This is a genomic window from Dehalococcoidales bacterium (assembly GCA_028716225.1).
Classification (GTDB): domain Bacteria; phylum Chloroflexota; class Dehalococcoidia; order Dehalococcoidales; family UBA5760; genus UBA5760.
In genome coordinates, this window is the sequence record JAQUQE010000002.1 from 115344 (window position 1) to 230686 (window position 115343).

The window sequence follows — 115343 nt, forward strand, 5'->3', positions numbered from 1 at the left end:
CGGCGTCAAGTGGGGCTTCGCCCGCAAAGCAGAAGGAGAACCAAAATACATCGTCTGCAATGCCGATGAAGGCGACCCGGGCGCATTCATGGACAGGAGTGTCCTGGAAAGCGACCCGCATACCGTCATCGAAGGCATGCTAATCGCCGGCTACGCTGTCGGCGCGTCAGAAGGCTATTTCTACATAAGAGCAGAGTACCCGCTGGCAATCAAACGCCTGGAAATAGCGCTGGCTAAAGCCATAGAGAAGGGGTTTATCGGAGAAAATATCAAGGGATCCGGTTTCAGCTTTAATATCAAGATTAGACAGGGAGCCGGCGCCTTCGTCTGTGGTGAAGAGACCGCACTATTAATGTCCATAGAGGGGAAACGGGGTATGCCCAGGGTCCGCCCACCCTTCCCGGCCAACTCGGGTCTATGGGAGAAGCCAACCACCATCAATAATGTCGAGACTCTGGCCAATGTTGCCTGGATTATCCTACACGGCGCCAGCGCCTTCAACAGCTACGGCACCGAAAAAAGCAAGGGGACCAAGGTCTTTGCCCTCGCCGGCAAGGTAGCCCACGGCGGTCTGATCGAGGTACCCATGGGAATAACACTCAAGGAAGTCGTCTTTGATGTCGGCGGTGGGACCTCAAGCGGCCTGGAATTCAAGGCAATCCAGATCGGGGGGCCATCCGGCGGTGTTATCCCGGCCAGCATGGCAGACACCCAGGTAGACTACGAATCGGTAACTAAAACCGGTGCCATTATGGGCTCCGGCGGCCTGATAGTAATGGATGAGTCCAGTTGTATGGTAGACATCACCAAGTTCTTCCTTAACTTTACCCAGGAGGAATCCTGCGGTAAATGCACATTCTGCCGCATCGGCACCCTTCGCATGCTGGAAACGCTGAAGCGGATTGCTAACGGCGAAGGAAAGGAAGAAGATATCGAGCTCCTTGAGGAGCTGGCTCATACTGTAAAACGGGCTTCACTATGCGGGCTGGGGCAGACAGCACCCAACCCGGTATTGACCACGATTAAATACTTCCGTGACGAGTACGAAGAGCATATCCGCGACCATAAATGCCGCGCCAAGAAATGCCAGGCATTGATTACCTACGAGGTTATCTCGGAAAAGTGCCCCGGCTGCGGGGTATGTGCCAAGTACTGTCCTACCAAGGCTATTTCCGGAGAGAGGAAAAAGCCCTTTGTTATTGACCAGGAAAAGTGTATTCGCTGTGGATTATGCATGAATGTGTGTCGTCTCGACGCCATATCGGTCCAGTAAGGAGAGGAAAATGCCCAAAGTCGCATTTACGTTGAATGGGAAAAGGATTGAAGCAGAGGTCGGAACCACTATTCTGGAAGCGGCCGAGCAGCAGGGAATTAGACTACCCACCCTGTGCCATGACTCACGCCTTAAGCCTACTGCCGCCTGTCGCCTCTGCCTGGTGGAGGTAGAAAAAGCGCGCGGGCCGATGCCGGCCTGTACCACACCGATAACCGAAGGTATGGCAATCAGAACCGCCAGCGATGACCTAAGCAACATGCGCCGCATGGCCCTGGAGCTGATCCTCTCCGACCACTATGGTGACTGTATTGCACCCTGCAAGCTAACCTGCCCGGCAGGCATAGACATTCAGGGCCATATCGCCCTTACTGCCCAGGGCAAATATCGGGAAGCACTGGCTCTAATCAAGGAATCCAACCCGCTGCCCCTGGTCTGCGGCCGGGTGTGCCCCCGTTTCTGCGAAACCGAGTGCCGCCGCAACCGGGTAGATGAACCAGTAGCAATAAACTCGTTAAAGCGATTCGTCGCCGACTACGATATGAATAGCAAGGACCAATACCTGCCGGAACCCAAACCGGCAACAGGCCGCCGTGTTGCTATCATCGGCGGAGGTCCGGCCGGTCTGACCGCCGCTTACTACCTCGGGCTGGAAGGACACACAGTAACCATTCTTGAAGCCAGTCCCGAGCTCGGGGGAATGCTGAGATACGGTATTCCCGAATACCGGTTACCCAAAGCAATTTTGGACAAAGAAATAGCTGCTATCACACGCCTGTGTCACAAAGTCCGCTGCAACGCCTCACTGGGCAAAGACTTTACTATCGAAAGCCTCAAGAAAACAGGTTACGAGGCAATCTTTATCGCCATCGGAGCACAAGCCAATCAGAAAATGAGAATCGAAGGGGAAAACCTGCCCGGTGTACTCTCCGGAATCGAATTCTTAAGAGATGTAACCCTGGGTAATAAGGTATCCCTGGGTAATAAGATAGCCGTAATCGGCGGTGGCAACACCGCAATGGATGTCGCCCGTACCGCCGTCAGACTGGGGGTAAAAGAAGTAAATGTCGTCTACCGCCGCTCCAGATTGGAGATGCCAGCTAATGCCGAGGAAATAGAACAGGCTGAGGAAGAAGGGGTCCACTTCCAGTTCCTGACCGCCCCGGTAAAGGCCAGCGCCAGAGCAGGCAAAGTCGCTGCTATGGAATGTATCAAGATGGCGCTTGGTGAGCCGGACAGTTCAGGCCGGCGCCGCCCCGAGCCGATAGCCGGCTCCGAATTCACGATGGAGGTGGATAATATTATCGCCGCCATCGGGCAGGCCATGGATAATCCCAACCTGGACCGGGACAGCCAGATCGAAATCAGCAAGAGAAACTACATCAGTATCAATGATGAGAATATGGCTACCTCCGTAGCCGGAGTATTCTCCGGTGGCGACTGTACCTCAGGACCAGCCACTGCAGTTGAGGCTATCGGCGCAGGGAGGAGAGCAGCCAGTTCAATAAACAAATACCTCAGCGGACAGCCGGTAGTACCGGATGTGAAAAGCTACAGCTGTAGCAAGGGTGAGCTGGAAGATATCGACTCCACCGATTTCGCCGATGTCGAGCGCATTGCCAGAACCAAACAAGCTACCCTCGATCCGGAAGAGCGTAAGAAGAGCTTTGCCGAGATGGAGTTCACCCTCAGCGAGAAAAAGGCGCTCAAGGAAGCGGAACGCTGCCTCGGCTGTGGCTGCCATGCCAGATTCGACTGCAAGCTGCGTGAGCTAGCGACCGAGTATCAGGTAAACGATGCCCACTACGCCGGCGCAAAACACCACCTGCCCATTAACAAGAGCGAGCATCCGTTTATCTTAAGAGACCAGAATAAGTGTATTCTGTGTGGCAGGTGCATCCGGATATGTAGCGAGATTAAAGGGCTCAGCGTCTTCGGCTTTGTGGAGCGAGGCTTTGAGACCAGAGTTGAACCGACGCTGGGTATGCCGTTATCCGAAACGAGCTGTGACTCCTGCGGTCTGTGTGTTTCCACCTGTCCTACCGGAGCGTTGGGAACAAAAGCACCACTGCCCGAGATATTAACCGACTAACAGACCGGTAAGCAACGCAGCATAAAACGGTATCGGCTGAATTACCGATGAAGTAATTAAGCTGTATCCGGCTTTATTCCGACCCCCTTAAACCAGGTGTAGAAAAAGGTACCGCCGGGAGATTCCGCAGTATGGCGCAGGTCATCGATACCTTTCCGCCAGGTTACTTCGGCAATAAGCCCCAGATTGAGTGCCTGTTCTCTCGCCGTTTCAAGCATCGGCACCATAATCTTGCCGACCCCATCGTTCATCAGTCGAGGGTTGCTGCCATCGGCATACAGCCAGCGGGGTAAGACGTATCCGATGTCGAAGCCGGACTGTTCCAGCAGCGGGTATAGCTGGCGACCGATCAGGGGATTATGGTCAAGGTGTTTCTGCACATCTATCAGACACTGCCATACCTTACGGGACTCAGCCGTCTCCGGATACCAGAAACATGATCCATGGTCGCCCTCAATTACCGTTATCGTACCCCCCTTCTTAAGCACCCTCTTCAACTCGATAAGTGCATCAACCGGTCGGTCAAGATGCTCCAAGACAAAGCAGACAAAGACATGATCAAAAATTCCTTCTCTAAACGGCAGGGTCAGAATATCAGACTGCTGTAGGGAAACGACCCCTATACCCTGATTATCGATAATGGCACCAGCCCTTCTGAGAGAGTCCAGAGAGATGTCTACCGATATGATTCTGGCACGGGGACTGCGTCTGGCCAGGATCACCGTCTGTGCACCGATGCCGCAGCCGGCTTCTAATATCAGATTACCAGCGGGGTAGCTGGTATCAGAATGCAGCAGATTCTCAATAATCAGGGACTGCTCACGCAGCCGTTGCGCCTCCCTTTCCGAATAACCGTGCACATACCGATGCATATATCACTCCTTCACAAACAGACGCTACCCACATAATTATACAGACCATCCGCCTAATTACCAAACCGAAGGACATTCGTGGCGACGATAGATACCGGAGTCATAGTTTCTTGATAAGCAAACCCGACGGTGATAAAATATACCTAGGAAATACGCACAGAAAAAACAACAAAATTACAGCAGAGGGGGCATAAAAGATGAAAACTGGCACTTGGAAGGTCAAGACCGGGCTGGCGCAAATGCTGAAGGGGGGAGTGATCATGGACGTGGTTACCCCCGAGCATGCCAGGATAGCCCAGGAAGCCGGTGCCTGTGCTGTAATGGCACTGGAGAGAGTACCCGCTGACATTCGTGCCGCTGGTGGAGTAGCCCGCATGGCCGACCCGACCGTTATCGAAAACATTAAGAAGGCCGTCTCAATACCGGTAATGGCAAAATGCCGCATCGGTCATTTCGTAGAGGCCCAGGCACTGGAGGCACTCGGTATCGATTACATCGACGAGTCGGAAGTGCTTACTCCTGCCGACGAAGCACACCATATCTGGAAACACGACTTCAAGGTACCCTTTGTCTGCGGCTGTCGCAACCTAGGCGAGGCGCTGCGCCGCCTTGGCGAAGGGGCTGCCATGATACGGACTAAAGGAGAGGCAGGCACCGGTAATGTTGTCGAAGCCGTCAGACACATGCGAGCGGTCACGGATGCTATTCGTAAACTGGTAAATATGCCCGAGGAAGAACTGATGGCAGAGGCCAAGGAAATAGGTGCCCCTTTCGAACTGGTCCAGGAGATACATAAAACGGGGAAACTGCCGGTAGTCAACTTTGCCGCCGGCGGTGTAGCTACCCCGGCTGATGCCGCCCTGATGATGCAGCTGGGCGCCGACGGGGTCTTTGTCGGCTCCGGTATCTTTAAGTCTGCCAAACCCGAGGTCATGGCCAAGGCCATCGTCAAGGCGACCACCCACTATCAGGACGCCGCAATCATCGCCGAGGTCTCCAAGAACCTGGGCGAAGCCATGCCCGGGCTGGATATCAAGCAAATCCCCACCGAAGAACTGCTGGCATCCCGAGGCTGGTAAGATGAGAATAGGTGTCCTTGCTATGCAGGGAGCCTTTGCCGAACACATAGCCATGCTGCGCCAGCTAAAGGTAGAAGCACTACCTGTCCGTCTACCCTCGGAGCTTGAGAATATGGACGGGTTGGTTATCCCGGGTGGAGAAAGTACCTCTATCGGTCGTCTGATAGCAGCCTATAAGCTGGCCGACGAGGTGAAAAAGTTTGCCGAGAGAGGGCTACCCATATTTGGCACCTGCGCCGGAATGATACTACTCGCCAGAGAAATCTCAGAATCCGACGTCGAACCCCTGGGGCTGATGGACATCACAGTCAGACGTAATGCCTTCGGACGACAGAAGGACAGCTTTGAGGCTGAGCTGGATATACCGGCGCTGGGAGAAAAACCCTTCCTTGGCATCTTCATCCGTGCTCCCTTAATCGAGAAGGTCAATGGCAAAACCGAGATACTGGCCAGGCTGGGCGACGGTACCATCGTCGCCGCCAGGCAGGGCAAACTACTGGCGGCTGCTTTCCACCCCGAGCTGACCGACGATCTGAGATTTCATCAGTATTTTTTAGATATTGCTGCCGAGAGCAATAAATCCTAAACAGGGGAACACCTTTGCAAAAGGTTATGCAAAAGGTTATCACCGATGACCTGGATGCTTTGCTCAACATCCTACCGCCACACATTCGTCAGCCGCTATGCGACCAAGGGAACAACAGTGATCTGCTGGAAGTAGTCCTTGATCTGGGCCGGCCTGCAGAAGCCCGTTTTCCGGCGCGGGAAATAATCCTTAACCCCAAAGAAATTGACGAAGCCGACCTTGATTACGTCGTCTCACGTATCGGTACTTTCGGCGATGACAACCGGGCCGGCATTGAGCGCACGCTGCATCGCATCTCCGCTATCCGCAACCGCAAACGGCGTATCGTCGGACTCACCTGCCGTGTGGGACGGGCTGTCTTCGGCACAATAAAGATTATCGAAGACCTCGTCGAGACCGGCAAGGGCGTTCTCCTCTTGGGTGGTCCCGGAGTAGGCAAAACCACCATGCTCCGTGAGGTTGCCCGGGTACTCGCTGACGAATTCGGGAAACGGGTTATCATTGTCGACACCTCAAATGAAATCGCCGGCGACGGCGATATTCCCCACCCGGCTATCGGACACGCCCGCCGGATGCAGGTAGCCACCCCTACCAAGCAACACGCCGTAATGATTGAGGCGGTGGAGAACCATATGCCCGAGGTAATCGTAATCGATGAAATCGGTACCGAACTCGAGGCACAGGCAGCCCGCACTATTGCCGAGCGCGGCGTGCAGCTAATCGCCACCGCCCACGGAAACACACTGGAGAATCTAATGATGAACCCTACCCTCTGCGACCTCATCGGCGGCATCCAGTCGGTAACCCTGGGCGACGAAGAAGCCAAGCGAAGGGGCACCCGGAAATCGATCCTGGAACGCACTTCGTCACCAACCTTTGATATCGTTGTTGAAATTCAGGGCTGGGACAGGGTAGCCATCCGCCCCGACGTTGGCGAGGCGGTCGACGCTATCCTGCGCGGCCAGGTGCTGGATATCGAAACCCGCTGGCTGGACGAAAAGGGTGAGATCAGGATAGCAAAGCAAGTCCCGGCAACCACCTCGACAAGAACATCCAGAGCCAGACAACCCCTCAAGAAAAATGAGCCGGCGAAGGTTTACCTCTACGGGATAAACCGGGGGCGGCTGGAACAAATTACCAAAGAGATGCAGCTAGAACTGGATATAGTGCAAAACTTGAGCGAGGCTAATCTTTTTATCACTTCGAAAAACTACTTTCGCCGTAAGCCGCAAAAGGTGAGGGATGCCGAAGCGGCTAACCTGCCTCTCTATGTCTTAAGAAGCAATACCCCGGCTCAGATGAGACAACTTTTGACTGACATCTACCCGGTAGAGAATCAGGACAAATCAAATTCCTTAAAGCGTGCCTTAGGTGAGGCGGAAGAAGCGGTTACCCAGGTAAAGGAAGGGGAGCAAGAAGGAATAGAACTCAGTCCGCAGAGCGCTTACATACGTCGCCTGCAGCATCTGATAGCGGGACGAAACGACTTGCTCTCCCAGAGCACCGGCAAAGACCCCAACCGCAGGGTGAGGATTTATCGGTAAGCGGAGAGGGAAACAGGATAATGGGCCACCGAATAATATAAATGAGGTAGTTATGTCCCTGTTCATCACCTTCGAGGGAGGAGAAGGAAGCGGCAAGAGCGTTCAGTCTAAACTACTATACCGGAGACTGTCGCACCTGTCCATTCCGACCATCCTGACCTACGAACCCGGCGGTACGCCGCTGGGCAAGAAGCTGGGCCGCTGGTTGAAATGGACTGATGATAAGGATATCACACCGCTGGTCGAGCTGCTACTGTTTAACGCCGCCCGCGCCCAATCGGTAACCGAGGTAATCATACCCGGCCTGAAAAATGGCAAAGTCGTTATCAGCGACCGCTATGCCGATTCTACCACAGTATATCAGGGATATGGACGGGGGCTGGATATGGCAACCGTCAAAGCTACCAATAACGCCGCTACTCAAGGGCTTAAACCGGAACTGACCGTCCTTCTCGACATACCCACCGAATTGGGACTTACCCGCAAGAAGGGCAGCCAGCGAGACCGCTTCGAACAGGAAGAGCTAGCCTTTCACCACAGGATAAGGGAGGGCTACCTCAAGCTGGCTGCTGACGAACCTGAACGCTGGCTGGTCGTAGACGCCACACAGAGCAGGGAGAAGGTGGCCGGGGCTATCTGGCAACGGGTAAGCGAGCTGCTGGGCCAAGAGAGTGACTGAAAAAAAGATGTCCGGTAAGCGAGTGGTTGTGGCGATGAGCGGCGGAGTGGACTCTCTAATGGCAGCCGCCCTGCTCAATGAGGCCGGCAATCAAACAAGCGGCGTTTATTTGAAGCTATGGAAAGGCCCCGATCAGGAAAAGAATATCGCTGCCCTCAGAGATAACTGCCGGGGGCTGGCAATCCCCCTCCGGATACTCAATCTGGAAGAAGAGTTCCAGGAGCTTATAATCGACTACTTCTGTCTGGAGTACAACCGCGGCCGGACACCAAACCCCTGTACTATCTGCAACCAAAGAATCAAGTTCGGGCTGCTGCTCGACAGGGTAATGGAAATGGGAGCCGACTATCTGGCTACCGGCCACTACGCCCGCATCGAGTCCTCCGGGGAAGGGCATCATCTCCTCGAAGGGGCAGACCCGACCAAAGACCAGTCCTATTTCCTCTACCGGCTCGGGCAACGGGAACTGAAGCACCTGCTCTTCCCTCTGGGTAGCCTCCACAAATCCGAGGTTAGGCAGATGGCCGCCCGGCGCGGCCTGGCTACTGACAGCCCGCGGGAGAGCCAGGACATCTGCTTCATACCGGGTAATGACTATCGCCAGTTTTTGGCCGGGCACATCACCACAAAACCCGGGGATATTACCGACGCGGAGGGTAACGTCCTGGGCAGACACAACGGCATGGCTCTCTACACCGTAGGGCAAAGGCAGGGACTGGGCTTAAGCTCGAAGGAAAGGCTTTATGTGCTCAAGCTTGATCCCAACACCAACAGAGTAATAGTCGGCACCAGCAACCAGCTGGTAGGCAACAGGCTTAACGCCAGCCGGCTCAGCTGGATCAGGGGAGTACCACCGCAAGAGACACGCAGAATAACGGCTAAAATCCGCTACGGCTCAGCCCGGGCAGCCGCCAGGTTATGCCTAGAGGGTAATACCGCCAAGGTCACCTTCAATAAGCCCCAGAGCGCAATTACCCCGGGGCAGGATGTCGTTTTCTACCAGGGCAGTGAGGTGCTGGGCGGGGGTATAATAGAAGTAGAGGAAAGCAAAGGGCGTGATATTCCGATCTAATAAACCATCCTTTATCGAGGAAGAACTTCTCAGGGCAAATGGCTACCAGCTTGTTGCCGGCGTTGATGAAGCCGGCCGGGGTGCACTGGCCGGTCCGGTAGCCGCCGCCGCCGTGATACTACCCGCCCGGATAGATACTCCCTGGCAGGATGAGGTAAGGGACTCCAAGCAGCTAAGTCCGGCCCGAAGGGAGTACCTCTTTCAGCACATCAGGGAAACTGCTATTGCGGCAGGCATCGGACTGGTGCCACCTGAGACGATCGACTCACAGGGAATAGTCAAGGCAACGAAACTCGCCATGAAAATAGCTATTGAGCAACTCGCACCAGCGCCCGACTATCTTATTATCGACTATCTAATCCTCCCCGAGATATCCCTGCCGCAAAAGGGGATCACCAACGGCGACCGGCTATGCTTCTCCATTGCCTGCGCCTCTATCATCGCCAAGGTGGCCCGCGACCGTTTTATGATTCGGCTGGATGATACCTACCCCGGCTACGGGCTGGCCAGACACAAGGGCTATGGAACAAGGGAACACCTTTTCCGCCTCAGCCAGATGGGAACCTGCCCGATTCACCGCCACTCCTTCAGGCCGGTCAGGCAGGTAAGCGAACTATGAAACGCAGAGAGACCGGTATCCTGGGGGAAAGAATAGCCCACGACTTCCTCAAAAAACGCGGCTATCACATTCTGGAGACCAACTACCGCTGTCCGCGAGGAGAGATTGATATCATCGCCAGGCATAAGGACTACCTTGTCTTTATCGAAGTAAGAACCAAAAGGAGCCTCGGCTTCGGCAGTCCGGAGGAATCAATTACTCCGGTCAAGAAGGAAAGGTTGAGAACAACCGCCCTTCACTACCGGCAGAGCCACCGTAATCTACCATCGCTATGGCGTATTGATATCGTAGCGATAGAGCTAGACGAAAAAAGCAAGCCGTCCCGCATCGAGCTTATTGATAATGCAGTGGGTGAGGACTAAGGCATATCTCTTTACCACCTGCTTCCAATTATGTTAGAATTAGCCGCCAGTGACGATGAATATGCCCCCGACAAAAGCGCTGCCACAACAGATACTACGTATTATCGACGTCAACCTGAACCGTGCCAGTGAGGGACTCCGGGTCATCGAAGACGTAGCCCGCCTGGTGCTTAACGACGCCGCTATAAGCGGGCAGATAAAAACGATGCGTCACAGGATAGTCGAAGGCGACCTGACACTTAACAAACATCTCGTCGGAGCCCGAGACGCCAGGGGCGATGTAGGTATCAACCTGAAAACACCGGGACAGGCAGGAGAGAAAGATATGCCGCTGGTGCTGGTGGCTAATTCAAGGAGAGTTCAGGAATCATTACGAACCATAGAGGAGCTTACCCGGACCGGCGGAATCGACCTCGGGTTAGACCCGGAGAGCTTCAAGCAGTCCCGGTTCGAGCTTTACACGATAGAACAAGAGATGCTCTCTCGCCTGCTGCGGCAGGACAAGGCAAAGCTTATCCGCGGGCTCTGCGCTATTATCGATACCCAGGCCCTCAAAGGGCGTCTACACCATGAAGTGGCCGAGCAGGTAATTCATGGTGGGGCCAGGGTTGTCCAACTAAGGGACAAGGTCCTGCCTAAAAAGGAGCTGCTACCTATCGCTATCAAACTTAAAGAGCTATGCGCAGGGCACAACGTGCTCTTTATCATTAACGACCACCTCGATATTGCTTTAGCCAGCGACGCCGACGGGGTACACCTGGGGCAGAACGATCTACCCGTCCGGGTAGCCCGCCGGTTACTGCCGATAGACAAAATCCTGGGCTGTTCGACAAACACACTGGAGCAGGCCCTTACCGCCGAAGCGGACGGGGCTGACTATATCGGGGTCGGCTCCATCTACCCGACCTCATCGAAAGAAACGGCGGTTATCGTTGAACCGGAAAGGCTGCGACAGATGAGGCGGGCGGTGAGCCTGCCGATAATAGCCATCGGCGGCATCAACGAAGATAATGCGGCTGAGGTAATTTCTGCCGGTGCCGACGCGATAGCCGTAATCAGCGCTATACTCAAGACGGAATCCCCTGAAAAAGCAGCCCGGCAAATAGTAGCCCGAATCGAGGCGGCCGATGACTAGAGCTAGACTGACCGATAACCTGGATGCAATCGCCGAGCAAATCCGGCTGAGCTTCACGGCTAAAGACGCCGCTAGGGAAAAATTACTGCCCCTCTGTCGCGAAGTAATTCGCTACTCCTCAACCGCCATCCGCACCCTACACCGTCAGGAGTTTGACACGGCTAAGGAGATACTTGGCTCAGCGGCCAGTCTGCTTAATGAAGCCAAGCTGGCGACCAATCAGAATAACGATCTCAGCAACACCGGCTTTTTCCGGGATGCCCAAAAGGAATTTGCCGAAGCCGCCATCACCCTTGCTCTGGTGACCGGAAAACAGGTTCCCACTCCCGATGAATTGGATACGGAATTCGCTGCCTATCTGAACGGAATGGGGGAAGCCGTCGGCGAGCTAAGACGCTTTATACTGGACGGTATAAGAAGGGAGGACTTATCACGTGGCGAGGAGTTACTGGAAGCCATGGATGATATCTACAATGTGCTGGTCACCATGGACTTTCCCGATGCGATCACCGCCGGACTGCGCCGCACTACCGATATGGTACGCGGCGTCCTGGAAAGGACACGCAGCGACCTGACCATGATAATGAGGCAGAACAAGCTTGAGGCAAAGTTAAGAATATTCGGGGAGAACCTCAAGGATCGTAAACACTAATTCCAAGAGAGGAGATTTGGTCAATGAACCCAATAATAATCGCCCTAATCTGCGGCGGTATCGGAATTGGTATTGCCGGCTTTATGGCACGCTATGTCCTGAAGCAAGACCAGGGCTCGGAGCGGATAAGACAGATATCAACCGCAATCAAGGAAGGGGCTCTTGCCTTTATCGGTAGAGAATACCGCATACTGGCGATATTCATCACCGTGGTCGCCATCGTCCTCGGTGTTGTTCCCATGCTCGGCTGGTGGGTATCGGTGGTATTTGTCTGCGGCGCCGTCACCTCGGCACTGGCCGGATTCATCGGCATGAGCATTGCCGTCAGAGCCAACAGCCGCACCGCTGCTGCCGCACAGAAGAGTTTGAACGACGGCCTACGGGTAGCCTTCCGTAGCGGGGCAGTAATGGGGCTATGTGTCGTTGGTATCGGTATCATCAGTATGAGCATACTCTACTTCACCTTCGGCAGTAATCCTGATATTCTGCTCAAGGTTATTCCTGCCTTTGGTTTCGGCGCCTCTGGAGTAGCCATCTTTGCCAGAGTCGGCGGCGGTATATTCACCAAGGCTGCCGACACCGGCGCCGACATCGTGGGTAAGGTTGAAGCGAACATACCCGAGGATGACCCGCGCAACGCCGCCGTCATTGCCGACTTCGTCGGAGACAACGTCGGTGATGTCGCCGGCATGGGTGCCGACCTTTACGAGTCCTACGTTGACTCGATTATTGCCACTATGGCACTGGGTACGATAGCCGTTTTCTCCACCCATCTGGTACCCGATCTAACCACCGCCTGGTTCCTGCCCATGTTGGTAGCTGGCGGCGGTATTATCGCCTCCATCATCGGTATATTCGCGGTAAGGGTCGGCAAAGCGAAAGCAGCGATGGGGGCTCTACTTAACGCCCTGCGACGCGGTACGGTGATATCTTCAATCCTCACCGGCGTCTTCGCTTTCCTGGCAGTATATTTCCTGGGCGCCAGTATCAACATCTTCTGGGCAATTCTGGCCGGTCTCGTCGCCGGTGTTGCCATCGGAGAGAGCACCAACTACTTCACCTCCTATTCCTACAAACCAACGCTTAACATCGCCGAATCCGCTCAGACTGGAGCGGGAACACTACTGACCAGAGGCTTCGCCAACGGCCTGATGAGCAACCTGCCGCCTATCATAATCATCGTAGCGGCGATGCTGATCGCATACAAATTCGCCGGCATGTACGGCATTGCTATTGGCGGCGTCGGCATGTTGGCTACTCTTGGTATACAGGATGCCACTGACGCCTACGGACCGGTCGCCGACAACGCCGGTGGTATTGTCGAGATGAGCGACCTGCCCCACGAAATCAGAGAGCGCACCGATGCGCTAGACTCCCTAGGTAACACTACTGCCGCTACCGGCAAGGGTTTTGCCATCGGCGCTGCCGGACTGACTGCCCTGGCCCTGCTGCTCGCCTATACCCAGGCGGTAGGCATCAAGTTTGCCGAAATCAGTATGCTTGATCCACGTGTAATCGCCGGCATCTTCCTGGGGGCAATGATACCGGCCATATTCTGCGCGATGACACTGACTTCAGTCGGCAAAGCCAGCTTCTCGATAGTCAACGAGGTCCGCCGGCAGTTTCGTGAAATACCCGGGTTGATGGAAGGGAAAGGGAAAGCGGAATACGGCAAGTGCGTGGACATCTGCACCAAATCTGCCATCCGGCAGATGATTGCCCCCGGCATCATGACCATCGTTACCCCCATCGTGGTTGGTTTACTACTGGGGAAAGTTGCTCTGGGCGGGTTCCTAATCGGGGCAGTGGTCTGCGGTTTTATACTGGCGGTTACCTTTGCCAACGCCGGCGGATCCTGGGACAACGCCAAGAAATGGATAGAAACCGGTGCCTTCGGTGGCAAGGGCTCCGATGCCCATAAGGCATCCGTAGTCGGTGATACGGTAGGCGATCCCATGAAGGATACCTCAGGGCCATCACTGAATATTATGATAAAGCTGATGTCAATCGTAGCCCTGGTGCTGGCTCCGGTACTGATCCACTTCAGCGGAGTAATCTAAAAAGCCCGTAAGTTGGACAGGAAGGGATTATCCCTGCGCTCGGCGGCAATGGTGGTGTTTTCACCGTGACCGGGATAAACAACGGTATGATCATCCAGAACGAGGAGTTTGCTGCGGATGCTCTCCAAAAGCTGGCTGTGATTGCCGCCGGGCAGGTCCGACCTGCCGATACTACAGTTAAACAGGGAATCACCGCTGAAGACCACCCCATCCCTGAGCAGACAAATGCCGCCGGCAGTATGGCCCGGGGTATGCAGGACCTCGAAGTGCATGCCAGCGATGTCGAGGGTATCCCCATCATGAAGTAAGCGGTCCGGGGTGGGGGGATGGGGATAGAAGAGACCAAAGATTAAACCTGAAGAACGGTAGCGATCAAAATTAGCGTCATCGATATGAATCGCCACCTCAGCATTGGTGGCTTCCTTGACTTCTTTCAACGCCCCGGCATGATCGATATGCCCGTGGGTTAGCAGAATTAGTTTTATGTCAAGCCCAAGCTCATTGACCCTTCTCAGTATCTTCTTTGCCTCATCACCGGGGTCAATAATAATGCCCTCCCTGGTAGATTCATCACCGACGATATAACAGTTAGTGGCAAACGGCCCAACGACTAACTTCTCGACAATCACGCCGCACCTCTGATTAGTAAGGTCATTCTATTCTAGCATTAACGAGACTGGACAACAAGAATTCGCACTCTCCATACGGTGACATAAGGAGCCATCCGTAATCAACTACCACCGGAGCGAACTTTGCAATGATTGCTCCTTTTTAGCTACAATAGTGATTAAGGTACGCCCGATGGCTCGATTAGACCCCAGGAGTGTTGGTATTGAACAAAGAAAATCAGCCCAATGTCGATATGGACAAACTGGTCTCACTCTGCCGCCGGCGTGGCTTCATCTTCCCCAGCAGTGAAATCTACGGAGGACTGTCCAGCTGCTGGGACTATGGCCCGCTGGGCGTAGCGATGAAGCGAAACATCAAAGATGCCTGGTGGCGGGGAATGGTTCAGGAGAGAGACGATATGGTCGGTATCGACTCGAGTATCCTGATGCACCCCCGGATCTGGCAGGCCAGCGGACACCTAGAAGGGTTCTCTGATCCCCTTGCCGAGTGTAAAAGCTGCCACCAGCGATGGCGCACCGACCAGTTCGAGGGAGAGCACTGCCCGGAATGCGGAGGGGAACTCACCGAAACGCAGATGTTCAACCTGATGTTCAAGACCTTTATGGGACCTGTTGAGGAAGCCGCCAATATCGTCTACCTGCGCCCGGAGACCGCCCAGGGCATCTTCGTCAACTTCCAGAACGTAGTTAACACTACCAGGAAGAAGCTGCCCTTCGGCATCGCCCAGATAGGTAAATCCTTCCGAAACGAGATCACCACCGGCAACTTTATCTTCCGCAGCCGCGAGTTCGAGCAGATGGAAATCGAGTTCTTCGTCAAGCCGGGAACAGACAAGGAATGGTTCGACTACTGGCTCAGGGAATGCCTTGACTGGTACCTCAAACTTGGCATCAGGAAAGAAAACCTTAAGCTGCGTCAGCATATGAAGCACGAACTGGCCCACTACGCCCTGGATTGCTATGATATTGAATACCTCTTCCCGATGGGGTGGGCGGAACTGGAGGGCATCGCCAATCGCGGCGACTTTGACCTTAACCAGCATGCCAAGCACAGCGGCAAGAGCCTCTCATACTATGATGAGGAGAGTAAAGAACAGATTACCCCCTACGTTATTGAGCCTTCGGCGGGAGTTGACCGCGCCTTCCTGGCCTTCCTCTGTGACGCCTATGCCGAAGAGCCGGACAAGGACGAAACAAGAGTGCTGCTGCGCCTTCACCCCGACCTGGCACCAATCAAGGTAGCCATACTGCCGTTGAGCAAGAAGGAAAATGTAGCCCGGGTGGCTAAAGAGATTTATGCCGAGCTACGCCGTCACTGGATGGTAGACTATGACGATGCGCAGAGCATCGGACGTCGCTACCGGCGCCAGGATGAGATCGGCACCCCCCTCTGTGTTACCGTCGACTTCCAATCACTGGAAGACGGACAGGTTACCGTTCGGGAACGCGACAGTATGAACCAGATACGAGTTCCTATCAAGGAGTTGAAGGCAACCCTGACCGCTAAGCTCGGCGGCGAAGACCTCTTCACCCTGCCGCCCGGCGGAAAGATCTGGAAAGAGGAAAAAGGCTGATAAACGACGCCTCTGGCCAGACCTATTGCCGACACGGCCGGTAAGAGTCCTTCCGGTATAAGTTACCCCCCACTACCTCCCCCTATCATTTAAAAGGGAGTGCAAAATCTAGTTCATCACACCGTGCCCTTAATCATAAACTCTGGATAGAGTTCTACATTGTTTGTATGCCCCATGCTGTGTATAATTAGCCATACGAATAGGTTATTTTCAAGCAGGAACAGTAGGATATGGCAACAACAGAACACACAATAAACGATGTCCTTGCGGAAATCCTAACAGAAACTAGGAGTTTATGGAGATTTAGGGGAGTTGTAAGATCTGAAAATGTTGATGTTCTTAAGAGCAGAGGCAAGAGACCCGATATTTTAATCACTGAACCGAATGTTTCCCCAGTAATTGTAGAAACGGAAATTCTACCGGCAATTTCAGTTGAGTCAGATTCCAGACAACGCCTTGGTGATCACCTGACTCCATCTGGTCGGCGGATATTATCGTCGTTAGCAGTTAGACTACCGATTAGATTAAGGGACTTTTCAGGACAATCGCTGAAGGGCGAAATCCTCAATACATCTGACTTTGAGATGGCTCTTTATACCGGGGAAAGCCCGGAATCATATATACGCTGGCCGCAAAAGGGATGGGTACACGGTAATGCTACTGATTTATCGATTCTCATTCAGTCTGCGTCCGTGCCACCAGCGGTGGTTGAAGAGGCGGCAAATAAGCTCGTTGAGGGAGTGAGTGAAGCAGCAGCCCTCTTGGCGGATATGGCGGTAGCTCACCCCGGAGCGATAAAAAAGATTTGCGAGGAACTCCGTCAGCAAGACGGAGAACAAACTCGGAGAATGTCGACGACCATCTTGGCCAATGCGCTGGTATTCCATGAAAGTCTGGCTCGCGGCGATGGTGATTTGTATAATGTCCGGACGCTTGATGAACTACGATGCAAGCGCAGTGGTGTCAGTAAAAACGAGATGCTTGAAGACTGGAAGAGAATTCTGAAGGTCAATTACTGGCCGATTTTCGATATTGCACGGCGTATCCTGGAGGTTATTCCCGCAGACACGGCCCGTCCGCTCCTCGAACGGCTGGTTACTACCGCCAACGAGTTAGTGGCCAATCACATGATGCGCTCGCATGACCTGACCGGCGCCGTATTTCAGCGCCTGATAGCCGACCGCAAGTTCCTGGCGGCTTATTATACACATCCGGCCTCGGCGGCGCTGCTGGTCGGACTGGCTATTGATACTGTCAAAACACCAAGCGGCGGCTCCTGGTCGAAAGAGAAAGATGTGACAGCCCTGCGTATCGCCGACTTTGCATGTGGCACTGGCACGCTCCTGTCCGCTGCTTATCGCCGTATTAGCCAGTTATACGAGGCTTCCGGTGGTGATGCTGAGATGATTCATCCTACGATGATGGCTACTGCGCTAGTCGGATGTGATGTGTTGCCGGCGGCTGCCCACTTGACCGCCTCTATGCTAGCTGGGGCTCACCCTACTATTAAATACAAAGGCAGTTCGATTTTGGCAGTCACGTACGGCAAGCAGGATGATGGCGGGGTTGCTCTTGGTTCTCTCGATTTACTTGATCCGATGAGGATGTTCGGAATTCTTTCGATAACGGCAAAGGCTATTGAAGGAATGGGTGAAAGTGAGAAAGAAGCATGGTCTACTTTACCTCACGCCTCGTTCGACATGGTTATTATGAACCCGCCGTTCACCCGGGACACCGGCCACGAAGGCAAAAAAATCGGCGTTCCGAATCCTATGTTCGCTGCATTCAGTTCTACAGTTGAACAACAGCGTGCTATGGCACGCGCTACTGAACGATTACTTAAGGATACGAGCGCACACGGCAATGCTGGCGAGGCGAGTGCCTTCCTGGTCCTGGCCGACCGTAAATTGAAGGATAAAGGGACCCTCGCGATGGTCATGCCGCTGAGTTTAATGTCCGGAGAAGCATGGGAAGCTTCACGACAGCTATTTCGAAATTCATATAGCGATCTTGTTTTAATATCCATCGCCGGTGCCCGTTCCGAGGAGTTATCTTTCTCGGCAGATACGGGAATGGGCGAATGCCTGGTTACCGGCCATAAGGCCAACAAGAACGATGCCCGTGCAACGTTTGTGGTATTAAACGAGAGGCCATTCTCCACGATGATAGGTTCGAGCATCGCAGTTCAGATTCATCAATTGAAAGAGGGAAACCTCCGTAAACTGGAAGACGGACCGGTGGGTGGAAGCCTGTTTCATTTCGGTGACGATTTGATAGGTTATGCTATGGATGCACCTCTCCCCGAAAAAGGTCCCTGGAACCTGGCCCGTATCAAGGATGGTGCTCTCGCACAGGTAGCCTACCAGATAACTGACTGTGGTCTTATCTGGCTGCCGGGGATGGCGAAGGGTGCTGCCATTCCCGTTCCTATCACAACGGTTTCCGTGATCGGAAAAGTTGGGCCGTACCATATTGACATTAATGGCAACACAGCGAATGGAAGAATTAGAGGCCCTTTCCAAATCGAGGGCCTTAAATTACAAGCTGCACCCACTTATCCGGTATTATGGTCGCATGATGCCAAAAGGGAAAGGTGCATGGAGTTTGAAGCAGACAACGAGGGCATTATCCGCCAGGGGAAGGACTCCGCCGAAGATACGTTCGCCCAAGAAAAAGCCAACAGAATTTGGACAATCTCGTCTCACTGTCATTTTAACAAAGACTTTCAATTCAACAGCCAGTCTACGGCGATGCAGTTCACTAGCAAGAAGACAATTGGGGGACACGCATGGCCTTCCATCAAGCTGGCAGACGCGGAGCAGGAAAAGGCGCTGGTTCTATGGGCGAACTCATCTTTGGGACTTTTACTTCACTGGTGGCATGCTAATAAGCAACAGTCTGGCCGAGGGAGAATTGTAGTATCTGCACTGGCTTCATTACCTGTCCTAGATGTCACTAAGCTTCCCAAGGATGCCCTCTCTAAGGCGGTAGCTATCTTCGATGATATGAAACACCGGGAATTGCGGCCAGTCAATGAAATCGCCCAAGACAAAGTCCGTGCGGAAATTGACGCAAGGTTGTCCACTGAAGTGCTGGGATTCCCGCCAGAACTAATAGCTCCGGATGGGCCGATGGAGCTATTAAGACAGAAGCTGGCCCTCGAACCTTCTATAACCGGCAGTAAATCATTATCTTAACGAAGCCAGTTCAAGTGGTAGTTGATCATCCATGACTATTGTCTCCAATCAAGGCTTAAACTGGACGATGCGCCACATTCCGTCATAATGTATAATCCCCAGATGGTTAGAAAAGCGTGAGCTTCTTGATAAGCTTCAGGTGAGGATGGTAATATTCTCTGACAGAGCGGAAATCAATGCAGTATTCCCCATAAAGCCTGCTGCTTACCAGAAGTATATTTCCTCTTGAATGAAAGGGGAACTTGAGGGGGAGAGGTTGAAGATAATCCACTTTGCCGATCTGCACCTCGGAGTGGAAAACTACGGGAATATCAACCCGGCCAGCGGCCTTTCGACAAGACTGGAAGACTTTCTGGCCGCCCTTGACTGTGTGGTAGACTACGCTCTAGAGAACGGGGTAGACCTTGTGCTCTTCTGCGGTGATACCTACAAGAGCCGCGAGCCGGGCCAGACCCAGCAACGGGAGTTCGCCAGAAGGATCAACCGCCTCACCACCGGCGGCATCCCCATCTTTCTCCTCGCCGGCAACCACGATATGTCCAACGCTATCGGCCGGGCTACCGCTATTGAGATATTCGATACCCTGGCCCTTGAAAAGGTCTATGTCTCCAATCGTCCCGATATCTACCGAATTCCGACCACAAGCGGCCCCATCCAGATAGTCTCCCTGCCCTGGTTGAGACGAAGCGCCTTACTCAGCAAGGAAGAAACGAAAGACCTTGACTTTACCCGGATTAATGAAAGACTACAGCAGGTGCTGACCAACATCGTTACCACCAACGTCACCAAGCTCGACCCGACAATTCCGGCGGTCCTGGCCGCCCACGTCTGGGTCTGCGGAGCAAAGGTGGGCTCGGAGGCAACAATGACCATCGGACAGGAGCATACCCTGCTGCTCAGTAATATCGCCCAGCCTGCCTTTGACTATATCGCCCTGGGTCATATTCACAAGCACCAGATACTCTCAGAAAATCCACCTGTCGTCTACGCCGGCAGCCTGGAGCGGCTTAACTTCAGCGAGGAGACAGACGATAAGGGCTTCTACGTGGTAGAAATCGAGCCAGACGGAGCGACCGGTAAGAGGAGGACCTCCTTTGCCTTTCAGCCGGTAAAGGCACGCCGCTTCCTCACCATCAACCTCAACATTGAAGCAGACAACGCTGACCCTACCGCAGCCGTGCTCAAGGGTATTATTGAGCAGCAAGAGGAGATCAGGGATGCTATCGTCCGGGTGAACATCAGCCTCCCCGCAGAGATTGAGGGGCAACTCAAAGACAACGAAATCAGAAACGCCCTCAAAGAGGCTCACTACTTCAGCATCGCCCGGGATACCAAGCGAGAGACACAACTGAGGTTGGGAACACAGACAGCCGAAGAGATAACCCCCATCGATGCTTTAAAAACCTATCTGGAATCAAAGAAGGTAACCCCGGAACGGACCCGGGTCCTGCTCGAATACGGTAACAGGCTTATCCAAGAACAGAAAGCGGAACAAGAATAGGGCTTGATAGCCTATCGGAGCAGGGTTATAATGCCACATAGACGGTAAACAAATATCGAGAAGGAGGTAGAAGGCTATGATAAAGGTTGTTATCGAGCGGCACCTGAAAGCAGGCAAGCGAGGGGAATTCATCCACATGCTGAAGGAACTAAGCACAGCGGCTATCCATCAGCGAGGCTATGTCAGCGGCGAAACCCTGTCCAGTATCGACGATGCCTCCATCATCTCGGTACTGAGCATGTGGCAAAGCCTGGAGGACTGGAAGGCATGGGAAGCATCAGAGCCACGACTCAAGCTGGAAGAACGAGTTGAACCACTCCTCCTGGAAAACCCAAAGGTTACCGTCTACCAGGTAATGGCCACCGAGTAGAAAAAGGGCTGATCCAGCCGCTGCCAGAGTGGCTAGTCGACCTCTTTGAGACCAGCCGGCCTGGGCTCAATACTAGAGGCGAAGCGGCGCATCCGGTACTCTTTCAGGCACTTAAGCCCTTCCTCATCGCTTAGTACGTGCCAGTAGCGGTAGTAGTCAGCGATATAGAACTTGGACATTCCGCCGGTAGCCACGGTTACCACACTATCGACGACCTCTTCTAATCGCTTTACCGCCGCCTCCGACGCCGCCGGTACTGCCACCACCACCCGGGCGGGCCGGCGTTTGCGTACCGACTCCACCGCCGCAATCATGGTATAGCCCGAAGCCAGCCCGTCATCAACAATAATCACTGTCTTCCCGCCCATGATAGAAAGCGGCTTGGTACCCCTGTAGAGCAGACTCCGCTGGCGGATATCCGTCCTCACCATACCGACCTGATAGTTTATCTGCTGCTCGGTGAGGTTAACCTCCTTTAACACCGCTTCGTTAAGAATTACCGCACCGTCGTCGGCAATAGCACCGAAGCCGCCCTCCGGCCGGAGAGGTATGGGGAGCTTACGCGAGATAACCACGTCAAGATCGGCACCAAGCGCCAGGGCTACCTGTAACCCGACCGGCAGGCCGCCGTTAGGTATAGCCAGCACCACTACCGGCTGTCCCTGATACTCGGTGAGCTTTGCGGCTAGTTGACTGCCGGCATCGAAGCGGTTCTCAAAAATAGGAGATGTCCGTGGCGAATGCATTCTAAGTCCCCCTCTCAATCAACCTGAATTGATTAACATCGACCATTCCCAGGTCGGTCAGCCTGAGTTCAGGAATAACCGGCAGCGCCAGAAAGGAGAGGGCGGCAAAAGGGGACGGCAGGCTGCTACCCAGATCAGCAGCCAACTCCTCCAGACGCTCCAGACCGTTCGCCACTACCTCCAACGGCTCATCGGAAAGCAAACCGGCCACCGGAAGAGCCAGACTAGCCAGCACCCCACCCCCGGCGGTCACCACCAGGCCGCCATTAAGCCGCTCAACCTCTTTTACAGCGGTAAATATGTCTTCATCGCTAGTGCCGACACAGACAATATTGTGAGAATCATGGGCGATCGAGGAAGCAAGCGCCCCTTTCTTCAGACCGAACCCGCTGACCAGCCCCAGTCCGATGTTGCCACTGGCCCGATGCCTCTCCACCACCGCCAGCTTCAGAATATCACGCTCAGTATCCGGCACAATAACACCGGCTCTAGTCATAACCCGCTCCATCCTTTTCCGGGTAATTATCTGGCCGGGAATAATATCAATGACCGGCTCGGCCTCCCCGGACGGGAAAAGCCGCAGGGAATTCAAATCATAGGGCTTGATGTTTACCGTGTGGTTTAGCCCCGTGCTGCTCTCTTTACGGATAGCAAACAACGGCTCTCCTTCCCTGGCCACCAGTGTGCCCCGGTAGAATACCATGTCCGCCCGTAAATCGGTCAGTTCCTGGCTAACAATCAGATTGGCCAGGTAGCCCGGGGCGACCGCACCGAGCCCATTCAGGCAGAAGTATACCGCGGCATTAATGGTCGCCATCTGAATCGCCCGCACCGGGTCGAGGCCACGCCCGATTGCCTTACGCACCACAGCATCAATATCACCATCGCTAAGCAGGTCAACACAGTTGCGGTCATCAACAACGAAGAGACAACGGGAATAGGTCCTGTCACTGACCAGGGGAAGCAGAGCATCCAGGTTTTTCTCCGAGGACCCCTCGCGTATCATAAGATACATGCCGCGACATAGCTTCTCTCTGGCCTCATCGAGAGATACCGACTCATGATCGGAACCAATACCGGCCGCAATATAGGCATTTAGGTCCCTGCCGCCTAAACCCGGAGCATGGCCGTCAACTGCCTTCCCTTCCGCCGAGTTTATTTTCTTGAGGACATTATCATCACCGGCCAGCACGCCGGGGAAGTTCATGACCTCTCCCAACCCGATACAGCCACGCCAGCGGAGTACCTTCCTAATATCATCAGGCCCAAGACTTGCCCCCGAGGTCTCCAGATGGGTCGCCGGAACGCAGGAAGGAGCCATCAGGAAAAGCTCCAGAGGCAGACAGCGTGCACGATCCAGTACATACCGGATACCAGTAAGACCGCAGACATTAGCTATTTCGTGCAGATCGGTCACCACCGCCAGCGTTCCCCGCGGTACCACGGCACGGGCATACTGTTCAACGCTGAGCATCGAGCTTTCCAGGTGGGTATGCCCGTTAATCAGACCGGGAATAACGTACCTATTCCCTAAATCAATGACCTCTTTTGCCTCGTGGTAGTCTCCTATCCCGGCGATCCTGCCATCGCAGAGAGCCACATTGGCCGACTCAATCTCACCATTGAAGACATTGACCACCCTGCCGTTAGCCAGGATAAGGTCAGCAGGAAGCTGCCCTCTGGCCACTGAGATCAAACGCTCTTTGCTCAAGCTCATCCCTTTCGATACAGCCGGGAAACCATAGCAGGTATACTCTTCAATGTCACTTCAGGTTTCATTTCTCATCATCCAGATAGCAGATATCGGGCAGGTAACGGAACTTCTCATCCCAGTCTATGCCGTAGCCGACGATAAATCTATCGGGAACGGTAAAGCCCAGATAGTCAATGGTAAGCGGCAACTGCCGTCGTGAGGGTTTATCCGTAAGAGCACAGAGCCGCAGCGAGGCCGGCTTTTTCTTCTTCAGGTAGTCCAGCAGAAAGGAAAGGGTAATACCGGTATCTACGATGTCCTCAACGACCAGCACGTCCCTGCCCTTAACAGGAGAGGTAAGACCCTTGACCACCCTGACCTTCCCCGAGCTCTCTCTACCCCGACCATAGCTGGAGAGCTTGATAAACTCCACCTCAAGCGGGAAAGCAAGAGACCGCACCAGGTCAGCCATGAAGACAAAGGAACCCTTAAGGATACCTACCAGCAGGGGGCACCTGCCCCGGTAATCTCTGTCAATCTCAGCCGACAGCCTCCTTACGGCAGCCGCTATTTCACCTCTGGTAAAAAGTATCCGGGGTTCAGTTTGAGAACTCATCGTCAGTTGAGATTATAATATTTATAGTAATACCTGTCCAGCCGGCATATCGCCGTTCTTTGCTGCCGCCAGCCGTGCTATGCTAAACTAGGCATAAAGAAAGCGCTGATAATGGAAATACTGGTGACCAATGACGACGGTATCTTTGCCCCCGGGCTGTGGAGGCTGGTCAAAGAGCTGCAAAAAATCGGCCGGGTAGCTGTAGTCGCTCCGGATAGAGAGCAGAGTGCCCTGGGTACCGCAGTCACCCTGCGACAGCCGCTACGGGTGCAGAAGATGAGGCCACTGGTAGCCGATGTAGAAGCCTATTCGGTAGAGGGTACGCCGGCGGATAGCGTTATCCTCGGCCTCGGCAAGCTGCTCAAGTATAAGGTGGATCTGGTTGTGTCCGGGATAAACTCAGGGCCTAACCTGGGCGACGACGTCCTCATCTCGGGAACGGTGGGAGCCGCCCTCCAGGGCTACCTGCGCGGTTCACCGGCACTGGCTATCTCAATTGACTCTCTGGATAATCTTTACCTGGACAATGCCGCAAGATTAGCAGCCCTGCTGGCGGAGAAGCTAGCCGGCAATGCTATGCCCGGCAACAGTTTTCTCAACATAAACCTACCCGGTCTGCCCCTGGAAAAGACCAGGGGGATAAAGATAACCCGGCTGGCCAGCCAGAGCCATATCGATACCGTTGAGGAAGGACACGACGGCAGAAAGGCCTACTACTGGCTGGTACGCCAGAAGATAAAAAGAGATGCTGAAGAAGATACCGACATCCACGCTATTGAGAGAGGCAATATCTCGATTACACCGCTGCATACGGAACTCCTGAACAAGCCATCGCCCCGGATACCGGACGGCCTGTGCGCAGAGCTCTTTAGTGAACTACAGAAAAGCTAGTCCCCGGATCCAACCCGGTATTATTCTGATGAAGACTGATTGATACTATTTGGAGGTGTACCATTGTACCAGAAGACTACCCTTGATAACGGCTTGCGGCTGGTTACCTCAACCATGCCACACACGTGCTCGGTATGCATCAGCCTCTTTATCGGCACCGGCTCCCGGTACGAGTCCGATGCCGAAGCCGGCACCTCTCACTTTATCGAGCACATTCTCTTTAAGGGCAGCGCGAAGTACCCCTCCCCCGGGGAAATCTCAGCGGCAATCGAAGGCATCGGCGGAATCTTAAACGGCGGTACGGACAAGGAGCTAACCGTCTATTGGTGCAAGGTGGCCCAGCAACACTTCCCACTGGCCCTGGACGTACTCACCGATATGCTGCTCCACCCCCGGTTCGAGCTGGAAGAGATAACAAAGGAACGGCAGGTTATTATCGAGGAAATCAACATGTGCAAGGACTCCCCTTCACAGGAAGCCAACATGCTCATCGACGGACTTCTCTGGCCTAACCACCCCCTGGGCCGTGACGTAGCCGGTAGCAGGGAATCAGTAGCCGGTATCACCCGAGAAGCAATGCTCGATTACCTCGACCGTCAGTACCAGCCGGACAATACCGTGGTCGCTATCGCCGGCAACATCCGGCACCAGAAAGCGGTTAATTCGGTTAGTCAGGTAATGGATGGCTGGGCAAGACATAAGCCTCATGCCAGCTATTCCGACTATCAACCGACACCGGCACAACGGGTCAAAATAGAGAAGCGGGATATCGAACAGTCCCACCTCTGCCTGGCGCTGCCGGGCTTACCGCTCCTTCATCCACAACGCTTTAAGCTCGACTTGCTCAATACTGTCCTCGGCCAGGGCATGAGCAGCCGGTTGTTTACCGAGATTCGCGACCGGCTGGGACTGGTCTACAGCATTCACAGCTATGTCGATCACTTTCTCGACTCCGGGTCGCTGACGATATACGCCGGAGTAGATACCAGAAATCTGACCACCGCTATAAAAGCCATCCTCGAGCAGCTTAACCGGATTAAGGAAACAGTACCCGAGGCCGAGTTGTCCCGGGCTAGAGAGCTTTCAAAGGGACAACTGTTGCTCAGAATGGAAGACAGCCATAACGTCGCCGGCTGGTTGGGAGGGCAGGAGACTCTCACCAAGCGTATTCTAACCCCAGAAGAGTTAACCGCTATTATCGATGCCATCACTGCCGAAGAGCTAAAGAAGCTGGCCCAGGAGTTGATAGACGGTAAGAGACTCCGCCTGGCCGTAGTCGGTCCCGTCGCCGAGGACACGCCACTGGAAGAACTCTTAAAGCTATAAGCCCACATACCTTCCTAGCTGGGGGGATAGCACACCTGCTAAGTAAAGATCCCTTCGATTCCTTAAGGAGCTCCTTGCCTATATCCAAGAGGCAGACCAGGGCAGAACCTGAGCCAGTATTAGACTGCCAAAACTAACACGCTTTGCGCTCCTGAAACCATTTTTTACTTACGCTGATCGGTAACTGCCTTCGCTGCTTAACAAATAAACACGGCCGCTTATGCCATAAAATAGCTTAATATGTTATGAATCAGCATTATTGAGCAATACCAATAGTCTCTAATGCTCCTGAATCGCTTTCATATCTGCTCAATTCCCTTGAATACCTTTGACATTATATCACAGCATTCATTATAATATGGCATACGGAAGTTGGTTGCCGTATACCATATTAAGTTGAACAAGGGTTATTTCAAATGGAAAGAGTGGCTCGTAAGATAATTAGCACCGGCCTCCATCCGCTCGACGAACTCCTGCAAAACCTGCGGCCGGGTGACAATGTAGTCTGGCAGGTTGACCGCCTCGAAGATTATCCGTACTTTGCCCAAGCCGTTGCAGATCAAGCAATGAAAGACGGCTTTGCCTGTGTTTACCTGCGTTTTGCTCCTCACACCGCTATTCTCCAGCCACGGACCGGACTGAGAATTATTAATATTGATCCCGGTCCCGGGTTCGACTATTTCACCGGTGAGGTGCACCGAATTATTGAGGAATGCGGCGAAAGGACTTTTTACATATTCGACAACCTTTCTGCTTTGGTGGACGAATGGGCTACCGACGAACTGCTGGCTAACTTCTTCCAGGTAACCTGTCCCTACCTTTTTGAACTCAACGCCATAGCTTACTTTGCCATCAGACGTGGCCAGCATGGGCAGAGTGCCATAACTCGTATACGCAGTACTACTCAGATACTAATTGATGTTTATCATGTCGAAGGCAATATGTATATTCAGCCTTTGAAAGTGTGGAACCGCTATTCTCCATACATGTTTTTGCCCCACCGGATTAATGCTGATGAATTAGAGCCTATCCTTCACAGCGGCGATGCGGCTACGATATTGACAAATGCCAGCAGACGACCAATCAATATCAGCGCTGATTCCGTAGCACCCTGGGAGACTGTTTATCGAACGCTGGTTCAGTATCAGAAAACTCACACGGATTCATCGGGTACGACTGCCAAGGCCATAGCTCTAAAGGAATCACTCTCACGAATGATGATGGGTAACCATAAGAAGCTGAACCAGCTATCCGATCGATACCTGACCCTAGATGACCTGCTTCAAATCAGAGGTCGTCTTATTGGTTCCGGGCGGATAGGCGGCAAAGCAGCCGGTATGCTAATGGCAAGAGGTGTTCTGGCCGCAGACAATGGCGAGACTGACTTCAATCAACTACTGGAAGAGCATGATTCTTTCTACATCGGTTCGGATGTGTTCTTCACTTTCCTGGTAAAAAATAACCTGTTCAAACTCAGATTACAGTTATCGAAAACGGGCAAGCTGTCAAAGGATGAATTCGCTAAAGTAGAGCAGCAGTTCCTCCGCGGTCGTTTCTCAGAAGAAATAATGGAACAGTTACGGAATATGCTTGATTACTACGGGCAGGCCTCCATTATTGTACGCTCCTCAAGCCTCCTTGAGGACGGTTTTACAGATGCCTTCGCCGGAAAGTACCGTAGCGAGTTCTGTACCAACCAGGGCAGTCCTGAAACTCGTCTGGAGGCCTTATTAAGAGCAATCAAACTAGTCTATGCCAGTACACTGAACCCGGATGCTCTATCATATCGCCACAGGCGCGGGCTTGGCGAAGGCGATGAACAAATGGCAATCCTGGTACAACGTGTCTCCGGAACACCATACAAGCAATACTTCTTCCCCAGCCTGGCCGGAGTTGCTTTCTCACGCAACCTTTACGCATGGACAAACCGTATTGATACCCGAAGAGGTATGATACGGCTGGTATTTGGTCTGGGGACTCGTGCCGTAAACCGGGTTAGCGGCGACTACCCCCGAATGATTGCAGTCAGTCACCCCCAACTAAGACCCGAGGTTGGCATGGAAATAGCCAAGTATTCGCAGCGAATGGTAGATGTTCTGAACATCGAAAAAAATACCTTTGAGGTCGAACCTTTCACCGAAATAATTGACATTAACAACTATCCTGCTGCGCAATTAATGATTTCTGAAATAGCCGATGGCTACCTGCGTGACTGGTTCTTAACTCCGACGTCTAATCAGGAAAGGAACTTCGTTCTGACCTTTAATAATTTGATCAAGCAAACCGAACTGGTCAACGTCATTGGAGAGATGTTAACCAAACTCGAAAAGGCTTGGGGCCAGCCGGTAGATATCGAATTTACCGCGCATATCGACAGTGCAAATAAAGTAAGGATCAACCTGTTACAATGCCGCTCATTACATGTACCCAAATCAGAGGGCGTTTCTATCAGTATTCCCCAGAATATTGCCCGGGAGAGATTACTATTCCGCTCCAATCAGGCAATAAGTGCCGGGATAATCGGTGATATACGATACATCGTTTATATTAACCCCCAAAAATATGCTGAGGTTGCCACTTTTGAGGAGAAGAGGACCCTGGGACGAGTAATAGGTAAGATAAACGACAAGCTAAGTAATAAAGAGGGTAAATTTATGATGATGGGCCCCGGCCGCTGGGGCAGCAGTAACATCGAGCTTGGCGTGAATGTGAGCTATTCAGATATTAATAATACAGCAGTGCTGGTAGAAGTTGCGCGCGAGAAAGCCGGTCATAAACCGGAAGTCTCCTACGGAACCCATTTCTTCCAGGATTTGGTAGAGGCAGAGATACTTTACCTACCAGTTTATCCCGATGACAAGACCTCAGATTTCAACATCGAGTTCTTTGCCGGCTCACCAAATATTCTGAGGGATATTCTACCCGAATTACTGAACTTTGAGGAGGTGGTTCAAGTAATTGACGTAAAAGCAGCGGCGAACGGCGCTACCGCGAAGGTAATTGCAGACCCGCAAACACATAGCGCCGTATGTCTCCTGGATAAAAATCAACCGATCAAATAGTAATTTATGAAAAGGAGGAAATACAATGAACCTACAAAGACCAAATGCTAATGATGCCACCAGAACCGCCAATCGATCCAAGAGTGTCGTACCAATGAGCGGATTATGTACCCGGTGTGTCGACGGTTGTACCGGAAACTGCGAGGTATTCAAGGCAAGTTTTCGCAGCCGGGAACTGCTCTATCCCGGACGCTACGGCGATATTACTGCCGGAGGTGATAAGAATTACCCCATCGATTACTCACACCTGAATATCCAGGGTTATGCTCTGGGTGTCGATGGTCTACCTGACGATGTTGTCGGCAACTCCGATACGGCGATCTTCCCCGAAGTAAACACGGAAACAGAGTATGGTTGGAATAAGAAAGTCAGGATGGCTATACCAGTTTTTACCGGAGCGCTGGGTTCTACGGAGATAGCGCGCCGGAACTGGGAACATGTCGCCGTCGGTGCTGCTTTGAGCGGGATCACCATCGTCTGCGGTGAGAACGTCTGTGGCATCGATCCTGAGCTCGAGCTGGATGGAAACGGAAAGATTGTTTTGTCTCCAGATCTAGACCGCCGCATCGAGATATACCGTCGTTACCACCGCGGTCTCGGTGAGATTCTGGTTCAGATGAACGTCGAGGACACCCGTCTTGGCGTCGCTGAATACGTGAGCCGGAAGCACGGCCTGGACACCATCGAGCTAAAATGGGGTCAGGGTGCCAAATGCATCGGCGGGGAAATAAAAGTAGACAGCCTGGAAAGGGCTTTGGAGCTACAAAGACGCGGTTATATCGTAACCCCAGACCCGTCACACCCCATAAACAGAGCATCATTTGAGGATGGCTCACTCAAGGAATTTGAACGCCATAGCCGTCTCGGCTTTATCGACGAAGAGCAATTCTATGTCGAGATCGAACGTCTACGTGATTTAGGTTTCGGACGCATTACCCTGAAAACAGGCGCCTACGGACTGCGTGAGCTGGCAATGGCAATCAAGTGGGGCTCGAGAGCCAATATCGATCTTTTAACTATCGATGGTGCTCCCGGAGGCACCGGGATGAGCCCGTGGCGAATGATGGAGGAATGGGGTATGCCCAGCCTTTATTTACATTCGGCGGCATATGATTTCGCCAATAGACTCGCCCATAGGGGAGAGCGGGTGCCCGACATTGCCTTCGCCGGTGGTTTTAGCAGCGAGGACGGCATCTTCAAGGCGCTGGCTTTAGGTGCCCCCTTTGTTAAGGCGGTATGTATGGGCAGGGCTCTGATGATTCCCGCCATGGTGGGCAAGAACATCGACCAGTGGATTAAGAACGGCGAACTACCCGGTACCGTAAGCCAGTTCGGATCCACGCCGGAAGAGATTTTTGTCTGCTACGAAGAAGTTAAGGATTTAGTTGGCGCAGACGAGATGAAAAAAATCCCCATGGGGGCCATTGGAATATACAGCTACTGCGAAAAGATGAAGGTGGGACTGCAACAGATAATGGCCGGCGCCAGGCGTTTCAGTATACCATCCATACGCCGTGACGAACTTATGTCGCTCACAGAGGAATGTGCCAGGGTGACCGGGATTCCCTATCTGATGAATGCCTACCGGGCAGAAGCGATAGATATCCTCGAGGGACGTAACATGAGACCGGAGAGACTTGTTGATACTAACGTATTCAGTTTATCAGCCGGCTACGGAATTGGTTCCCGTAGAATAAGAACCTATGAGTAATTACTTCAATAATCACTTATGTGAGGGTATGCCAATGTACTGGTTCGGCGATTAACTATCTAAGAATTTGATATCGAATTTTGCATCGGGCATTATATGAATAAATCGGGAGCACCGGGAAGAAATGATCACAATAATTGACTATGGTGCCGGTAATATGAGGAGTGTGTTCAATGCCATCACCACACTCGGCTACCAGCCCAGAGTAACAAGTTCTCCGGGTGATGTACTGGACGCCGAAGCGATCATTCTTCCCGGTGTCGGCGCTGCTGGCGATGCCATGAAAAACCTGGAAACCTCAGGATTGATAACACCACTCCGCTTGTTTATCGAAAACAACCGTCCGTTCCTGGGCATTTGCGTCGGTATGCAGCTTCTTTTTACTTATACCGAAGAGGGTAAAGGACAACAGTGTCTTGACATCATTCCCGGACAAGTACGCCGGCTTTCCCCGGGGGTAAAAATTCCACAAATCGGTTGGAACCAGGTCAATCAGAGATCTTATCACCCGATTTTCGATGGCATACCGAACAGGAGCAACTTCTACTTTGCCCATAGCTACCATGCCAGGCCGAATAATGAATCACTCGTCATCGGCGAGACAGAGTATGGCATTCCACTTTGCAGCGTAATTGCCAGAAGGAATCTAGTAGCAACCCAGTTCCACCCCGAAAAGAGTGGGGAGGTAGGTCTTAAGCTATACGATAATTTCATAAAGCTTGCTTTAGCGAATAGGGTATTTGATATCTAGAAAAGCCAGACACTTTGCGGGAGAAGAAATCTTCTAATGCTGACAAAAAGGATCATCCCCTGCCTTGATTTTAAGGGAGACCGGGTAGTGAAGGGTAGGAGTTTCACCGACTTACGTTATGCCGGTGATCCCGTAGAACTAGCCAACTTTTACTACCGGGAGAACGCTGACGAATTAGTTTTCCTGGACATAGCAGCTACTCCGGAAGCACGAGATACAATCGTTGCCGTCATCGAGAATATATCCCGGAACGTGTTTATACCGCTTACAGTCGGCGGCGGACTACGTAATATCAATGACATAAGACGTGTGTTACTGGCAGGAGCGGATAAGGTCTCGATAAATACCGCAGCGGTCCGTAACCCGCCGCTCATCAGAGAGAGCGCTAAAAAATTCGGCAGCCAGTGCATTGTAGTGGCAATAGATACCAAAAGAGTAGCAGGGAGTCAACCCGCCAAGTGGGAAGTCTATACTCATAGCGGTCAGAAATCGACTGGCATTGATGCTCTGGACTGGGCAAGACATGCGGTGATGCTCGGAGCCGGAGAATTACTGCTCACCAGCATAGATGCTGACGGTCACCGGGCAGGATATGATATTGAGCTTACCCGAGCTGTCTCAGAGGCGGTAAGCGTTCCGGTTATTGCCAGCGGCGGTGCTGGTACCCTGGAGGATGTATATCAAGCACTGGTGGCAGGTAAAGCGGAAGCAGTCCTGGCTGCCAGTATATTCCACTACGGGACGTACTCTATCAGAGAAACCAAGGAATACCTGCACGCGCGGGGAATCCCGATAAGGTTCTGAAGATGCACCCGGTACCATTCAGTTTTTAATACGGAGGTGTTATAATAGCGCAGAATTATCTTCAGGAGCAGAAAGATTCCAATGGAACAAGCCAATAGCTCGGATACCGAAAGAAAGATAGTAGCTATTCTGAAAATACTGAGCGAGTCATCAGAGCCTCTGGGATCGATTAATATTGCCCGTGAACTGGAGCGGGTGGGGATTTTCTTAAGTGAGAGAGCAATCAGGTATCATTTAAGGATTGCCGATGAACGTGGTTACACGCAGCCAATGGGACGCGACGGCAGGATGATTACGCCGGAAGGACAACAGGAAGTTAAAGAGGCACTGGCCCCGCAGAACCTTGGTTTCGTACGTGAGAACCTGGAGATGTTAGCCTACCAGACCACTTTCGACCCTGAAAAAGGCTCCGGTCAATTACCAATAAATACATCACTCATTAACCAGGATAAGTTCAAAAGGGCAATATCGGCCATGAAGGATGTGTTCGAATCCGGCATATGCGTCAGCGATCTGGTGGCAGTAGCATCGGAAGGCGAGAAACTCGGCTCGATAGTTGTACCAAGCGGGAAAATTGGCTTAGCCACTGTTTGCAGTGTTGCCGTAAACGGGGTGCTTCTAAAGGCTGGAATCCCTACCGAGTTCAGATTCGGAGGTGTTCTCGAAATTAGAAATTCTAAACCCAGACGTTTCGTGGCCATAATCGACTATTCCGGTACCTCTATCGATCCCTCCGAACAGTTCATCCGCGCTAAAATGACCAGTGTCGGCGAGGCTGCCAGGACAGGGAATGGCAAGATACTGGGTGTCTTGCGCACAATACCGGCACCAGCCAGAAAAGCTGCGGAGCAGAAGATTGCCAGGCTAAAAGAGGTAGGCATTAACGGAGTCTATGCTCTAGGCAATATCAGCGAACCGCTTTGCCAGATTCCGGTAGCCATAAATCGTGTTGGTATTGTTCAACTTGGCGGCCTTAATCCTCTGGCCGCAGCCGTTGAAGCTGGCATCGAAATAGAAAATCTGGCCGAAAGCGGACTGATCGACTTTCAAGATCTGAAAAGATTCCGGCAGGTTTAGGACAAATATCTGATCCCCCGATACCTCCCCAATAAAAACGGCCGCAGTGTTTTGACTGCGACCGTTTCTGTTACGATATGGGAACGGGGAATTAGTACATATCACCCATGCCGCCACCCATACCACCCGGCATCGGCGGATTCTTCTTCTCCTCGGGAATATCGGCAACCAAGGCATCGGTAATCAAAACCATGCTGGCAATACTGGCAGCATTTTCTAAAGCCGACCTGACTACCTTGGTCGGATCGATGATACCCTTCTCTACCATATTTACGAATTCACCGGCCTCGGCATCAAAACCGACTCCGATCGGGCTCTTTTTTACAGCGTCCACAACCACCGAGCCATCCCGACCGGCATTATTAGCCAGACAGCGGATTGGCTCCTCGACCGCCTTCTTAACGATATTAACACCGGTCGCCTCATCGCCGCTTAACTTGAGCTTGTCCAGAACAGGCAGAGCATTAATCAGGGCAACCCCACCGCCAGGCAGGATCCCCTCCTCAACCGCGGCACGGGTTGCCGAAAGGGCGTCCTCAACACGATGCTTTTTCTCTTTAAGCTCAACCTCGGTGGCAGCACCTACCTTAATCACCGCGACACCGCCGACCAGCTTAGCCTGCCTTTCCTGGAGTTTCTCACGGTCGAAGTCGGAGGTGGTCTCCTCTATTTGAGCCTTGATCTGCTTGATTCTACCTTTGACTGCTTCCTCCGAGCCCTTGCCCTCGATAATAGTAGTCTTATCCTTGTCCGCCACAACCCGCCGGGCCCTGCCAAGATCATCTACGGTAGTCGAGTCGAGCTTACGCCCTACTTCCTCGGATACCACCGTAGCCCCGGTGAGAACCGCGATATCCTCCAGCATCGCCTTACGCCGATCGCCAAAACCGGGGGCCTTGATGGCCAGTACATTGATTGTACCCCTGAGTTTGTTGACCACCAGTGTGGCCAGCGCCTCGCCCTCGACATCCTCGGCGATAATCAGCAGGTTTTTAGATACCTGAAGTATCTTCTCCAGAGCGGGGAGAATATCAGCCACGGCGGAAATCTTCTTATCGGTGATAAGAATGTAGGGGTCTTCCAGAACCGTCTCCATCTTCTCAGCGTTGGTAACGAAATAGGGGCTGATATAGCCGCGGTCAAACTGCATCCCCTCGACATACTCGGTCTCGTAAGCCAGACCCTTGGACTCTTCGACAGTGATAACCCCGTCTTTGCCCACCTTCTCCATTACCTCAGCAATCAAGTCGCCAATTTTCTTGTCAACGGCGGTTATCGTAGCCACCTGAGCAATCTGCTCCTTACCCTTTACCTCGGTAGATACCCTTTTGAGCTCATCAACAATGGCATCGGCTGCCTTCTCGATACCCCTTTTCAGCGCCATCGCCTCAGCACCGGCAGCCAGATTCTTGAAGCCCTCGGTAATTATGGCGTGGGCCAGGATAGTCGAGGTCGTGGTACCGTCACCACAGGCATCATTAGTCTTGGTAGCAGCTTCTTTGACCAGCTGCACACCCATATTCTCAAAGGGATCAGGAAGCTCGATATCCTTGGCGATGGTAACACCATCGTCAATTACGGAAGGAGCACCCCACTTCTTGTCCAGAGCCACGCAGTGCCCTTTGGGACCCAGGGTAACCCTGACCGCATCAGCCAGAGCATCTATGCCCTTCTTTAAGGAATGCCTTGCATCCTCAGTAAATACAATCTGTTTTGCCAATTTTATCCTCCTTAGTCTTAGTCTACTAAGCCTTCTTATTTATTATTTAGCCTTCTTGGCCAGAATATCGCTCTCACGCAAAATCATAAACTCTTCGTCTTCAATCTTAATCTCGGTACCACCGTACTTGGCGTAGATTACAATATCGCCAACCTTGACATCCATGGGTATCCTCTTACCGTCCTCGGACAGCCTGCCCTCCCCAACCGCAACAACCTCTCCCTCCTGAGGTTTCTCCTTAGCGGTATCGGGGAGAACAATGCCCCCCTTACTCACTCTCTCCCGCTCAATTGGTTTGACCACAACCCGGTCAGCCAACGGCTTCAGATGTCCTGCCATTCCAAATCCTCCTTCTTAATTATTTTTGGGATTAATCTTTTGGCCATTATTTTAGCACTCTCAGTGCGAGAGTGCTAATTTATATAATACCCTATATAGCAAAATGCTGCAACTCCATGGACAGGCATTTACAACCATTCCCGGTTATTCAGAGAGACTATAGTCCCGAAATCAATCCATTACTCCCCATAGAAATCGGTTATCTACGTCATAACACTATCTGGGGATCTACAAATAACACAGCGGATACCCGTGAATCAAGGCGATCAACCTGATGGGATAGACAAACAACGCTCTCTAAGACAGCCTCAAGGAGGGGAATACATCCAGTTCCAGACCATCCACCTTACCGGCCCGAAGGCGGTGGTATCCACAAGCAGCAATCATAGCCGCATTATCGGTACACAGGATAGGCTCCGGAATCAGTACCGTTACCGGAGAAGCCATCACCATCTGCTGGCGGAGAAATTTGTTCGACGCCACCCCACCAACCAGCAGAATATGCTTTACATGGTATTTTTTAGCAACAGCTACAGTTTTAGCCACCATAACCTCAACCACCGCTTTCTGAAAAGAAGCCGCCGCATCCGCCGCCGATGATACTTGTCCTCCCTCTGCCAACCGCAGCAAAGCGGTCTTTACCCCGCTGAAGCTGAAGTCGTTACTACCTCTCAGCCAGGCACGCGGCAGACTCAGGCAAGCAGAGCCGCCTGCCGCCGCCTGCTCAATAGCAGGACCACCAGGATAGCCCAAGCCCAGAATTCTGGCTGCTTTGTCGAATGCCTCGCCGGCGGCATCATCCCTGGTCATTCCTAACAGCACATAATCCCCATGCCCCTTCATCAGTACCAGGTCACTGTGACCGCCGGAGACAATAAGGCACAAAATAGGAAACCCAATACTCCGGTAACTGAGCCAGCCGGCATAGATATGCCCCTCAAGGTGATTGACACCGACAAGGGGTAGGCCATGAGCAAAGGCAATTGCTTTGGCTGTATTCGTTCCCACCAGAAGCGAACCAGCCAGTCCGGGGCCGATAGTAACAGCGACAGCCGCTAAGTCCCCCCAGCTGACTCCAGCCTCAACCATCGCCTGCTCAACTATCGGAATGATACTCAGGATGTGCTGCCGGGAGGCAACCTCAGGAACAATCCCGCCATACCGGGCATGGATCTCTACCTGCGAAGCAATCTTGTTGGATAATATGACGGTACCTTCCTCAACCACCGCAGCCGCCGTCTCATCGCAGGAGGTCTCAATGCCCAAGATTTTCATACTCCCGAAATTATAGCACAGATTACCCGCGTTGAGACAATGTCCCCCTTTTGACACCCCTCATAGCCAATGCTATGATGGACTAAAAAGGGAAAATTGGAAGCTTCAATCTGTTTCTAAGAATGGGGTGATGATATATGAATACCACAGAAACGGTATATCTGGTTATCCTCATCGTCTGCCTCTTGCTGTCCGCCTTCTTCTCCAGTTCGGAAACAGCCTTTACCGCCCTGCAGAGGATAAGGGTCGAGCACCTGGTCAGCACCAAAGTGCCCGGCGCGGCGCGGATAGCCAGAATGATGCAGCATCCGGAGAAGCTGCTCTCCGCTATCCTGACCGGCAACAACCTGGTCAATACAGCAGCGGCATCACTGGCTACAGTACTCGCCGTCTCTTTCTGGGGAGAGCGGGGCATCCTGATTGCCACGATAGGAATGACCATCATACTCCTGATTTTCTGTGAAACGACTCCTAAAATCATCGCAGCTCACAATGCCGAAAGAACGGCGATAAGAACAGCGCGGGCAGTAGAGATAGCCCAGGCAGTGTTTACCCCGGCTGTGCTGGCACTAAGCTCAATAGCAACCAGACTGAGCAAAATGGCCGGCGGGGAGCCGGTATCACGATCGCTGGTCAGTGAAGAGGAAATCCGTACCATGATATCGGTAGGGCATAAGGAGGGAACAGTTGAAGAAGCTGAGGCGGAGATGCTGCACAATGTTTTTGACTTCGGCAACCGGCCGGTTCTGGAGGTTATGATACCGCGTCCGGAGGTGATCGCCATAGAGCAGGGCTCGACAGTAGCCGATTTTCTCACTACCTATGCTGAATCGCCCCTTTCTCGCTTTCCGGTATACAAGGAGAACATGGACAACGTGGTCGGTATACTCTCCATCAAGGACGTGTTGATGGCACTTGCCAAGGGCAATATCGACCAAAAAAGCAGCATCGATGACCTCGTCCGCCCCGCCTACTTTACTCCGGAGACCAAACGGATCAACGAACTCTTTGCCGAGATGAGGGACAACAACTATCGTATGGCAGTAATCGTAGATGAGTATGGCGGTACCGCTGGCGTGGTCAGTCTGAGCCGGCTGGTCGAAGAAATCGTCGGTCAGGTCGGAGACGAGTTGGCCAATATAGAAAAGGAATACGAAGCGATTAACGAATACACATTCCAGGTTGACGGCAGTATGCGTATCGATGAAGCCAACGAAGAAATGCAGCTCGGACTACCCGATGGTGAAGACTACGAGACAGTAGCCGGCTTCATCCTCAATCTGCTGGGGCATATCCCGAGACGGGGAGAACAGTTAAAGTACAAGGGCTTAAAGATAGTGATAACCAAGATGCGCGGGCTGAAAATAGAAGAGGTCCTACTGACCAAGGAAAAGCAGAAGCAGAATGTACCGCCTCAGGGTTAGGTTTAAACGTGGCGAGGAGATAAAATTTATCTCCCACCTTGATTTGATACGCCTATGGCAGAGAGCGCTGCACCGGGCAAGGCTCCCGCTGGCCTACTCAAAAGGGTTCAGCCCCCACCCACAAATATCGATGGCTATGCCGCTAGCAATCGGGGTAACCAGCGAAGCCGAGCTTGCCGACATCTTCTTAGACACGCCGGTCTCCCCCCACTTCTTCAACGCAGCCTTAAGCCAGCAGCTACCACCGGGTATCGAGATATTACAGGTACATCCCATCTCTCCCCACCAACCCTCGCTACAATCACAGACCAGCTTCGCCGAATACGTGGTTACTATAGCAACGGACAAGGAGACGAAGGAGATAGAAGCAAATATCACCAGACTGCTTTCCGCCGAGCACCTACCCTGGCAGCACCAGAGAGACACCGGTACACGAAGCTACGACCTGAGGGCACTAATCTCCGACCTGTGGCTTATAGACCGGTTCCCTACCTGCTGCACAATTGGCATGAAACTGCGCTGCGACAGCAACGGATCGGGAAGGCCGGAGCAGGTTTCCCTCGCCCTTGGCTTCATTGAGCAGCCCCGGTCAATACACCGCACCAAGCTCATACTAAAGACAGCCTAGTAAAACGGGGACCCATATGAAGGAGAATAAGGATAATAGAAAACCTTTGGAACTGAGGGTACTGGACTTCATCCGGGAACACCACCTGGTACCGGTAGACTCCTGCTTGCTGGTAGCGGTATCCGGCGGCCCAGACTCAGTCTGCCTGCTGCACATACTGCTCAGACTGAAGGACGAACTTGGCATCAGACTGCACCTGGCTCACCTCAACCACCAGCTGCGCGGCACCGAGTCTGAGGCCGATGCCCGCTACGTTGACGAGATGGCCCGTCAGCTCGGTATCCCGGCTACGGTGGCAAGAGGTGATGTCGCAAGACATCAAGCGGAAAAACGCATCTCACTGGAGGAAGCCGCCCGTGAGGTGCGCTATACCTTCCTCGCCGAGACAGCCAGGTCAGTAGGAGCAGACCGGGTCGCGGTAGGACACACCAGTGATGACAATGTAGAGACGATACTGATGCACCTGGTGCGAGGTACTGGTACCACCGGGCTGCAAGGACTAAAGCCATATCTAAAGTGGCGGATGGCCGGTGGAGATTTTGCCGTAATCAGACCCCTCCTCACCGTAAGCCGCGGGGATACCGCCGGCTACTGTCAGGAGCAAGAACTCAAGCCCAGGACTGATACCTCCAACTTTTCACTATCTCCCCTGAGAAACAAGATACGCCATCAACTGTTACCTCTCCTCAAGGGCTATAACCCGGGGATAGAGCAGGCAATACTGAGGACGGCTCGCATTGCCGCCAGTGAAATCGCTTTCCTTGAGGAAGAAGGTGCACGATTATGGAAGGAAATTGTGCGGAGTCAGAATGACATTATTATCCTGGATAAGGAAAGCTTCCTCAAACTACCACCCGCACTCAAGCGACATCTCCTACGAATGGCTTTCCAAAGGCTGATGGGCAACCTCAAGGATATCGAGACACGCCATATCGAAGAAATAATGGAAATCCTGAACAAGCCGGCCGGGAAAAGGCTTAATCTACCCGGCGGCCTGACCTTCTCGGTAGAGTACCAGAACTACCTGCTCGGTGAAGACTCCCCGGTCCTATCCCCCTTCCCCAGACTGGATGGTACGTGGACGCTAAATCTACAGGGAAAAACGGTACTGCCCGGCTGGCACGTCAATGCGGAACTCATAAACCAGCCGCAACCAGCAATGGAAAAGAGGGACAACCCGCTTAGCGCCCACCTCAATCTGGACAGGGCCGGTAATAGCCTGACAGTGCGCAGCCGTCAGATCGGAGACCGTTTTCAACCGCTAGGAATGAGTCAACCCAAAAAACTGGGCAGGTTCATGATTGATGCCCGAATCCCCGCCGCATGGCGGGATCGAGTCCCCATAGTCTGCTCCCGCGAACAGATACTGTGGGTAGTCGGCTGGCGCATAGATGACAGGGTAAAGGTTACCGACAACACCGAGCGGATACTACGGCTGGAGTTTGAACGGGGCTAGCAGCGAAAACTAGGCAAGCAGGATTCGAGCATCAACCACCACATAGCCACCACCCCACTCCAGAACCTTTACCGGATTAAGGTCAAGCTCCAATATCTGCGGCAGGTCTTCCACCATTGCCGATATCCTTAACAGAAGCTCCTCAAGCGATCCGACATCAGAGGGGCTCGCCCCGCGCCAGCCAGCAAGAAGTTGATAGGCCTTAACCGAACGCACCATCTCCCGGGCATCCTCATCAGTAAGCGGATGAATACGAAAGGTAACATCTTTGAACAGCTCGGTATAAATTCCCCCCATACCAAGCATAATCAGTGGGCCAAAAGAGGGGTCCTGGGTCACGCCGACAATTACCTCGACCCCCCCCGGATATCATCTGTTGCACGGTGACACCGAGCATTTCGTCAGCAAACCCATCATGCTCCAGACGTTCCCGCATCCGAACGAAGGCGCGTTCTACCTCCTTCGGCGAGCGAAGGTCAAGGACCACGCCACCCACCTCCGTCTTATGCACAATCGAGGCAGCGTTAAGCTTGAGTGCAACCGGAAAACCAATCTCCTTAGCCGCTCTGGATGCTTCCCCGGCGGTCCCGGCCGACTCCGCCACCACGGTATTGATCCCGTAGGAATTTAGCAGGCGGATAACAGAACCGGTATCGAGCCAAAAAGGATGAATCTTGCTCCGTTCCACAGCCGAGGTAATTATTTCACAGGCCATCTGCCTATCAATACCATCGAGCTTCACTATGCTGCCTTTGGGCCGCTTCAACCATTCACTATACTCATAGGCCCTGCCCAGTGCCACCGCCGCAGATTCAGGGAAGATATAACACGGGACACCCCCCTTTTCTGCCGAGCCGGGGCCCAGACCAAGCCTGTCTACCGGTGAAGCCATAAACGAAGCAACAATAGTCTTACCGTGCTGACGAAACTGCGGCGCTACTTCCCGAACAGCATCGGCAACTCCGCCGGGATCGGTAAGCATCGGCGGAATGAAGATGACAATAACGATATCTACCACATCATCCTGCACCAGCAGCTCCAAAGCCCGACGGTACATTTCGGCGTTAGCCGCGGCGGTCATATCAATTGGATTAGCCAGGCTTACCTGATGTGGCATGAAGCGTTTAAGAGCGGTAATAGTGCTCTCGGAGAGGTCGGGGAACTCCAATCCCCGGGCAACACAGGCATCCGCGGTCATAATACCGGGGCCACCGGCATTAGTCAGGATAGCTACTCTATTCCCCGAAGGTATCGGCTGACGGGAGAGGAGATTAGCGATATCAAAAAGCTCCTCCAAAGTATCCACCCGGATTATACCGGCCTGCTTAAACAGGGCTTCAGAAGCCACCTCGGCAGTAGCCAGAGCGCCGGTGTGCGACGCCGCTGCCCGGGAACCTGCCGGAGTTCGCCCACTCTTAACCGCTACTATCGGTTTGACCGGCGTTATGCTACGGGCGACCCGGGCAAATTTCCTTGGCTTTCCGAAAGACTCCAGGTAAAGAAGAATAATGTCAGTAGCCGGGTCTCCCTGCCAGTACTCAAGCAAATCAGTACTGGACACATCAGCATTATTACCCACACTGACAAAGGTGGAGAGTCCCATGTTAAGACTGCGGGCATATTCCAGAATGGCAAGCCCGAAAGCACCGCTCTGGGTGCTGAAAGCGATGTTCCCGATAGGCGGAAAGACTGAGGAAAAAGTGGCATTCATATTAACCTGAGGGGCGGTATTGATGATTCCCATACAGTTTGGTCCCAAAAGACGCATTCCGTAGCGGCGTACCGCATCGAGCAGCCTCTCCTGCCTCACCTTGCCCTCAGCACCGCTTTCGGCAAAACCAGCCGATATCACCACAACACTCGGAATACCCTTTTGCCCGCACTCTTCAACCACATGCAGGACATCCTCAGCCGGTACGATAACCACCGCCAGATCCACCATCCCCGGTATATCAAGAACAGAGGGATACGTTTTTACCGAGGCTACCATTTCCGCATGCGGGTTTACCGGATAGACAACACCGTTAAACTCCTGATGTAAGATGTTATGAAAGAGCTGATTACCGATAGTACCCTTCTTCCTCGAAGCGCCAATAACGGCTATCGCCCGGGGTTCGAGAAAACTCTTCAGCGAGGCGATATCAGCAGCTTCATCACGTTCCACCATCCCCTCCCCAATTACCAGGGCTTTCGGCTTTTCAACACGTGTCATATCACCAACCCTCCCACCTATCACTACACCCGCTGCTGACTACGGTTAGATACACCTGCCTGCTGCTTCAGCAAATGGACCGAGTTCCGCCATCAGCCGGGCAAAGTCCGAGGGAGTAAGCGACTGGAGCCCGTCGACCAGGGCTCCTTTCGGGTTAGGATGAACCTCAATAAGCAGACCATCGGCACCAGCCGCCAGCGATGCTTTAGCCATCGCGGGTACCAGTGAATAATGACCGGCCGCGTGGCTAGGGTCGACTATTAAGGGTAAATGGCTGGACTGCTTAATCACCGGTATGGAACTGATATCCAGGGAAAAACGGGCGCTATCCTCGAATGTCCTGATTCCTCTCTCACACAGGATAACCTGATTATTCCCCTCAGCCAGCAGGTAATCAGCAGCAGTCAACCACTCGGTAACGGTACAGGCAAAGCCACGCTTGAGGAGAACAGGCCGCTTACTCCTGCCTACACTGCTAAGCAGAGCAAAGTTCTGCATATTCCGAGAGCCAATCTGGAGAATGTCGGCATATTCCGCAACCAGATCGACATCGTGAGGGTCGACCACTTCGGTGACCACCGGGATAGCGAATCGCTTCCTGACCCGTGCCAGAATTTCCAAACCGGCTTCTTCCAGACCCTGAAAGTTAAACGGAGAAGTACGGGGCTTAAAGGCACCGCCACGCAGGATACTGGCTCCGGACTCTTTTACCACCCGGGCCGAGGCTACCATCTGCTCCTCACTCTCCACAGCGCAGGGCCCTGCCATAACGACAACACGCCTGCCTCCGACCTCAACCCCATTAACAGCAACCACGCTGTCCTTAGGCTTGAAGCCGCGGGAGGCAAGCTTATAGGGCTTCATAATCCGGGTGACACTCTCCACCCCGGGAAGTACGGCGAAAGAATCGGTAGGCAATCCACCCGTATTGCTACCCAGTATGGCAACCACCGTTCGATCCGTACCGACATTCAACTGGACCTTCATCCCCATCGACTTGGCCCTCGCTACTACGTTATCTATCTCCTCACGGGTACTGCCCGTTCTCATTTCGACTATCATAATCTTACACCAACTCCTTTTCCGTCCCGGGGTTAACGGCAATACCCGGTTCGGTTACCATGATAGCTCCCAATATTAAGGCAAAGGACTAATGGCGGAAATGCCTCACCCCGGTAAATACCATAGCGATATCATGCTCATCCGCCGCCTTAATCGAGTCTCCATCCCTGATTGACCCGCCGGGCTGGATGATAGCGGTCACTCCGCACTCCGCCGCCGCCTCAACGACATCAGAAAACGGGAACATGGCATCCGAAGCGAGCACGCTGCCCCTGGCCTTCTCACCGGCCTTTTCTCTGGCTATCCGAGCACTGACGATACGACTGGGCTGCCCTGCTCCCATACCCAGCAACATCCTGTCCTTAACCAGCAGAATAGCATTGGACTTAACATGCTTGACGGCACGCCAGGCAAAGAGGAGATCGGCTGCCTCACCCTCGCTCGGTTTACGTTTGGTCACCATTCTTAGATTGACATCGCCTTCGGGCAGGGAGTCCGAGGACTGGACCAGAAGCCCTCCCTTCACCCTGCGTAAATCAAGGTAGGATGGTTCTTTTTCACCATATCCGGGAGGAAGTTCGGCAAGCAGAATACGCAGGCCCTGCTTCCCTTTCAGCAACTCCAGTGCCGCCGGTTCATACTCCGGAGCAACCACTATCTCGTAGAAGACCGCCTTCATCTCCTTAGCCATAGCCAGAGTAACCTTCCGGTTGGCAGCGACAATACCGCCATAGGCAGCTACTGGGTCACCGCTAAAGGCCCGCCGATAGGCCTCGGCAATATCATTATGACTGGCCAGGCCACAGGGGTTGGTATGCTTAACCACGGACACGGTCGTTGCGGCAAAGTCAGTCACCGCTCCCCAGGCGGCATCAGCATCCAGAATATTATTAAAGGAAAGCTCCTTACCCCCCAGTTGCTCTGCCCAGGTGATACCGGTCGGCTTTTGACCTACACTCAGCTCGGCATAAAAGGCAGCCGACTGGTGAGGGTTCTCTCCATAACGCAGCCCGTAGCGCTTCTTCAGGGCTACCGTCATCTCATCGGGGAAGCCATCGGTATCCTGCCTCAGGTATTGGGCAATAGCCGTATCATAGACGGCAACGTGTTGAAAGGCCTTCTGGGCCAGTCGCTTGCGCTCAGTGAGGTCAATGCTCCCCCTCTTTAGTTCCTCCAGAATCAGCGGGTAGTCGGCCGGGTCGACCACCACGATAACACCGGGGAAATTCTTGGCCGCTGCCCGCACCATAGTCGGTCCGCCGATATCAATATTCTCCAGTGCATCGGTAAGAGTCACCCCTTCCTTAGCTACTGTCTGGACAAAGGGATAAAGATTGACCGCCACCAGATCGATAGCCTCAATTTTATTCCTGGCCAGTTCCTCCATATGGCTAGCCAAATCACGCCTGGCCAGAATACCACCGTGTACCATGGGATGAAGGGTCTTCACCCGGCCATCAAGAATCTCGGGAAAGCCGGTAATATCGGAGACAACCTTGACCGGTACCCCGGCCTCAGCCAGTACTTTCTTGGTACCTCCGGTACTGAAGACCTCAAACCCCAACTGGCTCAGAACCCTGGCAAAGTCGGCCACTCCCGCCTTATCAGATACGCTGATGATAGCTCGCATCAATTCCCCCAATCTATTTTAGATTTCACCTTATTCCTCCAAACCACCCTGCACAATTGCTCCTACCGGATAACCACCCCTTTCTTTCCCTGCCGCCCCACCGCCTCACCGATGACCTTCGCCTCAGGCAAGGCCCGGATAATCTCACCGGTATGATCCTCCGCACAAAATAGCACCATGCCAATACCCATATTGAAGACACGGTACATCTCGTCCCGGGCCACTTTACCCCGCTCCTGAATGAGATGGAATACAGGTGGCACCGACCAGCAACGGCTGTCAAACCCCGCCGCGACACCGTCAGGAAGGATACGGGGCACATTCTCAGTCAGACCGCCGCCGGTGATATGCGCCATACCCTTAATCAGAGACATAAACGGCTTGAGCTGATTATAGTAACAGCGGTGAGGAGTCAGCAGCTCCTCGCCCAGGGTCTTACCAAGCTCAGGGTAATAGACCTCCAGAGACTGCCTGGTCTCACCGAAAACCTTACGCACCAGAGAGTAGCCGTTGGTATGCAGCCCGCTGGAGGGCAAGCCGATAATAATATCGCCGACGGCTATCGTTTCCCCCTGAATGATCCTATCCTTCTCAACAACACCGATAATAAAACCGGCCAGATCATAGTCCTCCCCGGCGTACAGCCCGGGCATCTCGGCAGTTTCCCCGCCGATCAGAGCACAGCCGACCTCACGACAGGCCCGGGCCAGTCCCCCGACAATGGCTCCCACCCTTTCCGGCACTAACTTCCCCATCGCAATATAGTCGAGAAAAAAGAGCGGCTCAGCGCCGCCGGTAAGGATATCATTAACACAGTGATTAACAATATCGATGCCAATGGTATCGTGCCTGTCTAGAGCAGAGGCAATCTTCAACTTGGTACCAACGCCGTCGACGCTGGAGACCAGCACCGGCTGCCGATAGCCCTTGAATTCAAAGAGCCCTCCGAAAAAACCGAATCCTCCCAGAACCTCGGGACGAAGAGTCGAGCGGACGTGACTGGCTATCAGCTTTTTAGCCCGTAAAGCATTATCGATACTAACCCCCGCCTTAGTATATGCTTCGTCCATTTATCCCACCTTTGCCGATAATTTCCCTATCAACGAATTATTAGAGAACACCGGATGCAACGCTACGGGAAAACAACTAAAACCGTAGGCAGCCGGAACCGTTAATTCCCAGTTGCCCGTTTTACATCAGGGATACCTGCCGGGCAGCATCCTTGGTCTCCAGCGCCAGCTTATCCATACCAAGCTGGACGGGTATCGGATAGTCACCGGTAAAGCAGGCCGCACAGAAAATGTCTTTAGGCAAGTCTACTGCTCGATACAATCCCTCAAGACTGAGGTACCCCAGCGAATCAGCCCCGATGAAGTCCCTGATTTCAGACACTGTTTTGTGAGCGGCAATCAATTCTCGCTGGGTTGCCATATCGACACCAAAGAAACAGGGATAGCGGAGGGGCGGCGCACAAATGCGCATATGTACCTCTCGAGCACCCGCTCTCCTCAACAGCCCGATCACCTTGGGAGTGGTAGTACCACGGACAATACTATCATCCACTAGTACCACCCGCTTACCGGACAGAACCTGAGGCAGAGGATTAAACTTTAGCTTAACACCGAGATCTCTGATACGCTGATGAGGCTCAATGAAGGTACGCCCGACATAACGATTCTTAATCAGTCCTTCACCCAGCGGTATCCCGGACCGGATAGCATAACCGACTCCAGCCGCAGTAGCTGAATCGGGAACACCCATCACCAGATCGGCATCCACCGGATGCTCCTCAGCCAGACCAGCCCCCATCGCTTGGCGCGCCTGATAAAGCAACCGGCCATTAATCACGCTATCGGGACGGGCAAAGTAGATATACTCGAAGATACAGAACCCTCGCCTACCCACCGCTATGGAATGACTACTGACACCACCGGCGTTAATAGAGACTATCTCGCCTGGCTCAATTTCCTTCTCGACACTGGCCCCGATGTGATCGAGAGCACAGCTCTCCGATGCGATCACCCATCCACCATTAAGCCTCCCCAGGCACAACGGGCGCACACCAAGGGGATCACGAACACCGAACAGGGTATCTCTGGTCATAATAGTAAGGGAGTATGCCCCCTTAAGGCGGTTCATAGCATACTTTATCCGCCCCATCCAATCTTTCTCGGTAGAGGAAAGAATAAGATTAGCAATGACCTCGGTATCAGTGGAAGAGCGGAAGCAATAGCCCCGATCACAGAGCTCCTTATGCAGATACTCGGCGTTGATAATATTGCCGTTATGGGCAACGGCAATAGTATCGGAGCCCTCACCGACAACGATCGGCTGGACATTTGTTATCCGGCTGGAGCCACGGGTAGAGTAGCGGTTGTGACCGATAGCGATACTCCCGGTGAGGCTACTGAGAGACTCCTCACTGAATACCTGGGATACCAATCCCATATCAGCAAAAACTTGAAGCCTATTACCATCGGTAGTGGCAATGCCGGCGCTCTCCTGGCCGCGGTGCTGAAGGGCGAATAGGGCAAAGAAGGTAAGCCGGGATACATCCTCATTCGGGGCATATATACCAAAAACGCCGCAAGATTCGTGCAACTCTGCCTTCCTCTCGATTCAACCCGAATAGCCACCCTCTACTTGAGATTATAACCAAAATTCCATCCAGAGGTCAATTAACCGGGTTAACTGAATCTTGACAAAAGAGTACACTTTTGGTGATAATCTCGATAGACCTGCCCCGTATCATTAGACCGATAGTGATTTAAAGAAGGAGGTAGGTTGTGAGCGAATCGAACGTCTATAGTTTTAAGGTTGATAAAAGGCAGCTTGAGCGCGCCAAGAAATTTTTCGCTCGACAGGGCATACCGCTTCATGACAACCTACGGGACCTGATTGACGTAGCGGCCGACTGTGAGCAATGTCTGGAACTACATGAGGATGATGCCCCTATCGGCGAACTGCAGAGTGCCTTTACCACCCTCCTCGCCACCAGCAAGAATACCTGGCACCTGAACAGTGTCCTACAAGAATCGGTACTAAAACTGGCCAAGATAACTAAGATGCCGGTAGATGTTATTGTCAATATACTGGGTGAAGCACGCCGAATCAAAACGGACACTGTCAAACTCTCCCAGTAACACAGAGGTCAGGAAGAGGAAGAAGGAGGTATCCTAAATTGAAAGATAGCCGCAGGGCAAGGATAGTGGTGGATGCAATGGGTGGCGACTACGCCCCCGGCGAAATAGTCAAGGGAGCTGTCCTAGCCGCCGGAGAAAATGGCCTTGATATCACCCTGGTCGGCTCATCGGACATCATTCAAGCCGAGCTTTCCAAATACGATGCCTCCCATCTACCTATCCGCTGCGTCCCGGCCGAAGACATTATTAAAGAAGGTAAGGATCAGGCTCTGGCGGTACGAAGCAAACCCGACGCCTCGATATCGGTAGCGGCAAAGCTACTCAAGGATGGAGAGGCAGATGCCCTGGTCAGCGCCGGCCCTACCGGAGCGGTGGTTGCCAGCGCCATCCGTCACGTGGGCATGATAGACGGCATAGAGCGGCCGGTAATCGGAGGAGCTATCTTCGATGCTCTTCCCGGAACGGTAGTCTTCGACTGCGGCGTGAATATGGATTGCAAGCCGTACCAACTGCTTACCTTTGCCCTCATCGGCGCTGTCTACTGCAGGAAGCTGCTCAATATCGATAACCCTACTATAGGACTACTCAACATCGGAGCTGAAGCGGAGAAAGGCAACCAGCTGACCAAGGAAACCTACCGCATCCTCAAGGAAAGCGGCCTGAACTTCATCGGAAATGTGGAAGGCAACCAGATAATGAACGGCAGCGCCAATGTCCTCGTTTGCGACGCCTTCGTTGGTAATGTGCTGTTCAAGTTTGTGGAATCGATAGGCATGTTTCACGACTCAGCAGGAGAAAAAAACGGTGCCGACCTGGGCGGTGGCATCATCTGGGGAGTTAACGGCCTCATCCGTAAGCTGCACGGGGCCAGCCGGGCCCCTCACGTGGCGCTGAAGATACGCCACGCTAAACTGGCGGTCGAAGCCGACCTGGTAGGCGCCCTCAAGTCAGAACTGACCAGCGTAATGAGAGAAATCAAGCGATAGGTATAGCTTCAACAAAAATTAGACGGCTATCGTTCCCGATGCAGTAGCAAACATCCCGAAAGACTCGCTCAAGAATGCGGCACTCAATATAAGCACCATCTTTGTATATATATCCGGCACAGACTTAAATGAAGCCGTTTGACCAGGCTTAAGGAGATCTTTCCGGCAGGTAGAATAGTGAGCGAATTTTTGCTATGAAATATGAAGCAGTCTATGACATAAGCGTCTTACTTGGTGTCGAAGATATCGACTATCCGGGCACTCCACCATACTCCAGGGAACTGATAAACAGCCTGAAGAACGGCGACACGAGCAACCTATCACGGCTGGTCATGAGTACCCACTCCGGTACACACTTGGATTCTCCATCCCATTTTATCCCGAACGGAAAGAATATCGACGATTACCCTGCTACGGCATTTATTCTACCCGCGCAGGTGGTAACTATCGAAGACAAAGAGGTAATCCGGCCCTCTGAACTGGAGAAGCTGGACACCAGAGCGGGTGATGCCCTCCTCTTTAAGACAGACAATTCGATAAGCGGCCATGCGATAAGCGGAGAATTCCGGGGGAGCTTCGTTCATCTTTCACCGGAGGCTGCCGATTTATGCGTTAAGAGAAAACTGGGCCTGGTCGGCATCGACTTCAATACCATTGAGCCATGCCACGCCGATACATTTCCCGTTCACAAAAAGCTTCTCGATAGCGGAATATTGATTCTGGAGAGCATCAACCTGAAGGACGTTCCTCCGGGAAGATACACCCTCTTCTGCCTGCCTCTGAAGATGAAAGGCGCCGAGGCATCGCCGGTACGCGCTATCCTGATACGCTAATGTAGCACCAGCACAGTAAAAAACTTTACCAACCGCTATCCGGCGGGGTAGAACCGCCACCGCAGTGAGCCTTCAACCAGTTTATAATAACCATCAAAGCCCGTTCATCCCGGCGTAGCCGGTGTCCCGCCCCGTCAATAATGACTAACTTCTTGTACTCACCCGCCCGGTCGTACAACCGGTAGGCATGGCTGACATCGACCACCTCATCCCGACTGCCGTGCAGCAGCAGCAACGGCCGTGGGGCAATACCGGAGATATACTCAATGGGGCTAACCAGACTGAAGTTATCCAGCCACTCCTGATCAGAATGAGGAAAGTCTCTATCCCTGATGATGCCGATGCCGCGATAGTAATCAATGATAGACTCCCCTTCGGCAAATCCGTCCTTAAGTGAGTCAAACTCCGCCGGGCAGGCACAGGCAGCCAGGGAAGAGATCCTGGCATCCTGCGCCGCGACATATACCGAAACAGCCGCCCCACCGCTGAAACCAACCAGCGCCAGATGGGAGCGGTCGACATCGGGAAGCACCCAGAGGTAATCGACAGCCGCTGCCAGGTCCCTGGTCCAGTCCATAATATCGAAATTACCGCCGCTGTCGCCCACCCCCCGAAAACGAAAAGTCAACACGGCAAACCCCTCCCGGCAAATCCTCTCCGCCAGAGCAGGGTAGCCCCCATCATCCGGGTCTGGATTCACACCAGGGGCACCGTACGGGATACCATGACAGATACAGACAGTAGGATATGAAGACGCACCGGCATCACCACCCGGCAGGTAAAGCTGGCCGGAAATCTTGACCTCATCCGCAGCAAAGGCAACAACTCGGACAACCATTCTATGCTCTCCTCAACATAACAACGAACTCTCTATTTCCGGAAGCACCCGCTATGGGTGACGCTACCAGTCCTCCCAGCCGGAAGCCGTGTTCAATCAGCCAGGCAATGAAGCGCCCTAAGACTCTGGCCTGTATCTCAGGTTGCTTAACCACGCCGCCCCTACCCACCTCTTCCTTTCTCGCCTCGAACTGGGGTTTCAACAGCACCAGCAGATAACCGTCATCCCTAAGCAAGCGGGCCACCGATGGTATTACCTTCTCCACCGAGATAAAAGACAAATCGAAGGTGGCCAGATCCGCCTTTTCCGGAAGAGAAAAAGGGTAGCGGGCGTTTATCCTCTCCATAACCACCACCCGGGGGTCCTGCCTCAGCCGGTAGTCAAGCTGACCATAGCCGACATCAACGGCATAGACCCGGCTTGCCCCCCGCTTGAGCAGGCAGTCGGTAAAGCCACCGGTTGAAGCACCGATATCAACCGCCACCTTATCCGAAACATCGAGCCCGAACTGGCTCAGGGCATGGTCAAGCTTGATACCACCGCGTCCGACGAAAGGAGGCGGCTCGGCGACAGTAACCTCGACATCCTCGGCCACCAGAGTCCCCGCCTTAGCAATCACCTTGCCACCCACCGCTACCTTCCCTGCCATAACAAGTGCCTGAGCCCTGGCCCGGGTCTCAACCAGCCCCCTCTCGATAAGCAGACTATCAATCCTTTTCTTGCACCCCATGCTATTCCACCCCGCAATACAGATAGCTAATCGCCAGAAGGAGAAAAGGTAAAACTGGGGACGTAGACCTCAGCATTACTCTGGAACCTTACCTTGACATTACTGGCATCCGGTAATTGAATTAGGCACGGACTGAACACGAGGATAGCCTTAGATATATCCCATGACCCTTCCGGGCCTGATGATACCTTCGCTGAAGGGGGAATTAGAGGACTTATGAACTGGAAGCTCCCCGGTTTATGCCTCCAGATAGGAGCGCCACTCCAGCATCTCATGCATAACCGCTTCGTAATCCTTATGCACGGCTTCGTAGAGTTTGGCATTCTCCAGGGCAATAGCACCAAGATTAGCCGCCGCAGTGACGAAGTAAATATCGTCTTTGCTGAACTGGCGCTGCTCCGCGGTATACACCCTGACCTCTCCGATAATCTCATCCCTTAGCATCATCGGTACGGACAGGATTGAGGCGATTCCTTCTTTCTTGACCTGCTCCGGATACTGTATCCGCTTGTCGCTGGTAGCATCAAGAATAGCAACCGCCTTCCCTTCCAGTGTTTCGGGAATACTCTTAACAGCCGATAGCGGCCCCATCTTAACGAACCAGTCACTCAGACCCCAGGCTACGGCATGAAACAAGAGCTTTCTTTCCGGAGCCAGGAGCGTCAGCGAGCAGGCCTTGGCTCCCATAGACTTAGCCACATTCTCAACTATGGACTTAAGAACGAGCTCGGAATCACGGGCCGAGTTTATCTCTGCCGCCACCTTATATAAGCTATGATAGTATTTGGTCTCGACTTTTTCCATAATAAATAACATCCCCCCTATTTCCCGAATAGCAATAAATATTACCCTATCAGACCTGCGGTGTCAATTGCGTAGGACAAATTTCCCAAAATAACTGAGATTACCACTAACCTATCGGCCTGTTTTTCGTTATAAACTATACAAAGGGATACCCTGAGGAGCCGGTAATGTCGAGAGATGGCGATATGAACCTTACCTGCCGCCAGTGCGGGAGGGAATTTGTCTTTTCCGAAACCGAGCAGGACTTCTATAACCTGAAAGGATTCCTTCCCCCCAGCCGTTGCCGTGAATGCCGCTCGTTAGCCTCGGTAGCAGAGAATCACAATCATAACCACAACCACTCCTGTGCGCAGTGCGGGACAAAGCTGGAGAAAGAGGCCCCCGTCTTTTGTACCGCCTGCCTGAAGAACACCCAGCTTGGCTTAGAGCGGAAGGTCAGACAGGGGGAGAAGGTGGCTAAAGCAGCACAGGCAAAACTAAAAACCACCGAGTTCCGGAAGGCCGAGTTGGAGGATGCGCTCTACCAGACGGAGCAGATGGTGGCGGATCTGGATCTCAAGGTGAGCAATCTGAGCCAGGACCTTGAGAAGGCTAAAGAGGCCTATGTTGCCTCAGGATGGATTAAGCCACTGCTGCAGAGTATCGAAGAAAGGCTGAAAGCACTGGAGAGCACCCAGTGCGAAAGCAACCAGAGGATATTTGAGATAATTCACACGATGCAGAAGCGTTATGAAAATACCGGCCTCTTCGATATAATCAAACGCAGCCTGATACCTTACCGGGGACAGGGCACCTGATTCACTACCTAAAGCGCTAACAGGAACAGGCAACTACCTTACTATCCGACTAATTTCCTTGAACACTTCTCCGTGCGCCACCTTGAGCAACTCAAACAACGCCATCTCCGTACTGGTAATGCCGGCACCGGCGCTTCTCATCTTATCCAGAGCAATCGTCTTATTCCTGGCCGTTCTTGAAGAGACCGCATCGCCGACAACCTGAACCTCATATCCAATCCCGAGCAGATCTACTACCGTCTGATAAACGCAGACGTGTGACTCTATGCCAGCAACCAGGATCTGCCTGCGGTTCAGCGTCTTAATCTCTCGCAAGAAACTCTCTTCACCACAGCAGCTGAAGCTAAGCTTGGCTATCGGCTGGACATCGGATAAAAAATGTGCCAGCTCCGGTACGGTCCTGCCCAACCCCTGCGGGTACTGCTCGGTTACTATTATCGGGACCCCGAGAGCCTGCGCACCCCTTATGAGCTTCTTAAGGTTTAAGAAGAGCTCTTCCTTATCGCTCATAACAGTAGCCAGCTTATCCTGAACATCAATAATGACCAAGACAGTATTCTCTAAATCGAGCATCTAAATACTATCTCCTCCGTCTTCATCCATAATATTCATCTACCCCATCCGAACAACCATTATGTCAAATTAGATTATCCGGGCAGAATTATGATTGAGCACCACGGATTATCTTCATAGCCAGCCGATCAATACGCTGTTTGACTTTTTTGTTTTTTGCTATTTCCCCCGGCTTTGTCGCCAGACCGGTAACGCTGCCCATCCACTGCATCTGGCAGAGAGCAGCGTAGGTTCTGATATTGCTAATTGCCTTGCCAATACCTTCCTCAGCCACAGCCATACCCGCAACCGGTTTACCCGACAGTTTCGGCCAGATAGGGCATGTCCGGTCCATAAAATTCTTGAGCAAGCCGGAAAGCATCTCAAAGTAAGCCGGGGTACCGATAACCCAGCCGTCAGCGGCTAACAGTTTAGGGTACAATTCCTGCATATCATCCCGGAGCCTACAAACACCCTTTCGGTTTACTCCGCCTTCTTCACAGGATAAACAGCCGCAGCAGGTCTTGATCTTCTTTTTCCGGAGAAGAATTAATTCCGTCTCAACCCCGCTTTCGGCCGCTCTGGCGAGCAACTCCTTCACCATCCACTCGGTGTTGCCCCTTCGCGGAGATCCGGATATCCCGATTATTTTCACAGCACCATTCCTCCTACCCACGGGGTAACGACACTAAACAACACACCGGGCAGGGAACATAAGCTCAATCGGCCTTGAGCAGGAACTGCCCGTTACCCAGAGGCTCAAGCTTACGGAATAGTTCCTCTGACTTCATGACCAGCCCGAAATTCTCACTGACCTCGGCAATAGTCGTCTGGCAAAAGGCATCATTTAAGGAAGCGGTAGCATCGGATATCAGAATTACGTCCCACCCCCTGTTAAAGGCATCACGTAATGAAGACTCCACACAGATTGAGGTATCAATCCCGGAAAATATTATGGTGTCTATCTTCATTGACCTTAGCCAGAGTTGAATCTCGGTATCCTGAAATACGGAGTCGCGCCTCTTGCGCACAATATAGTCATCTTCCTGAGGTTTCAGTTCATCGGTGAACTCGCTGTCCCAGGTACCACGGATACAGAGAGGTACTCTGTCGATTCTTTCACGCCGTTTGTGGGGGAGAATCTGATGCTGTCTCTCCAGCATATCGATACCTGAGCTCTCACGAAGCGCCTGGGAGAAAAACACCGGAATGTTTAGTGTCTTTACTTTCCGGTACAAATCCTGAATGACCGGCAACACTTGCCGGTATCTCGATATGTCATAGCCAATTTTGTGGAATGATCCCCCCGGAGCTACAAAGCCGTTTTGGACATCGATAATTATGAGAGCAGGGTTAATCTTGTAGACCATGTCGCTATTATGCCAAATTACTCCATTCCAAATCAACCGTAAACTTATGCGTTACGCCGTACTCTGCAGATCACATATTACTCTATTGCATTCCCGCCTTTTGCAGGAACTGACCTATGGCGGACCTTTCCGCCTCATTGAGCAGTCCCTTCTTGTAGGCAATCGAATCAAAAAAGAACTGGATATGATCGGGCACCTGCCACAAGTGTGTATCTGCGTACCGATACCCGTAGCGGCTGGAGCTGGCCAGCTTTTCTCCGGAGACCTTTTCATTACTGTATCCAACACGAGAGACCAGCTCCGGAGTAAAACCATTCTTACGTGAGATAGTACTGAGGGTATCGTGGACGCCTGTGCCATGCTGAGCGGCATTTTTTGTTCTGTAGGCAACCTCCTCAGGAACTCCCAATCTTACTGCCGCTTCCCGGTGGGTATGCTTACCGATTCTATCGTCGGCCGATTTTACTTTCAGACGCGGAGAGACATTCGCCGCCAACCCGACTATCTTGGCATCGCAATAGGGGAATAGTTGCTCCGACCTATGGGCTAAAGCAATCTTGTTCTCCCTATCGAACGTCTCAATGTCACCTCTCTGCCAATCATCCTGCATTCTTTTTCGCAAGCCTTCATGACCCTCCGCCGCAATGATATTGGGATACCACGTGTAGCCACCCCATAACTCATCCGGACCCTGACCGGAGAAAACCTGATATGTTTCATCCTGGCTGGCAACCTTCAGCGCAGCATAGATTCCGATGCCGGCTTCTATTTGAACCATATCCCTCTCTTCAACCGCCAGGGCTACCTGCGGGATGCAAGACTCAATAATATCCTGACTCATACTAAAAACTCTATGTCTGAGGCCGAGTTCCCGGGCAAACTGCCTGGCATATTCAATATCACTGGTACCATCAACACCCGCCGTATAGGCTGTTACCTCTATTTCCCTCTCAACCGCCATGTCCTTAACCAGCTTGGCCATCAAGCAGCTGTCTACCCCACCCGACATGAGTACCCCCACCTTCTTCAATCCTCGAATCCTCTTGCTCACAGCCTCTCTAACAAAATCGCAATAGTAGTCGACGGAGGTTGCCATATCTTCTATCTGGTTTTCACCACCCCATACTGGTGTGGAGCACACATCTTCAAGGATAACACCTTTCTTACTAAAGCAGGCTAGAGTCCCTGCCCGCAGCGGCTTCACGTTGCGAAGCCCGATATCCCAGAGAAGCTTCTTTAACGAGGCAAATGCTATCAACCGGCTGTTTTGAGCATAGAAGGCCGGCCGAAGACCGCTCATGTCACGCAGAACCACGGTCTGCCTGCCGTCACTTGCCGCCAGCAGGTAAGCCCCATCCAGAAACGGCGCTATCTGTTTCACAGTGGTCTTTAGGTCACCATGATAATTATCCGCCAGGAGACGTGCGACAATCTCAGAAGCATTTTTCAAATGAGATTTACGCCCCGTTTTCAGAGACCTCTTCAACTCCTGAATATTATAAAGATTCCCTTCACATAGCACCGCCAGCCCATGGCCTCGATCAAAAGCCGGGGCCTCGGGAAATCCTTCCGTGGCAAAAGATGCCTGACCCAGTGCCTGATCGCAAACGCGCTTGAGAGTAGCGTTACCGGTTGCCGGTGCTCCGTTACTGACAAGCCAGGAGCTATCGGAATTACTGTGGTCAATATTTCGCATCATGCGATTGGCCGTAGTACTAACCTCATCTCCATTTCGACTGACAACACCAAATATCAATCCCATAAAATAAACCCCCTGCTGCAAAATAACTGATCTCTAATGGGAAAAATGAAACACGGAAAACAACGCAGATTAAGAAAAAATGAACGACGGTAAGTAGTTGTGTTTATTTTTGATCCGAAAGGCTAAGGAGAACCCCTCAGGGCAAGCCCCGGCAGATAAGTCTTGCAGAAACCATAACAAGTTTATGTTAACACGTGGTCATCGGAGAGTCAAGGGGCGCCTGATTCTAAAACCAGACGCCCCTTTTACAGCCTTTCAATGCCTTTTAGCCCTAATTCATATGGTGTCTAATTCCATCCTAGTCTCTATAGCGATTAACCTCTGATACCTTTTGCGACTTTGCTGCCAAGCTCCCGGCATAGAGAAAGATCATCCTGCTTCGGCTGCCATTTGGCTTTGACCCCTTCCGCAGCTAATGGAATCTTACAGAGTTTCAGGTGATCCTCAATGATTGCCACACCTTCTCCACTCCACCCGTATGAACCGAAGGCAGCCCCGACCTTATTCTGGAATTTCATACCCCTCAGGTCCTCAAGTATCGGCCTTATTGTCGGCAGTACCCCCTGATTCAAAGTAGGTGATCCGACTATAACGGCCCCGGCTTTAAATATCTCCGTTAAAACATCATTCCGGTCCGATAAGCCGACATGAAACAGTTTGTACTGCAAACCTTCGGCAGCAATACCTTCACCGATCGCTTCGGCCATTTGTCTCGTTCCTTCCCACATGGTGTCATAAATAATAACAGCACTCTGTTCAGGCTTTTGTGCAGCCCATTCCTGGTACTTGGTTATGATTTGCAGCGGATCCTTACGCCAGATAATACCATGGCTGGGTGCTATCATATCGACCGGTAAGTTGAGCGCCAGCACTTCATCAATTTTCTTTGCCACCATGGCACTAAACGGAGTGAGTATATTGGCATAGTATTTTAACGCTTCCTCGTAAAGCTCAGTCTGATCTACCTGGTCGTTAAAAGGAAATGCCGCGGCGTAGTGTTGCCCAAAAGCGTCGTTCGGCATCAAGATATTGGCCCCGGCCAGGTAAGTAAACATGCTATCGGGCCAGTGAAGCATAGGAGCTTCAACAAAGACAAGCTCATTCTTGCCGATATTGACCCTGTCCCCTGTCTTCACTGTTTTAAAGTTCCACTGCTGATGATAATGCCCTTCAATGCTCTCCTTGCCTCGCGGTGACACAATTAGTGTAGCGTTCGGCGTATGCCTCATCACTCCAGGCAGGCTACCGGAGTGGTCGGACTCGGCATGGTTGGCTACGACGATATCAATCTTAGACGGATCGACCAGCTCTGCGATGTTCTTAATCAGCTGGTTCTGAAAAGGACCCCAGACCGTATCAACCAGAACCGTCTTTTCATCAACGATCAAATACGAGTTATATGAGGAGCCACGGTGAGTGGACAGTTCATGACCGTGGAAGTGCCTCAACGCCCAGTCGACCACACCAACCCAGTAGACACCTTCTTTCAATTTGACCACCATCTTGTAGACCTCCTAACATGAATACTGAATAATAATCAGTCGATCTTCTTAAACGAGCTTTTACCCACTTTACAGACAGGACACTTCCAATCATCCGGTATTTCCTCAAATGGCGTACCGGCAGCTATGCCGCCATCCGGATCGCCGATAGCCGGATCATAAACCCATCCGCAAAATAAGCACTTGTACTTAGCCATCTTTTTTGATTCCTCCTTTTTCTCTGCTACATAGCCATGGTTTATTTCGAGTAAGGGAAACCGCCCGGCCTATCATACAGGCCAGACAGCTCAATCAACCTTTTCGAATTCACTCTTCGCTGCCCCGCAGACAGGGCACTTCCAATCGTCAGGTATCTGTTCAAACGGCGTACCGGCAGCTATACCGCCATCCGGATCACCGACAGCCGGATCATATATCCATCCGCAAACCGAACACCTATACTTGGTCATTTTCTTGGATTCCTCCTCTTTTTTCTCTTCTACATAGCTGGGGGCTGTTTTCGGCGTTGTCCCCCGCTTGACCTGATGATAGTATTCATACGTCATGCAGGGCTTATCATTCAATACCTCTCCGTCCACTACTTCTCCGATAAAAATAGTGTGGGTACCGACATCCATTTCTCCGGTTACTTTAGCTTCCAGATACGAGACGGTGTTATCCAAAATCAGCGGTGATCCGGTTTGACCTGATTTATAATTTATGCCCGACAGTTTATTGACTTCCCTGCCTGATTTGAAGCCGAACTGCCCTATGAAGGACAGAGGAGTATCTTGACCGAGTACCGATACGGCAAATGCGCCGCTTGCTTTGATATATTCCCAGGTTAGATTTGTCTTATTGATGCTTATGGCAATCGTGGGGGGTTCAGAAGTTATCTGAAAGACGCTGTTAGCGATCTGACCGTTAAGCTTCTCGCCCTTTCGGGATGTCACTACATACAAGCCATAACTTAGTTTGTGAAGAGCCTTTGGATTCACTGTTCACCTCCTGATACTTTCTTATTATTTTGCACTATCCGTAGTCTAACACTCGAAACTACACTAAGCCGACCAATCACCTTTAACCAGTGACATTTTCAAGTCCCTGGCAATCCAGACAGAGGCCGGTAAACTCCAGATAGTGGTTAGTTACTTTAAGTCCTGTCCTGCTGGTGATCCTCTCCTCAATCGTGTCATCGACAGGATCATCAATATCCAGAATTCGCCCGCATTGATTACAGCGGAAATGGTAGTGGTTATTCGTATTACCGTCAAAATGCGCTGTGCCGTTAGACACAAGCATCTCAGATACCTCACCGGTCTCTTTCAGTAATCTTAGATTGCGGTACACCGTAGCTAAACCTATGTTGGGGATCTCCCGCTTAACCTGCTCGTGTATCCATTCTGCAGTAGGATGTGACGAAGTATTTACCAGTACTCTAAGGATAGCTTCTCTCTGTATTGATCTCTTCATATTAAATATAATAATGATTATCGTTATTATAATATCAAAAGTAAAAATTTATGTCAATATTATAATAACCCCAAAGATATGGAAGATATGCTTTATTTAAGAGTAATACCTTGAGCGCCCGAATATCGAATGCCTGGTCAGTATCTGATCCTTGAGACGGCGATTTTAGTCCTCCATTTGCATTAGGTGACATCGCTTATGCCATAATCGTGGTAGAGATCAACGACCTGGGCACCGACTTCACCTCCCCAGTGTACTTCTTTACTTCCACTAGTCCTCCTGAGTTTATTCATTATGCCGGAAGACTCTAACACATGTATAGATGTTTTTGAGTGGAAGGTCAAAAGAATTATAACTCTACCTAAATTAGGGATAATGAGATAGAATAAAAACATGCAATATGAAACAGCATACTCAATCTCACCAGAAGAATTTACACGTCTTTTTGAAGACGGTTATTTAGTTCTAGGACCTCCTAGACCAGTGCAGCAGATTACTAACATAACAAGAGGAGTTTTTTGTATTCAAACCAGCAGTGACATTATTAACTCGACCAAGAACACAACTAAAATGCTCATCCTACTAAGACATCTCAAAAAGGATAAACAGATTGAGCTCCTTACTGATAATATAACCTTAATAAAAATGGCAATTAACCGCTATCAGTATCAGAATAAACCGATAGGAACCCTAATTAGAGCACATTGCATGGCACTTCATCCGACCCAGCAAATCCATCTACAGAAAACCGTCAGCAGTATTAGCACATATTCAGGATGGCAGATTCAACAAGGAGACACAAAAAATACCCTTCTAATTATTAGCCGAATCCAGTCTATTGAAAAACAAGATATAGAACAGGAAATCAGTAGAATAAGACAGTTTATGGATGCTCTCTGCTTGATTTATAAAGTTGGCTTCTTTTTATATCACGTTTCTCATGCACCAATATGTCAATTATCCCCCACGGTTTCCTTTGGTCAAGCAGAAAGAATGTTAGAACCTATCAAAAAAGAGGATATTATCAGAATAGCGGCTCAGATCCAATTATCGAGGGAAATAGCAACAACCATTCGTGGCTTAAACCAAGCTTATGTTGATAATTACTATGCTAGCCGCCTTGACCGACTCTGGGCAACTGTTGAAGAACTCTTTTCTGGCTCCGCCAATCATTTATTAAAATCGGACGAAATAGCAGCAATTTTAAAATCTATCGAAAGTACAGAACTCGTAAATGACAATAAACGTCTGGGAAAATTTGCTGACTTATTAAAGAATCCAAACCATTTTCCTGCTAAAGGCCGTAATGAACGAATTTCCGACACCATTTCAAAATTATTAAAAAGAAACCGTGAAGAAACATACGATGAGATACGGAAATGTTCTGAAATACGCGGAAAATATGGTCATAACATTCCACAGTATTGGCAGCCAATTGATGAAGCAGAAAAATACTTAAGGAATGTACTCACTGATTATCTGGATTTATTAACATCTAAAAGGGAGAATGACAACAATATTTAAATTCAGCATAGACATTACTTTCTAACATTAATTAAGTTTCTTAGAGACTAATTATGATTTCCGAACTGACTAACCCTTTTCGGCAATACTCAACAAGAAGGCGCCTGATCCTGGAACCAGACGCCTCATTTTTTCGTAATTTAGCTTCAAAACTTTATTACCATTGCACGAACATCGGCATTACGACGTGGATATAGTTGTCCACACCCACCGGACGTATCACGCCGGGGCTGGACGGATTGGTAACCTCAAGAGCCACCTGCTCTTCACGGAGCACACCGAGCACATCGGATAAGTATTTACCGTTAAAGGCAACCTTCGCCTCTCCACCCTCAACAATAGCATCGATTTCGCCGACATCGTCACCCACTTCCTCCGAGCGGGCGGTAATGGTCATCTTGCCCGTGGTCAGATCACCACTGCCGGGGATAATCAGCAGACGGACAATACCGCTGCCATCGCGGGCGAAGATAGAGGCTGTCTTAGTCGCCCTCAAGAAGGATGCTACGTCAACCACCGACCGGGTGCTGTAGCTCTGGGGAATGAGCTGAGCATAATTGGGGAAAGTTCCCTGGACCATCTGGGATACCAGCTCGATGTTCTTCAGACGGAACAGCGCCTGGCTCTTATTGGGGTCCACTATTATCTCAACAGGCTCCTCCTGGTCAGCCATAAGCCGGTTCAGTTCAGCGAGGGTCCGTGCCGGAATAATAACCTTGGCCTTTTTAGCGACCGGGAGGACAAGGGGCAGCTTATGCACCGCCAACCGGAAGCCATCGGCCGCTGCCAGGGTGAGCAAATCACCGTCAAAATCAGCGTCGACTCCGGTAAGAACCGGACGGGACTCTTCCGTAGCCGCAGCAAAGACAACCTGGGTAATACCCCGCTGCAAGGCCTCCACTTCAACCTTAGTAGTCACTACCGCCTCCACCTTTGGTATCGGTGGGAAATCCGCCGCATCGACGCCGCTGATACGAGCCTCAAAGCGGGCACACTTCAACTCCAGTGTCTTGGTACGCGGGGAAAGGCTGATTTCAATCTTCTCATTAGGAAGAGAGGCAACGAACTCAGTGAGCAGCCGTGCCGGAACAGTAATCTCCCCTTCTTCTTCTATTTTGGCACCGATCCAGCAGGAAGTGGCCATCTCCAGATTGGTCGCCGTAAGTTTCAGCCGGGACTTATCCGTAGCCAGAAGGACATTACCGGTTATCGGTAGGGTTGTGCGCACCGCTACCGCTCTGCCCACCACATTCAATCCGCGACTCAGGTTCTCCTGAAGGCAAGTCAACCTCATAATACACCCCCCAAACGTATACTCCTGTAGCGAAGTAGTATACACCAATCCGGGATGAGAGACAAGTCTTTTGTAATTACCCGGTGACCTCATCCCCGCTGAAGCACCCGTGGAATACGGGTGCCAATACCGAACGGCAGCCAAGCGCTCTTTCTAGTTTTTTATTTTCTCAAAATCGCTCTTGCCTGCCCCACAGACCGGACAAACCCAATCATCAGGGAGTTCATCAAACGGTGTCCCCGGCGCGATATCACCCTCCGGGTCACCCAGCTCCGGGTCATAGACGTAACCGCAGACGGTACACTCGTACTTATCCAATTTCGCCATTCTAAGCACTACCTCCTTTTCTCTTCAATATAGCTGGGAGCAGTCCTGGGCGTGGTGCCCCGTTTGACCTGGTGATAATACTCGTAGGTCATAGAAGCCTCATCGCTGATAACATCGGCATCGACGATATTGCCGATAAAAATGGTATGACTGCCCACATCTACTTCTTGAATTACTTTAGCCTCCAGATAGGCAACGGCGTTTTCGATAACCAGAGGAGCACCGGTCTTACCTATCCTGTAATCAACTCCCTCGAGCTTATCGGAATCCCGGCCCGACTTGAAGCCAAAGCGTCCCACGAAAGAGAGGGGAGTCTCCCGGCGCAGGACAGAGGCCGTAAAGACCCTGCTCTCCTGGATAAACTGGTGGGTCAGGTTACTCTTGTTGATGCTTACGGCAACCGTCGCCGGCTCGGAGGTTATCTGGAACACGGTGTTGGCGATTTGAGCGTTGAGCCGATTCCCCTGCTTCGAGGCAACGACATACATGCCATAACCTAATTTATGTAAAGCTTGAGCATTCACCTGCAGATACCTCTGTTACATTACCTCTTTTTCACTGGCCTCAACGGTACGATCAATCTCGGCACCCAGCGTGGGCGGTAACCCCTGGATATCCACCCTGAGAAAGCCGCGGACGATGGTAGCGGTAGCCTCGGTACGAGTCAGTCCCCGCGCCATCAGATACTCAACTTCCTCCTCAGCAATCTTACCTACCGCCGCTTCGTGGGAGAGGTCAATACCGGCCAGATTACCCTTAAGCTCGGGTATGGCGTGAATCATACCGCCATTATTTAGAATGAGCCCCCGGCACTCGAGGTGCCCCTTTACCTCAGGAGCACCACCATCGATAAAGCCACGGGCAATAATGTCACCCCCGGTGGTGATGGCACGCGATATGATTTCTGTCTTAGCACCTTTAGCCTCCAGGAATACTCTGGAGCCGACGTCCAGCGACGATCCCTTGCCGGCGACCAGGATGCTGTTATACCTGACAGTAGCATTCTCACCGACACACCTGGCGGACGGATTCATCTGCAAAGAGTGAATCGGTTTCATCAGTACGTAGTTGCTCAAGAAAAGGCCGTCCTCCTCCACAATAATCCCGGTGCGGGGGCGGACTGCCACCGCCGGGTTCCAGCTGTGTATCATGGTAAAGGTAACCTTAGCCCCTCTTTTGATATAGAACTCGGATACCCCCATATGCAGCCCGGGGTCTTCCCTGGATGCGGTGGTGCAGCCGGTAATAATATCAAGCTCTGAGCCTTCCTCAGCGATAACAATGTTGTGCACATTCTGCGCCAGACGCGCCTTGGCCAGATAGAGACAGGCCTGTACCGGAAAGACGGTCTTATGACCGGCTAGCGCCCTGATAAAATAACCGTCGCCACGGTTCAGCTCAACGTTGGCGGTGTACTTATCGGTATCCACGGCAACCGCCCGCCACCAGTAATCGGACAGCCAGTCGTACTTCTTTAACGCCTGGCTGATAGGTATTACCTCGACACCATCTCCTCTGATTGAGCTGTGAACCGGGGTATTGTCCATCTGGATATAGGTCCCCGACCTCTGGCTGGTATCATCCAGAACAACCCCTGCCTCCAGCATATGCTCCCTGGCCTGAGCCGGAAGCTGTTCCGGGTCCGGCTGGTAAGGCTGTTCTTCGGCTGAGGTAAGGTAGGCGCTCAAATCGATATCTTCACCGAAGGCAGCCGGTTTAGCCGCCGCCGCTTTAGCCTTTTTCCGATATGACTCCGACGACTTTATCTCAGACATTCGGGTGCCTCCTCAACAGACAATTGACACATGACCCGTAGCCGCTTTCCTTGATGGTCTGCAGTATTTCATGAGGGTCACCCTGACAGCTGATTCTGCCGTCGCACATAACATAACCGGTGCGGGCGTTCACGTAATCCAGGATATGACCGGTATGAGTAATGATAAGCCCCATACATTTTCGGTCCGGAATCGGGCAGTGTTTTTCCAGGAGTTCATTGATCAACTCGCCGATAAGAACAATGTTTTCCAGGTCAACGCCGGACTCCGGCTCATCAAGCAGAGCCAGCTTCGGCCTCTGCGCCAGGAGCTGCATCATCTCGGAGCGTTTTATCTCCCCCCCGGAGAACCCGTAGTTTATTTCCCTATCCAGAAAGTCCTCCAGGTCAGTCCGTTTCGCCAGCTTGGCGACAGTCTCGGCATCTCCCCGCCCCTTGAGACAGGCGGTGACCATATCGCTCATCTTTACCCCCCGCACCACCGGCGGGCGCTGGAAAGACATGCCGATACCTAAACGGGCACGCTCATCAAGCGATAACCCGGTTATATCCTTACCCTGAAAGGTAATACTGCCTCTTACTATCCGGTACTTGGGAAAACCCATCAGCGCCGCCAGCAGAGTAGTCTTGCCGCTGCCGTTAGGACCGAAGAGAACATGGGTCTCACCGGTACCTATCGTCATATTTATGTCGTGAAGGATTTCCTTCTTCCCCACCGCCACCGCCAGTTGCTTAATCTTCAGCATATATCTATCACCCCGCTAATGACTGTTCAATTTTCAACCGCCGTCCAGAGAGGGGTGCTCTTTACGAACAAACCAGCCCGCCGGATCGCTGAGGTATTCATAGTAGTCAAGCAGAACCAGGTAGTGCGCTCGTTCTTCGGCAACCAGCGCCTGATAGAAATTCCGCTCGGCATCATGGGTAGCAGCCTGACCCTGCACTTTGTAATAGTCACCGGTCTTGTTTTCCATTGCCATGGCCGTCTTTACCGCATCAATTTCTGTGGTGGCAGCATCAACCTCGGTTCCCGTTTTCTCTATTGCGTCGGCAAATACCGTTCTCAGCCGCTTGCCCTCGTCCGGCTTAAAATCGGTGCCGGGCCAACCCTGCTTGACCCGTATGGAGTCATATATCTTCTCAAAATTCTGCCGGTGAACATCCTCCTCGGCAGCCAGCGATTCCAACAGCTTCCTACCCAACTCATTACCGCTCTCCCGGCTGGCTTTGAGATAGAACTGCTTGCCGTCTATCTCCATTTTGATGGCAACCTGTAACACCTGTAACGTCCTGTCCTGATCGATTCCCATAACTCCTCCTTTTTCTCTTTAGCCCGGGTTTTCTCCAAACAACTCTCACATAAGACGAACTAAACCACACCCGGAAATGAATATATAACCTATAATACCCTGTTTGTCAACATCGATGACATATTGATCGGCGAGTCAGACCCGTTTATATCTCCTACCATCACACGTCCCTGACCTTGCTCAACGCCTCCTTCACTTTGCCAAGGTGAGTCTTGGTGGCATCAGCCAGATCAAGCAAGACTTTCTTAAACTCTACCGTATCCCCTTCAAATACTTCAAAGTACTTTTGCTCTATGATAGATTGCTCTATATACAAAGCTGTGGATAAAGCACCTATCAGGGATATCCCAGACTTATTCACCTTATCAAGCTCACGTTCCAGATAGTCCGAGAATGTTTTTATCGCGGAAGTATTAAACCTTCTTTCGTCAATAAGAACGCTCCCTTCCTCTATCTTTAAAGATAACTTACCCAACCAGGAGGCATGCTCAACCTCTTCTCCGGCAAGTGCCGTCCAAAAAGTACGATGGTCGGGAAAATGCTTTGCATAAGCTCGGTAAAGCTTACCGATACCGATTTCGTTATCCATCAGCAACTCGACAATATACATCCGGTTTTTCTCGGCACCCATAGTGCACACCCCCTCCAATTGAATGTATCTATTAGAACACATATTGGTTTTGTATGCTATTGTAAAACCTGGCCCCTTCTTTACGACACACCCCACGAACATAAAGCAACGTCTTGAAGCTCTCGCGTAAGTGCGAAGGCCCGGCAATCTAGCCGGGCCTTCGCTGGATGGAAATCGAGCGGCGGACGATATCCGTTATTTCTTGCTACTACCCTCGATGGCTTTGGTACTGCCACCTACCTTGATCTGAATCTGTTTCTTCTTCTTTTCCTCAGCCTTAGGCATTCTTATGATCAGAACACCATTCTCATATTCGGACTCGATCTTATTGGTGTCTACCGTCTGGGGTAATCGAAGCGCCCGGTAGAATGAGCCTGTCGGCCTCTCCTGTATCAGATATCTTGATTGCTCGCCTTCCGAATCTGCTTTCCTCTCCGCCCTTAATGTCAGCAGATTATCTTCTACAGCAACATCAATTTCGTCCGGCTTGATACCCGGTATCGAAGCCTTTACGACTAGCTCGTCACCCTTTTGAATGACATCAATCAGAATATTCCAGTCTTCCACGCCCTCGCGGTAAGACGGCACACCTCCTAAACCGCGCCAAAGCCGATTCACCGTATCCTCCATCTGAGTTAAATCTCTAAACGGGTCCCATCTCTGTACTAACATTATTTATTCCTCCTTCCACTAATATGATCAATTATGTGCATTACCCGATTTGACCCACCTAATGTCAAACTTAGCTACTATTCATCATCCTTAATCACCTCCTCGGAGATCTCCATCTCATCAGACATCCTCACCCCTTCTCAGCGCCAGGACTGCCTTTATTCCTTCCAGGTTTATGCCCTTTACACTGAGTCGAAATACCTCTCTTATGATAAATACCTCTTCATCCGAAAAAAGCCGCTGGCCTGCCTCCGTCCTCTTCGGCTCAATTATTCCCGCCTCCTCGTATCTCCTTATGCGATGTGCTTCGACTCCGGTAAGAGTAACCACCACAGCCATGGTATACTTCGCCCACATATTATCTCCATCTCCTGTTCCGCGGACTATCTTGAATATCTTCTTCTCCGGCATTCTCCCCCACCAATTATCTGATACATAATGTTAGCATACTTCACAAATTTTGTCAATCTTTCTAACAACAATAGCCATGTCAGGCATATATTACTTGCGGGGAGCCACCGTTTAGGAGAGAGGTTGATAAAAAACCAGGGCTGTCCTGAGACAGGCTGAATCGGGCGCACACATTACCCTAATCACTATGATGGCTAGCGCACACTCTGCAAGCGGAAAGGAAGCTTGCCGGAATTGAAATTACCGAGGTGAATAGGATCAAAGGCCTCAAATAGATAAAAGGGATAGATACGAGAGTAATAAAGAAGGGCTGGGATTATAGCTTCCCAGCCCCTACGGCATGGTTAAGGCTGAAAATTGCAGGTGTTGTACATTGAGGCAATCTTAGACGAAATAAGGTTGGTATGGTGGAGACGGGGGAGAGTTGAACTCCCCGTCCAAAAGAAGCTACCCAGGATATACTACAAGCTTTTTCAGCTCTTTAATCTCACCCGACCAACCTCTGCTGACCGAGTTCAGTCGAGCCAGTCGATAAATCTTTCACCACCCTTTATCGACATCGGAGCGGCGGCACCTCAACATTTCGGCACCCAATCCCAACCCATTGAGGCGAGGTCAGGCTGGGCGTGCAACCTATTTAGCTAGGCTGCAAGAGCGAATTCAGGTTCGCCAATTATCTTTTGCCACCTGTTTTATGAGGTTGGCGGCACCTCAGCTTGCAATCCTGCAGCATACTTCCCCTGTCGAACCCACGCGTCCCCACTTATCGGGGAAACCTGAACACCTCCTTAACCTTAGCGGTGTCTCTTGATAGCACGCCCGATTTCCCTATCCGTCTGGCGGCGGGCGATCGCCTCCCGCTTATCGTACATCTTCTTGCCCTTCGCCAGGGCTATCTCAAGCTTGGCGAGGCTATCCTTAATATACAGCTTGAGCGGGACTAAGGTCAGCCCCTTCTCCTGTATGTTACCGGCTAAACTATCAATCTGCTTACGGTGCAGAAGAAGCTTACGGGGCCGGGTCGGCTCATGACTCATATAGCTGCCCGCTTCATAACGGGCGATATGGGCATTCAACAGCCACAACTCCCCACCCTCGGGTTTAACATAGGCATCGCCAAGACTCACCCTGCCGGCCCTGATTGACTTTATTTCAGTACCGGTAAGTACAATGCCAGCCTCAACACTCTCCCCGATATGATAGTTATGATATGCCTTACGGTTGGTAACTACCGTCTTTATTGCCACTACTTTTCAATTATACCATACCTTATTGATTGACCAGTATCAGGTGATGTTGCCAATCGGGCGAGCTCTTGGGAAAATCGGAGCGGAAATGAGCACCCCTGCTCTCCTTCCTGAGCAGAGCAGCCTCGGCAACCAGACGGCCGGTCATCGCCAGGTTGTTCAGCTCATAGGAGGGCCGGTCAGTGGGCTCGGGCAGGCACTTCTGCCAGGCAGCCAGGATATCCAGCGCCTCGTTAAGGCTCGCTTTATCACGGATAATGCCAACCTTGTCCCAGTGCAGCTCCTGCAATGCGGATAGATTGGGCGGCGGTACATCCTTAAGCACCTGACGTTTACTCAATGAGTGTCGCACTGCGGTATCTTTTTCTGTTTTGGCTATCTCAGGTACGGTATCCCTGGTCGTCCTCTCGACAACCCGCTGGCTGAAGACTACCGCCTCCAGGAGAGAGTTTGAAGCCAGGCGGTTGGCACCGTGCACCCCGGTACAGGAGGCTTCTCCGATGACAAATAGACCGATGATATTGGTTTCCCCCCAGGTATTGGTCTTCACACCGCCCATCAGGTAATGGGCGGCCGGCGCCACCGGTATCAGACCACGGGTGATATCCAGACCACGCACCAGACAAAACCGATAGATATTGGGAAACCGGGTAGTTATTAAATTGGGAGGCAGATGGGTGACATCGACGAAGACCCTGTCCGAGGCCGTCTTCCTCATCTCGTAGAGAATACTGCGGGTAACCACATCCCGCGGTGCCAGATCAGCCTCCGGGGTATAGTCGGGCATAAAGCGATAGCCATCGACATTGCGCAGCACGCCTCCCTCGCCACGGACTGATTCCGAGATAAGAAACGGAGTTACTCCCGGCATACGAAGGGCAGTGGGATGAAACTGGAAGAACTCCATATCCGCTATTTCGGCACCGGCCTTGAAGGCCAGCGCGACGCCGTCACCGGTGGCGATATCAGAGTTGGTACTTAACTTGTAGAGATGCCCGGCGCCGCCGGTAGCCAGAACGAGAAAGCGACAGCCGAACTCCTCAAAGGAGCCGGTACGACAGTCAAGAGCCCGTACCCCATTGACCACCCCATTCTCGACCAGAATCTCGGTGACCAGACAGTCCTCAAGCACCTGTATCTGAGATGCGCGCACCCGACGGCTCAGGGTAACCTCGATATGCTCGCCGGTGGCATCACCTCCCGCGTGGAGGATACGGGGAACGCTATGCGCCGCTTCCCTGGTCAACGCAATCTCACCATTGGCAGTATCAAAAGGCACCTCGAGATTAACCAGGTCGGCAATACGTGCCGGGGCCTCGCTGACTAGAATACGCACCGCTTCGGCATCACACAAACCATCCCCGGCGGCCAGAGTATCCCGTAAATGAAGCTCCTTGGAATCATCCTTGCCAATGGCAGCGGCGATACCACCCTGAGCATGCCTGGTGTTACAATCCTCGACACTACCCTTGGTGATAACCAGCACACTACCCTGCTCTTTTGCCATCAGGGCGGTGTAAAGCCCGGCAATGCCGGTGCCGACGATAATATAGTCATACGTGTCCATCAAACTACTCCTACAGCCCCAACCGGCTGCCCGGGTTAATTTACTCCTGGTCTACCCTGTACCTGGCCTTTCCCTCCTGGTAGAGATCACCGCCGTAGATGTCATTGATTACCCTGACCGGGAAATCTGCTACCTCCAGTCGGCGGACTGCCTCTGCTCCCAGTTCTTCGTAGGCAATTACCTCTGACTTACTAATATTGCGCGAGGCGAGGGCACCGGCACCGCCCACTACGGCGAAGTAAACCGCCTTATACTGCTTGATGGCATCCTTCACTTCCCGTGAGCGCATACCCTTGCCGATCATTCCCTTAAGACCCTCAGCGAGCAACCGGGGCGAGTAGCTGTCCATACGACCGCTGGTGGTAGGACCAGCCGAGCCGATTACCTGACCCCGCCTGGCCGGAGAAGGACCCATATAGTATATCGTCTGTCCTCTGATATCGAAGGGCAGGGGCTCTCCCGACTCCAGCGCCTCAATCATCCTTTTATGAGCGGCGTCCCGGGCAACGTAGACCACACCGCTCAGTAAGACGTCATCCCCGGTCTTAAGATCCTTAATGGCTTCGTCAGTCAGCGGAAGCATAATCTTCTTCACCATCGTAACCTCCTGCTAAAGAAGAGCCTCCCTATGACGACAGCTATGACACTCCAGGTTAACCGCCACCGGCAGGCTGGCCATGTGAGTCGGGAAGACCTCGATATGAACTGCCAGAGCGGTAATACGACCGCCATAGCCCATGGGACCAATACCCAGTTTATTCACCCGCCCGAGAATTTCGCGTTCCAGTTCAGCGGTCTCGGTATCGGGATTGGGCTCACCAACCTTACGCAGCAAAGCCCGCTTCGCCAGCATCATCGCCTTTTCTACAGTACCTCCGATACCGACGCCGACGATAATCGGAGGACAGGGATTGCTGCCCGCTTCATCAACAGCCTTGACCACAAAGTCAATCACTCCCCGGCGACCCTGCGCCAGGGATAACATAGCCAGAGACGACATGTTCTCAGCACCGCCGCCCTTGGGCTTGGCAATAATCCTCAATCTATCACCGGGGACAATATCGGTATGGATAATAGCAGGGGTATTATCCTTGGTATTAACCCTGGCGGAAAAAGGCCGGCTCACCATCGATTTACGCAGATAGCCCTGGGTATAGCCATGCCGCACTCCCTCATTGATTGCCGAGTAAAGGTCGCCACCGACTATGTGGACATCCTGCCCCAGCTCCAGGAAAACCACGGCGTCTCCAGTATCCTGGCAGAGAGGAATCTGCTCCTTAGCCGAGATATCGGCATTCCTCAATATAATATCCAGCACTTCACATCCGATCGGCGATTCTTCGATCTGTCGCGCCCGCTCGAGGGCATTAAGCACGTCATCAGGTAGGATATAACAAGCCTCCTGAAAGAGCCGCGATACCGTACTGGTTATTTCCCTGGCATCAATCTCTCTCACCTACCTCTTGCCCCTGCCTCCTTTACCAGAAAAGGTTCACATTAACTACATAAGACTGTAAATCAAGAACAAGCCGACCGGTTATCCGGTACGGATGCCAACCCCCACTCACAACCCCATTACTTTTACCATCTCCCGCACCACATTAGCCGAAGCAGCCAGTGTCTCTCTCTCATCATCAGTCAGATCCAGCTCGACAACCTGTTCAATACCATCCCTGCCCAGTTTTACCGGCACGCCAATAGCAGTGTCCCTGAGACCGTATTCCCCCTCCAGACAGGTGGAGCAGGGTAGAATTTGCTTCTTATCCAGGACAACGGCATCTACCATATGAGCAATAGCCGCCGAGGGAGCAAAAGAGGCGCTACCCGTCTTCAGCAAGCCGACAATCTCAGCACCACCCTTGATAGAACGCTCTACCAGCCGGTCAACGATATCACCGGCCAGAAGCCTGGTTATCGGAATAGCATGGACGGTGGTCAATCTGGGAATGACCACCGCAGCATCGCCATGCTGACCCAGGATACAGGCGAATACATCCTCTACCGAGACGTTAAGCTCTTCGGCAATAAAGCTCCTCAACCGGCTGGTATCCAGGACTCCGGACAGTCCGAACACTCTGTTTCGAGACAGACCGCTGATATGCCTCACCAGATAGGTCATCGCATCCACCGGGTTAGTCGCTACGATGATAACAGGATCGAGAGAGTGACTCAACACCTTGCGAGTAACCTCGCTGACAATCTTCATATTGGTGAGCAGCAAATCATCACGGGTCATTCCCGGTTTACGGGCAACACCCGAGGTGATGACGACCACGTCAGAAGCAGCGGTTTCCTGATACTTGCTGGTGCCGATTATGCGGGTATCCAGGCCGGAGACAGGCAGTGACTCCAGGATGTCCAGCCCCTTACCCTCGGCCAACCCTTCGACAATATCCAGCAGTACTATATCAGCATAGCCTCTATCGGCAATACGCTGAGCACAGAGGGCACCGACATTACCCGCCCCGATAATACTGATCTTGTTCATCAATAACCTTCCCGGCTTTCGAACCGTGGAAAAATTATGTTGGAATTATACCATGCCGCTTTTTCGGCCGTTCCTCTACCTTACCGACTATCGTCTCCAGTGCCTTAATCAATCTGGGTCTGGTCTCCGCCGGCTCAATGACATCATCGATATGCAAGTTCTCGGCAGCCCGATAGGGATTAGCAAAGGTGGTACGATACTCCTTTATCTTCTCCTTAAGCAACGCCTGGGGATCATCGGCCTGCTCCAGCTCTTTACGGAATATTATCGCCGCCGCTCCTTCCGACCCCATCACCGCCAGCTCCGTGGTCGGCCAGCAGAATACAGTATCGGCGCCAAGGTCCTTACAGCACATGCCGATATAGGCTCCCCCGTATGCCTTCCTGATAGTAAGGGTAATCTTGGGCACCACCGCTTCCGAGTAGGCGTAGAGCATCTTAGCACCGTGCCGGATTATTCCTCCCCACTCCTGGTCGGTGCCGGGCAGATAGCCGGGAACATCGACCAAGTTGACCAGCGGGATGCCAAAAGCATCACAGAACCGGATAAAACGGGATGCCTTATCACAGGCATCAATATCCAGCACGCCCGCCTTCGACATCGGCTGCTGGGCGATGATACCCACCGTCCAACCGTTAAGCCGGGCAAAACAGGTGATGATATTGGTGGCAAAGAGGGGGAATATCTCAAAGTAGTTCTTCTTACCATCCGGACGCCGGTCGAATATCAGCTTGATGATCTTGTGCATATCATACGGCCTGCTGGGGTTAGCCGGAACGATATCAAAAAGGGCAGGTTCGCTGCGGTTGGGGTCATCACCCCAATCAACCCGTCTCGGTGCATCCCGGTTGCTGGAGGGCAGATAGTCAAGCAGCTCCTTGATACTCTCCAGGCATTCTACCTCACCGGCTTCAGAGCGGCAGGCGACCCCCGCCTTCTTCTGCGCTACAGTGGCGCCGCCAAGCTCCTCGTGGCTGACCTCCTCCCCCATAACCGCCTTGACTACCTGCGGGCCGGTAATATAGGCATAGCTGGTGCCATTGACCATGAAAACAAAATCCATCAGCGCCGGAGAGTATACGCCCCCACCGGCACAGGGACCCATGATGGCGCATATCTGCGGGATCACTCCGGAGAATATCGAGTTGCGAAAGAATATCTGGCCGTAGCCAGCCAGAGCATCCACGCCGTCCTGAATCCTGGCGCCCCCGGAGTCATTGATGCCGATGACGGGGCAACCTGCCTTAGCCGCGCTGTCGAGTATACGGCATATTTTAGCAGCGTGTATTTCGGAAAGACTCCCCCCCACCGAGGTAAAGTCCTGAGCATAGACGTACACCTTCCTGCCGTTAACCGTGCCGTAGCCGGTAATCACTCCATCGGCGGGTACCTTAATTTTGTCCATACCGAAGGCGGTACCCCTGTTAGTGGCAAACATCCCGATCTCACAGAAAGTCCCCTCATCAAGCAGCCGGGCAATTCGCTCGCGGGCGGTTAGCTTGCCCCGCTCTCTCTGCTTCTCGACATTTTTGCTCCCACCCATCTCCTCAATCTTCCGCCTCCGCTCCTTGAGGTCGGCAAGCAACTCATCCTTTATCTGTTCATCATTCGGCTTTTCTACCATTTCCCCTTAAACTCCGATAGTCCGATTAATGCCTTTATTTTTTATAATAAAAATCTACCCATCACTATATCATCATATGGAGAAAAATTATACTACATATCAAGCGTTCGATAAAGCGTAAAACCTAGCAATCCCGACCGTACTGGTCTATAATAATCACTGACCAAATCAATTAGAACGCTATCCTTAATTCACTATAAACAGGGAAAAGTTGTGGAAGCAGAAGAACTAAAGGCTCTGGTTATCAGTAAGGTAGACGCTCACAGCAGTCAGCTCAACGGGCTCAGTTCAAGTATTCACGCCCATCCCGAAACGTGCTTCAAGGAAACAAAAGCGGCCGCCTGGCTGGGCCAATACCTTACGGAAAACGGTTTCTCGATAAAAAAGGGGATCTGCGGGCTGCCGACCGCATTCCGTGCCAGTTATGGGCAGGGAAAACCGGCGATCGCGATACTGGCTGAATACGATGCGCTGCCCGGACTCGGGCATGCCTGTGGTCATAATCTCATCGCTGCCTGTGCTGTTGGAGCCGCGGTTGCCGTCCGGCCGGCCATCGACCGGTTGGGAGGGGAGATCATAGTTATCGGTACGCCGGCGGAAGAGACAGGCGGGGGTAAAATAATTATGGCCAATCAAGGAGCCTTCGCCGATGTGGATATTGCCATGATGGTACACCCGGGAGTACAGAACTACGCCGCCATCCAGGCCCTTGCCTGCCAGGTGCTGGAGGTTGAATTCCAGGGTAAGGCAGCCCACGCTGCCGCCAGGCCGGAAGCAGGCATCAACGCCCTGGAGGCAATGCTCCAGTCTTTCAACGCCATTAATTCACTGCGGCAGCACATCAGGGACAAGGCCCGCATCCACGGCATTATCACCGACGGCGGGCAGGCAGCCAACATCGTCCCCGACCACAGTGCCGCCACATTCATCGTGAGGGCAGAGGATGATGCCTACCTGGATGAACTAAAGCAGAAGCTAATCAACTGCTTTATCGGAGCAGCCACCGCCAGCGGCGCCCGCCTGAAATACCACTGGCAGGAGAACCCCTATGCCCCCATGCGCAACAATCTGACCCTGGCCCGATTATTTCAGCACAACATGGAGTCCCTGGGACGCAAGATGGGAAAAACCGGCTCAAACGATGCCGTTTTCAGCACCGATATGGGCAATGTCAGTCAACAGGTGCCGAGTATTCACCCCATGGTAGCCATCGCTCCGGAGGAAATATCGCTTCATTCTCCCCAGTTTGCCTCGGCCGCTGCTTCCGATGAAGGGAGCCGAGCTCTCCTTGACGCCGCCAAGGCACTGGCGATGACCGCCGTTGATTTACTGGCTAACCCGGCCAAGGTAGCCGAAGTTAAAGCGGAGTTTTGCCGGAAGGAGAAATAAGATGGGCAATTCAGTTCCGAATAGCTATGAAGCGATTATTATCGGCGGCGGTCCGGCGGGACTTACTGCCGGACTTTACACGGCAAGGGCAAGAATCAGCAGCCTGCTGATAGAAAAGGGGGCATTCGGGGGCCAGATGATAAATGCCGCGCGCCTGGACAACTACCCCGGTTTCCCGGAAGGCGTCAGCGGATTTGAACTGGCCGAGCTAATGCTCAAGCAAGCGACAAAATACGGCCTGGAGACCGTTATCGCCGAGGTTACCGGTCTAAAGATTAAGGGTGAAGAGAAAATAGTCGAGACCAGCGGCGGTACCTTCACCGCTAAGGCAGTGATTATCACCGGCGGTTCCAACCGGCGTAAGTTAGGGGTGCCGGGAGAGGAGCAGTTTACCGGCAAAGGGGTCTCCTACTGTGCCACCTGTGATGCCGCCTTCTTTAGAGGGCTGCCGGTAGCTTTAGTCGGCGGCGGTAACTCGGCAATTTCGGAAGCTTTGCACCTGGCAAAGTCTGCCTCCAGGGTTACCGTAATACACCGCCGCAACCAACTGCGTGCCACACCTATTCTACAGGAGAAAGCCTTTGCCGAGCCCAAAATAGACTTCCGTCTGGAGAGTATCGTAGAAAGCATCGAGGGTAAAGATTCCGTGCAACGGATCAGGCTTCACCAGATAAAGACCGGGGAGCAGTCTACTCTGGAGGTATCCGGCGTCTTCATCTCGATCGGTTTTATCCCCAATACCGGTTATCTGAAGGGTATTCTACCCCTGGCTAATGATGGTTCTATCATTACCAACAACAAGATGGAGACGGGAGTAGCCGGCATCTTTGCCGCCGGGGACATCCGTCAAAAGACGGAGTGGCAGGCGATAACCGCTGCCGGTGACGGAGCAACCGCTGCGATAAATGTAGAAAAATTCCTGAGCTGAGGGGTGAACGATGTTTCTACTTTATCGCCGGGTGAAGTATAATTACTAAAACGAACTGCAATTCAATAGAAAGGGAAGAATATGAAGGTTATTTTCCTAGAGGATGTACCCCACGTAGCCCGGTCCGGCGATATCAAGGAGGTAGCCGACGGCTACGCCAGAAACTTCCTTATCCCGAAGAAACTGGCGCTGACAGCCGACTCGGCTGCCATAAAACTGGCAGAAGTACGACGCCGTGCCAAGGCCAGACAGCAAGCTGAGACCGAAGCCGAACTACAAGAACTTGCCCGGCAGATAGACGGGAAAGAAATCACCCTGAAAGCACGGGTGGGAAGCAAGGATCGCCTGTATGGCTCGATTACCAGTGCCGATATCTCCGCCGAGATGGAGAAGAGTGAAGGAATAGTTATCGACAAGAAAAAGATAGACCTTGAGGAACACATCCACCAACTCGGCAGCTACGAGATAACCGTTAGATTGGGCAGTGAGATCACACCCAAAATAAAGGTTAAAGTGATAGAGGAAAAGATCGAGGAAGAGGCAGAGGCTAAGGTAGAAGCGAAGACAGAGAAGAAGGTAAAGAAGAAGGCGGAGAAGAAGACCAAGGAAGAGAAGGAAAACGGGGGAGGAGAAGAAGAGGCAGGGGAGAAGACAGGGGAAGAGGAGCCAGCATAGAGTGAACGGCGAGAAACTACCACCACGTGATACCGATGCTGAGGAAGCAGTAATCGGATCACTATTAATAGACGGCGCAGCAATCTACAAGATCGCCGTCCTGATCAAGCCGTCGGACTTTTATAGCGACAGAAACTCGCAGATATACGAGGCTTGCCTGTCGCTATACCAGCGCAGCGAAGCGATAAACCAGATTACAGTGGCCCAGGAGCTCGACCGCCAGGACAAGCTGGAGGCATGTGGCGGCAGCGCCTACTTAAGTCACCTGATATCTATAGTACCTACCTCACTGGATATCGAACACTACGCTCAAATTGTCTACCGGCTGTCGATAATGCGCCGCCTGATAGCTGCCAGCAACCAGATTGCAGCCATCGGCTATGAGGCTGACCCCGATGTTGACTCAAGCCTCAGTCGCGCCGAGGAGGTCCTATTCAAGATACGCCAGGGTCAGGACACCCGGGATCTGGTTCCTATCCGCCAGGTGCTGGACAAATACTTTGAGGCCACTGTCCCCGGGACAGCCGCTTCAGAAGGACAGCCTGAATACATACCTTATATCAAATCAAGCTTCACCGGTCTGGACGATTTCCTCAGCGGGTTCCAGCGCTCCGACCTGATAATTGCTGCCGGTAGACCCAGCATGGGTAAGACCAGCCTGGTCCTGAACATCGCTCGAAATGCCGCCGTGGAGCAGGGCGCCTGCGTGGCCATCTTCAGTCTGGAGATGTCACGAGAGTCGCTGGTACTCCGCCTGCTTTCCAGCGAGTCGGGAGTAAACCTGAGCCGGGTCCGTTTCGGGCTGCACGGCGAGGCGGAGGAAAGAAAGGTTATGGACGCTACGGGTATCCTCGCCGAGGCACCGATCTACATCGATGATTCCCCGCAGCTCCGGGTAGTAGAGATCAGGAGCAAGCTACGTCAGCTCTATCATGATCGAGGCGTTGATCTCGTGATCATTGACTACCTGCAGCTGATCCAGGGGGAGGGCAAAAGGGAAAACAGGGTCCAGGAAATCAGCTATATCACACGATATCTGAAGGGAATAGCCCGTGAGCTTAATGTGCCGGTGATAGCGGCATCCCAGCTCAGCCGGGCGGTGGAATGGCGGACTTCACACAGACCCCAGCTATCCGACCTGCGAGAGAGCGGCAGTATTGAGCAGGACGCCGATATCGTCCTCTTCATCTACCGGGACGAGGTACGCTATTCCAGCCAGCAGGAGTGGGAAGCGGAGCATCCCGGAGAAAAATACCCTCCTCCGGCCGAGGTCATCATTGCCAAGCACCGTAACGGCCCTACCGGACAGATAAACCTGCGCTTCGTCCCCCGACTGGCCAAGTTTGAGAATATTCCCGAAAATATTACCACCGCCGAGCCGAGCCTGTTATGAAGCAGTTTACCGGGTTTCCCCCCAGAATGCAGTACACCCCGATACCCAACCTCTTCTTCAGTACTCTTCTGCCTCAAATCAGTGATATGGCGGAGCTTAAGACGACCCTCCATATTCTCGCCGCTCTCTACCGCAAGAAGGGCTACCCTCGCTACGTAAGCTACCGGGAGCTAGCGGCCATCCCCAGTCTGATGCATAGCCTTACCGGCACGGCAGAACCGCCTGCAGAGGTACTGCGCAGGGCGCTGGCGATGGCAACCAGAAGAGAGACCATCCTTCATATAGCACTGGATAAAGACGGGGTAACCGAGGATATCTATTTCCTTAATACCGAGTCCGACAGAAAGACCATCAACATGATTAAGAACGGTGATCTCTCTCTGGGCAATCTCAGCACCGGGGGAAACAGCGATGCCCTGATTACGGAACGGTCCGACATCTTCACCCTGTATGAAGAGAACATCGGTATGCTCACCCCCTTGATTTCCGAAGAGCTGAGCCAGGCAGAGAAGCTATACCCCGCCGGATGGATAACGGATGCTATCAAAGAAGCCGCCTCCCTTAACAAACGGAGCTGGCGGTACATCTCAAGAATTCTGGAGCGCTGGCGTCAGGAAGGAAGGAGTGATGGAACACCTGGGCAAGATTCTAAGAAAACAGACCTGGACAGATACGTCAACCAGAAATACGGACACATGTTCCGGCGCTGAAGAAGCGGAAGCCGAACCAGGCTCAAACTGCCCTGTATGCAAAGGTGCCGGTTTTGTTCACCCGATTCTCTCCTCGGGAAAACCGGACTTCAGCCGGGTTATCCCCTGCCGCTGCGTAAAAGAATCGTTGACCAGAGAGCGCCAGACCCACCTGATAAAGTACAGCAACCTGGGGGCACTAACCCGCTTCACCTTCAGTACCCTGATCCCTGAAGGAAGGAGCGGCAACCCGGCAAACCAGGAACAATTCGCCCAGGCCTGCCAGGCCGCCCGTACCTTTGCCGGCGAACCCAGGGGATGGCTGATCCTGACCGGTCCCAGCGGCTGCGGCAAGACCCACCTGGCGGCGGCAATCGTTAATGAGCGCATCAGCCAGGGGCACCCCGCCTTCTTCATCTCCGCTCCCGACCTCCTCGACCGTCTGCGTTCCGCCTTCAACCCCGACAGCGAAATGCCTTATGACGAGTTCTTCGACCAGGTGCGCAATGCACCGCTGCTGGTCCTGGACGATTTGGGTGCCCAGACCAGTACCCCCTGGGCTAAAGAAAAACTGGAGCAGTTGCTGAACTACCGCTTCAACAGCGAGCTGCCCACCGTGATCATTCCTATCATCGCTATTGAACATCTCAACGACCGGATACGCACCCGTCTCACCGACCCCGATTTGTGCCGGACGTACGGCATCGAGGAAAAGGAAACTCCGTCGGAATATAGCTGGGCCCCCGAGTTCGAACTGCAAAAGAGCATGACCTTCGACACATTCGACCACGAGCGGCTTAACCTGCCCCGGGAGCAACGCGAGAACCTGAAACATGTCTTCGAGGGAGTCTTTCGATTCGCCCGCTCACCGGAGGGGTGGCTGATACTTCAAGGGGCCAACGGCTGCGGTAAGACCCACCTGGCGGCAGCCGTAGTTAACTACTGCTACCAGGCCAAAAAACCGGCCCTGTTTGTGGTGGTACCCGAGTTTCTCGACCACCTGCGTTCCGCCTTCAACCCGGAGAGCAGGGTTTCCTACGATCAGTTGTTCGAAAAGGTAAAGACAGCGCCGCTGCTCGTCCTGGACGACTTCGGGGAACAGACCACCACACCCTGGGCGCAGGAAAAGCTGTACCAGGTTATCAACTACCGCTATAACGCCAAGCTATCGACAGTAATCACCACCCGTCATACCATGGATGAAATCGACAGTCCGATTAGCTCACGCCTGGTAGATGCCAAGCTCAGCACGCCGTTTATTATTACCGTCCCCGATTACCGGAGTGACCGCCAGCCCGGCCCGAAGTCGAGACCCAGCGGCGGCAGGAAGGAACGCTGGGGCTAAGAACCCTAATCCGAACACAGGCTTGTATCACCGAAGGCTTTTTTATTAGAATAAGGGAGCCCACCTGTGGAAAGAAGCCTTAAGCTATGATAAACCGGTCGGTCCTGGTACTGAATCAGAATTATGAGCCGCTCAATATATGTCGAGTCCGACGGGCAATTGTGCTGGTTTATGAAGGTAGGGCTGAAATGCTGGAAGACGGCGCCGGTTTTATCCGCTCGATCGACCGTGAAATTCCCCTGCCCTCGGTAATCCGGTTATCCTACATCATCAAGCGTCCCCGACCGAAAAGAAGACTGACCCGACTGGAGATCTTCAACCGCGACCGATACATCTGCCAGTATTGCGGTAAGAAGACCCAGCAGCTTACTCTGGACCACGTTATTCCCCGCTACCGCGGCGGCGAGCAGACCTGGGAGAATGTGGTCAGCGCCTGTATTCCATGCAACCGGCGCAAGGCAGGACAAACCCCCAAAGAAGCCGGGATGAGCCTAATAAACTGTCCCCACCCTCCAAAGGACCGCCTTCCCTTCTACATCCCCCTGTCCCTGAAGACCCAGGTCCAGTGGCAGAAATACCTTCCTCAGTAAGACCTTAAAACCCGCTGGCTAACCTCAACCCTTTTTCTTCTGCGGTTTATGCGGTTGTTCCGCCTCGATAGTTACCTCATCGGCAGGCAGTTCAACAATCGCCCCGCTCTTTAGTTCCACCAATACCGTCTGCTTGAGCGGGTTGTTTCCGGTAACAACGGCAGCCCCGCTATTAGTCATTACCCGCTGACCCTTTTTGGGTAATTTCTCTCGCATAGCCCGGTAGAGCTCACCCTCATAACCCAAACAACACATCAAACGGCCGCAGGTACCCGATATCTTCATCGGATTAAGGGGCAGATCCTGATCCTTGGCCATCCTGATCGAAACAGGTTCAAATTCGGTCAAAAAACTGCTGCAGCACAGTTGACGTCCGCAGCGACCATAGCCGCCTATCAGCTTGGCTCCATCTCTGGGTCCCACCTGCCGCAGTTCCACCCGTACCTTCAACCGGCTGGTCAACTCCTTGACCAGCTCGCGAAAATCAACCCGCTCCGAAGCACTGAAGAAAAAGGTAAGGCGGTTGCCGGTAAGGCCGTACTCGGCAGCGAGTAACTTCATCGGCAGCTCCAGCTTCTCGATCAACTTACCGCATTCGGCCAGAGCTTCCGCGGTCTTTTGCTCCAATTCCTCGGCATGTTTGATATCTTCCGGCTCTGCCTTACGGACTACCGGCTTGAGCGGTTCCTTAACTTCGCTATCCAGCACCTGCCGGGGAGCAACAACTACCTGCCCCATCTCCAGGCCGCGAGCCGTCTTGACCACGACGTAGTCACTCACATTCAGATCAATACCAGCCGGGTCGAAATAATACATCTTCCCGGTCCTCTTAAAACGTATGCCGACAACATCGGCCATCCTCATACACCCCTTCCCGGTATACTCAGCATCAGCACCTCGAATACCAATTGCGGATTAGCGTTCTGCTTGAGCTGCCCGCCGGCCGACTGAATGGCAGTAATAAAGCCTTTTATTTCAGCCAGACTGTATTCCTCAGCCCGTTGCTCAAGTACAGCCGAAACATCAACATTAGTAATAGCCTCGGTACAACCAATCTTGACCAGAAGCAGGTCATGCCACCAGTCAAGCCAGAAGTCCAGAACATCCTGCACCGCCCCTCTATCTTTGCCGTACTGAGATGCCAGCTGGAGGGCATACTCAAGGCGTCCCCCATAACCGGCAGCATCGATAACACCGAGCAACTGTGCCATCCTTTCCGACCGCTCTTTCAGCCAGATATCATCGGGAGCAGCCAGCAACGCCCGGCCCAGGCAGCCGTGGCAAAGCCGGGCCAGCAGTCTGGCCTTCTCTTTCTCAACGGCCCAGCGGCTACTCAGTGCAGACTCCGCCGCACCAACCGCCAGCGGGAACAACTCCAACCGCTGGCAGCGGGAAACAACGGTAGCCGGCAGCAGCTCCTCCCGGGCAGTCAGCAGGAGAAAAACCACATTCTCCTGGGGTTCCTCCAGGGTCTTCAAAAGACAGTTGGCGGCTTCATTCGACAGCAGCTCAGCCCTCTCGATAATAAACACTTTGTACCTGCCTTCGAACGGCGGCAGAGAGGCCGAGTGCTGCATGTGTCGAATCCGGTCAATGCCGATTTCCGTCTGAGACCTGTCCTCCGGCGGGTCATCAGCTCCGGCCAATCCGATGATCTGCACATCGGCATGCTTACCCGAGGCTATTCTCCGGCAGGAAGTACATTCTCCGCAGGGGACGGCGGCGGAATCACAGTTTATTGCCTTAGCCAGGTCCAGAGCCAGCGTCATTTTACCGACATGGGGAGGGCCCACTAGAAGGTAGGCATGTGCCAGGGTCTTCTTATCCAGACTACGCTCCAGCAAGGAGACGGCACTATCCTGACCAACTACCTGCCACATTTTGAAATCTCACCCTGCCTTCCAGTCCAAATCACAGCCGGTCAGATCGCTGAAAGTCTCCCGCCGCCGGATAAGGCGGGCTTTGCCGTCCCCGATTAAAACAACAGCCGGCTTAAGTGAGGCATTGTAGTTGCTGGCCATCGGCAGGCAATAAGCGCCGCAGCAGGGTAAAGCAATAATGTCACCGCTCGAGAGGGAAGGCATCACGATATCCCTGATTAATACATCGCCCGACTCGCAAAACTTGCCGGCGATAGTAACCTTCCCCGATTCCTCGGCATTCATCCGATTAGCCGCCACCGCCTCATACCTGGCCTCATAAAGGGCGGGGCGGATATTGTCTCCCATCCCGCCATCCACCGCAACATAGCGCCTGATACCGGGGATATCCTTAACGGCGCCGACCTTATACAGCGCCACTCCGGACCTTCCCACGATAGCCCTGCCCGGCTCAACGATAAGCCGGGGCAACGCCAGACCCAGCTTACGACACCTGGTAATAATCCTGGACGCTATCGCCTCGGCGTAATGTGAGACCGGCGGGGCCGGCTTATCCATGGTATACCGGATAGCATACCCACCCCCGATATTCAGTTCGCTGATTTTGAAGCCATACCTCTCTCCCATTGCAGCCGCGAAGTCCAGGACGACATCGACAGCACGAAGGTACGGCTCCACCTCGAAGATGAGAGACCCGATATGAGAGTGCAGACCGACAAGGTTAAGGCCGGGCGATAACATCGCCTGCGCTACCGCCTCTTCCGCTCTGGGCAAGGGGAAGCCGAACTTACTGTCGATAATACCCGTGGAAATGTACCGGTGAGTATGGGGGTCAACGCCGGGCAGAAGCCGCAGCAGTATATCGGGCTTCAGGCCCCGCTTTCCGGCTATCTCCTCAAGCATCTTAAGCTCATGTAAGTTGTCCACCACGATGCGGCCGACACCCAGCTCAAGCGCCTGCTCGAGCTCCTCAGCCGACTTGTTGTTGCCGTGGAAGTAGACCCTGTCCGGAGGAAAGTCGGCCGATCGGGCAATCGCCAGCTCGCCGGCGGAGACCACATCCAGCCCCAACCCCTCCTCGGCAAAGATAGCCGCCAGGGTCCTGTTGATAAAGGCCTTGCAGGCGTAGACAACCGTGGTATCAGAATAAAACCGGCCGAACCCGCTCCTGAACTCAGCACAGCTGGCGCGCAGGTTGGATTCATCGAAGAGATAGAGAGGCGTGCCGAATTCAGCCGCCAGCCCGACGGTGTCGCAACCACCAATCGAGAGATGACCCGCCTCATTTATCCGGGAGCTGATTGGAAACAGCGGTAATCTTGATAACATTTCCACTCAATGTTACCAGCGCACCGGGGGGAAGTCAATTTGGCGGAATAGCTCAGACCTTTTTGCCGGGACGCTCTTTCCAGAGCGCCGCTCTCTGTATCAGTTCACGGGCGTTTTCTCGAGCGGTTTCGCTGTACTGAGGGCCGGACAGCATAGCGGCAAGCTCCTCGACCCGCGCATTACCCTCAAGAACATCCAACCTGCTCATGGTCCGGGTCCCGGAAACCTCCTTGTGAACACTGTAGTGAGCATCGGCGAAAGCGGCTATCTGGGGAAGGTGGGTAACACAAATCACCTGGTGATTACGAGACAGATTCCAGAGTTTCTTGCCGATTACCTCGCCGCTTCTGCCGCCGACACCGATATCGATTTCATCGAAAATAAGCACCGGGATGTTGTCGGCACCGGTAAGAGCGCTCTTCAAAGCTAAGGCGAAGCGGGAGATTTCCCCGGTGGAAGCAATCCTGGTCAGCGGCTTCAGGGGTTCTCCGGGATTGGTCGCGGCGACGAACTCTACGACATCGACCCCGTTATTACCATAGGCATAGCTGCCTCCATCAGGGGAAGGAATCCCCTCCGGATCCGGCTCCCTGGTGACAGCTACCTCAAATTTAACCTGTGCCATATTCAAATCCTGAAGCTCCCTTTCCACTTCAGTCACCAACTTCTCCGCCGCCCGGGAGCGTTTCCGGGAAAGCTCGGAGGCCATCCGCCCCATCTCCTCCCTGAGACAAGAGCAGGTCTCGATAAGAGCGATCTTCCTTTCTCCGGAGTGAGAGATTTCTGCCATCTCCCGCCCCGCTTTCTCCCGGTAATCCAGTATTTCCGGGACAGACTGCCCGTACTTTCTCTTCAGGCCTCGGATCAGCTCCAGCCTCGTTTCTATCTCTTCCAACCGTTTCGGGTCATATTCCAGGCGTTCGCCATAAGCACGGATGTCCCGGGCTGCCTCCTCAAGCCCGTACAGGCTCTCCTCCAGGAAATCAAGCTGCTGCTTCAGAGCGGGGTCCAGGCTAACGAGCTTCTTTACCGCCCGGACCGCCTCGCCCAACTTCTCCAGAACCGGCGCGGCAGAACCAGCGGCATCTCCGCCAGACAATGCCTGGTAGGCTTCGAAGGACAGCGCCTTTAGCTGCTCGCTGGAAGCCAGGATATTACGCTCCCCCTGCAATGCCTCTTCCTCACCCTCGCGCAGCTCCGCCCGCTCTATCTCATCCAGTTGAAAGCGCAGGAACTCCTCGCGGCGGGCGCGTTCTTTTTCCTCATCGACCAAGAGGCGGAGCTCTTCTTCCGCCTTATGGAGCTCCAGGGCTTTAGCAGCGAAACTCCGGCACAGGTCCAGGGTATGACCGTAACAATCGAGAAGATAGCGATGGTAACCCTTATCCAGCAGGGAAAGGTGCTCGCTCTGACCGTGGATATCAACCAGCAGGCTGCCGATCTGGTTGAGCAGCCCCCTTGCTACCGCATATCCGTTCACCCGAATAATGCCGCGACCCTGCCGGCGGGGCTCGCAATTGATAACCAGCGTCTCCTCATCAGCTTTCAGCCCTTTTTCAGCCAGGAGTTCTCTAAGAGGGGAAATACCGCCGCCTTGAGGCAGGGTAAAAACTCCCTCCAGGTGAGCCTTGTCGTCGCCGTAGCGTATCAGGTCTTCATCCAGCCTACCGGCCAGCAGCGCCTCCACGGCATCGATTATCAGTGACTTCCCCACTCCGGTCTCACCGGTAATGACGTTCAACCCCGGGCCCAGGGCCCAGTTTATGTCCTCGATAATACCGATACCTTTGACCCTTAACTGAAGTAACACCTGCACAACCCTCTCAAGTCTAGCGGCAAGGCCGGGGACATCCCGCTTCCGGTCACCGGCTTACGCAAGATTATAAACCCTCGCATCCCGGATGGCAAAAGACCGCTTCCGGTCACCGGCTGCCCCTCCTTCCTACCTGCTGTTGACAGCAATTTTATGCCTGAGATATTATTACCTGGGGCTGTGCCTTTCCCGTCCCGGCCCCCGAAACGCCGCCTTTCGACCCGGGGACTGATATGGAGCGTAAACCGCAGTACCTGCCGGGCTATGCCGTTACCGTAGAATTATATCCCGTGGTACTTCTCGATACCCTTGAAACTACGGTGCAGCGCCGCCGGCAGGATGGCAGCCGAGTAGCTAAAGAATAGGGGGTACAGAGAGATTATTATCGCTATAGTGGTGCTGGCTGTTATCGGCTGTCTGATAGGCCTTACCTACGCAGTTCCCTACAGGAGGAACTTCAAAAGATACCGGCAGATTAAAGCAATCCTCGCCGACCTGGAAGCCCTGAAATCCCACCCGGAACATAAAGAAGGAGCAGAAATTAACATCGAGTTCTTCCGGGTGCTCCGCTTCCCTTTGAGCTATCTCTGGTGGTTGCTGTTCCGGGCACCCCGGCTGAGGAGAGAGCGGGCCAGGATCAGAGAGCTTGCCGACCTGCCCTTTCCCGGATGGCAGGACGAGCTTCTGGAGACGCTCTCCTGGTTTGAGATATGGATGGGTAGAATACTGCGACCGATCAGACAGGCGATTATCGGGGAGTTGGAAAGGCTGAGGAAAATCAAGAAAGAACCGATCGTGATAGCCAGCTTCGGCTGCGGCGGGATGGAGCTGGAGAGGCAGGTCCTATATCAACTACTGAGGAGCCGTTTCAACTTTCCGCTGCTTGTCATCGGCGTCGATTATTCTCCCGCCATTGGTGATGTCATCTCCAGAAAATTCGCCAACCTCGTCTCCAAGGGGATGCTGGAGATAGAGACCGTCTCCCATCTGGGGACCGAAGAGCTGAACAAGCTGAAGGAGAGAGCGGCGGCGCGGCGATTCTCGATAGTACTCTTTAACACCGATGCCTTTGAACTGCAGGCCCTTCCCGAGAACTCCTTCGACCTGGTCTATCACACGCGCTTGAGACATCACCTGAGCCTTGAAGAGCGTGACCGGCTGGACAAGCTCACCATTCACCTGGCGCCGAAGTTTATGGAGCTGGATGACGTATACAATATCCCGGGGATTATGTTGGAGAGCATCTTCCTCTGGCGCTTTCCGGTGGTGCTGAACGGGGGAATTCTCAGCTACTTAAGGGACTTCTCGAAGAAGGAGCTAAAAGCACAGCAGGGCAAGGGCTGGCAGGTAACTATCTACAGCAGATTATTCCCGTGCTACCTCAGGGTCTATCAAAAAGCTCCCGGTGCCGGTGAGTAACCGATAAAACTACCTGTTCCGTTTAACCTGCTGCCGCCTCCGGCCCCGGAATGATTTGTGCCGAATGATTTGTGCTATAATAACCACGAATAATAGATTTTAGAACTGGCGGGTAGTATGGCTATCGAACGGCCGAGGGTGGAAATAGACCATCTAACCAGGATCAACGAGTACGGTCCCGACGACCTTTTCATATGCTGCGCCAGCTTTGAACAGAGGTGCCTTTCCAGCGCCCGCAAGATGAGCGCCAATTACAGGACCAACTACTCCATCATCTTCGTCATCGAGGATTCTCCGGACAAGAAACAGGCCGATACCAACCTGAACAACCTGAAGAGCATGCTGGGGACAAGGAGCTCCAGGGGTATCTTCGTCATCTCCTGCGGGCGCGACAGCCCCAATGAGGGAATCGGCCAGCTTAAGAAAATCTGGGGACAATGCCGGCCCAAGGACAGTGAAAATTCCTTTATTACCATTGACATCAGCGGGTTCACTAAAATATATCTGCTGCAGCTTCTCCACTATCTTGTTGTCGAACTGAAGCTGGGACTGCCCCGAATACTGCACACGACACAGACATATCTCCCCAACAAGCTTACTTCAGGGGTGGCACAGATAACCACCGTGGCCAGCTTCTTCGGCTCCGTCAATGTGGAAAGAGAAAAGGTGCTCATCCTGTTCCTGGGGTTTGAGGCGGAACGCGCGCTTACGGTCTGGAACCACTTCAGCCCGGTCAAGACTATCGCCCTGATAACCAATCCGCCGCGCAACGAGAACCTGAACTACCTGAAGTACGCGGAGAAGAACAACGCCTGCCTGCTCTCGCAGCCTTCCGTGGAGGTAAGGAATGTTCCTGCCGACGATCCCTACGCCGTCAAGAAGGTGCTCGAAGAAATAAGTGATGAGCTGGGCGGTTCATACAATATTATTGTCGGCCCCTTCGGAACCAAGCCCCAGGTTGTCGGGCTGTTCCTTTTCTGGCTGGAATACCCCGGAGTACAGGTAGCCTATTCTCACCCTACCGAGTACACCAGGTCATATCTGATGCGAAAACCGGGTCCCACCCTACTGCTGCCGCTCAATCCTTAACTTATGCTAAGGAAGAAAAGGGGAATAAATCCCGAAAATGTCGGGGAAAAGTCTGCTTTAGCATTCATTTACACAGGAATAGATTGATTTTTGGGGTTATTTTTCTCTAAAGCCGGGAGTTCTTATGGGTTCTCAGCTGTTTTTTGCCCTTGATGAATATTCACTTCTCATTATCTTCTCAAATGTCCGAGAATTTGTAATATCCTGAATGCTGGATTGTTGGTGTCGTAGGTTATTTTACCTGCTTGTTCTAGAAGTTCGTCAACACAAGCAGAGTATCTGTCATTAATAACTAATTCCAGTCCTTGAATCTTCTCCAATTCTATTTCCACACCAGCACTCACTACGGGAGACCAAAACATAAAGCGACGATTTGGAAAAGATTCTTTGGGCAGATGATTCTTTGCATAGTCCCGCATTTTGTCATACTTGTTCTTTATCCTATCTATCGTATTGTTCTTGTTGCTTCCATAGAGCACACCATCTAGATGGGTAGTTACTTCACAAAGATAAGCCGTTTTTGTTGTAAAGTCTAATCCCATAACATCTAGCTCATTCAAACCTGCTAGGCCGCCACCTGGACGGCGGACGTTATAATCAACAAAATTACAGTTCATCTTGAGTTTGAGGTAAGCACCTATCAAGTATTCACCCATTTCCGTTTTCATTTTCCAACCCTTTCTTTGTAGAGCGGATACGTTCCAAATGGCTAGACGTTGTCTCAGCTATCTCATCACATATCTTGATGGTATCCGTTAACTTCCTTTCAAGCAGTTGTTTCTTCATATCGTCGTTCATTTGTATATCCAAGAAAGTCCAATAAAAAGCCGACCTAACCGAAGTCTGGCTAGCTCCAAGCTTACTAAGAAGTGTGGCAATGTCAGGGTGTTCCTCAATCACAAAAGAGTAACGACTTTGTAATGAGAATAGACCTTTCAATATATCGTCTAACTTTATACTTAAAGTTCTAGCAGAATTAACATTTAAGCTCGCAGAGGGGAGCATTAGACCATCTCGTATGACCCTTTTGGCAAAGGCTTCAGTTTTCTTGGTTGCCTCTCCAGTATCTTCGTCTGGAGTTTCTATTTTGAGGTCATTTTGTTCAGCGTATATACCGATTACTCTTACTACAGATTGGGCGTGTACTGAAATACTATCTAGAACGGTATCTTCTACTGGTCGTAGCCTTGCTTCCTTTTCTGCTTTCATTCTTCTATCTACCACCAGATATATCAGGAATAATCCACCCAAAAATACCGAGACCGAAGCTACGATGTTAACCCACAAGTCTGCATTGCGTGTAACGGCAAAATATATTATTCCTGTTAACACACCTAATACAGATAGGATTATTACCAAAGTCCGACTACTCAGATTCCCATACATATGACGTATCGTATTCCTAATTATCTTGTCCGAATTCTATCCCCATACAGTATGGGTGTCAATCCTGTCTTTAGACTGATTAATCTACATCGTATTGTGTTAAAATTTATAGTGGAGGTTAATATGGAGTGGCGAGTTCAATTATCAGGGGATAAATCCGACTTAGAAGAACTGGCAAAGTCACTGAATTCCGATGAATTGAAAATATGGGAAGATGATGGCAAGTTTATTCTTAGCTCTTCAGATTTTGATAGTCTGAATGAATCACAGGATGTTAGGGATAATGCAGAGATTAAACTTAACTATATCAATGGCTGCGCAAAGCTGAAACAATCTTTTCAGCAACCGATTACAATTGACGGAGTTGAGTCTCTTAGTCAAGACGGAAAGCGCAGTGTGTATATATCTGTTCCACCTGCTTCTATAGTAGTTAGGACGCATAACCCAACAGTTTTGATAAATGGTAGAGAAGAAGGAGCCTATATATACGATGAACTAGGAAGATATGTCTTAATAGCTAAGAAAGATAATAATGTAGCAGAAGTTTTCAATTGTCTGAAAGAAGAAGATGACCCAAGGACTTTGTTTAACATATTTGAGATTATCAGGAGTGATGTTGGGGGTGAAGAGAATATACGTGATAATGGATGGGCTTCTTTAAACAAAATTAGGTTATTCAGACAAACGGTTAATTTCGCAGGGGAAAAGGCTCGTCACCGAGGGGGCAAGCATCCACCGCCCAAGAATCCAATGTCGTTAGCTGAAACAAAGACTTTTATTCATAATCTCGTAAAGTGCTGGCTAGATTCTAAGATTCCTGCATGAGTAATTTAGAGAATATGCAAAGTGAATTAAGACCCAATAAGTCAGAAATACAATTCCTAACACTTGCGTATAACCGATTCTATGACATCTTTGAAGAAGTTATGGTTGATTCCTTTTGGGGAAAGAATTCTTGGTATCGTTTTTCAAAGGTGAAGGATGGATTCGCAGTTTATTCTGAACTACTGAACTACGAACCATTACAGTGGGTTCTTGAGGATATGAAAATGTCCAGACAACCGATGGAAGCGGAAATTGCTAAAGAATTATTCAAATTTGTCAGAAATGTAATTATCCACTTCCCCTTCTTTGATAGTTGGGACGATGTTTGGTTTAGTCAATCACTAGTTAATTGTTTCAAAGACAGTCAATTCATTGATAAGTTTGTTATGAAATACAAGGGTAAGGAAACTGTGAAATATAGGTTCTGGGAAGCAACCAAGAAGAGGATGACTTATTTAAGCATACACTTCCCAGAACATTATGAAGACGATACTCAGATATACTTGAAAGACGTCCTATCGGAAAAAGAAGGCGTAAAGTTTGCATTCATTCTAATGAAAAAAGTCCTTGACACCCAAGTTCTAAGTGCACAGTGGCAATAGACATCTACTGTGCAGAAACAGTCAAATAGTGGTGAATATGGATAGGGAAGAGATTTCTAAAGCAATCAAACGCAAGCAATTGGAGGATTCATTGAAGCAGGATTTTATGGGCACGCTAGATGAGCGAATATCACGCTATCAGGAACTTGATTATATCAAGGTCATTCCTAATGCTCATTTCGCTTCCGTTTCTGCTGAGTGCGTCCTTCTATATGGTGATGGACACTTTCTAGCTTGCATAGCACTATGCCAAGCAGTAGCAGAAGCAATAGTTCGGTTAATGTGCGAAAGAAGTAAATTTCCATCAATTTCTAAGGACTATGGAAAAAACGTCGAGAAACTCCAAAAAAGAGGAATTGAACCTGATTGTAGCGAACTATTCAAGGAAATATGGAAGGGCAGAAATGATTACCATCATCTGAATCCTGAGATTCCAACTGAAAGAAGTAAATTACAGGATATAGCAAAGAGCAAGATAACTACTCTCCATAAGATTGAATCAAAGGTTTTTGATTTTACCTGGACAAAGGACGGTGCAATCTCTCCAAGATACTCTGAGTATTGGGACATTGAGAACGGACTTTTAAATGTATTTCTTCGGTTTGAACCTTAGCAAAACCTTTTGACTCAATTTCCTCTTCCTCTTAAATCAACCATGATAGAAACGAAACCAATTATCCCAAATGTTAGACTAAGCCAATCACCGAACCCCCAAGGGGTATTTGAGAACGCAGGTGATACATCGTATGATTTGACTCTAATGACAAACCAGAGCCAAGATACTACCAATGTCGCGTGAATTGATAACGATGGCACGTTTTTAGGCGCTATTTGGCGCTATTTTGAATGCTTATTTTAATGGCTATAGTTTAGCATTGGTAAAAAACCGCTAGATTTTGCTATACGGATAGTGACCCAGTTTAGTGTTGCCGATTGATAGAGCGGGTAAGGGGCACTTTGGAGTGAGATCAGTTGCGACGAGACGACGTAGATTGTCTCTGGAATACCTTGGGAATTACTTACTGACAACCCTTCCCGTCTGCTGGAGAGGAGCCCTGCGAACAAAAATGGTCGGGGTGGACGGATTCGAACCGTCGACCACCTGAACCCCATTCAGGTGCGCTACCTGGCTGCGCTACACCCCGACGAAGTGTCCTCGGCCAAATGGCCATCGTCCCAGTGGTGGTAACCTTCGTTAACATATTAATGATCGCGTTTTCCACGCCACTAACTCTCTTCGGAATAAGAATCCACCCGCCAGATAGTAGCCATCCCCTTTTCCAAGAAGCCCGGCTACTTCTAAAAGACAATGTGCAGGGACTGAAGTAACTACCTTACTAGTGATCCTAGTCATCTCTCTATTCCCCGCTGAGGCTTTAGTCTATCAAGTTCGCTCGGCTGATGTCAAGGAAAAAGAGTGGCTAGTCACGCTCAGGACTGAGCCATCCGTTTCGCATGGCTTTTAAAGCCGCTTCGGTCCGGGAAGCTACATGCATCTTGCCATAAATATTTGCCAAATGTTGCTTGACCGTGCGTGGACCGACACCAAGCTCGACGGCAATCGCCGTATTAGTTATACCCTTAGCCGCCAATCTTAGAACCTCAAGCTCCCGGCGTGTCAGGTGTTCCGCCGCATTCACAGCGGTCTTCCGTGGTCGGATAGCTTGTGTCAGAATTCTCTGTTCTACCGTAGAATCGCAGACAAACACTCCCGCTCTGAGGAATGGAATAGACTTTATCAGTTTGTCAGCATCATCGCTTTTCAGCAGGCAGCCACCGGCACCAGCCCTAAGCATATCCCCAATATATTCTTCATTCTCTAACGCAGTCAAGACAAGGATGGCACCTTCGGGATGCTGTGCCCTAACTCGCTTTACAGTTTCCACGCTGTCCTGCTTACCCATGCGTGCTTCCATAACAATGACATCAGGTTTGAGTTCCCGGGCTAGTTTGACCGTCTGGTTGCCATCATCGGCTTCACCAACTACCTCAAAGTCTGGCTCAGCCTCAAAGATGCGCCGTATGCCCTGCCGTACCATACGTTGCCCATCGGCAAGAAGTATCCTGGTTTTTTGTTTCTCTTCCCCCGGCACGCTTCCCTCCCTTTAATTTGAGGAGGGACAACACTCCAATCGCCTTCACGTTCTAGCTCAACCGAATAATTAGCGCTTGGGGGTTTAGTCCCTATAAATCACCTAGCGCGAATCCAGGCTATATTTCCTTAACACGGCTATCACTCGCCCCTGCACCTGTAACTTGCTCGAGTCGACGTAGATGGGATTCATGCTCTCGTTGGCAGGTTGTAGGCGTATGTGGTTCGGCTCATAGTATATTTTCTTCAGGGTAACCTCTTGTCTATCGGTCAGCCAGGCGGCGACCATTTGGCCGTTCTCCACTGCGGAAGTTGCCTCCAGAACTACGATATCACCGTCATCTACGAAGGCATCAATCATGGATTTACCCTTCACTCTAAGAGCGAAAACCTGGATATTACTCGGTAACATGCCAGCCGGCACCTCGACGGTTTCCTGGGCAGTCATATTCCAGGTTTCCTCGGTGGGTACAGGGATTGGCTGTCCGGCGGCTATTACCCCGGGTAATATAACAGCCCGGGATCTCTTACCGATTCCAGAAATATTCATCGCCCGCGCTACCTCTGGTACCCGGTTAATGACACCCTGCTCTTCAAGAGCTTTCAAGTGGTACTCGACAAGTGATTTAGAGCTAAGGCCTAGGGCATTCTGTATCTCCGCCATGGTTGGGGCGTAACCCTTTTCTTCGATAAAACTGCGAGTAAAATCGACTATACGCCGTCGGGTATCAACTACTTTCTCTAGCATCTCTCTGGTCCTCACAGTTGTACTTATGTCCAATGGGCTAATTGTAGCACATCTGTGCAATTTGTCAAGGGTTTTTTGTCGTATTTCTTAAAGGAGAGATTCTGCCTAGGGGCTGGATTTAGTTATGTATCGATGCGGTGATCATGTGCTTTTTGCTTCAAGACTGAAATGAAATGTCCTTAAGCCGTATTGCGCGTCCGGTCTGGATGGCATCAAACCCATGCCTATCTCGGATGCCGTCTATGGCTTTGTTCAATGCCTCCAGCTTTCGGGCCGATGGGGCGAATAGCGTTGCCTGTTGACTCAATTCCACCAGGTTCGAAACACCAATACCAATCAGCCGTACCGCCTGTCTTTCCTTAGCTAATGCCCGCTCGAGTAAATCAAGGCCTGTTTCAAATATCGCCCGGTCGGTATCAATACCTTCGCGAAGCGTGCGACTGCGGGTGATAGTTGAGAAATCTGCATACCTTAACTTGAGAGTCACACACTTTGCCTGTTTGCTCTTCTTCCGAAGGTCAGATCCTACCTTTTCGCTTTGAGCCCATAGAGTTGCCTCGAGATACGAATGGTCTCTGGTATCCTCCCCAAAAGTGTTCTCCCGACTGATCGACTTAGCTTCACCGGGTGGCAATACCGGTCTGTCATCAATACCATTAGCATAACGACACAGCATTTCCCCAGCGGCACCGAGATTACTTTTTAGAGCGCGAGGAGATATTCGGGATAGTGCGCCTATTGTATGCACTCCCAAGCCCTTGATAACCTTCACAGTCTGCTTCCCAACCCCGGGCAGTTTTTCTACAGGTAGAGGTGCTAGAAAACCTTGTTCTTCACCTTGAGCTACTTCAATCAGACCATCCGGTTTGGAAAGCTCTGATGCAACTTTGGCGACTACTTTGCAGCCCGCTATACCAACTGAAGCACAGAGTCCCAATTCACTCTGAATTCGCTGTTTCATTTCGTCTGCCATTTGCCGAATGGAACCGTGTATCGATTCAAAACCGGTTACATCCAGATAAGCTTCGTCGATCCCCATCGGTTCAATAAATGGGGAAAATGCATTAAGAATTACCATAAACCTCCGGGAGAATTCGCGGTACTTGGTAAAATTCCCTTCGATAAAGATGGCTTCCGGACACAATCGGGCAGCGGTAGCCAGTGGCATGCCGGAGTGAAGACCAAAAGCTCGCGCTTCATAGGAAGCTGTCGCGACTACCCCTCTTCGGTCAGGTTTGCCACCGACTACAACAGGTTTACCTTTGAGTTCGGGATTAAGGACCTGTTCCACAGACACGAAGAAAGAGTCGAGGTCGATATGGATGATAGTCCTTCTTGCCATATGATTACCCTGGACCACTCGAGAAATTAGCTATGTAGTTTTATTGTAACACAGTCACCATGCTCAGCAAGATAAATGCGATTCATGATTAATTATAAGTTGTACGAAATAGATAAGAAATAGAATTCTACGCTAGGTTCCAGTCCTCTTTGGTAGACCGTGCAGGACAAAAGGTAAAACCTTTTCCAGAACCTTTGCCCTCGTTTGTTGAAATCTGCTTTACATTATGTAAGAAGGTATCTATCTTAGAACAGCTTTGCCTACCGTTCGGCTGTATTCCTTTAGCCAGCTGCAAGTTGATCATTGTCGTTCCAATTAATCTTACGAGTGTATCCACAGCGCGGGTAATTAGAACACCCCATAAAGTGTTCACTCGTCTTGGAATTAAGACGCATAACCAAATTACCTTTCTTGCATCTTGGGCATTTAAGACTAGAATTAAAGTCGACTCTTTCGACATTATCGAGTGGTACCAAATTGACTTCAGGGTGGCATATGATATCATCGATAAAACAAGAGGGATTTTGATTTGGTACTAAAATATAAACACTATTCTTAGTCCTGGTTAGCGCAACGTAAAACAATCTACGCTCTTCTGCAAAAGCAAACTTATCAGGTTCACTTAAGACAAGCTGAAGCATTTCATCGTCTTCGATCTCATTCGGAAAGCCCAGAAGGCCGCACTCCCCATTAGCGATTATCACATTATCGGCTTCTTGCCCCTTTGCTTTATGCACAGTAAGATAATACATATTGAGTTTAGGGTATTTCTCATATACGATTTTGTGCTTCTCTCTAGATCTATCGTATGAAAGTCGGAAGGTTTTATCGCTTTTATCGTTCATGAATTCCAGATCATATTTTGTTCTACCAAGGACCATAATACTATTATTGACGCCATATTCTTCTACAAGCATATCAACCGCTTTCACAAAGGCAATTCTCTTATCTTCAACGCCGCTATTATAAATGATCAGGCGAATAGGTTTATCTCTGTGCTTTTCTGAGGTCAGATTCTTGGGAATCTGATCCTTGTTCCTTAATATGAAATCACCTGCCATGCTGAGTAACCCTTGCGGACTCCTATATGTTGTCTCCAGCTTGAATAACTCACACGGAATATTATTCTGTTCAAACTTAGAAAATAGTTTAATATCACTTCCAGCGAACCTAAACACCGACTGCCAATCATCACCCACTGCGAAAAGATTGGCATTAGTGTTATCAACCAATCGATTTATCAAGTTGTATCTGCTAAGTGATATGTCTTGGTACTCATCTATCATCACTTGCTTATAGGTAAATTTCATGTCCGATACAAGTGCCGTAGCTCTTATAATCATGTCATCAAAATCTATGGTATTTGTTTCATGCAAACAGTCCTCATAGTAAGTGAAGAAATTATTAAAAATGCGCATGAACAGCTTTGTCCTAATACTCCCAGGATCAGCATTTAACTTCGAGCCATTAGCTTTGTATAGAGATAGGAATGACCTTATCAGTTTGGTGAATTCCTCAAACAGACGGTCCGCACCATCAATGTATACTTTCTTGTAAAATTCGCTGCAATCGATTGGCTTGAATTGCACATTGTAACTACTGAGAGTCTCCTTAAGTTTGTGAAATATATTACCGTCCTGACACTGGAAAGAATAGGTCTCGATTAGCACACTACGATTGGCTTTGTGTACCCTGCGTTTCCACTCCATTGAAGATTCATATTTATGTCTCTCTCGTTCATCAGATAAGAAACTGGCTCTCATATTGCGGTCTACACCAAAATGCTCAATATAGATGTCATAATTCGGTAAGTAAAAATCTGGCCTATAAAGACTAACTGAACTGTTGGGGAATGAATTACCTTTGTAGTTAGTTTCGTACTCATATTCAATTCCATTGAGGAACAGATAGTTAGCTATCTGCAACTCCTCGAAGCTTCTAACATATTCTCCTTTGTGAGTCTTTAACCTTTTACCAGTCCTTGATCCTGTCGAAAATGAGTGACGCGCCATTTTGCTTTTAAGGGTTTCCAAATCCATTATCTTTAACGTCTCTATTTGATCCTCGAAATACTTTCCTTTCTTGGCTGGATTTTGATACAGGAAATAAGCGCAGAAATGAATCAGGTCACGAACATTAGCCTCACTTTGGAAGATATACTCGCCGAAGTACTTCTTAAAGATTCGACTAATGCCGTTTTCGTCTAGTATATCTTGAACTACATCAGGACCTCTTCTAAGAATATTCAAGCCGAAACTGTGGAACGTGTATACATCAACGTCGATTTCTAATCTTTCGCGTATGCGTTTCCTCATCTCCTCAGCCGCTTTCCTCGTGAATGTAATCAACAGGATATCTCCAGGTTTCACCCCTTTACGTGTAACCAGATATTTAACCTTTGCAGATATCGTCAGTGTTTTCCCGGAACCAGCACCTGCTGCCACAAGACAATTCATCTCACCATTTACGACAGCAGTGCGCTGTTGTTCATCCAGACTCTTCCCATCAATATCGTCAAACATCTGTGAACACTCGTCTAATTCACGTTGGATATACTCTCTATTCCAAATCTGTACATAGTTATCGAAATTCTCATAATGATCTATGAAATTGCTGATGATGCGGTGGTTTATGTTAACCTCATTCAACTTTGGGGGCCATTTCTTTATTGATTTCAGGACGTTATATGCGTCCTCATAGATCGTCAAGCCAGTTCGCTTCACTATTTTCGAAATATAGTCTTTCTTCAGCTCTGAAATATAATCCTCAAAGTCTTGAGCTGAATCGTAATGTTTCTTGAAGGCTACAGGATCAAAACGTTTGTTTCGTCTGCGACAAATCGCGACAATAATTATCGACACGATAATAATAAGAAAGATCAATCCTGGAATGTTCATTGGTTGTCATTATACTATCTCTGGCAACAAACGAGGAAGCTACTCAATAATGCGGGGGAGGGGCAATCAATTGGCTGGGGAGTTGACAGAATCGGTTCGAATCCCCTTAGGTGGGCTTAGGGGGACGATACCTAGAACTCTTAACAAGCCTCGAAAGGTATCGGGACAATCAACGCATGTATTTTCAGCGACTTTCCCTTGGCCACCGGGCAAAGAAGAAATAAAAATCTGCCATTCTCATTCGATATTGAATTGAATCCTGGTGTATTATCTTTCTCTGTACTTGTTGGCATGAAATCATATTGTGGGAATCGATTTCTGAACACTCCGATGAGTGGTATGTGCAAGCCTTAGGTTAACAGGTGCAAGCGTGAGCCGTGGTATTCTTGCACTTTTCTTGCACTGCTAGCTTTGCACTGCCACCGGGCCAGGGCTTATATAGGGGGGAGGGGGGTAGCTTGTGCAACGCTTGCGGCCAAGAGTAACCGGACCACTAAACCGTGCATAAAAGAGGCCGCGGGAAAAAGTGCATGCAAAGGTGACGGGTGCAAAGGAGTGCCCCGATTATTTGCCGGCTACCTGATGGGCTTGGTTATCATGGGTGCCAAGACGATGGTTTGTTCAACTAGTTGACAAGAAGATTTCTTGTGAACGCACTCATATTCCGGATATTCAATGGAGATATTCCTGAAAAGCTGATATATTAACAGGAAACAGAGATTACGGATCTGGTGATTTGGAAGCCAAACTTAGAAAAGTAATTTCAGCAGCAGCTGCTTGGCCACCAAACAGGAATTTTCTTTACTACTGTCTATATCTTTGGTTAAAGCTACCTGATTTATCCAAAAACGTCAACATGGATTCAGATGACCTATCACACTTGTTATCGCAGCTCATAGATTCAATTCCCCAAAAGGATGCATCTTTATTAGCCAGCATAAGTGATATCTACGTAGCAGATCAAAGAACCGACATACCGATTGGCTGGCATAACAAACCTTACCGCTTTTTCTTCGGTGATATGGAGCGTCCTCTCGCGTTAATGGGTAAATTTCTTGAAGACTTCGTTCCGTTAGATGAACTTTTTCGCAATAAGTCAGGATTCAGCCCTTCAGCTTTAGTCAGTTTGTCATTGTTGCAACAAGACGTACTAATTGGTGAACTTGAGAGGTTAACTAGCGACGTTGATTCTAACCCGAGTAATTTTCTGGAGGCACCTCCTTTAGACTTCCAAAGGAAATGGTGGCAATGCTTAATAGGGTCTTGGAATACGGCATATAATGCTCTCTCAGCGAGCTACATACGGGAAATAGAGACTTGGCTAAAAACGGAGGCAAGAAAGCCAGAATCAAAGGAAGTATCCATAGACTACGAAACTGTGACTAATCTATTCATCATATTTGAGAATGGTAGAGGGTATATCATCCCGTTCCCTCAAATGTGGTTGAGTCGTTTAGTGAGTTTATTCACACAGCAAGCAAGGATATTAACCGCAGACCCGGCAATAAACAGGACAATCGCATATAGTACTAAAGAAAGAACTATTGAATACTTAGCAATGCTTAGTCATCAGACTCCTGACGTAATGTTATTTCCAGATGTTCATCTAAAGCGGGGAAGTGAAACCTCAAAGGAAATAGACGCCATACTACTCGTGGATATCGACAAATTAATAGCCGTGAAATCAGCAGCAGGTATCGATCCAGAAGAATTCCAAAAGAGCGTTGACTGCGCTCGCATGAGTATTTCAAACGTTTGTGACCTCATTAGTAAACTAGATGATACTCATCAGCTTTCAGTAGTTAGAGACTCTGATCAAAAAACATTGAGCTTAGACCCCAGTGTCGAGTTCACTGTATATCCGCTAATAATAACCAACCAGATTGTCTTGGAGCCTATCGTTATAGGCCTGGAGAGTACTCCGACGAATACGGAAGTAATGATGCTCACAGATTTAAAAGCGATGACTCATGATATTGAAGATGCTCTAGATTTTGTCCGCTTCCTGAAGGCGATATATCGGTTAAGGGAATCGAATATACGGTTAATATATACTGACTTCCTTGACGTATGGGGTTGGTACCGAGACAACGGCCACAACTTCCTTTGGTCTGCTGATAAATACCCTAATGCTATGTTTGTAGAACCACATCTATACTCACAAAAAGAAACTCAGAGTTTGTCGGAAATAGCAATTTTGCGCCGATTGATGATAGAACAAGGTGTTCCAGAACGATGTAAGTGCCCTAAGATTAACCAAGACACGTTTAGATTGATGGATCCGATTTCGCTAATTGGGATAGTAGTCAGAACTTCTACTCTCGTACCTAACACGTTAACTATACACGTGTGCTCAAGAGAAAGTCATATTGATGATGTTACCCATAATGAGTCACTATCTGAGTCAATACTACGCAGATACGAAGAGATTCGTGACACTGCGAAAGAACTAATCAATTCTGCTCCCAAAGATAGCCAGGATAGGCTTGTGATTTGGCTTTATGGTGAACGAACTCTTCGCTCTTCGCCATCTCTAGATCATTTAGTCGTTCATCTCGATAACAATCCACAGGAATGTGTCATTAGTAGGGGTGTAATACTACCCCAAAAGGGAATAGGTGTCGCTATACTCTACCGAGACAGTCTGCTTGAACTCATGGGGCAAGACACAATTGAAGGAGAGCTACTTCTGACGAAAGCTATACTCAAAGGTATTGCGTATGCAGTTAAAGCACCACATAACGTTGTAGATTCATTGCTAGCAAAGGTTAATATTTCTAGCAGGAAAGGAATAAATGTAACCGGAATATACACCAATCATACTTGGAATAAGCCAAGCGCACCGCACAAGAGAAGTCTTTCGACCAAAGCGCAGACAACAGTAGAAATAGCTGGGATGCTAGCATCAATAGGTGTAAAACCAGCCCAGTATCGAGGTCAACAAGCACGTGATTTGATTAATCATAGAGTCTTTCCTTTCCTACGGGATCGTCTGGACAATAATCTTCAGGAATTAGAGATCAATGAGGCAGTTCGTTGGGGCTATTTCCAAGTAGAAAACTCCTCGGCCTATTACCAGATTGAGCGTATAAGATTAGGATCGGCAGCAACCTCTCTTGAGCTAGAATATGACTTCGGGAAAGCTGCTTATAATATGCAGAGTGCAAATGTTCAAGTCATTGAAGCTGGTAGTCTGATTCTGGAGAGACTTGCCTTGAGACGACCTTCTGGAACAAAGGGGATCACTCGCGAATTAGGAGAGGCTCTGCTGGATTATGCAATTGCATTGCTTGAGTATAGCCAACTTAGCGAACGAGACTATCATAACATAGAAGAAATTGCCTTCGAAATAAGAACTGATTATGCCTTTAAACTCGATTTAGCAAAGGACAGCGTTTTGAGTATTGACTCTTGGCAATCAGATCATGCATCAGAGGATTTCAGCCGAGAACAGCCGCTTAGGTCTAAATCAACGAAGAACAGAAGAGAACGCTATCCCGATGGTGACCCGGAATTGAAAGACATTAGTACGGAGTTTCACAATCAATTCAATTACAGACTCGCCGATTTGCTTGAAGTATTGATGGGTTTAAGTACTTTTCCGGTTAATCCCCATGATAGCCTTTTCCCCTTGGCTTCTGCGGATGAAAACGTATTGCTAGATTATCTATGCTCTGTAGTAATAGATTGCCACAGATCGGAGGCTAAGAAGGCCTTAGCTAGTTTGTGCCTAAAAAACGATTCACTAGGAGAGGATTGGAAACCTTGGCTCCTGAGGGGCCGCAGATACCGTTTTACTATATGTCCGCTATTTCATTTGGGTGATAATTATGTTTTCGGGCCATGGTACGTCGAGCGTACTTGTAAGGTGTGGTTAGCTTATCTTAATGAGGGTAAACTGCCAATACCTGATAGTGAGTTATCTATACAATTACGCGATGCTCTGCAACAGTTTCGTGACCGAAAGAATCGTCAATTGGAAGACGACGTAGCCGCTGAAATCGACAGACTAGAATTACCCAAGATTGGACCCAGAATACAGCGTCCTGAGGAGCTGTGGGGATCTAGTGACGACTCGCCTGTTGGCGAGATTGATATCTTAGTTGCTGACGTGAGCAATAAAGAACTATACGTTCTTGAAGTAAAAGACCCTACGAGAACGTTAACGATTTATGATATAGGTAATCAGCTTAGAGATTACTACGAAGGAGACGCCTGTTTCCAGAACAAGTTATTGAAAAAGACAAATTATATAGAGAGCCGTCTACCTGCTGTACTTTTCACCATGGGAATAAATCAGAATGCCAACTGGCAGGTCAAACAAGTGTTTATCACGCGTTTTCCTATTGCAGCGGCCTACTATAAGGAGCGTAAATGCCGGTTTTTGACCCTAAGGAATATGGGGTTATTGAAGTCCCACGACGTATAAGTGCAGTTCCATAACATCAGATTATTAGCAACAGTAAAGGGCTACAGTCATGTTATATGTACTAGCCAACCCCTTCGGTTAGCAGTTATTAGTCTCCTCTTGCCTGACTCTAATCTAGTCTGTTGGATCTCGAATTACACCCACTTCTTAAGAACGTATTTGAATGTATTTGTAAGCCACAAGTCTTTGTATGGTCGAAACTATGTAGATCCGTCAGTTCATGTACCAACTATTTGACGATCTGTTCAACACGGGGGTAACTGGAAGACTCCAAGTCAGTTCTGATCACCTTTGGTCCACCATCGTGGATAAAAGGTAAAACTTGGCTTTTCGAGAAAACCTTTGCTTTGGAATACTGACTAATGCACCTATAACATTCTAAGTTACTTCTAAACTCTACTTCTGTTTAAGTATTACGAATTGCTCATTCAAACCATGATGAATGACTTGAATTCGCCCGTGTTTTTCGAGGAGATTGGAGTGCACTGACGCAACTTTGAAAGGGAATAGAATTGGCGACTCTAACACCATCTTCAGAGATGAGCTATCATCTTCATTTATGCTCAATACACTTTCTATAAGCCAAGCAACCACCCCAGGCTCTGTCACACTTCGCACCTGCCCGGTTTCGTAAACCCCAAGACTGAGTCCTTCCCGTAAGACTCCCCATTCCACGAAGTTACGAAGGACATGCCTGGTGGCTCGACTCACTGTCTCGCGCTCTCCATACTTTTCCTTCAACCTGCGCTGAACTTGTGATGCTGATGCTGTCCCTTGGAGTCTTAATAATCTGCCAACACTTTCGGCAACCATTCCAATGAATGGATAGGCGGCAATTGACATACCCCAATGTAGTATGATGTGCTCTTGAGTAGTCAGATGATTGAATAAAACTAATCCTCCCTTACGAAGAAATTCAACCTCAGCAGGTGCCCTGACCCATATTTTCTTAAGGATAGATATTGTTTTGCCACGACTTCCACGCTGTGCGTGGCTCCCCACAGAAAGTCTCTCACGCAGTAATTCCTCTAATGAGATGTCAATGGAATGTTTATCGAGTCCAGCCAAAACTAAGTTTGCCGTATACTCAAGCCACTCTAATTTGATTCGTTCGTTTATACCTATTTCCACTAAACGATTTGATTTCGTCATTCTATCCTCACCAAAGGCACAATCAGTTCTTCTACAGATATCCCTCCGTGGGCAATAGTCTTATGATTCTCCGTGATGAAAGCAAAGCGAGCAGGAGCAATAAGAGGAACCAAGCTATCCGGGAGACCAATAGACGGCCACTCGATAGTTTCCGGGAATTGTTCCTTCACCCTCGAACGTAGAGCCGAATCAGGATATATACGTACTCGTTCGCCTCGTAACTCGGCTATTGATCCCTCTGAGGGACAGCCTAGCCCTTTAGCTTCAATGTTTCCGTGGTCAGAAGTTAAAACAAGACTAAAATTACTGGCTTTCAGCATATCAAATATATGTGCTAGGAACGCTTCATTCGCCCATTGTCGTATCAAGTTATGCATTCCGGCTGCGCCTAATTCCATTCCATGCATTATTCTGTCCACTTTTGTAACAACTAAACCCAACACTTTGACATTCGGATTAGCGGCTACTTCGTATAATTCGTCTATCTGATTGTCCTCGAGTATTTTGAAATATGAGATCTCATCGCTTGTTAACCCATTGTTCATCCAGAATTGGGTCCAGGAGGCAGATTCTCTGTCCGTTGAGCTTATACTTGATGGGAAGTAGATTGGCGCTTTCCCAGAAAATATGGCTTGTCTGGATATGGAGGTGATTGTTGGCAACCACGCAAAGCAGGCGCTTTCATTTAGTCGTAAATCAGGCAGTTGGGTCTGTAATGTATTTCGTATAACTATCCACTGGTCTATGGCAAGCCCATCAATAACAACAAGAGCTATCTTGTCGAGTTCTCCACTTTCTCGCTGTCTTGCCAAAGCTCGGGGAATGTGATGAACCATCACAGGAGGCACAGCAGGTTGGTTATGTAGACCGGAATACGCATTTTCGACCCAGCTAAGGAAACTGGAATCGACTGTAGCCTGGAGCGTTAAAAATCTAGCAATAACTTCTTGTGGTTGCCCGCCGATTTCTACATCTAGCCACAGAGCGTTTAGTTCTCCCCACAGATAGGCAAATCGTAGCCAATCCCGATATTTGCTTTCAATCGCTGGTATAGACGACTCTACTGACTCCAATAATCGGTTCAAGCGTTTAAGTCGGTTAGCTTTAGGGTCGCTTATAATTCCAGCAGTGACCCAAGTTCCGGCAAAATTAAATGATTCCGGAGGCTCAACAGGATGCAACAAGCCTTCTCCGAACATATTATCTATGTAGATACGAATATCGGCATCGTCAAAAGGCAGTTTTACCGGACCCGAATATCTCAGATCATATGAACGTAAACCCGGTTCTCCGGAATCCGACTGTGATATAGCCAACTGATCTAGGAATATCGGCCACCTTTCCTGAAGAAAAGAAAGAAATGCATACCTGTCGGAAACGATCTCCTCGAGCGGCCACTCGCTGAATTTATCGTTTTGACGAAGGACTTGAATGAGACGTTGATCTAGGATAGCATTAAGGCACTGGTTCCGATAATGTCGTCGAAGTAGCAACCTGAGCAAGTCTGCAGAAGTTCCGACAGACTCTGGAGCGATTCCAAAGACGTGACGTAATATAAAATCCTTGGTTGCATTATCGCCTAGTCTTACTGGTCTCAGTTGTTCTTGGGCCTTAGATAACGCGTCGAAGTCACTCAACTCCAGGGCTGCAACTATAGGGTAGCTGAGATTCGGGAAAACGTCGACAAGGCTAGTCGAAAACAAACGTGTTCCGTGCATTAAATCAAAGGGTATTAAGTTTGGCTCTCTCGTTTTAAAATGTACAACTACAGAAGAGTCAGTGTTTTCACCACGGTCCCATTTAGAGCGAAATCTGGATTCGTAAACGTACCTAAACGAGACGTTATCTTCCAAGACAAGTAGTTCGAAGCCTCGAGCGTGAATTACTTTCATTATTTGTTCTTCTAGGAGTAGACCATCGGGATCCAGAGCCACGGTTACACGCGTGGTTTGGGGAGAGAATTCGTCTAGGATTCGCTTGCGCCAATCACTCACCGGATTGACCTCCCTCTACGCGCAGTATTAATACTGGGACTATCTCAGGATTTATTTGAGTGTTTCTATCAAACTGCTTGTGCCAGAGACGCTCTTCTTTCTCTAACTCGGTAAGCCTATGATTGCGCACTGCAGGTAATCCGATGCGCTGGATGGCTCGTCGTCGTGCAGCGAAAGCGTACTGAATCTTCTTTTCCTCTTTGACTGAGCGGGCATTAAGTGAAGCTACTGATTCCTCATAGACGTCCTTGCCATAGGTTTCTGCATTTTCCATTGTCTCCTGGAACGCCAGATTGCTTTCTTCTATCGTGCAGTAACCTTTCGTGACAACATCGTCTGATAGCATAAGGTCCCAGATGCGGCGGGCTGTTGGTAATAATACTCTTCCGTCATCGTGCATGAACAATGCTATTATTCGTTTCTGTGACCAATCTTGCATAGAAACGTTGATCTGTAATAAGCACCATATTCCATTGAGGTCTCTTTGAAGACTAGGTACACTAACAAATGGGATGGGCTGTCCGGCTACCGCCCTTGGAAGCTTCATAACTAGGTCGCGAATACGCCGGTCCTCTAAGGTCAGATGCCGCTCGGCTGGCATTATTATGGTTTCCTTGGTGACGAATACGCCTTCATAACAAACTCCATCTGGCCATATAATAGTCCAGCCAGTTTTCTTCTGTTCTGTAGATCCACCTTGAGCCCGTACATAACTTGTAGTCATACGTTCGATCCAATGTGGTAAGGGATGCTCTAAGACTTGCTTAGTATCTTTAAGGCTGAGTTCCGCTGTTGAGTTGAGAAGCGAACGATTGATTCGCCATTCATGGGCTTGAGCCTGGACTTGGGCAACTGCACTTTCTACCGTTGATTCGATGGTCTCAGGATGTAATATCGCTTCCACGTACAAGTTATCGAATATTTTCTCTGCTTCAGCTGAATCCAGAATATCTGCTGTCTTGTCAACTCCGAACTCTTTAAGGATTACAGCTAACTTTTGTTCGAGGACTTCGAGTATTCGATGTTCAACCGAATCTTCAAGAACAAGATTAATGGCTCGGACAATGTGCTCTTGTCCAATCCGGTCAACGCGACCAATTCTTTGCTCCAGTCGCATCGGGTTCCAAGGAATATCGTAGTTAATTACAATGTGGCAAAATTGGAGATTCAAACCTTCGCCTCCAGCGTCGGTAGAAATTAGGATACGAGTGCTCTTGGCAAAGTCTTCCTGAACCTGTACACGCTGGTCTATGTCCAAGGAACCATTCAGGCAGACAACTGAAAAACCTCGTTCTGCCAAGAAGTCTTTAAGCATCTCCTGAGTCGGCACGAACTCCGTGAAAATAAGTATCTTTAAATCTGGCTCACCTTCTTCCTGCTGTAACTTGTAGATCCAATCAAGGAGAGCTTCGGCTTTAGCGTCTGGCCCAGTTTCGCCACAACGTTTGGCAGTGTCCAGGAGCAAATTGACTTGAGCCTTTTCGTTTTTCAGAGCCATCAAACGGCCTTTGAGTACCGCTTCTAACTGTTCCTGCCCATCCATATCTGTCCAATCTGTATCCAGGTTAGATGGGAAGAGCAGGAGCTGTTCTTCGGGAGCTTCTAAGACTTCCGCACGCCGTTCGAGGGTGGTACATATGGCTCTGGTACTAGAGACAACAAGTCGTTGCATGAGAATCATCAGAAAACCAATGTAACTTCGCTTTTCGCGCATTGCCTGATTATAACCATTACGGACGTAATCTGTGACGGCATCGTAAAGTAACCGTTGCTTCTGGTGTTTCTCCTGCCAGGATGCCGGCTCTAGCTGGGTGCGTCGCGGCTTAAAAAGTGGTTTGCCCTCGATATCTATGGCCCGCCGTTTCTCTGTCCTGATTACATAGGGCTGCACTCTGTCTCGGCTGATGCTGTTCGTCCCAGGGAACTGTTCTTTATCCAGAAGTGAGAGAACGCGCTGAAAAGAATCAGTTTTTCCCTGATGGGGAGTTGCAGAGAGTAATAATAAGTATGGTGTAGCTTCAGCTAGACCTTGTCCAAGTCTATAACGAGCGACCTGATCGGTACTTCCTCCTAATCGATGTGCCTCATCTACAATAACTAGGTCCCACCCAGCCGATATAAGATCTTCAAAACGCCCCTTATTGTATTCGTCAACCTTTTTTTGAAGCCAGCCACGACGAATATCAAGAGGTTTTACAGAATCCATGGGGCAGATTAATTGGTTGGAATGGCGCCATATGTTTGCTTCACCCGTTGCCTTGTGGTAGAGATGAATGTCACCGGGTATGACCACCTGGAATTCCTCTCCGAAACGGTTGTGCATCTCCGTAGCCCATTGAGTAACCAGGCCTTTGGGTACAACAATTAGGGTACGATTTACAAGTCCACGCAACTTGAGCTCTCGCATGATAAGTCCCGCTTCGATGGTTTTACCCAAACCTACTTCATCAGCGAGTAGGTACCGGATGCTATCACCAGAAATAGCTCGATATAGAGTCTGGATCTGGTGCGGAAGCGGGATGATAGAGGATACTAGAGGAGCCAGTAACACATCCTGAGTTAGTGCTTCAGCAATACGTGCTGCAGCCGAGACGTAGGCAACGTAATCTGTTGAACATGTCCTGGCTTCTATTGCTGGCAATAACCTACTTGCGGGGATGCGAACCACTTTATCCTGTTGCGGAAGCCAGATGCGGCAAAAAGAGTCTCCCCAGAGGGTCTGTGTCTCGATGATCTTACACAGTTCATTGTGATCAACACTATAATACCAATTATCGTCATGCATTGGGTTCATTAGTTTTCAAAACACCAGAGTTTTTTAATGGCGTTGAACGTGAGCCTCTGTCTTGACTCAATTTGCGTTCTTGGGAAGGCACCGCTAGCATTAGGTTGAATAACTTCTACACGCAAATCATCAGGTAGTCTGTTTTTATCCACCTCGGGAAGATGGCCAACAAGTAACTCATTCCAAATGAAATTGCTTTTCTTGTAAGTTTCGATTTTATCCCGATAAATCTCATTATTACTACTCAGGTTTTGAAGATCCTTAAGAAGAAGCACCATTCCGAGTCTATTACGCTCTATGTTGAATGTATGTTCATCGAAACCTTGATCTCCATCCGTGAATTGAGCCATATTCGGCTCATTGTATGCATATATATGCTCAAGATGAAGACCGTACCTACGACGAGTTGTTTTGTTAAAGCGATCTTCCAACTGCTCTAATCCCGTACCTACATAAGTAGGCTTATCGAGAAGTTGCCAGAGATATCTGTCAATTCGCATGAGCACATATTTGCTATAATTCGTCCAGTTGTTGCTTACACCCTTGAACCGCTCGTAGGTAAAAATATCTTCTACACATTTGATATCACCCTTCCGAACAATTTCTCTTTCTTCGAGAATGCTGATCAATGTAGAATTAAATATGGTCGCGATCTGAGTTAAAGATTTATTTCTGATCTCTTTGTTGAGGGGATAAATAACTCTCTGAAAACTGTTGCTTTCATAGGCGCCTAGAAGGCGTGTAACCGAATGTAGCTGGTCAAATTTCTTGGCTATTCCAGAGATTTTAGATTCTTTGTCAGCATCGTTTTCCTCTAGGCCGGATAAGATCAGCAAATATTGCTGATTCTGGTCGAGAAGTTTGTTATATAGAAGATATTCGTTATCATAGCTTGTACGTAGCCACAAATACATCTTGGCGAAATATTGAATGTCTCTAACAATGCGGGAATATAAAAGCTGCGGGTCATTGAAATCTTTGAAGTATTTTCTTATCTGTCCATTTCTGTAGACCTCATAGTGGTAAGCTCCCTCAAATTTCTCATATTCATCTTCAGTATCAGCAAACTTGGCTCGGAAGAACGTCCGGAAAAATAAGTCGAGGTCGAGCTTTGACTCAGTGCTGTTTTTTAGTTCAGCGTTGAAATAGCTGTTTTGCAATTCAGTCCAGACTGTGTTTGCATGTTCCTTCTGGTTTGCTGGCAAATTACCGATTAGCTTACCTTTAAGAATCTCGTATGGTTTGAGCCCGAGTCCACGGTCATTCACCACCTCAAATATCATTGCCACATTCTTCTGTTTCTCTATTTTAATTTCCACTATTGAAATGCGATCCAGCAGGTAGGCAATGTAATATGTTAGTTTAACGACATCGTAACGCCCAGGTTCACCCTCGCTCATGAAGTAATTATCGTAGTACTGACTGATTATTTCGTAATTCTCTTTGATTCTTTTTTGTGTTTCATCAACGGGTTTAATGTCCGGACCTTCCAGTAATTGCCGGAAAGTCGATTCCCTGTTTTCATTGAATATCTTAAAACGTTTCGCCTCCCCAAAATCATCACTTTCAAAAATAAGCTTTTCCAGAGTTTGGCTGCTGAAAGTCTTAACAGTATAAAGGTGATCTGACTCAATGGTTTTGAGTATCTTATGTAGCTTAATAAGTACCAACAGTAGAGTCGTAAGACGTTGTTGTCCATCTACTATCGAAGTGTTTGTAGGCGTACTATGGGTAAGGTATGTGTTTAGAAAATACGGCTCAAATCGTTCCTGAACCTCAGCCTGAATCTGTTTAGGCTCGGTATTTGTGCGTTGGTTGATTCCAAATTGGACTTCGATGTCATTGAGAAGCGTCTTTACATTGTCTGGAGTCCATTTGTATTCGCGTTGATAGATATCGATGAAGTAAGCTTTTGCGGTATTGAAAACACTGCGCAGAAACTGGTCATTAGGAGTTATAACACTTCGAACCGTCGCTTCTTCTGGCATACTTAACCTCCCTTCCTGGTTATTGCCTGGTCATACCACATGAGGAGCTTGGGGTCCTCCTGCAGAACGTTCTCAGGAATCTTTCCTGCAACCTCAATGATGGTGGTGTAATCGCGATCAGCCCAGGCTTTCTTGAAGCCACTACGCACGGCTTCTAGCCGGAAAACTTTTAGTTGCTTCTGCTTGGACTGGCGATATTCTTCAAACTCGCGGAGGAGTGCACGTTCGCGTAGTTTCTCCAGGTCTCCCGCCTTATTTGGGTCCGGGACATACCAGCGGTCTTTAGCCTTAGTACGTAATGCCGGATCATTCTTAGGCAGATGGCGCAGTTCTTTGAAATTGCTTGATAGGTAGCTGTGAATCTGGCTGGGAACATCGCCGGTGCCATCGTACCTCAGGAAGTTCTGCTCCAGAAGCTCTGTTAGTTCCAACGGTTTCTCATGTTTCTGCCAGCCGCCAATCTCTCTCAGAAACTGCGGATGAAGCTCTTGGAAAGTCTGCGGTTTCTGAAGCAGTTGCTGTTTGAGCCATTGAATGGCTGAAGATTCATCTATCACAAATAGCTGGAGTTGCAGCACTTCTTTTACCGTCATCCGCTTTTTATCATATTCAGCAACCTGCTCCGGAAGGAAATACATACCGTCACGCTCAGGGAAGCGCTGTTCCAGACCCAGATAGAAATCGGAAGCGGAAAGCGGTATGGTAACACCCCTCTGGACATGGAATGCCACCATGCGGTCATATAGTAGAAAATTCTGCCGCTCGGCGATAACCTCTAATTGCCCATTCTTTCCTACGAATACGGGAAGCTGCCTTAGGTGAGTGCGGGTGAAGTCCCAGACACCATCTTCTGTGCCTGCTTCGAGCTTGAAGCGCTCCTCCAGACCGCCGTTTGGCTTGTATGCGGTTATTATTAAATCCTGTTTTACAGCCCCGGCTGTGGTCGCTTGTTTGAAGGATTTCTGCTTTTTGTCAAGTATTCTGACGTCAGCCACTACGAAACCTGACCTGGTCAGAGCTTCCTGAATCGCATTCCACACGGCATTCTTACTATTATGAAACTCGATCGTTATCCAGCGACCCGGCTTTAGTACACGCCGAAACTCTGAAAAGCACTGCTCCATCAAATGTTGATAGTCCAGCAAGCTTTTCTCTTGAATAGGGCTCTCGATTGCATCTGGCTTCAAGTTGGTGAATACCCCGAGCAGTGCTTCCCAGAGGAAGTTTACTTCAGAGTAAGGGATATTAGATCCGAAAGGTGGATCAACAAAGATATAATCTATCGCATTTTCGGGTACATTAAGGGATGTAGACGAGCCACACCATACTGTATGACTAGTATTATCCCCTTTCCCCTTTTTTGGAAGGGCTGTCCACATTCCTTCTTCTGCAGAACGAATCATATCTCCTGCGGAGATACGTAACATATGGCTAAAGCGCATTTCCTGCCAGACAGAGGAGATATATAAAGTACCCTTTTGCACACGTCCAATCCCATCGGCGTTATAGACCATCAAGCGAGAGGTCTTCTGCAAGATAGACGTTCCAGTAAACAGAAGTGCACGGTGCTCAGCACGCTTGAGATCAAGGAGCTCCATGAAACGGCTGACGTAGTGCAGTTGCCTCTCAGCAAATAGTTGGTGTGCGTGAGTTATTGGCCGAAGATGAAGACAGTTTTTCCATTGGTCTCCCCATTGACCATCGCGGAACAACATTTTAACTGCAAAGCGGTTCGCAGATTGCGGTAAAGGTGTCTGTCGAACTCTCGCAAGAAGATTTTTATCATCCTCATTTACCCTTCTTTTTTCAGCTCTCTTTGAACCATGAGAGACTATTGCTAACACGGGCACCTGTTTATAGCGGGTCCACGGTTTCTTGAGTATCTGGTCATACACAGTCTCATGTGCTCTTTCAGCTGAGGTTTTGGAGTTCTCTGCCCCGCAAGAATTACATGTGAACGTGTCTAAGAATTTTTTCTGTCGGCTATCGAAAGCCACTTCCCAAAATACTATTTCTGATCCACAAGAATTACATATAAATACATCAGACCAAACATAGTAATTACAAATTGCCGAACCTATCACATCTTGACCAGGACGATACATCCACCCCAGTTCGTCATCAAGCTGATCCGCAATACGTAGAGCCTCTCTCAAGTAAGTATGAGTGTCTACTTGGCATAAATATACCGATGCAATAAAACTTGCAGCGGGGGATAGGTCACATATAAGTGTACTCCGACTTGGATTAGCCATTAGGGCAGCAATACCCGTCATGCCGCTACCAGCAAACCCATCAAGGATTATTTCTCCAGGTTCGGTGTAGTGTTCAATGAAATTCTTAAGAGCTTTAGGGGGCACTTTAGTATGGTAAGTATGTGCTTTATAGAGCCACGTATGTCTACCCTCTGTAATATCAAACGCGAAAGGTTTCTTGTTGTATACTTTCATTGAATCGTATGGCTTCCCGTAGCACCGGATAAAGTCCTCAATGAATGGGTTGGGACAGGCTGTATAATATGGTGGGTCTGATAACGCCAGGATATCTTCATCAGAGCCTATGGGGAAGCCTTCAATCTTGCGGAACTCCGGGTCCTCGAGCTTTTTCTTGAGCCTTTCAATGAAGTATTTGCGGCGCTCCCCATCATTCTGAAATGTCGTTCCCAGGCATTCAACAGGACCCTCTATTGAAGACTGGCTTTTCTCACCATCAAACATTAAAGTTTGTCCGGCCTTCTCTTCCATCTGACCATCCTTTAAAAAGGTGAAGGTTCTGGGTTAGTGAAAGATATACAATATTTCCTGAACCGTTCTTTCCCGCCTTCGATGGGAAACCAGGCGAATTGCATATCAAGGTTATTATTGCGTGATGTATCCCATACAACGTTGCTTAAGAAATAAGCGTATGCCAGTCCATCTTCCAATTCGTAAGAGTGCCATGTCGGACCATGACACTGACTGTAGACATCCTCACCTCTGCTCCAGAAGCGGAAAAAGCGTTTCGGGCCCAAAGCGACCCAGTTTATCGCTCTCCTTTCCACCATATTGGCAGAATCGACGAGCTCGTGTAGGACAGCTTTATCATCACAGTTCTCATTATCGTCATAAACAAAAAGACCAGCGCAACAGTGCTTATTACCTAAGCTACGAATCCGGTCCGCATTTTCCGCAAGCTTCTCTAACGTGTCTTTTAGACTGGTGATATTTT

General features: G+C 50.7%; 101 protein-coding genes, 1 tRNA gene and 1 other RNA gene (2 of these 103 cut by a window edge). 45 read left to right on the plus strand and 58 right to left on the minus strand.

From position 1 onward, the window contains the following. Nucleotides 1-1273: the 3' portion of an NADH-quinone oxidoreductase subunit NuoF gene (nuoF, locus tag PHI12_02055; GenBank protein MDD5509585.1), read on the plus strand. Its footprint begins 506 nt before the window's first position; only the last 1273 of its 1779 coding nucleotides appear in the window; its start codon lies beyond the left edge, outside the window; the stop codon is at nucleotides 1271-1273. Between the two features lie 10 nt (nucleotides 1274-1283). After that, the gene (locus PHI12_02060; GenBank protein ID MDD5509586.1) at nucleotides 1284-3365 is read left to right on the plus strand and encodes an NAD(P)-binding protein; all 2082 of its coding nucleotides are present in this window, start codon (nucleotides 1284-1286) and stop codon (nucleotides 3363-3365) included. Nucleotides 3366-3421: 56 nt separating this feature from the next. Here PHI12_02060 and PHI12_02065 read toward each other — a convergent pair whose 3' ends face one another. Beyond that, complete coding sequence (locus tag PHI12_02065) at nucleotides 3422-4237, minus strand: methyltransferase domain-containing protein (GenBank protein MDD5509587.1); 816 nt, start codon at nucleotides 4235-4237, stop codon at nucleotides 3422-3424. Between the two features lie 197 nt (nucleotides 4238-4434). Between PHI12_02065 and pdxS the strand changes: the two genes are divergently transcribed. The 10 genes from pdxS to PHI12_02115 all read left to right on the plus strand — a co-directional run bounded on the left by pdxS (nucleotide 4435) and on the right by PHI12_02115 (nucleotide 14025). Further along, nucleotides 4435-5316, plus strand: a complete 882-nt coding sequence (pdxS, locus tag PHI12_02070) for a pyridoxal 5'-phosphate synthase lyase subunit PdxS (GenBank protein ID MDD5509588.1) — start codon at nucleotides 4435-4437, stop codon at nucleotides 5314-5316. A gap of 1 nt (nucleotide 5317) precedes the next feature. Further along, on the plus strand, nucleotides 5318-5902 hold the full coding sequence (gene pdxT, locus PHI12_02075; protein MDD5509589.1) for a pyridoxal 5'-phosphate synthase glutaminase subunit PdxT: 585 nt from the start codon (nucleotides 5318-5320) through the stop codon (nucleotides 5900-5902). 14 nt (nucleotides 5903-5916) lie between these two features. Next, nucleotides 5917-7446, plus strand: a complete 1530-nt coding sequence (locus tag PHI12_02080; protein MDD5509590.1) for an AAA family ATPase — start codon at nucleotides 5917-5919, stop codon at nucleotides 7444-7446. 52 nt (nucleotides 7447-7498) lie between these two features. Next, complete coding sequence (tmk, locus tag PHI12_02085) at nucleotides 7499-8125, plus strand: dTMP kinase (GenBank protein ID MDD5509591.1); 627 nt, start codon at nucleotides 7499-7501, stop codon at nucleotides 8123-8125. Then, nucleotides 8118-9197 (plus strand): tRNA 2-thiouridine(34) synthase MnmA, encoded by a 1080-nt coding sequence (gene mnmA / locus PHI12_02090; GenBank protein ID MDD5509592.1) that lies wholly within the window; start codon nucleotides 8118-8120, stop codon nucleotides 9195-9197. The genes tmk and mnmA overlap by 8 nt, the downstream gene beginning before the upstream one ends. Then, entirely contained in the window at nucleotides 9181-9816 is a 636-nt protein-coding gene (locus PHI12_02095; GenBank protein ID MDD5509593.1) for a ribonuclease HII, read from the plus strand. The genes mnmA and PHI12_02095 overlap by 17 nt, the downstream gene beginning before the upstream one ends. Continuing rightward, nucleotides 9813-10178 carry a YraN family protein gene (locus tag PHI12_02100; protein ID MDD5509594.1) on the plus strand — a complete coding sequence of 122 codons (366 nt, stop codon included), beginning with the start codon at nucleotides 9813-9815 and terminating at the stop codon, nucleotides 10176-10178. The genes PHI12_02095 and PHI12_02100 overlap by 4 nt, the downstream gene beginning before the upstream one ends. A gap of 61 nt (nucleotides 10179-10239) precedes the next feature. Further along, nucleotides 10240-11313, plus strand: coding sequence for a thiamine phosphate synthase (locus PHI12_02105; GenBank protein ID MDD5509595.1), 1074 nt, complete (start codon nucleotides 10240-10242; stop codon nucleotides 11311-11313). Beyond that, entirely contained in the window at nucleotides 11306-11965 is a 660-nt protein-coding gene (locus PHI12_02110) for a haloacid dehalogenase (protein ID MDD5509596.1), read from the plus strand. The genes PHI12_02105 and PHI12_02110 overlap by 8 nt, the downstream gene beginning before the upstream one ends. Nucleotides 11966-11988: 23 nt before the next feature. Then, complete coding sequence (locus PHI12_02115) at nucleotides 11989-14025, plus strand: sodium-translocating pyrophosphatase (GenBank protein MDD5509597.1); 2037 nt, start codon at nucleotides 11989-11991, stop codon at nucleotides 14023-14025. On the opposite strand, the gene PHI12_02120 is transcribed toward PHI12_02115, so the two are convergent. Beyond that, nucleotides 14022-14654, minus strand: a complete 633-nt coding sequence (locus PHI12_02120) for an MBL fold metallo-hydrolase (GenBank protein ID MDD5509598.1) — start codon at nucleotides 14652-14654, stop codon at nucleotides 14022-14024. The two genes, PHI12_02115 and PHI12_02120, sit on opposite strands and share 4 nt — an antisense overlap. Before the next feature lie 203 nt (nucleotides 14655-14857). On the opposite strand from PHI12_02120, the gene PHI12_02125 reads away from it, so the two are divergent. The 4 genes from PHI12_02125 (at nucleotide 14858) to PHI12_02140 (ending at nucleotide 21296) form a co-directional block, all read left to right on the plus strand. Next, nucleotides 14858-16228 carry a glycine--tRNA ligase gene (locus PHI12_02125; GenBank protein ID MDD5509599.1) on the plus strand — a complete coding sequence of 457 codons (1371 nt, stop codon included), beginning with the start codon at nucleotides 14858-14860 and terminating at the stop codon, nucleotides 16226-16228. 584 nt (nucleotides 16229-16812) lie between these two features. Beyond that, the gene (locus PHI12_02130) at nucleotides 16813-19425 is read left to right on the plus strand and encodes a hypothetical protein (GenBank protein MDD5509600.1); all 2613 of its coding nucleotides are present in this window, start codon (nucleotides 16813-16815) and stop codon (nucleotides 19423-19425) included. A gap of 229 nt (nucleotides 19426-19654) precedes the next feature. Beyond that, nucleotides 19655-20926, plus strand: a complete 1272-nt coding sequence (gene sbcD / locus PHI12_02135) for an exonuclease subunit SbcD (protein MDD5509601.1) — start codon at nucleotides 19655-19657, stop codon at nucleotides 20924-20926. A 76-nt stretch (nucleotides 20927-21002) separates the two neighbouring features. Further along, nucleotides 21003-21296, plus strand: a complete 294-nt coding sequence (locus PHI12_02140) for an antibiotic biosynthesis monooxygenase (GenBank protein MDD5509602.1) — start codon at nucleotides 21003-21005, stop codon at nucleotides 21294-21296. A gap of 32 nt (nucleotides 21297-21328) precedes the next feature. Here the strand turns inward: PHI12_02140 and PHI12_02145 are convergent, their stop codons facing one another. The 3 genes from PHI12_02145 to hpt all read right to left on the minus strand — a co-directional run bounded on the left by PHI12_02145 (nucleotide 21329) and on the right by hpt (nucleotide 24351). Continuing rightward, nucleotides 21329-22042 carry a phosphoribosyltransferase family protein gene (locus PHI12_02145; protein MDD5509603.1) on the minus strand — a complete coding sequence of 238 codons (714 nt, stop codon included), beginning with the start codon at nucleotides 22040-22042 and terminating at the stop codon, nucleotides 21329-21331. A gap of 1 nt (nucleotide 22043) precedes the next feature. Next, nucleotides 22044-23753, minus strand: coding sequence for an adenine deaminase (gene ade / locus PHI12_02150; GenBank protein ID MDD5509604.1), 1710 nt, complete (start codon nucleotides 23751-23753; stop codon nucleotides 22044-22046). Nucleotides 23754-23817: 64 nt separating this feature from the next. Beyond that, nucleotides 23818-24351, minus strand: a complete 534-nt coding sequence (hpt, locus tag PHI12_02155; GenBank protein ID MDD5509605.1) for a hypoxanthine phosphoribosyltransferase — start codon at nucleotides 24349-24351, stop codon at nucleotides 23818-23820. Between the two features lie 111 nt (nucleotides 24352-24462). Here hpt and surE point away from each other — a divergent pair, with 111 nt between their 5' ends. From surE to PHI12_02190, 7 genes are all read left to right on the plus strand, one after another. Beyond that, a complete protein-coding gene (gene surE, locus PHI12_02160) occupies nucleotides 24463-25242 on the plus strand; it encodes a 5'/3'-nucleotidase SurE (GenBank protein MDD5509606.1) in 780 nt (259 codons plus the stop codon). 63 nt (nucleotides 25243-25305) lie between these two features. Then, entirely contained in the window at nucleotides 25306-26568 is a 1263-nt protein-coding gene (locus PHI12_02165; GenBank protein ID MDD5509607.1) for a pitrilysin family protein, read from the plus strand. Between the two features lie 416 nt (nucleotides 26569-26984). After that, complete coding sequence (locus tag PHI12_02170) at nucleotides 26985-29630, plus strand: PEP/pyruvate-binding domain-containing protein (protein MDD5509608.1); 2646 nt, start codon at nucleotides 26985-26987, stop codon at nucleotides 29628-29630. A gap of 25 nt (nucleotides 29631-29655) precedes the next feature. After that, nucleotides 29656-31341: an FMN-binding glutamate synthase family protein gene (locus PHI12_02175; protein MDD5509609.1), complete on the plus strand. Its 1686-nt coding sequence runs from the start codon at nucleotides 29656-29658 to the stop codon at nucleotides 31339-31341. A gap of 124 nt (nucleotides 31342-31465) precedes the next feature. Next, entirely contained in the window at nucleotides 31466-32092 is a 627-nt protein-coding gene (hisH, locus tag PHI12_02180; GenBank protein ID MDD5509610.1) for an imidazole glycerol phosphate synthase subunit HisH, read from the plus strand. Between the two features lie 36 nt (nucleotides 32093-32128). Then, nucleotides 32129-32896: an imidazole glycerol phosphate synthase subunit HisF gene (hisF, locus tag PHI12_02185; GenBank protein MDD5509611.1), complete on the plus strand. Its 768-nt coding sequence runs from the start codon at nucleotides 32129-32131 to the stop codon at nucleotides 32894-32896. Between the two features lie 81 nt (nucleotides 32897-32977). Beyond that, nucleotides 32978-33973 carry an NrpR regulatory domain-containing protein gene (locus tag PHI12_02190; protein ID MDD5509612.1) on the plus strand — a complete coding sequence of 332 codons (996 nt, stop codon included), beginning with the start codon at nucleotides 32978-32980 and terminating at the stop codon, nucleotides 33971-33973. 91 nt (nucleotides 33974-34064) lie between these two features. Here PHI12_02190 and groL read toward each other — a convergent pair whose 3' ends face one another. From groL to tsaD, 3 genes are all read right to left on the minus strand, one after another. Further along, the gene (gene groL, locus PHI12_02195; protein ID MDD5509613.1) at nucleotides 34065-35693 is read right to left on the minus strand and encodes a chaperonin GroEL; all 1629 of its coding nucleotides are present in this window, start codon (nucleotides 35691-35693) and stop codon (nucleotides 34065-34067) included. 42 nt (nucleotides 35694-35735) lie between these two features. After that, nucleotides 35736-36032: a co-chaperone GroES gene (groES, locus tag PHI12_02200; protein ID MDD5509614.1), complete on the minus strand. Its 297-nt coding sequence runs from the start codon at nucleotides 36030-36032 to the stop codon at nucleotides 35736-35738. A gap of 297 nt (nucleotides 36033-36329) precedes the next feature. Beyond that, nucleotides 36330-37307: a tRNA (adenosine(37)-N6)-threonylcarbamoyltransferase complex transferase subunit TsaD gene (tsaD, locus tag PHI12_02205; protein ID MDD5509615.1), complete on the minus strand. Its 978-nt coding sequence runs from the start codon at nucleotides 37305-37307 to the stop codon at nucleotides 36330-36332. Between the two features lie 137 nt (nucleotides 37308-37444). Between tsaD and PHI12_02210 the strand changes: the two genes are divergently transcribed. Genes PHI12_02210 through tilS form a run of 3 tightly spaced genes read left to right on the plus strand, consistent with a single transcriptional unit; the run spans nucleotide 37445 to nucleotide 40815 of the window. Then, the gene (locus PHI12_02210; GenBank protein MDD5509616.1) at nucleotides 37445-38731 is read left to right on the plus strand and encodes a hemolysin family protein; all 1287 of its coding nucleotides are present in this window, start codon (nucleotides 37445-37447) and stop codon (nucleotides 38729-38731) included. Beyond that, the gene (locus PHI12_02215) at nucleotides 38712-39359 is read left to right on the plus strand and encodes a TIGR03936 family radical SAM-associated protein (GenBank protein MDD5509617.1); all 648 of its coding nucleotides are present in this window, start codon (nucleotides 38712-38714) and stop codon (nucleotides 39357-39359) included. The genes PHI12_02210 and PHI12_02215 overlap by 20 nt, the downstream gene beginning before the upstream one ends. Nucleotides 39360-39375: 16 nt before the next feature. Further along, nucleotides 39376-40815, plus strand: a complete 1440-nt coding sequence (gene tilS / locus PHI12_02220; protein ID MDD5509618.1) for a tRNA lysidine(34) synthetase TilS — start codon at nucleotides 39376-39378, stop codon at nucleotides 40813-40815. 9 nt (nucleotides 40816-40824) lie between these two features. Here tilS and PHI12_02225 read toward each other — a convergent pair whose 3' ends face one another. The 6 genes from PHI12_02225 to purF all read right to left on the minus strand — a co-directional run bounded on the left by PHI12_02225 (nucleotide 40825) and on the right by purF (nucleotide 48320). Beyond that, nucleotides 40825-41121: an acetate--CoA ligase family protein gene (locus tag PHI12_02225; GenBank protein ID MDD5509619.1), complete on the minus strand. Its 297-nt coding sequence runs from the start codon at nucleotides 41119-41121 to the stop codon at nucleotides 40825-40827. After that, nucleotides 41051-43027 carry a CoA-binding protein gene (locus tag PHI12_02230; protein ID MDD5509620.1) on the minus strand — a complete coding sequence of 659 codons (1977 nt, stop codon included), beginning with the start codon at nucleotides 43025-43027 and terminating at the stop codon, nucleotides 41051-41053. Before PHI12_02230 ends, PHI12_02225 begins: the two co-directional genes overlap by 71 nt. 45 nt (nucleotides 43028-43072) lie before the next feature. Further along, a complete protein-coding gene (gene aroF, locus PHI12_02235; protein MDD5509621.1) occupies nucleotides 43073-44089 on the minus strand; it encodes a 3-deoxy-7-phosphoheptulonate synthase in 1017 nt (338 codons plus the stop codon). A gap of 88 nt (nucleotides 44090-44177) precedes the next feature. Continuing rightward, the gene (gene purH, locus PHI12_02240; protein ID MDD5509622.1) at nucleotides 44178-45719 is read right to left on the minus strand and encodes a bifunctional phosphoribosylaminoimidazolecarboxamide formyltransferase/IMP cyclohydrolase; all 1542 of its coding nucleotides are present in this window, start codon (nucleotides 45717-45719) and stop codon (nucleotides 44178-44180) included. Between the two features lie 62 nt (nucleotides 45720-45781). Beyond that, nucleotides 45782-46789, minus strand: a complete 1008-nt coding sequence (purM, locus tag PHI12_02245; protein MDD5509623.1) for a phosphoribosylformylglycinamidine cyclo-ligase — start codon at nucleotides 46787-46789, stop codon at nucleotides 45782-45784. Between the two features lie 121 nt (nucleotides 46790-46910). Further along, complete coding sequence (gene purF, locus PHI12_02250; protein MDD5509624.1) at nucleotides 46911-48320, minus strand: amidophosphoribosyltransferase; 1410 nt, start codon at nucleotides 48318-48320, stop codon at nucleotides 46911-46913. Nucleotides 48321-48505: 185 nt separating this feature from the next. Here purF and PHI12_02255 point away from each other — a divergent pair, with 185 nt between their 5' ends. From PHI12_02255 to PHI12_02265, 3 genes are all read left to right on the plus strand, one after another. Beyond that, a complete protein-coding gene (locus PHI12_02255; protein ID MDD5509625.1) occupies nucleotides 48506-48862 on the plus strand; it encodes a hypothetical protein in 357 nt (118 codons plus the stop codon). 38 nt (nucleotides 48863-48900) lie between these two features. Next, nucleotides 48901-49848: a hypothetical protein gene (locus tag PHI12_02260; protein MDD5509626.1), complete on the plus strand. Its 948-nt coding sequence runs from the start codon at nucleotides 48901-48903 to the stop codon at nucleotides 49846-49848. Between the two features lie 194 nt (nucleotides 49849-50042). Then, nucleotides 50043-50681, plus strand: coding sequence for a cyclase family protein (locus tag PHI12_02265; protein MDD5509627.1), 639 nt, complete (start codon nucleotides 50043-50045; stop codon nucleotides 50679-50681). 25 nt (nucleotides 50682-50706) lie between these two features. Here PHI12_02265 and PHI12_02270 read toward each other — a convergent pair whose 3' ends face one another. The 3 genes from PHI12_02270 to PHI12_02280 form a co-directional block, all read right to left on the minus strand. Then, nucleotides 50707-51519, minus strand: a complete 813-nt coding sequence (locus PHI12_02270) for an alpha/beta fold hydrolase (GenBank protein ID MDD5509628.1) — start codon at nucleotides 51517-51519, stop codon at nucleotides 50707-50709. A 1-nt stretch (nucleotide 51520) separates the two neighbouring features. Continuing rightward, nucleotides 51521-52249: a TlyA family RNA methyltransferase gene (locus PHI12_02275; protein ID MDD5509629.1), complete on the minus strand. Its 729-nt coding sequence runs from the start codon at nucleotides 52247-52249 to the stop codon at nucleotides 51521-51523. Between the two features lie 237 nt (nucleotides 52250-52486). Further along, nucleotides 52487-53053, minus strand: a complete 567-nt coding sequence (locus PHI12_02280) for a GAF domain-containing protein (protein MDD5509630.1) — start codon at nucleotides 53051-53053, stop codon at nucleotides 52487-52489. A 167-nt stretch (nucleotides 53054-53220) separates the two neighbouring features. On the opposite strand from PHI12_02280, the gene PHI12_02285 reads away from it, so the two are divergent. Then, nucleotides 53221-53850, plus strand: a complete 630-nt coding sequence (locus PHI12_02285) for a zinc-ribbon domain containing protein (protein MDD5509631.1) — start codon at nucleotides 53221-53223, stop codon at nucleotides 53848-53850. A gap of 33 nt (nucleotides 53851-53883) precedes the next feature. Here the strand turns inward: PHI12_02285 and PHI12_02290 are convergent, their stop codons facing one another. From PHI12_02290 to PHI12_02325, 8 genes are all read right to left on the minus strand, one after another. Continuing rightward, nucleotides 53884-54423: a hydrolase gene (locus tag PHI12_02290; protein MDD5509632.1), complete on the minus strand. Its 540-nt coding sequence runs from the start codon at nucleotides 54421-54423 to the stop codon at nucleotides 53884-53886. An 88-nt stretch (nucleotides 54424-54511) separates the two neighbouring features. Then, nucleotides 54512-55057 carry a flavodoxin family protein gene (locus PHI12_02295; protein MDD5509633.1) on the minus strand — a complete coding sequence of 182 codons (546 nt, stop codon included), beginning with the start codon at nucleotides 55055-55057 and terminating at the stop codon, nucleotides 54512-54514. 64 nt (nucleotides 55058-55121) lie between these two features. Beyond that, nucleotides 55122-55772, minus strand: a complete 651-nt coding sequence (locus PHI12_02300; GenBank protein MDD5509634.1) for a cysteine hydrolase — start codon at nucleotides 55770-55772, stop codon at nucleotides 55122-55124. An 82-nt stretch (nucleotides 55773-55854) separates the two neighbouring features. After that, nucleotides 55855-57534 carry an asparagine synthase-related protein gene (locus PHI12_02305; protein ID MDD5509635.1) on the minus strand — a complete coding sequence of 560 codons (1680 nt, stop codon included), beginning with the start codon at nucleotides 57532-57534 and terminating at the stop codon, nucleotides 55855-55857. 314 nt (nucleotides 57535-57848) lie between these two features. Beyond that, on the minus strand, nucleotides 57849-59036 hold the full coding sequence (locus tag PHI12_02310; protein MDD5509636.1) for an MBL fold metallo-hydrolase: 1188 nt from the start codon (nucleotides 59034-59036) through the stop codon (nucleotides 57849-57851). Between the two features lie 35 nt (nucleotides 59037-59071). Then, nucleotides 59072-59233: a rubredoxin gene (locus tag PHI12_02315; GenBank protein ID MDD5509637.1), complete on the minus strand. Its 162-nt coding sequence runs from the start codon at nucleotides 59231-59233 to the stop codon at nucleotides 59072-59074. Nucleotides 59234-59323: 90 nt separating this feature from the next. Beyond that, a complete protein-coding gene (locus tag PHI12_02320; protein MDD5509638.1) occupies nucleotides 59324-60013 on the minus strand; it encodes a flavin reductase in 690 nt (229 codons plus the stop codon). Nucleotides 60014-60095: 82 nt separating this feature from the next. Continuing rightward, the gene (locus PHI12_02325) at nucleotides 60096-60488 is read right to left on the minus strand and encodes a transcriptional repressor (GenBank protein ID MDD5509639.1); all 393 of its coding nucleotides are present in this window, start codon (nucleotides 60486-60488) and stop codon (nucleotides 60096-60098) included. Between the two features lie 393 nt (nucleotides 60489-60881). Between PHI12_02325 and PHI12_02330 the strand changes: the two genes are divergently transcribed. Further along, nucleotides 60882-62012, plus strand: a complete 1131-nt coding sequence (locus PHI12_02330; protein ID MDD5509640.1) for a hypothetical protein — start codon at nucleotides 60882-60884, stop codon at nucleotides 62010-62012. A 157-nt stretch (nucleotides 62013-62169) separates the two neighbouring features. Here the strand turns inward: PHI12_02330 and dnaN are convergent, their stop codons facing one another. From dnaN to PHI12_02410, 16 genes are all read right to left on the minus strand, one after another. Then, complete coding sequence (dnaN, locus tag PHI12_02335; protein MDD5509641.1) at nucleotides 62170-63306, minus strand: DNA polymerase III subunit beta; 1137 nt, start codon at nucleotides 63304-63306, stop codon at nucleotides 62170-62172. A 153-nt stretch (nucleotides 63307-63459) separates the two neighbouring features. Further along, nucleotides 63460-63633 carry a rubredoxin gene (locus PHI12_02340; protein ID MDD5509642.1) on the minus strand — a complete coding sequence of 58 codons (174 nt, stop codon included), beginning with the start codon at nucleotides 63631-63633 and terminating at the stop codon, nucleotides 63460-63462. Nucleotides 63634-63641: 8 nt separating this feature from the next. Further along, complete coding sequence (locus PHI12_02345; protein ID MDD5509643.1) at nucleotides 63642-64157, minus strand: flavin reductase family protein; 516 nt, start codon at nucleotides 64155-64157, stop codon at nucleotides 63642-63644. 15 nt (nucleotides 64158-64172) lie between these two features. After that, nucleotides 64173-65408, minus strand: coding sequence for a SufD family Fe-S cluster assembly protein (locus PHI12_02350; protein ID MDD5509644.1), 1236 nt, complete (start codon nucleotides 65406-65408; stop codon nucleotides 64173-64175). After that, entirely contained in the window at nucleotides 65401-66153 is a 753-nt protein-coding gene (locus tag PHI12_02355; GenBank protein MDD5509645.1) for an ABC transporter ATP-binding protein, read from the minus strand. The genes PHI12_02350 and PHI12_02355 overlap by 8 nt, the downstream gene beginning before the upstream one ends. 33 nt (nucleotides 66154-66186) lie before the next feature. Then, nucleotides 66187-66717 carry a ferritin family protein gene (locus PHI12_02360; GenBank protein ID MDD5509646.1) on the minus strand — a complete coding sequence of 177 codons (531 nt, stop codon included), beginning with the start codon at nucleotides 66715-66717 and terminating at the stop codon, nucleotides 66187-66189. Between the two features lie 160 nt (nucleotides 66718-66877). Next, nucleotides 66878-67348 (minus strand): hypothetical protein, encoded by a 471-nt coding sequence (locus PHI12_02365; protein MDD5509647.1) that lies wholly within the window; start codon nucleotides 67346-67348, stop codon nucleotides 66878-66880. A 195-nt stretch (nucleotides 67349-67543) separates the two neighbouring features. Further along, nucleotides 67544-68020 carry an Hsp20/alpha crystallin family protein gene (locus PHI12_02370; protein ID MDD5509648.1) on the minus strand — a complete coding sequence of 159 codons (477 nt, stop codon included), beginning with the start codon at nucleotides 68018-68020 and terminating at the stop codon, nucleotides 67544-67546. Between the two features lie 120 nt (nucleotides 68021-68140). After that, nucleotides 68141-68431, minus strand: coding sequence for a MerR family transcriptional regulator (locus PHI12_02375; protein MDD5509649.1), 291 nt, complete (start codon nucleotides 68429-68431; stop codon nucleotides 68141-68143). Between the two features lie 405 nt (nucleotides 68432-68836). Beyond that, nucleotides 68837-69192: a transfer-messenger RNA gene (gene ssrA / locus PHI12_02380) on the minus strand. Nucleotides 69193-69225: 33 nt separating this feature from the next. Next, nucleotides 69226-69678: an SsrA-binding protein SmpB gene (smpB, locus tag PHI12_02385; protein MDD5509650.1), complete on the minus strand. Its 453-nt coding sequence runs from the start codon at nucleotides 69676-69678 to the stop codon at nucleotides 69226-69228. Between the two features lie 22 nt (nucleotides 69679-69700). Then, nucleotides 69701-71245 carry an L-aspartate oxidase gene (gene nadB / locus PHI12_02390; protein MDD5509651.1) on the minus strand — a complete coding sequence of 515 codons (1545 nt, stop codon included), beginning with the start codon at nucleotides 71243-71245 and terminating at the stop codon, nucleotides 69701-69703. 40 nt (nucleotides 71246-71285) lie between these two features. Then, nucleotides 71286-71843: a Fe-S-containing hydro-lyase gene (locus tag PHI12_02395; protein ID MDD5509652.1), complete on the minus strand. Its 558-nt coding sequence runs from the start codon at nucleotides 71841-71843 to the stop codon at nucleotides 71286-71288. Between the two features lie 12 nt (nucleotides 71844-71855). After that, on the minus strand, nucleotides 71856-72701 hold the full coding sequence (locus PHI12_02400) for a fumarate hydratase (GenBank protein ID MDD5509653.1): 846 nt from the start codon (nucleotides 72699-72701) through the stop codon (nucleotides 71856-71858). A 108-nt stretch (nucleotides 72702-72809) separates the two neighbouring features. Then, nucleotides 72810-73733, minus strand: a complete 924-nt coding sequence (mdh, locus tag PHI12_02405) for a malate dehydrogenase (GenBank protein MDD5509654.1) — start codon at nucleotides 73731-73733, stop codon at nucleotides 72810-72812. A gap of 34 nt (nucleotides 73734-73767) precedes the next feature. Then, nucleotides 73768-75357, minus strand: coding sequence for a carboxyl transferase domain-containing protein (locus tag PHI12_02410; protein MDD5509655.1), 1590 nt, complete (start codon nucleotides 75355-75357; stop codon nucleotides 73768-73770). Between the two features lie 213 nt (nucleotides 75358-75570). Between PHI12_02410 and PHI12_02415 the strand changes: the two genes are divergently transcribed. The 7 genes from PHI12_02415 to PHI12_02445 all read left to right on the plus strand — a co-directional run bounded on the left by PHI12_02415 (nucleotide 75571) and on the right by PHI12_02445 (nucleotide 82366). Then, nucleotides 75571-76746 carry a M20 family metallopeptidase gene (locus PHI12_02415; protein ID MDD5509656.1) on the plus strand — a complete coding sequence of 392 codons (1176 nt, stop codon included), beginning with the start codon at nucleotides 75571-75573 and terminating at the stop codon, nucleotides 76744-76746. A gap of 1 nt (nucleotide 76747) precedes the next feature. Next, nucleotides 76748-77674: a thioredoxin-disulfide reductase gene (gene trxB, locus PHI12_02420; GenBank protein MDD5509657.1), complete on the plus strand. Its 927-nt coding sequence runs from the start codon at nucleotides 76748-76750 to the stop codon at nucleotides 77672-77674. Between the two features lie 81 nt (nucleotides 77675-77755). Further along, nucleotides 77756-78349 carry a 50S ribosomal protein L9 gene (rplI, locus tag PHI12_02425; protein MDD5509658.1) on the plus strand — a complete coding sequence of 198 codons (594 nt, stop codon included), beginning with the start codon at nucleotides 77756-77758 and terminating at the stop codon, nucleotides 78347-78349. Nucleotide 78350: 1 nt separating this feature from the next. After that, nucleotides 78351-79742: a replicative DNA helicase gene (dnaB, locus tag PHI12_02430; GenBank protein MDD5509659.1), complete on the plus strand. Its 1392-nt coding sequence runs from the start codon at nucleotides 78351-78353 to the stop codon at nucleotides 79740-79742. Further along, nucleotides 79739-80452 carry a DnaD domain protein gene (locus PHI12_02435; protein ID MDD5509660.1) on the plus strand — a complete coding sequence of 238 codons (714 nt, stop codon included), beginning with the start codon at nucleotides 79739-79741 and terminating at the stop codon, nucleotides 80450-80452. Before dnaB ends, PHI12_02435 begins: the two co-directional genes overlap by 4 nt. Continuing rightward, nucleotides 80370-81776: an ATP-binding protein gene (locus PHI12_02440; GenBank protein MDD5509661.1), complete on the plus strand. Its 1407-nt coding sequence runs from the start codon at nucleotides 80370-80372 to the stop codon at nucleotides 81774-81776. Before PHI12_02435 ends, PHI12_02440 begins: the two co-directional genes overlap by 83 nt. 86 nt (nucleotides 81777-81862) lie before the next feature. Next, entirely contained in the window at nucleotides 81863-82366 is a 504-nt protein-coding gene (locus tag PHI12_02445; protein MDD5509662.1) for an HNH endonuclease, read from the plus strand. 24 nt (nucleotides 82367-82390) lie between these two features. Here the strand turns inward: PHI12_02445 and PHI12_02450 are convergent, their stop codons facing one another. From PHI12_02450 to recN, 4 genes are read right to left on the minus strand one after another with little or no spacing between them, the layout of a single operon-like run. Beyond that, nucleotides 82391-83230, minus strand: a complete 840-nt coding sequence (locus PHI12_02450) for a stage 0 sporulation family protein (GenBank protein ID MDD5509663.1) — start codon at nucleotides 83228-83230, stop codon at nucleotides 82391-82393. Beyond that, nucleotides 83227-84246, minus strand: coding sequence for a DNA polymerase III subunit delta' C-terminal domain-containing protein (locus tag PHI12_02455; protein MDD5509664.1), 1020 nt, complete (start codon nucleotides 84244-84246; stop codon nucleotides 83227-83229). Before PHI12_02455 ends, PHI12_02450 begins: the two co-directional genes overlap by 4 nt. A gap of 9 nt (nucleotides 84247-84255) precedes the next feature. Continuing rightward, nucleotides 84256-85575 carry a diaminopimelate decarboxylase gene (lysA, locus tag PHI12_02460; GenBank protein MDD5509665.1) on the minus strand — a complete coding sequence of 440 codons (1320 nt, stop codon included), beginning with the start codon at nucleotides 85573-85575 and terminating at the stop codon, nucleotides 84256-84258. Between the two features lie 52 nt (nucleotides 85576-85627). Then, a complete protein-coding gene (gene recN / locus PHI12_02465; GenBank protein ID MDD5509666.1) occupies nucleotides 85628-87385 on the minus strand; it encodes a DNA repair protein RecN in 1758 nt (585 codons plus the stop codon). 236 nt (nucleotides 87386-87621) lie between these two features. On the opposite strand from recN, the gene PHI12_02470 reads away from it, so the two are divergent. The 3 genes from PHI12_02470 (at nucleotide 87622) to PHI12_02480 (ending at nucleotide 89896) form a co-directional block, all read left to right on the plus strand. Beyond that, complete coding sequence (locus tag PHI12_02470) at nucleotides 87622-87753, plus strand: hypothetical protein (GenBank protein MDD5509667.1); 132 nt, start codon at nucleotides 87622-87624, stop codon at nucleotides 87751-87753. Nucleotides 87754-87781: 28 nt separating this feature from the next. Continuing rightward, nucleotides 87782-88807 (plus strand): class I SAM-dependent methyltransferase, encoded by a 1026-nt coding sequence (locus PHI12_02475; protein ID MDD5509668.1) that lies wholly within the window; start codon nucleotides 87782-87784, stop codon nucleotides 88805-88807. Between the two features lie 117 nt (nucleotides 88808-88924). Next, nucleotides 88925-89896, plus strand: a complete 972-nt coding sequence (locus PHI12_02480) for a hypothetical protein (protein ID MDD5509669.1) — start codon at nucleotides 88925-88927, stop codon at nucleotides 89894-89896. A 170-nt stretch (nucleotides 89897-90066) separates the two neighbouring features. Here PHI12_02480 and PHI12_02485 read toward each other — a convergent pair whose 3' ends face one another. Together PHI12_02485 and PHI12_02490 are read right to left on the minus strand one after the other, a co-directional pair. Further along, nucleotides 90067-90564: a hypothetical protein gene (locus PHI12_02485; protein MDD5509670.1), complete on the minus strand. Its 498-nt coding sequence runs from the start codon at nucleotides 90562-90564 to the stop codon at nucleotides 90067-90069. Further along, nucleotides 90545-91105, minus strand: coding sequence for a hypothetical protein (locus PHI12_02490; GenBank protein ID MDD5509671.1), 561 nt, complete (start codon nucleotides 91103-91105; stop codon nucleotides 90545-90547). Before PHI12_02490 ends, PHI12_02485 begins: the two co-directional genes overlap by 20 nt. A 300-nt stretch (nucleotides 91106-91405) precedes the next feature. Here PHI12_02490 and PHI12_02495 point away from each other — a divergent pair, with 300 nt between their 5' ends. From PHI12_02495 to PHI12_02505, 3 genes are read left to right on the plus strand one after another with little or no spacing between them, the layout of a single operon-like run. Next, nucleotides 91406-92107 (plus strand): hypothetical protein, encoded by a 702-nt coding sequence (locus PHI12_02495; protein ID MDD5509672.1) that lies wholly within the window; start codon nucleotides 91406-91408, stop codon nucleotides 92105-92107. Continuing rightward, nucleotides 92104-92709, plus strand: coding sequence for a hypothetical protein (locus tag PHI12_02500; GenBank protein MDD5509673.1), 606 nt, complete (start codon nucleotides 92104-92106; stop codon nucleotides 92707-92709). The genes PHI12_02495 and PHI12_02500 overlap by 4 nt, the downstream gene beginning before the upstream one ends. Nucleotides 92710-92746: 37 nt before the next feature. Continuing rightward, the gene (locus PHI12_02505) at nucleotides 92747-93322 is read left to right on the plus strand and encodes a hypothetical protein (protein MDD5509674.1); all 576 of its coding nucleotides are present in this window, start codon (nucleotides 92747-92749) and stop codon (nucleotides 93320-93322) included. Nucleotides 93323-93777: 455 nt separating this feature from the next. Here the strand turns inward: PHI12_02505 and PHI12_02510 are convergent. The 5 genes from PHI12_02510 to PHI12_02530 all read right to left on the minus strand — a co-directional run bounded on the left by PHI12_02510 (nucleotide 93778) and on the right by PHI12_02530 (nucleotide 99413). Beyond that, nucleotides 93778-93854, minus strand: a tRNA-Pro gene (locus PHI12_02510). Nucleotides 93855-94130: 276 nt separating this feature from the next. Further along, nucleotides 94131-94802, minus strand: a complete 672-nt coding sequence (locus tag PHI12_02515) for a response regulator transcription factor (protein ID MDD5509675.1) — start codon at nucleotides 94800-94802, stop codon at nucleotides 94131-94133. Between the two features lie 102 nt (nucleotides 94803-94904). Next, nucleotides 94905-95549: a transcriptional repressor LexA gene (lexA, locus tag PHI12_02520; protein ID MDD5509676.1), complete on the minus strand. Its 645-nt coding sequence runs from the start codon at nucleotides 95547-95549 to the stop codon at nucleotides 94905-94907. A gap of 157 nt (nucleotides 95550-95706) precedes the next feature. Then, a complete protein-coding gene (dinB, locus tag PHI12_02525) occupies nucleotides 95707-96891 on the minus strand; it encodes a DNA polymerase IV (protein MDD5509677.1) in 1185 nt (394 codons plus the stop codon). A 281-nt stretch (nucleotides 96892-97172) separates the two neighbouring features. Next, the gene (locus PHI12_02530; GenBank protein MDD5509678.1) at nucleotides 97173-99413 is read right to left on the minus strand and encodes a UvrD-helicase domain-containing protein; all 2241 of its coding nucleotides are present in this window, start codon (nucleotides 99411-99413) and stop codon (nucleotides 97173-97175) included. Nucleotides 99414-100524: 1111 nt separating this feature from the next. Here PHI12_02530 and PHI12_02535 point away from each other — a divergent pair. Next, the gene (locus tag PHI12_02535) at nucleotides 100525-104217 is read left to right on the plus strand and encodes a hypothetical protein (GenBank protein ID MDD5509679.1); all 3693 of its coding nucleotides are present in this window, start codon (nucleotides 100525-100527) and stop codon (nucleotides 104215-104217) included. Nucleotides 104218-104613: 396 nt separating this feature from the next. On the opposite strand, the gene PHI12_02540 is transcribed toward PHI12_02535, so the two are convergent. The 6 genes in view from PHI12_02540 to PHI12_02565 are tightly spaced (at most 11 nt apart) and all read right to left on the minus strand, a layout consistent with a single transcriptional unit that may run on beyond the window. After that, nucleotides 104614-105369, minus strand: coding sequence for a hypothetical protein (locus PHI12_02540; GenBank protein ID MDD5509680.1), 756 nt, complete (start codon nucleotides 105367-105369; stop codon nucleotides 104614-104616). Continuing rightward, entirely contained in the window at nucleotides 105366-107363 is a 1998-nt protein-coding gene (pglZ, locus tag PHI12_02545; GenBank protein ID MDD5509681.1) for a BREX-3 system phosphatase PglZ, read from the minus strand. Before pglZ ends, PHI12_02540 begins: the two co-directional genes overlap by 4 nt. Further along, on the minus strand, nucleotides 107356-110157 hold the full coding sequence (locus PHI12_02550; protein MDD5509682.1) for a helicase-related protein: 2802 nt from the start codon (nucleotides 110155-110157) through the stop codon (nucleotides 107356-107358). The genes pglZ and PHI12_02550 overlap by 8 nt, the downstream gene beginning before the upstream one ends. After that, a complete protein-coding gene (locus PHI12_02555; protein MDD5509683.1) occupies nucleotides 110157-112136 on the minus strand; it encodes a DUF262 domain-containing protein in 1980 nt (659 codons plus the stop codon). The genes PHI12_02550 and PHI12_02555 overlap by 1 nt, the downstream gene beginning before the upstream one ends. 2 nt (nucleotides 112137-112138) lie before the next feature. Then, nucleotides 112139-114880, minus strand: a complete 2742-nt coding sequence (locus PHI12_02560; protein ID MDD5509684.1) for a DNA methyltransferase — start codon at nucleotides 114878-114880, stop codon at nucleotides 112139-112141. Nucleotides 114881-114891: 11 nt separating this feature from the next. Then, nucleotides 114892-115343: the 3' portion of a hypothetical protein gene (locus PHI12_02565; protein MDD5509685.1), read on the minus strand. Its footprint extends 328 nt past the window's final position; only the last 452 of its 780 coding nucleotides appear in the window; its start codon lies off the right edge, out of view; it ends in the stop codon at nucleotides 114892-114894.

What these genes read in the sequence shown, in the direction of transcription:
- PHI12_02060 (MDD5509586.1), top strand. Translation starts at nt 1,284, where the DNA reads ATGCCCAAAGTCGCATTTACGTTGAATGGGAAAAGGATTGAAGCAGAG.
- PHI12_02065 (MDD5509587.1), bottom strand. Translation starts at nt 4,237, where the DNA reads ATGCATCGGTATGTGCACGGTTATTCGGAAAGGGAGGCGCAACGGCTG.
- pdxS (MDD5509588.1), top strand. Translation starts at nt 4,435, where the DNA reads ATGAAAACTGGCACTTGGAAGGTCAAGACCGGGCTGGCGCAAATGCTG.
- pdxT (MDD5509589.1), top strand. Translation starts at nt 5,318, where the DNA reads ATGAGAATAGGTGTCCTTGCTATGCAGGGAGCCTTTGCCGAACACATA.
- tmk (MDD5509591.1), top strand. Translation starts at nt 7,499, where the DNA reads ATGTCCCTGTTCATCACCTTCGAGGGAGGAGAAGGAAGCGGCAAGAGC.
- PHI12_02100 (MDD5509594.1), top strand. Translation starts at nt 9,813, where the DNA reads ATGAAACGCAGAGAGACCGGTATCCTGGGGGAAAGAATAGCCCACGAC.
- PHI12_02105 (MDD5509595.1), top strand. Translation starts at nt 10,240, where the DNA reads ATGCCCCCGACAAAAGCGCTGCCACAACAGATACTACGTATTATCGAC.
- PHI12_02110 (MDD5509596.1), top strand. Translation starts at nt 11,306, where the DNA reads ATGACTAGAGCTAGACTGACCGATAACCTGGATGCAATCGCCGAGCAA.
- PHI12_02115 (MDD5509597.1), top strand. Translation starts at nt 11,989, where the DNA reads ATGAACCCAATAATAATCGCCCTAATCTGCGGCGGTATCGGAATTGGT.
- PHI12_02130 (MDD5509600.1), top strand. Translation starts at nt 16,813, where the DNA reads ATGGCTCTTTATACCGGGGAAAGCCCGGAATCATATATACGCTGGCCG.
- sbcD (MDD5509601.1), top strand. Translation starts at nt 19,655, where the DNA reads ATGAAAGGGGAACTTGAGGGGGAGAGGTTGAAGATAATCCACTTTGCC.
- PHI12_02140 (MDD5509602.1), top strand. Translation starts at nt 21,003, where the DNA reads ATGATAAAGGTTGTTATCGAGCGGCACCTGAAAGCAGGCAAGCGAGGG.
- PHI12_02145 (MDD5509603.1), bottom strand. Translation starts at nt 22,042, where the DNA reads ATGCATTCGCCACGGACATCTCCTATTTTTGAGAACCGCTTCGATGCC.
- hpt (MDD5509605.1), bottom strand. Translation starts at nt 24,351, where the DNA reads ATGAGTTCTCAAACTGAACCCCGGATACTTTTTACCAGAGGTGAAATA.
- surE (MDD5509606.1), top strand. Translation starts at nt 24,463, where the DNA reads ATGGAAATACTGGTGACCAATGACGACGGTATCTTTGCCCCCGGGCTG.
- PHI12_02170 (MDD5509608.1), top strand. Translation starts at nt 26,985, where the DNA reads ATGGAAAGAGTGGCTCGTAAGATAATTAGCACCGGCCTCCATCCGCTC.
- PHI12_02175 (MDD5509609.1), top strand. Translation starts at nt 29,656, where the DNA reads ATGAACCTACAAAGACCAAATGCTAATGATGCCACCAGAACCGCCAAT.
- hisH (MDD5509610.1), top strand. Translation starts at nt 31,466, where the DNA reads ATGATCACAATAATTGACTATGGTGCCGGTAATATGAGGAGTGTGTTC.
- hisF (MDD5509611.1), top strand. Translation starts at nt 32,129, where the DNA reads ATGCTGACAAAAAGGATCATCCCCTGCCTTGATTTTAAGGGAGACCGG.
- PHI12_02190 (MDD5509612.1), top strand. Translation starts at nt 32,978, where the DNA reads ATGGAACAAGCCAATAGCTCGGATACCGAAAGAAAGATAGTAGCTATT.
- groES (MDD5509614.1), bottom strand. Translation starts at nt 36,032, where the DNA reads ATGGCAGGACATCTGAAGCCGTTGGCTGACCGGGTTGTGGTCAAACCA.
- tsaD (MDD5509615.1), bottom strand. Translation starts at nt 37,307, where the DNA reads ATGAAAATCTTGGGCATTGAGACCTCCTGCGATGAGACGGCGGCTGCG.
- PHI12_02210 (MDD5509616.1), top strand. Translation starts at nt 37,445, where the DNA reads ATGAATACCACAGAAACGGTATATCTGGTTATCCTCATCGTCTGCCTC.
- PHI12_02215 (MDD5509617.1), top strand. Translation starts at nt 38,712, where the DNA reads ATGTACCGCCTCAGGGTTAGGTTTAAACGTGGCGAGGAGATAAAATTT.
- tilS (MDD5509618.1), top strand. Translation starts at nt 39,376, where the DNA reads ATGAAGGAGAATAAGGATAATAGAAAACCTTTGGAACTGAGGGTACTG.
- PHI12_02225 (MDD5509619.1), bottom strand. Translation starts at nt 41,121, where the DNA reads ATGCTTGGTATGGGGGGAATTTATACCGAGCTGTTCAAAGATGTTACC.
- PHI12_02230 (MDD5509620.1), bottom strand. Translation starts at nt 43,027, where the DNA reads ATGACACGTGTTGAAAAGCCGAAAGCCCTGGTAATTGGGGAGGGGATG.
- aroF (MDD5509621.1), bottom strand. Translation starts at nt 44,089, where the DNA reads ATGATAGTCGAAATGAGAACGGGCAGTACCCGTGAGGAGATAGATAAC.
- purH (MDD5509622.1), bottom strand. Translation starts at nt 45,719, where the DNA reads ATGCGAGCTATCATCAGCGTATCTGATAAGGCGGGAGTGGCCGACTTT.
- purM (MDD5509623.1), bottom strand. Translation starts at nt 46,789, where the DNA reads ATGGACGAAGCATATACTAAGGCGGGGGTTAGTATCGATAATGCTTTA.
- PHI12_02265 (MDD5509627.1), top strand. Translation starts at nt 50,043, where the DNA reads ATGAAATATGAAGCAGTCTATGACATAAGCGTCTTACTTGGTGTCGAA.
- PHI12_02270 (MDD5509628.1), bottom strand. Translation starts at nt 51,519, where the DNA reads ATGGTTGTCCGAGTTGTTGCCTTTGCTGCGGATGAGGTCAAGATTTCC.
- PHI12_02275 (MDD5509629.1), bottom strand. Translation starts at nt 52,249, where the DNA reads ATGGGGTGCAAGAAAAGGATTGATAGTCTGCTTATCGAGAGGGGGCTG.
- PHI12_02280 (MDD5509630.1), bottom strand. Translation starts at nt 53,053, where the DNA reads ATGGAAAAAGTCGAGACCAAATACTATCATAGCTTATATAAGGTGGCG.
- PHI12_02285 (MDD5509631.1), top strand. Translation starts at nt 53,221, where the DNA reads ATGTCGAGAGATGGCGATATGAACCTTACCTGCCGCCAGTGCGGGAGG.
- PHI12_02290 (MDD5509632.1), bottom strand. Translation starts at nt 54,423, where the DNA reads ATGCTCGATTTAGAGAATACTGTCTTGGTCATTATTGATGTTCAGGAT.
- PHI12_02300 (MDD5509634.1), bottom strand. Translation starts at nt 55,772, where the DNA reads ATGGTCTACAAGATTAACCCTGCTCTCATAATTATCGATGTCCAAAAC.
- PHI12_02305 (MDD5509635.1), bottom strand. Translation starts at nt 57,534, where the DNA reads ATGGGATTGATATTTGGTGTTGTCAGTCGAAATGGAGATGAGGTTAGT.
- PHI12_02310 (MDD5509636.1), bottom strand. Translation starts at nt 59,036, where the DNA reads ATGGTGGTCAAATTGAAAGAAGGTGTCTACTGGGTTGGTGTGGTCGAC.
- PHI12_02315 (MDD5509637.1), bottom strand. Translation starts at nt 59,233, where the DNA reads ATGGCTAAGTACAAGTGCTTATTTTGCGGATGGGTTTATGATCCGGCT.
- PHI12_02325 (MDD5509639.1), bottom strand. Translation starts at nt 60,488, where the DNA reads ATGAAGAGATCAATACAGAGAGAAGCTATCCTTAGAGTACTGGTAAAT.
- PHI12_02330 (MDD5509640.1), top strand. Translation starts at nt 60,882, where the DNA reads ATGCAATATGAAACAGCATACTCAATCTCACCAGAAGAATTTACACGT.
- dnaN (MDD5509641.1), bottom strand. Translation starts at nt 63,306, where the DNA reads ATGAGGTTGACTTGCCTTCAGGAGAACCTGAGTCGCGGATTGAATGTG.
- PHI12_02340 (MDD5509642.1), bottom strand. Translation starts at nt 63,633, where the DNA reads ATGGCGAAATTGGATAAGTACGAGTGTACCGTCTGCGGTTACGTCTAT.
- PHI12_02350 (MDD5509644.1), bottom strand. Translation starts at nt 65,408, where the DNA reads ATGTCTGAGATAAAGTCGTCGGAGTCATATCGGAAAAAGGCTAAAGCG.
- PHI12_02355 (MDD5509645.1), bottom strand. Translation starts at nt 66,153, where the DNA reads ATGCTGAAGATTAAGCAACTGGCGGTGGCGGTGGGGAAGAAGGAAATC.
- PHI12_02360 (MDD5509646.1), bottom strand. Translation starts at nt 66,717, where the DNA reads ATGGGAATCGATCAGGACAGGACGTTACAGGTGTTACAGGTTGCCATC.
- PHI12_02365 (MDD5509647.1), bottom strand. Translation starts at nt 67,348, where the DNA reads ATGGGTGCCGAGAAAAACCGGATGTATATTGTCGAGTTGCTGATGGAT.
- PHI12_02370 (MDD5509648.1), bottom strand. Translation starts at nt 68,020, where the DNA reads ATGTTAGTACAGAGATGGGACCCGTTTAGAGATTTAACTCAGATGGAG.
- PHI12_02375 (MDD5509649.1), bottom strand. Translation starts at nt 68,431, where the DNA reads ATGCCGGAGAAGAAGATATTCAAGATAGTCCGCGGAACAGGAGATGGA.
- nadB (MDD5509651.1), bottom strand. Translation starts at nt 71,245, where the DNA reads ATGGACACGTATGACTATATTATCGTCGGCACCGGCATTGCCGGGCTT.
- PHI12_02395 (MDD5509652.1), bottom strand. Translation starts at nt 71,843, where the DNA reads ATGGTGAAGAAGATTATGCTTCCGCTGACTGACGAAGCCATTAAGGAT.
- mdh (MDD5509654.1), bottom strand. Translation starts at nt 73,733, where the DNA reads ATGAACAAGATCAGTATTATCGGGGCGGGTAATGTCGGTGCCCTCTGT.
- PHI12_02410 (MDD5509655.1), bottom strand. Translation starts at nt 75,357, where the DNA reads ATGGTAGAAAAGCCGAATGATGAACAGATAAAGGATGAGTTGCTTGCC.
- trxB (MDD5509657.1), top strand. Translation starts at nt 76,748, where the DNA reads ATGGGCAATTCAGTTCCGAATAGCTATGAAGCGATTATTATCGGCGGC.
- rplI (MDD5509658.1), top strand. Translation starts at nt 77,756, where the DNA reads ATGAAGGTTATTTTCCTAGAGGATGTACCCCACGTAGCCCGGTCCGGC.
- PHI12_02435 (MDD5509660.1), top strand. Translation starts at nt 79,739, where the DNA reads ATGAAGCAGTTTACCGGGTTTCCCCCCAGAATGCAGTACACCCCGATA.
- PHI12_02440 (MDD5509661.1), top strand. Translation starts at nt 80,370, where the DNA reads ATGGAACACCTGGGCAAGATTCTAAGAAAACAGACCTGGACAGATACG.
- PHI12_02445 (MDD5509662.1), top strand. Translation starts at nt 81,863, where the DNA reads ATGATAAACCGGTCGGTCCTGGTACTGAATCAGAATTATGAGCCGCTC.
- PHI12_02450 (MDD5509663.1), bottom strand. Translation starts at nt 83,230, where the DNA reads ATGAGGATGGCCGATGTTGTCGGCATACGTTTTAAGAGGACCGGGAAG.
- PHI12_02455 (MDD5509664.1), bottom strand. Translation starts at nt 84,246, where the DNA reads ATGTGGCAGGTAGTTGGTCAGGATAGTGCCGTCTCCTTGCTGGAGCGT.
- lysA (MDD5509665.1), bottom strand. Translation starts at nt 85,575, where the DNA reads ATGTTATCAAGATTACCGCTGTTTCCAATCAGCTCCCGGATAAATGAG.
- PHI12_02470 (MDD5509667.1), top strand. Translation starts at nt 87,622, where the DNA reads ATGGAGCGTAAACCGCAGTACCTGCCGGGCTATGCCGTTACCGTAGAA.
- PHI12_02480 (MDD5509669.1), top strand. Translation starts at nt 88,925, where the DNA reads ATGGCTATCGAACGGCCGAGGGTGGAAATAGACCATCTAACCAGGATC.
- PHI12_02485 (MDD5509670.1), bottom strand. Translation starts at nt 90,564, where the DNA reads ATGAAAACGGAAATGGGTGAATACTTGATAGGTGCTTACCTCAAACTC.
- PHI12_02490 (MDD5509671.1), bottom strand. Translation starts at nt 91,105, where the DNA reads ATGAAAGCAGAAAAGGAAGCAAGGCTACGACCAGTAGAAGATACCGTT.
- PHI12_02495 (MDD5509672.1), top strand. Translation starts at nt 91,406, where the DNA reads ATGGAGTGGCGAGTTCAATTATCAGGGGATAAATCCGACTTAGAAGAA.
- PHI12_02500 (MDD5509673.1), top strand. Translation starts at nt 92,104, where the DNA reads ATGAGTAATTTAGAGAATATGCAAAGTGAATTAAGACCCAATAAGTCA.
- PHI12_02505 (MDD5509674.1), top strand. Translation starts at nt 92,747, where the DNA reads ATGGATAGGGAAGAGATTTCTAAAGCAATCAAACGCAAGCAATTGGAG.
- lexA (MDD5509676.1), bottom strand. Translation starts at nt 95,549, where the DNA reads ATGCTAGAGAAAGTAGTTGATACCCGACGGCGTATAGTCGATTTTACT.
- dinB (MDD5509677.1), bottom strand. Translation starts at nt 96,891, where the DNA reads ATGGCAAGAAGGACTATCATCCATATCGACCTCGACTCTTTCTTCGTG.
- PHI12_02530 (MDD5509678.1), bottom strand. Translation starts at nt 99,413, where the DNA reads ATGTTTGACGATATTGATGGGAAGAGTCTGGATGAACAACAGCGCACT.
- PHI12_02540 (MDD5509680.1), bottom strand. Translation starts at nt 105,369, where the DNA reads ATGACGAAATCAAATCGTTTAGTGGAAATAGGTATAAACGAACGAATC.
- PHI12_02550 (MDD5509682.1), bottom strand. Translation starts at nt 110,157, where the DNA reads ATGAACCCAATGCATGACGATAATTGGTATTATAGTGTTGATCACAAT.
- PHI12_02555 (MDD5509683.1), bottom strand. Translation starts at nt 112,136, where the DNA reads ATGCCAGAAGAAGCGACGGTTCGAAGTGTTATAACTCCTAATGACCAG.
- PHI12_02560 (MDD5509684.1), bottom strand. Translation starts at nt 114,880, where the DNA reads ATGGAAGAGAAGGCCGGACAAACTTTAATGTTTGATGGTGAGAAAAGC.